98 protein-coding genes and 4 pseudogenes (1 of these 102 only partly in view) are annotated in these 106,045 nt (G+C 72.8%); 49 read left to right on the top strand and 53 right to left on the bottom strand.

From position 1 onward, the window contains the following. The 3 genes and pseudogenes from LX15_RS06825 to LX15_RS06815 form a co-directional block, all read right to left on the bottom strand. Window positions 1-253, bottom strand: a pseudogene (locus tag LX15_RS06825) (IS982 family transposase); the annotation flags it as partial. 113 nt (window positions 254-366) lie between these two features. Further along, window positions 367-1,551: a GDSL-type esterase/lipase family protein gene (locus tag LX15_RS06820; protein WP_253668626.1), complete on the bottom strand. Its 1,185-nt coding sequence runs from the start codon at window positions 1,549-1,551 to the stop codon at window positions 367-369. 82 nt (window positions 1,552-1,633) lie between these two features. Next, window positions 1,634-2,203 (bottom strand): TetR/AcrR family transcriptional regulator, encoded by a 570-nt coding sequence (locus LX15_RS06815; protein ID WP_253668625.1) that lies wholly within the window; start codon window positions 2,201-2,203, stop codon window positions 1,634-1,636. 71 nt (window positions 2,204-2,274) lie between these two features. Between LX15_RS06815 and LX15_RS06810 the strand changes: the two genes are divergently transcribed. Both LX15_RS06810 and LX15_RS06805 read left to right on the top strand, forming a co-directional pair. Beyond that, entirely contained in the window at window positions 2,275-2,766 is a 492-nt protein-coding gene (locus tag LX15_RS06810; protein ID WP_253668624.1) for an FBP domain-containing protein, read from the top strand. Window positions 2,767-2,841: 75 nt separating this feature from the next. Then, window positions 2,842-3,759, top strand: a complete 918-nt coding sequence (locus LX15_RS06805; protein WP_253668623.1) for a phosphotransferase — start codon at window positions 2,842-2,844, stop codon at window positions 3,757-3,759. Between the two features lie 56 nt (window positions 3,760-3,815). Here LX15_RS06805 and LX15_RS06800 read toward each other — a convergent pair whose 3' ends face one another. The 3 genes from LX15_RS06800 to LX15_RS06790 form a co-directional block, all read right to left on the bottom strand. Continuing rightward, window positions 3,816-4,742: an alpha/beta hydrolase gene (locus LX15_RS06800; RefSeq protein ID WP_253668622.1), complete on the bottom strand. Its 927-nt coding sequence runs from the start codon at window positions 4,740-4,742 to the stop codon at window positions 3,816-3,818. A gap of 292 nt (window positions 4,743-5,034) precedes the next feature. Then, entirely contained in the window at window positions 5,035-6,168 is a 1,134-nt protein-coding gene (locus LX15_RS06795) for a GDSL-type esterase/lipase family protein (RefSeq protein ID WP_253668621.1), read from the bottom strand. A 262-nt stretch (window positions 6,169-6,430) separates the two neighbouring features. After that, entirely contained in the window at window positions 6,431-7,120 is a 690-nt protein-coding gene (locus LX15_RS06790) for a FadR/GntR family transcriptional regulator (RefSeq protein WP_253668620.1), read from the bottom strand. Between the two features lie 267 nt (window positions 7,121-7,387). Between LX15_RS06790 and LX15_RS06785 the strand changes: the two genes are divergently transcribed. Further along, complete coding sequence (locus LX15_RS06785) at window positions 7,388-7,705, top strand: alpha-amylase inhibitor (protein ID WP_253668619.1); 318 nt, start codon at window positions 7,388-7,390, stop codon at window positions 7,703-7,705. Window positions 7,706-7,795: 90 nt separating this feature from the next. On the opposite strand, the gene LX15_RS06780 is transcribed toward LX15_RS06785, so the two are convergent. From LX15_RS06780 to LX15_RS06770, 3 genes are all read right to left on the bottom strand, one after another. Beyond that, complete coding sequence (locus LX15_RS06780; protein ID WP_253668618.1) at window positions 7,796-8,974, bottom strand: serine hydrolase domain-containing protein; 1,179 nt, start codon at window positions 8,972-8,974, stop codon at window positions 7,796-7,798. Window positions 8,975-9,032: 58 nt separating this feature from the next. Next, the gene (locus LX15_RS06775) at window positions 9,033-9,650 is read right to left on the bottom strand and encodes a class IV adenylate cyclase (protein ID WP_253668617.1); all 618 of its coding nucleotides are present in this window, start codon (window positions 9,648-9,650) and stop codon (window positions 9,033-9,035) included. Window positions 9,651-10,178: 528 nt separating this feature from the next. Further along, window positions 10,179-10,643, bottom strand: a complete 465-nt coding sequence (locus LX15_RS06770; RefSeq protein ID WP_253668616.1) for a MarR family winged helix-turn-helix transcriptional regulator — start codon at window positions 10,641-10,643, stop codon at window positions 10,179-10,181. A gap of 109 nt (window positions 10,644-10,752) precedes the next feature. Between LX15_RS06770 and LX15_RS06765 the strand changes: the two genes are divergently transcribed. Then, on the top strand, window positions 10,753-11,313 hold the full coding sequence (locus LX15_RS06765; protein WP_253668615.1) for a YceI family protein: 561 nt from the start codon (window positions 10,753-10,755) through the stop codon (window positions 11,311-11,313). Between the two features lie 331 nt (window positions 11,314-11,644). Here LX15_RS06765 and LX15_RS06760 read toward each other — a convergent pair whose 3' ends face one another. Then, complete coding sequence (locus LX15_RS06760; protein WP_253668614.1) at window positions 11,645-12,550, bottom strand: LysR family transcriptional regulator; 906 nt, start codon at window positions 12,548-12,550, stop codon at window positions 11,645-11,647. A 179-nt stretch (window positions 12,551-12,729) separates the two neighbouring features. Here LX15_RS06760 and LX15_RS33480 point away from each other — a divergent pair. The 3 genes and pseudogenes from LX15_RS33480 to LX15_RS06745 form a co-directional block, all read left to right on the top strand. Then, window positions 12,730-13,224: pseudogene (locus LX15_RS33480) on the top strand (MFS transporter); the annotation flags it as partial. A 70-nt stretch (window positions 13,225-13,294) separates the two neighbouring features. Continuing rightward, window positions 13,295-13,870, top strand: a complete 576-nt coding sequence (locus tag LX15_RS06750) for an MFS transporter (protein ID WP_253668612.1) — start codon at window positions 13,295-13,297, stop codon at window positions 13,868-13,870. Between the two features lie 89 nt (window positions 13,871-13,959). Further along, window positions 13,960-14,922 carry a pirin family protein gene (locus tag LX15_RS06745; protein ID WP_253668611.1) on the top strand — a complete coding sequence of 321 codons (963 nt, stop codon included), beginning with the start codon at window positions 13,960-13,962 and terminating at the stop codon, window positions 14,920-14,922. Window positions 14,923-15,168: 246 nt separating this feature from the next. On the opposite strand, the gene LX15_RS06740 is transcribed toward LX15_RS06745, so the two are convergent. Further along, on the bottom strand, window positions 15,169-15,672 hold the full coding sequence (locus tag LX15_RS06740; RefSeq protein WP_253668610.1) for a hypothetical protein: 504 nt from the start codon (window positions 15,670-15,672) through the stop codon (window positions 15,169-15,171). A 9-nt stretch (window positions 15,673-15,681) separates the two neighbouring features. Next, window positions 15,682-16,281, bottom strand: coding sequence for a DUF2867 domain-containing protein (locus LX15_RS06735; protein WP_253668609.1), 600 nt, complete (start codon window positions 16,279-16,281; stop codon window positions 15,682-15,684). 123 nt (window positions 16,282-16,404) lie between these two features. On the opposite strand from LX15_RS06735, the gene LX15_RS06730 reads away from it, so the two are divergent. Continuing rightward, window positions 16,405-16,953: a TetR/AcrR family transcriptional regulator gene (locus LX15_RS06730; protein WP_253668608.1), complete on the top strand. Its 549-nt coding sequence runs from the start codon at window positions 16,405-16,407 to the stop codon at window positions 16,951-16,953. A 424-nt stretch (window positions 16,954-17,377) separates the two neighbouring features. On the opposite strand, the gene LX15_RS06725 is transcribed toward LX15_RS06730, so the two are convergent. The 3 genes from LX15_RS06725 to LX15_RS06715 form a co-directional block, all read right to left on the bottom strand. Beyond that, a complete protein-coding gene (locus LX15_RS06725) occupies window positions 17,378-19,003 on the bottom strand; it encodes a DHA2 family efflux MFS transporter permease subunit (protein WP_253668607.1) in 1,626 nt (541 codons plus the stop codon). A 361-nt stretch (window positions 19,004-19,364) separates the two neighbouring features. After that, window positions 19,365-20,204 (bottom strand): SDR family oxidoreductase, encoded by an 840-nt coding sequence (locus LX15_RS06720; protein WP_253668606.1) that lies wholly within the window; start codon window positions 20,202-20,204, stop codon window positions 19,365-19,367. 39 nt (window positions 20,205-20,243) lie between these two features. After that, window positions 20,244-21,665, bottom strand: coding sequence for an MFS transporter (locus LX15_RS06715; RefSeq protein ID WP_253668605.1), 1,422 nt, complete (start codon window positions 21,663-21,665; stop codon window positions 20,244-20,246). A gap of 117 nt (window positions 21,666-21,782) precedes the next feature. On the opposite strand from LX15_RS06715, the gene LX15_RS06710 reads away from it, so the two are divergent. The 4 genes from LX15_RS06710 to LX15_RS06695 all read left to right on the top strand — a co-directional run bounded on the left by LX15_RS06710 (window position 21,783) and on the right by LX15_RS06695 (window position 26,868). Continuing rightward, the gene (locus LX15_RS06710; RefSeq protein ID WP_253668604.1) at window positions 21,783-22,448 is read left to right on the top strand and encodes a TetR/AcrR family transcriptional regulator; all 666 of its coding nucleotides are present in this window, start codon (window positions 21,783-21,785) and stop codon (window positions 22,446-22,448) included. Between the two features lie 54 nt (window positions 22,449-22,502). Next, on the top strand, window positions 22,503-23,051 hold the full coding sequence (locus LX15_RS06705; RefSeq protein WP_253668603.1) for a GNAT family N-acetyltransferase: 549 nt from the start codon (window positions 22,503-22,505) through the stop codon (window positions 23,049-23,051). A gap of 573 nt (window positions 23,052-23,624) precedes the next feature. After that, a complete protein-coding gene (locus LX15_RS06700; protein ID WP_253668602.1) occupies window positions 23,625-24,794 on the top strand; it encodes a hypothetical protein in 1,170 nt (389 codons plus the stop codon). A gap of 403 nt (window positions 24,795-25,197) precedes the next feature. Next, entirely contained in the window at window positions 25,198-26,868 is a 1,671-nt protein-coding gene (locus LX15_RS06695; RefSeq protein ID WP_253668601.1) for a TlrC/CarA/OleB/SrmB family ABC-F type ribosomal protection protein, read from the top strand. Window positions 26,869-26,980: 112 nt separating this feature from the next. Here LX15_RS06695 and LX15_RS06690 read toward each other — a convergent pair whose 3' ends face one another. After that, window positions 26,981-27,301 (bottom strand): RidA family protein, encoded by a 321-nt coding sequence (locus tag LX15_RS06690; protein ID WP_253668639.1) that lies wholly within the window; start codon window positions 27,299-27,301, stop codon window positions 26,981-26,983. A 196-nt stretch (window positions 27,302-27,497) separates the two neighbouring features. Continuing rightward, on the bottom strand, window positions 27,498-28,625 hold the full coding sequence (locus LX15_RS06685; RefSeq protein WP_253668600.1) for an oxidoreductase: 1,128 nt from the start codon (window positions 28,623-28,625) through the stop codon (window positions 27,498-27,500). A gap of 65 nt (window positions 28,626-28,690) precedes the next feature. Here LX15_RS06685 and LX15_RS06680 point away from each other — a divergent pair, with 65 nt between their 5' ends. Next, on the top strand, window positions 28,691-29,095 hold the full coding sequence (locus tag LX15_RS06680; protein WP_253668599.1) for a MerR family transcriptional regulator: 405 nt from the start codon (window positions 28,691-28,693) through the stop codon (window positions 29,093-29,095). Window positions 29,096-29,122: 27 nt separating this feature from the next. Here the strand turns inward: LX15_RS06680 and LX15_RS06675 are convergent, their stop codons facing one another. Next, the gene (locus tag LX15_RS06675) at window positions 29,123-29,920 is read right to left on the bottom strand and encodes an alpha/beta fold hydrolase (protein ID WP_253668598.1); all 798 of its coding nucleotides are present in this window, start codon (window positions 29,918-29,920) and stop codon (window positions 29,123-29,125) included. Between the two features lie 30 nt (window positions 29,921-29,950). Beyond that, on the bottom strand, window positions 29,951-30,526 hold the full coding sequence (locus LX15_RS06670; protein ID WP_253668597.1) for a TetR/AcrR family transcriptional regulator: 576 nt from the start codon (window positions 30,524-30,526) through the stop codon (window positions 29,951-29,953). 84 nt (window positions 30,527-30,610) lie between these two features. Between LX15_RS06670 and LX15_RS33015 the strand changes: the two are divergent. The 3 genes and pseudogenes from LX15_RS33015 to LX15_RS06655 form a co-directional block, all read left to right on the top strand. Then, window positions 30,611-31,027: pseudogene (locus LX15_RS33015) on the top strand (MFS transporter); the annotation flags it as partial. 59 nt (window positions 31,028-31,086) lie between these two features. Beyond that, complete coding sequence (locus LX15_RS33010) at window positions 31,087-32,109, top strand: MFS transporter (RefSeq protein WP_253668640.1); 1,023 nt, start codon at window positions 31,087-31,089, stop codon at window positions 32,107-32,109. Between the two features lie 32 nt (window positions 32,110-32,141). Then, entirely contained in the window at window positions 32,142-33,584 is a 1,443-nt protein-coding gene (locus tag LX15_RS06655) for an amidohydrolase family protein (RefSeq protein ID WP_253668596.1), read from the top strand. 873 nt (window positions 33,585-34,457) lie between these two features. On the opposite strand, the gene LX15_RS33005 is transcribed toward LX15_RS06655, so the two are convergent. After that, window positions 34,458-38,513, bottom strand: coding sequence for an nSTAND1 domain-containing NTPase (locus LX15_RS33005; RefSeq protein WP_253668595.1), 4,056 nt, complete (start codon window positions 38,511-38,513; stop codon window positions 34,458-34,460). Window positions 38,514-38,804: 291 nt separating this feature from the next. On the opposite strand from LX15_RS33005, the gene LX15_RS06645 reads away from it, so the two are divergent. Continuing rightward, window positions 38,805-39,275, top strand: a complete 471-nt coding sequence (locus LX15_RS06645; protein ID WP_253668594.1) for a DUF6314 family protein — start codon at window positions 38,805-38,807, stop codon at window positions 39,273-39,275. On the opposite strand, the gene LX15_RS06640 is transcribed toward LX15_RS06645, so the two are convergent. After that, on the bottom strand, window positions 39,260-40,468 hold the full coding sequence (locus LX15_RS06640) for an ABC transporter substrate-binding protein (RefSeq protein WP_253668593.1): 1,209 nt from the start codon (window positions 40,466-40,468) through the stop codon (window positions 39,260-39,262). The two genes, LX15_RS06645 and LX15_RS06640, sit on opposite strands and share 16 nt — an antisense overlap. A 268-nt stretch (window positions 40,469-40,736) precedes the next feature. Between LX15_RS06640 and LX15_RS06635 the strand changes: the two genes are divergently transcribed. Both LX15_RS06635 and LX15_RS06630 read left to right on the top strand, forming a co-directional pair. After that, window positions 40,737-41,585, top strand: coding sequence for a cytochrome P450 family protein (locus LX15_RS06635; RefSeq protein ID WP_253668592.1), 849 nt, complete (start codon window positions 40,737-40,739; stop codon window positions 41,583-41,585). Continuing rightward, window positions 41,582-42,412, top strand: coding sequence for an isocitrate lyase/PEP mutase family protein (locus LX15_RS06630; protein WP_253668591.1), 831 nt, complete (start codon window positions 41,582-41,584; stop codon window positions 42,410-42,412). Before LX15_RS06635 ends, LX15_RS06630 begins: the two co-directional genes overlap by 4 nt. Window positions 42,413-44,118: 1,706 nt before the next feature. On the opposite strand, the gene LX15_RS06625 is transcribed toward LX15_RS06630, so the two are convergent. Beyond that, window positions 44,119-44,637, bottom strand: a complete 519-nt coding sequence (locus LX15_RS06625; RefSeq protein ID WP_253668590.1) for a GNAT family N-acetyltransferase — start codon at window positions 44,635-44,637, stop codon at window positions 44,119-44,121. Window positions 44,638-44,669: 32 nt separating this feature from the next. Continuing rightward, on the bottom strand, window positions 44,670-45,254 hold the full coding sequence (locus LX15_RS06620; RefSeq protein WP_253668589.1) for a helix-turn-helix domain-containing protein: 585 nt from the start codon (window positions 45,252-45,254) through the stop codon (window positions 44,670-44,672). A 323-nt stretch (window positions 45,255-45,577) separates the two neighbouring features. On the opposite strand from LX15_RS06620, the gene LX15_RS06615 reads away from it, so the two are divergent. Next, window positions 45,578-45,979 carry a PPOX class F420-dependent oxidoreductase gene (locus LX15_RS06615; protein ID WP_253668588.1) on the top strand — a complete coding sequence of 134 codons (402 nt, stop codon included), beginning with the start codon at window positions 45,578-45,580 and terminating at the stop codon, window positions 45,977-45,979. A gap of 415 nt (window positions 45,980-46,394) precedes the next feature. Here the strand turns inward: LX15_RS06615 and LX15_RS06610 are convergent, their stop codons facing one another. Continuing rightward, window positions 46,395-47,423, bottom strand: coding sequence for an LLM class flavin-dependent oxidoreductase (locus LX15_RS06610; RefSeq protein WP_253668587.1), 1,029 nt, complete (start codon window positions 47,421-47,423; stop codon window positions 46,395-46,397). A gap of 412 nt (window positions 47,424-47,835) precedes the next feature. On the opposite strand from LX15_RS06610, the gene LX15_RS32255 reads away from it, so the two are divergent. From LX15_RS32255 to LX15_RS06595, 3 genes are all read left to right on the top strand, one after another. Beyond that, on the top strand, window positions 47,836-48,528 hold the full coding sequence (locus LX15_RS32255) for a TetR/AcrR family transcriptional regulator (protein ID WP_308213418.1): 693 nt from the start codon (window positions 47,836-47,838) through the stop codon (window positions 48,526-48,528). An 88-nt stretch (window positions 48,529-48,616) separates the two neighbouring features. Continuing rightward, the gene (locus tag LX15_RS06600; RefSeq protein ID WP_253668586.1) at window positions 48,617-49,717 is read left to right on the top strand and encodes an aminotransferase-like domain-containing protein; all 1,101 of its coding nucleotides are present in this window, start codon (window positions 48,617-48,619) and stop codon (window positions 49,715-49,717) included. A 111-nt stretch (window positions 49,718-49,828) separates the two neighbouring features. Beyond that, window positions 49,829-50,809: a tyrosine-type recombinase/integrase gene (locus LX15_RS06595; RefSeq protein WP_372502418.1), complete on the top strand. Its 981-nt coding sequence runs from the start codon at window positions 49,829-49,831 to the stop codon at window positions 50,807-50,809. A 268-nt stretch (window positions 50,810-51,077) separates the two neighbouring features. Here LX15_RS06595 and LX15_RS06590 read toward each other — a convergent pair whose 3' ends face one another. Further along, entirely contained in the window at window positions 51,078-51,215 is a 138-nt protein-coding gene (locus LX15_RS06590; RefSeq protein ID WP_253668584.1) for a hypothetical protein, read from the bottom strand. A 260-nt stretch (window positions 51,216-51,475) separates the two neighbouring features. On the opposite strand from LX15_RS06590, the gene LX15_RS06585 reads away from it, so the two are divergent. The 5 genes from LX15_RS06585 to LX15_RS06565 all read left to right on the top strand — a co-directional run bounded on the left by LX15_RS06585 (window position 51,476) and on the right by LX15_RS06565 (window position 57,166). Beyond that, window positions 51,476-53,158: a bifunctional 3'-5' exonuclease/DNA polymerase gene (locus tag LX15_RS06585; protein ID WP_253668583.1), complete on the top strand. Its 1,683-nt coding sequence runs from the start codon at window positions 51,476-51,478 to the stop codon at window positions 53,156-53,158. 197 nt (window positions 53,159-53,355) lie between these two features. Next, window positions 53,356-54,300: a non-homologous end joining protein Ku gene (gene ku, locus LX15_RS06580; protein WP_253668582.1), complete on the top strand. Its 945-nt coding sequence runs from the start codon at window positions 53,356-53,358 to the stop codon at window positions 54,298-54,300. Window positions 54,301-54,331: 31 nt separating this feature from the next. Further along, window positions 54,332-55,786, top strand: a complete 1,455-nt coding sequence (gene ligD, locus LX15_RS06575) for a non-homologous end-joining DNA ligase (RefSeq protein WP_253668581.1) — start codon at window positions 54,332-54,334, stop codon at window positions 55,784-55,786. Beyond that, window positions 55,776-56,714, top strand: a complete 939-nt coding sequence (ligD, locus tag LX15_RS06570) for a non-homologous end-joining DNA ligase (protein WP_253668580.1) — start codon at window positions 55,776-55,778, stop codon at window positions 56,712-56,714. The genes ligD (LX15_RS06575) and ligD (LX15_RS06570) overlap by 11 nt, the downstream gene beginning before the upstream one ends. Window positions 56,715-56,893: 179 nt before the next feature. After that, entirely contained in the window at window positions 56,894-57,166 is a 273-nt protein-coding gene (locus LX15_RS06565; RefSeq protein WP_253668579.1) for a DUF2631 domain-containing protein, read from the top strand. 58 nt (window positions 57,167-57,224) lie between these two features. On the opposite strand, the gene LX15_RS06560 is transcribed toward LX15_RS06565, so the two are convergent. Then, window positions 57,225-57,935: an SDR family oxidoreductase gene (locus tag LX15_RS06560; protein ID WP_253668578.1), complete on the bottom strand. Its 711-nt coding sequence runs from the start codon at window positions 57,933-57,935 to the stop codon at window positions 57,225-57,227. 658 nt (window positions 57,936-58,593) lie between these two features. Between LX15_RS06560 and LX15_RS06555 the strand changes: the two genes are divergently transcribed. Next, complete coding sequence (locus tag LX15_RS06555) at window positions 58,594-59,427, top strand: nitroreductase/quinone reductase family protein (protein WP_253668577.1); 834 nt, start codon at window positions 58,594-58,596, stop codon at window positions 59,425-59,427. Window positions 59,428-59,481: 54 nt separating this feature from the next. On the opposite strand, the gene LX15_RS06550 is transcribed toward LX15_RS06555, so the two are convergent. The 5 genes from LX15_RS06550 to LX15_RS06530 all read right to left on the bottom strand — a co-directional run bounded on the left by LX15_RS06550 (window position 59,482) and on the right by LX15_RS06530 (window position 64,354). After that, window positions 59,482-60,048 (bottom strand): GNAT family N-acetyltransferase, encoded by a 567-nt coding sequence (locus LX15_RS06550; protein WP_253668576.1) that lies wholly within the window; start codon window positions 60,046-60,048, stop codon window positions 59,482-59,484. A 513-nt stretch (window positions 60,049-60,561) separates the two neighbouring features. Continuing rightward, the gene (locus tag LX15_RS06545) at window positions 60,562-60,981 is read right to left on the bottom strand and encodes an SRPBCC family protein (RefSeq protein WP_253668575.1); all 420 of its coding nucleotides are present in this window, start codon (window positions 60,979-60,981) and stop codon (window positions 60,562-60,564) included. Between the two features lie 48 nt (window positions 60,982-61,029). After that, the gene (locus LX15_RS33000; RefSeq protein ID WP_253668574.1) at window positions 61,030-61,773 is read right to left on the bottom strand and encodes a VOC family protein; all 744 of its coding nucleotides are present in this window, start codon (window positions 61,771-61,773) and stop codon (window positions 61,030-61,032) included. Window positions 61,774-61,810: 37 nt separating this feature from the next. After that, window positions 61,811-63,895 (bottom strand): putative bifunctional diguanylate cyclase/phosphodiesterase, encoded by a 2,085-nt coding sequence (locus LX15_RS06535; RefSeq protein WP_253668573.1) that lies wholly within the window; start codon window positions 63,893-63,895, stop codon window positions 61,811-61,813. Between the two features lie 99 nt (window positions 63,896-63,994). After that, window positions 63,995-64,354: a hypothetical protein gene (locus LX15_RS06530; protein WP_253668572.1), complete on the bottom strand. Its 360-nt coding sequence runs from the start codon at window positions 64,352-64,354 to the stop codon at window positions 63,995-63,997. 125 nt (window positions 64,355-64,479) lie between these two features. Between LX15_RS06530 and LX15_RS06525 the strand changes: the two genes are divergently transcribed. Continuing rightward, complete coding sequence (locus tag LX15_RS06525; protein ID WP_253668571.1) at window positions 64,480-65,265, top strand: glycerophosphodiester phosphodiesterase family protein; 786 nt, start codon at window positions 64,480-64,482, stop codon at window positions 65,263-65,265. A gap of 422 nt (window positions 65,266-65,687) precedes the next feature. Here LX15_RS06525 and LX15_RS06520 read toward each other — a convergent pair whose 3' ends face one another. Next, entirely contained in the window at window positions 65,688-66,521 is an 834-nt protein-coding gene (locus tag LX15_RS06520; protein WP_253668570.1) for an MOSC domain-containing protein, read from the bottom strand. Window positions 66,522-66,688: 167 nt separating this feature from the next. Here LX15_RS06520 and LX15_RS06515 point away from each other — a divergent pair, with 167 nt between their 5' ends. Beyond that, window positions 66,689-68,101: an MFS transporter gene (locus LX15_RS06515; RefSeq protein ID WP_253668569.1), complete on the top strand. Its 1,413-nt coding sequence runs from the start codon at window positions 66,689-66,691 to the stop codon at window positions 68,099-68,101. Window positions 68,102-68,220: 119 nt separating this feature from the next. Here LX15_RS06515 and LX15_RS06510 read toward each other — a convergent pair whose 3' ends face one another. Both LX15_RS06510 and LX15_RS06505 read right to left on the bottom strand, forming a co-directional pair. Beyond that, window positions 68,221-69,555, bottom strand: coding sequence for a cytochrome P450 (locus tag LX15_RS06510; protein ID WP_253668568.1), 1,335 nt, complete (start codon window positions 69,553-69,555; stop codon window positions 68,221-68,223). Next, complete coding sequence (locus tag LX15_RS06505; RefSeq protein ID WP_253668567.1) at window positions 69,552-70,316, bottom strand: alpha/beta fold hydrolase; 765 nt, start codon at window positions 70,314-70,316, stop codon at window positions 69,552-69,554. Before LX15_RS06505 ends, LX15_RS06510 begins: the two co-directional genes overlap by 4 nt. A gap of 183 nt (window positions 70,317-70,499) precedes the next feature. Between LX15_RS06505 and LX15_RS06500 the strand changes: the two genes are divergently transcribed. Continuing rightward, a complete protein-coding gene (locus LX15_RS06500; RefSeq protein ID WP_253668566.1) occupies window positions 70,500-71,321 on the top strand; it encodes a class I SAM-dependent methyltransferase in 822 nt (273 codons plus the stop codon). A 31-nt stretch (window positions 71,322-71,352) separates the two neighbouring features. Here the strand turns inward: LX15_RS06500 and LX15_RS06495 are convergent, their stop codons facing one another. Beyond that, entirely contained in the window at window positions 71,353-71,580 is a 228-nt protein-coding gene (locus tag LX15_RS06495; protein ID WP_253668565.1) for a hypothetical protein, read from the bottom strand. A 91-nt stretch (window positions 71,581-71,671) separates the two neighbouring features. Between LX15_RS06495 and LX15_RS06490 the strand changes: the two genes are divergently transcribed. Together LX15_RS06490 and LX15_RS06485 are read left to right on the top strand one after the other, a co-directional pair. Beyond that, the gene (locus LX15_RS06490; RefSeq protein ID WP_253668564.1) at window positions 71,672-72,301 is read left to right on the top strand and encodes a TetR/AcrR family transcriptional regulator; all 630 of its coding nucleotides are present in this window, start codon (window positions 71,672-71,674) and stop codon (window positions 72,299-72,301) included. Window positions 72,302-72,513: 212 nt separating this feature from the next. Beyond that, window positions 72,514-72,801 carry a DUF2690 domain-containing protein gene (locus LX15_RS06485; RefSeq protein ID WP_253668563.1) on the top strand — a complete coding sequence of 96 codons (288 nt, stop codon included), beginning with the start codon at window positions 72,514-72,516 and terminating at the stop codon, window positions 72,799-72,801. Window positions 72,802-73,566: 765 nt separating this feature from the next. Here LX15_RS06485 and LX15_RS06475 read toward each other — a convergent pair. Both LX15_RS06475 and LX15_RS06470 read right to left on the bottom strand, forming a co-directional pair. Then, entirely contained in the window at window positions 73,567-74,844 is a 1,278-nt protein-coding gene (locus LX15_RS06475) for an erythromycin esterase family protein (protein ID WP_253668562.1), read from the bottom strand. A 281-nt stretch (window positions 74,845-75,125) separates the two neighbouring features. Then, window positions 75,126-76,087 (bottom strand): annotated as a pseudogene (locus tag LX15_RS06470) (oxidoreductase). A gap of 56 nt (window positions 76,088-76,143) precedes the next feature. On the opposite strand from LX15_RS06470, the gene LX15_RS06465 reads away from it, so the two are divergent. Next, entirely contained in the window at window positions 76,144-76,563 is a 420-nt protein-coding gene (locus LX15_RS06465) for a MerR family transcriptional regulator (protein ID WP_253668561.1), read from the top strand. A 142-nt stretch (window positions 76,564-76,705) separates the two neighbouring features. On the opposite strand, the gene LX15_RS06460 is transcribed toward LX15_RS06465, so the two are convergent. The 3 genes from LX15_RS06460 to LX15_RS06450 form a co-directional block, all read right to left on the bottom strand. Continuing rightward, window positions 76,706-77,353 (bottom strand): response regulator transcription factor, encoded by a 648-nt coding sequence (locus LX15_RS06460; RefSeq protein ID WP_253668560.1) that lies wholly within the window; start codon window positions 77,351-77,353, stop codon window positions 76,706-76,708. After that, the gene (locus LX15_RS06455) at window positions 77,338-78,597 is read right to left on the bottom strand and encodes a sensor histidine kinase (protein ID WP_253668559.1); all 1,260 of its coding nucleotides are present in this window, start codon (window positions 78,595-78,597) and stop codon (window positions 77,338-77,340) included. Before LX15_RS06455 ends, LX15_RS06460 begins: the two co-directional genes overlap by 16 nt. Before the next feature lie 387 nt (window positions 78,598-78,984). Then, on the bottom strand, window positions 78,985-79,614 hold the full coding sequence (locus tag LX15_RS06450; RefSeq protein WP_253668558.1) for a DJ-1/PfpI family protein: 630 nt from the start codon (window positions 79,612-79,614) through the stop codon (window positions 78,985-78,987). Window positions 79,615-79,833: 219 nt separating this feature from the next. Between LX15_RS06450 and LX15_RS06445 the strand changes: the two genes are divergently transcribed. From LX15_RS06445 to LX15_RS06435, 3 genes are all read left to right on the top strand, one after another. Further along, window positions 79,834-80,787, top strand: a complete 954-nt coding sequence (locus LX15_RS06445; RefSeq protein ID WP_253668557.1) for a GlxA family transcriptional regulator — start codon at window positions 79,834-79,836, stop codon at window positions 80,785-80,787. Window positions 80,788-81,088: 301 nt separating this feature from the next. Continuing rightward, window positions 81,089-82,054 (top strand): LysR family transcriptional regulator, encoded by a 966-nt coding sequence (locus tag LX15_RS06440; protein WP_253668556.1) that lies wholly within the window; start codon window positions 81,089-81,091, stop codon window positions 82,052-82,054. Between the two features lie 70 nt (window positions 82,055-82,124). Then, window positions 82,125-83,342, top strand: coding sequence for an MFS transporter (locus LX15_RS06435; RefSeq protein WP_253668555.1), 1,218 nt, complete (start codon window positions 82,125-82,127; stop codon window positions 83,340-83,342). Between the two features lie 145 nt (window positions 83,343-83,487). Here the strand turns inward: LX15_RS06435 and LX15_RS06430 are convergent, their stop codons facing one another. Together LX15_RS06430 and LX15_RS06425 are read right to left on the bottom strand one after the other, a co-directional pair. Further along, a complete protein-coding gene (locus tag LX15_RS06430; RefSeq protein WP_253668554.1) occupies window positions 83,488-84,093 on the bottom strand; it encodes a ClpP family protease in 606 nt (201 codons plus the stop codon). Between the two features lie 122 nt (window positions 84,094-84,215). Further along, window positions 84,216-85,124 (bottom strand): NmrA/HSCARG family protein, encoded by a 909-nt coding sequence (locus LX15_RS06425; RefSeq protein ID WP_253668553.1) that lies wholly within the window; start codon window positions 85,122-85,124, stop codon window positions 84,216-84,218. 158 nt (window positions 85,125-85,282) lie between these two features. On the opposite strand from LX15_RS06425, the gene LX15_RS06420 reads away from it, so the two are divergent. The 7 genes from LX15_RS06420 (at window position 85,283) to LX15_RS06390 (ending at window position 89,138) form a co-directional block, all read left to right on the top strand. Next, entirely contained in the window at window positions 85,283-85,879 is a 597-nt protein-coding gene (locus LX15_RS06420; protein WP_253668552.1) for a TetR/AcrR family transcriptional regulator, read from the top strand. 155 nt (window positions 85,880-86,034) lie between these two features. Beyond that, the gene (locus LX15_RS06415; RefSeq protein ID WP_253668551.1) at window positions 86,035-86,271 is read left to right on the top strand and encodes a hypothetical protein; all 237 of its coding nucleotides are present in this window, start codon (window positions 86,035-86,037) and stop codon (window positions 86,269-86,271) included. Next, window positions 86,268-86,786 (top strand): DUF6879 family protein, encoded by a 519-nt coding sequence (locus LX15_RS06410; RefSeq protein ID WP_372502417.1) that lies wholly within the window; start codon window positions 86,268-86,270, stop codon window positions 86,784-86,786. The genes LX15_RS06415 and LX15_RS06410 overlap by 4 nt, the downstream gene beginning before the upstream one ends. Before the next feature lie 19 nt (window positions 86,787-86,805). Continuing rightward, a complete protein-coding gene (locus LX15_RS06405) occupies window positions 86,806-87,663 on the top strand; it encodes a helix-turn-helix domain-containing protein (protein WP_253668549.1) in 858 nt (285 codons plus the stop codon). A gap of 229 nt (window positions 87,664-87,892) precedes the next feature. Beyond that, a complete protein-coding gene (locus tag LX15_RS06400; protein ID WP_253668548.1) occupies window positions 87,893-88,045 on the top strand; it encodes a hypothetical protein in 153 nt (50 codons plus the stop codon). Next, on the top strand, window positions 88,042-88,410 hold the full coding sequence (locus LX15_RS06395) for a hypothetical protein (RefSeq protein ID WP_253668547.1): 369 nt from the start codon (window positions 88,042-88,044) through the stop codon (window positions 88,408-88,410). The genes LX15_RS06400 and LX15_RS06395 overlap by 4 nt, the downstream gene beginning before the upstream one ends. 35 nt (window positions 88,411-88,445) lie before the next feature. Then, entirely contained in the window at window positions 88,446-89,138 is a 693-nt protein-coding gene (locus LX15_RS06390) for a PP2C family protein-serine/threonine phosphatase (protein WP_253668546.1), read from the top strand. A 217-nt stretch (window positions 89,139-89,355) separates the two neighbouring features. On the opposite strand, the gene LX15_RS06385 is transcribed toward LX15_RS06390, so the two are convergent. After that, complete coding sequence (locus LX15_RS06385; protein WP_253668545.1) at window positions 89,356-91,224, bottom strand: alpha/beta hydrolase; 1,869 nt, start codon at window positions 91,222-91,224, stop codon at window positions 89,356-89,358. A gap of 186 nt (window positions 91,225-91,410) precedes the next feature. Further along, window positions 91,411-92,391, bottom strand: coding sequence for a helix-turn-helix transcriptional regulator (locus LX15_RS06380; RefSeq protein ID WP_253668544.1), 981 nt, complete (start codon window positions 92,389-92,391; stop codon window positions 91,411-91,413). 89 nt (window positions 92,392-92,480) lie between these two features. Here LX15_RS06380 and LX15_RS06375 point away from each other — a divergent pair, with 89 nt between their 5' ends. The 3 genes from LX15_RS06375 (at window position 92,481) to LX15_RS06365 (ending at window position 95,330) form a co-directional block, all read left to right on the top strand. Continuing rightward, window positions 92,481-92,855, top strand: a complete 375-nt coding sequence (locus LX15_RS06375; protein WP_253668543.1) for a VOC family protein — start codon at window positions 92,481-92,483, stop codon at window positions 92,853-92,855. 144 nt (window positions 92,856-92,999) lie between these two features. Beyond that, window positions 93,000-94,184: an FAD-dependent oxidoreductase gene (locus LX15_RS06370; RefSeq protein WP_253668542.1), complete on the top strand. Its 1,185-nt coding sequence runs from the start codon at window positions 93,000-93,002 to the stop codon at window positions 94,182-94,184. Window positions 94,185-94,787: 603 nt separating this feature from the next. Next, window positions 94,788-95,330 (top strand): cysteine hydrolase family protein, encoded by a 543-nt coding sequence (locus LX15_RS06365; protein ID WP_253668541.1) that lies wholly within the window; start codon window positions 94,788-94,790, stop codon window positions 95,328-95,330. Between the two features lie 120 nt (window positions 95,331-95,450). On the opposite strand, the gene LX15_RS32245 is transcribed toward LX15_RS06365, so the two are convergent. Beyond that, the gene (locus LX15_RS32245; protein WP_308213417.1) at window positions 95,451-98,624 is read right to left on the bottom strand and encodes a UvrD-helicase domain-containing protein; all 3,174 of its coding nucleotides are present in this window, start codon (window positions 98,622-98,624) and stop codon (window positions 95,451-95,453) included. A 129-nt stretch (window positions 98,625-98,753) separates the two neighbouring features. On the opposite strand from LX15_RS32245, the gene LX15_RS06355 reads away from it, so the two are divergent. After that, the gene (locus tag LX15_RS06355; RefSeq protein ID WP_253668540.1) at window positions 98,754-99,407 is read left to right on the top strand and encodes a class I SAM-dependent methyltransferase; all 654 of its coding nucleotides are present in this window, start codon (window positions 98,754-98,756) and stop codon (window positions 99,405-99,407) included. A 111-nt stretch (window positions 99,408-99,518) separates the two neighbouring features. Here LX15_RS06355 and LX15_RS06350 read toward each other — a convergent pair whose 3' ends face one another. From LX15_RS06350 to LX15_RS06315, 8 genes are all read right to left on the bottom strand, one after another. Further along, entirely contained in the window at window positions 99,519-100,724 is a 1,206-nt protein-coding gene (locus tag LX15_RS06350) for a Cmx/CmrA family chloramphenicol efflux MFS transporter (protein ID WP_301304089.1), read from the bottom strand. 93 nt (window positions 100,725-100,817) lie between these two features. Further along, the gene (locus LX15_RS06345) at window positions 100,818-101,390 is read right to left on the bottom strand and encodes a TetR/AcrR family transcriptional regulator (RefSeq protein WP_253668539.1); all 573 of its coding nucleotides are present in this window, start codon (window positions 101,388-101,390) and stop codon (window positions 100,818-100,820) included. Window positions 101,391-101,496: 106 nt separating this feature from the next. Further along, window positions 101,497-102,216, bottom strand: coding sequence for a cation efflux transmembrane domain-containing protein (locus tag LX15_RS06340; RefSeq protein ID WP_253668538.1), 720 nt, complete (start codon window positions 102,214-102,216; stop codon window positions 101,497-101,499). Next, window positions 102,213-102,581 carry a Cd(II)/Pb(II)-sensing metalloregulatory transcriptional regulator CmtR gene (gene cmtR, locus LX15_RS06335; RefSeq protein WP_253668537.1) on the bottom strand — a complete coding sequence of 123 codons (369 nt, stop codon included), beginning with the start codon at window positions 102,579-102,581 and terminating at the stop codon, window positions 102,213-102,215. Before cmtR ends, LX15_RS06340 begins: the two co-directional genes overlap by 4 nt. A 208-nt stretch (window positions 102,582-102,789) precedes the next feature. Beyond that, window positions 102,790-103,299, bottom strand: coding sequence for a GNAT family N-acetyltransferase (locus LX15_RS06330; protein ID WP_253668536.1), 510 nt, complete (start codon window positions 103,297-103,299; stop codon window positions 102,790-102,792). A 255-nt stretch (window positions 103,300-103,554) separates the two neighbouring features. Then, complete coding sequence (locus tag LX15_RS06325; protein WP_253668637.1) at window positions 103,555-104,511, bottom strand: phosphatidylinositol mannoside acyltransferase; 957 nt, start codon at window positions 104,509-104,511, stop codon at window positions 103,555-103,557. A 287-nt stretch (window positions 104,512-104,798) separates the two neighbouring features. Continuing rightward, the gene (locus LX15_RS06320; RefSeq protein ID WP_253668535.1) at window positions 104,799-106,013 is read right to left on the bottom strand and encodes an MFS transporter; all 1,215 of its coding nucleotides are present in this window, start codon (window positions 106,011-106,013) and stop codon (window positions 104,799-104,801) included. Beyond that, a protein-coding gene (locus LX15_RS06315) for a DeoR/GlpR family DNA-binding transcription regulator (RefSeq protein ID WP_253668534.1) crosses the window boundary here: on the bottom strand, window positions 106,006-106,045 show its 3' end. Its footprint extends 716 nt past the window's final position; the window shows 40 of its 756 coding nt (coding positions 717-756); its start codon lies off the right edge, out of view; its stop codon occupies window positions 106,006-106,008. Before LX15_RS06315 ends, LX15_RS06320 begins: the two co-directional genes overlap by 8 nt.

Genomic DNA, 106,045 nt, shown 5'->3' with positions numbered 1-106,045 from the left:
GCAACGCGGCGCGCAGGCGGCGGTTGTAGCCGGACTGGCCCGGCAGGTCAGGAAACGCCCCGGGCAGGTGGTCAGGCACGAACCGCAGCCACCGTGCCTCGGAGGTGAACCCGAGCAGCGCCTGGGCCACCGCGAGGGTGATCAGCTCCGCATCGGTGAGCTTGGGAGGTCGGCCCCACCGGGGCCTGCCAGCCAGGTAATCGTCGATCTTGACGTAGAGTGCGGTGAGAAGGGTGTTCAGGTCGGTCGTCACAAACTGATCTTGAGCACCCTTCGTCCGTCTCCCGGCACCACCCCGGACTTACGCATTACTCGTCTAGCTCCCCGCCCCAGCCGGCCCCGCCGGACGGCGCGGCGAATCGCCTGTCAGGCGGGGCGGGCGGCGAACGGCCCGTGACCGGAGAAGACCAGCTCGGCGAAGCGCTCCCCGATCCGCCGGTGGGTGGCGGCGTCCGGGTGGAGCTGGTCGGGCAGGGGCAGCTCGGCGAAGTCGGCCTCGCCGTAGAGGTCGCGGCCGTCGAGGTGGTGCAGGTGCGGGTCGCTGGCCGCCCGCTGCTCCACGATCCGGGCCAGCTCGGCCCGGATGACGGTGAGCGTCAGCTTCCCCCCGGCGCGCTCGGCCGGGTCGCCGGTGGCCAGGAACCGCACCTCGCCCCTGGCGAGCGCGTCGAGGTCGAACGCCCCGGGGCCCGGGGTGTCCTCGTGGATGGGGCAGTACAGCGGCGAGACGACCAGCAGCGGTGTCGTGGGGTGCCCCTCGCGGATGGTGTCGAGGAAACCGTGCACCGCCGGGCCGAACGCCCGCAGGCGCATCAGGTCGGCGTTGACCAGGTTGATGCCGATCTTGACGCTGATCAGGTCGGCCGGGGTGTCGCGCAGGGTGCGGGCGGTGAACGGGTCGAGCAGGGCGCTGCCGCCCAGGCCGAGGTTGACCAGTTCCACGCCGGCGCTGGCGGCGGCGAGCGCCGGCCAGGTGGTGGACGGACTCGCGGCGTTGGAGCCGTGGCTGATCGAGCTGCCGTGGTGCAGCCACACCCGGCGGCCCCGGTCGGGGACCGGCTCGACGGGGGCGTTGGCGCGCAGGGCGACGAGTTCGGTGGTCTCGTTGTGCGGCAACCAGATCTCGACGTCCTTCACGCCCTCGGGCAGGTCGGCGAAGCGCAGCGTGCCGACCGGGCCTGGCTGGTGCTCGACGGCCCCGGTGGCCATGTCGATGATCAGGGCGTTGCCGCCGGGCGCGCTGGCCTGGTCGACCAGGCGTCCGTCGATCCGCAGGTCGTACACGGCCCGCGGGCGGGGCGGGATGCCGAGGTAGATCCGTCTGGTGGGCAGCGTGTCCAGTTCGACGGCGGTGGCCCCGGTGCGGAAGGCCAGCCGGACGCCGGAGGGCTGGGACTCCGCCATGGCGAGTTGCCCGTCGGCGCACTGGGCTCGGGCCCACGCCGGCAGGCGGTGCGGCAGCACGCCGTGCTCGGTGCGCTCCAGTTCGAGGGCGCCGCGCAGGATGTCCTCGGTGATCGGTGTGCTGGTCCAGCGGGATTCGTCGCGCATTGTCATCGCCTGTCGTTCGGTGTCGTGTGGGCGGTCGCCACCCGCGTGGTCGGCGGCTGCCGGCTTGGGGCGAGCCGCGTGGTCAGGGCGCGGGCCAGTTGCGCAGCAGGGCGTCGAGGGCGTCGACGATCCGGGTCCAGGTCTCCTGCGTGTCGGGCGCGCTGTGGCTGAACCCGCCCGCCGCCTCCAGGCTGATGTAGCCGTGGAAGACGCTGCCCAGCAGCCGGACGGCGTGGGTCTGGTCGGGTTCGGCCAGGTCGTAGCCCCGCAGGATCGCCCGGGTCATCTCGGCGTGCCGGACGCCGGCGCTGGCCGCCGCCGTCTCCGGGTCGAGCCGCAGCCGCGTGGCGTCGTAGCGGCCGGGGTGCTCGCGGGCGTAGTCGCGGTAGACGTCGGCGAAGGCGGCCAGCGCGTCCCTGCCGGCCCGCCCCGCCAGGGCGGCCGCGGCCCTGTCGGCGAGTTCCTCCAGCGCGAGCAGGGCGATCCTGGTCCTCAGGTCCTGGGAGTTCCTCAGGTGCGAGTACAGGCTCGCGACCCTGACGTCGAACCGCCGGGCGAGCGCCGAGAGGGTCACCTGGTCGAAGCCGATCTCGTCGGCCAGTTCCGCCCCCGCCCTGACCAGGCGTTCCGGGGTCAGTCCCGCGCGTGCCACGCCTTCTCCTCCCTCTACCTAAAGCCATTATGCGCTTGCCTAAACCCTTTAGGCAACCTAGCGTGGTCGGCATGAGGCCACTGACCGAACAGGAGATCCGGGCCGCGTTCGTCAACCGCACCAAGGGCGAGGCGAAGCGCCTGGCCGTGCCGCGCGACCTCGCCGACCAGCCGTGGGACGACCTGGACTACCTCGGCTGGCGCGACCCCCGGGCCCCCGACCTCGCCTACCTCGTCACCGAACTGGACGGCCGGCCGACGGCGGTCGCGCTGCGCCGCCCCAGCCCGACCCCGGGGCAGCGCCGCCGCAGCATGTGCTCGATCTGCCTGACCACCCACAGCGGCGGCGTCCCCCTGATGGTCGCCCCCAGGGCGGGCAAGGCCGGACAGCAGGGCAGCTCGGTGGGCACCTACCTCTGCGACGACCTCTCCTGCTCGCTGTACGTGCGGGGCAGGAAGGACGCGGGCATGGGCGCGCGGCTCCCGGAGTCGCTCACCCAGGAGGAGAAGATCCAGCGCACCGTGGCGAACCTCGCGGCGTTCCTCGCCAAGGTGACCACCTGACCCACCCCCGCGAGCCCGGGCGCCCGGCCGGCGACCGGGACGGGCCGGCCGCCCCTCTCGGTACTGTTGATCCACATGACGCACGCCGAGATCGAGATCACCGCGGAGCTGGTGCGGGACCTGCTGCGCGACCAGCACCCCGACCTGGCCGACCACCCCGTGCGGCTCGGCGCGCGGGGCTGGGACAACCAGCTCTGGCGGCTCGGCGACGACCTCGCGGTCCGGTTGCCCTGGGCGACGCGCTCCGCCGACGCGCTGCTGCGCAAGGAGCACACCTGGGTGCCCACCATCGCGCCGCGTCTTCCGCTGCCGGTCCCCGTCCCGCAACGCCTCGGCGAGCCCTCCGCGCGGTTCCCGCGCCCCTGGATCGTCACCACGTGGGTGCCGGGCACTCCGGCCGACCGCGCGCCGGTCACGCGCGCGGAGGAGGCGGCCGAGACCCTGGCCGCCTTCCTGACGGCGCTTCACCACCCCGCCCCCGAGGGGGCGCCCGCCGGCCGGGGCCGAGGAGGGCCGCTGGCCTCCTACGCCGAGGGTTTCAGCCAGCAGCTCGCCTCGGCCACCGAGCGGGGGCTCATCCCCGACCCGGACGCCGTCCGCGGGGTCTGGGCGGACGCCGTCGCCGCGCCCGACTGGGACGGCCCGGCGCTGTGGCTGCACGGCGACCTGCACCCGGCCAACGTCCTCACCGCCGACGGTGCCCTCTGCGGCGTGGTCGACTTCGGCGACCTCTTCGCGGGCGACCCCGCCTGCGACCTCGCCGCCGCCTGGATCCTGCTGCCGGACGACGCTCTCGACCGCTTCCACGCCGCCTACCGCCCCGCCGCGGACGCCGCGACCCTGCGCCGCGCCCGCGGCGGGGCGGTGCTGCGTGCCCTCGCCTGCGTCCTCATCGGAGACGCCGGCGTCCACGGCCGGCCCGGCGGCAAGCCCACCTGGGGTCCACCGGGCCACGCCTCGCTGCGACTCCTCATCGCGACGGCCCGGCGCTGATCAACCGTTTCCGCGTGCTCGGAGCCCTTCGCGGCCGCCGCGGTTGACGACCACCGTCAGGGGGACGCGGGGGAGAAGCACTCCGCAAGCCACCGCTCGATGTCGCGCAGCGCCGCCTTGGCCATCCCTGTCGGTCGGAGGGTGAAGCCGTGGGGCGCTTCCGGGTAGATCCGGAGGTCAACCGAGCCTCCGGCCGCCGACACCCGGGCCGCCATGGCCATGTTGTCCTCCAGCAGGATGTCCGCGCTGCCGACGACCATCAACAGCGGGGGCAGGCCGCGCAGATCGCCATAGATGGGGGAGACGTCCGGGATCGTGCGGTCGGCCACGTGACCGGCGTAGGCCTGGATGAAGTACTCGTCGGCGATCAGTCGGCCCGCCGGGGTCAGGCCGCTCATGTCGTAGGTGCCGTACTCCAGCGCGGCGCCCGTGAACGACCCGGCGAGACCGCGATCGCGCAGGCGCAGCAACGTCGTCATGACCAGCGTGGCTCCCGCCGAGAAACCGCCGACCGTCAGCCGTGTCGTGCCGAAGCGGGCCTCGGCCTGCTCCAGCAGCCACAGCGCCGCCGTTTCGCAGTCGTCGGGAGCGGCCGGCCAGGGGTGCTCGGGAGCCAGGCGGTAGTCCACGCTCACGACGGCGACGCCGAGAGCGTCCGCGAGCTGCTGGTTGCGCGCGTCCCCCCGCGCCGCCGTCCCCATGTAGAAGCCACCGCCGTGGATGTCCAGATGGACACCCCGGGGCGCGGCGCCGCCAGGAGTGAGGATTCGCACGGGCACCCGCCGGCCGGCGGCTTCGACGACCTCCTCCACGGCTGACGAGTCAGCGTCGGAGGGGACCACGTCCCGCTGGGCTCGTGCCGCTCGCAGCTCGTCGAGGTTGCTCGGTCCCCTCCTCATCGCCGAGGCGGCGTTGGCCGCGCGGATCTCGTCGACGTGCGCCGCGAGTGCCGGGTCGATGAGACTCCTCAGCCCCAACTGCATGTGCTTCCCCCAGTGTTCTGCGTGGTGGCTCGGTTCCGGCGCGGCCCAGGGACGGCGACCGGGTCGGCGTGGTCGACCAGGGTGTCCGGGAGCGGCGTCGCGAGGAGCGAGTCTCGTCGAGGTGGTGGGGCGTCAACAATGACGATCTTCCACAAGATCACTTGTCGCTCGTTGTCGTGTGGCCCGCTGGCCCCGCCCAGGTGGCGTGTCCGCCGCGGCGTCGCCGTGCTCGACCCGCGTGGACCGCGCCGTCCACCGGTCCAGCCCTCCGCCGGGTGCTGAGCGTGGAGCGTCAGAGCCTCAGCACGTCCAGATCGACGCACTCGGCCATGGCCCGCGCACCGGCGTCGTTGAGGTGCATGCCGTCCCCGCTGTCGAACTCCGGGCGCAGGTAGTCCGGCCGCGCCGGGTCCTCCACGGCGCGCGCGACGTCGAAGACCGCGTCGAAGACGCTGCCGCCGCGGATCCACTCGTTCACCTCGCGCCGCGCGGCCAGACCCTCGGGCGTGTTGTGGCCGGGGTAGATCGCGCCGGCGAACGGGCCGATGGTCGCGGCGTGGATGACCAGACCGGCCTCGTGCGCCCGGTGGGCCAGCTCGGTGAACCCGGCGACCAGGTCGTCGGCGGTGGCGGGCGGCAGCCCGAGCATCCCGGGCAGACCCAGGTCGTTGATCCCGAAGTGCGCCAACACCTGGGTGACGCCCGGGACCGACAGCACGTCCCGTTCGAAGCGGGCCAGCGCGTGCTCGCCGACCCCGTCGGTCAGCAGGCGGTTTCCGGCGATCCCCTGGTTGACCACCCAGCCCCGCCGCAGCCGTCGGTTGAGCCAGTCGACCGAACGCCGGTTGGCCCCGACCGTGCTGCCCACACCCTCGAACCAGGAGTCGCCGAACGCGACGGCGACCCCGGCGCCCTCCGGGGCGAGGACGTCGACGCCGGTCACGAAGAACCGGCCCTCGACCTCCTCGGCCCCGACCAGGTTCGCCGCGCCGGTCTGGTCGCCGTCGGCGACGTGGGCGGTCTCGACGGGCATGTGCGAGAAGGTCGCCAGACCGGTCTCCTCGGGCAGGTGGAGGCTGAGGACGAGGTCGTCGCCGGCCCGGACGGCCAGCTCGACCGGATCGCTGACCACCTCGCCGCCCGGCGGGACCGTCACGCGCCGGCTGCCGTCGAAACGCAGCACGACGTCGGTCTCGGTGACGATCTGGTCGGCGATCCCGCGCTCGGCCAGGCGCGCGACGCCGACGGTCAGGGGAGAGCGGCCGTAGCGGTTGGACAGCCGCACCCGGACCCGCTCACCTCCGCCGGCCATGTGCAGGACCTGACGCACTGTCTGGTCGTGGAAGCCTCGTGGCTCGTTGAAGCGGACGCTCTCATCCGGGCTGATCACGGCGCTGCGAAAACCCGCCACCCACCGCGTGGTCATGACACACCTTTCTCGTGACTTCTTGTTGTTCGCCCGCCGCCGGGCACGGCGGAGCTGGCCGGTGCGGGGCGCGTTGACGGCCTCTCTTGGCAGACGCGGTCCGGACGACATCGCTGGTCAGACGCCGAGTCGCGTGCTCCTGGGCCGGCCGGCGCCAAGTGACCGGGAGGTCAGGGCGAGCCGGACCGCCGACTCCGACGGGCCGAAGCGACCGCGCAGGGGCTGCGGCCCGTGTCGGGGAAGGGCACGGCGTTCCGGTCCATCACCGGGTGTTCCCGCGCGCCGACAGCGCGGTCAGGAAGGTCGTCACGTGCTCGGCCGCCGCGTCCCGGGCGGCCTGGGGGTCGCCGTCGCCGATCGCCTTCAGCACGCGGGCGTGCCCGGGGTCCTCGTGGTGCTCCCGGGGTTGGCGGGCCCCGCCGAGTCGGACCGAGGCGCGGACGGAGTCGAGCATGCTCCCGTACAGGCGGGCCAGCACCGGGTTGCCCGCCGCCTCGACCACGGCCAGGTGGAACTCCACGGCGGCCCGGTTGAACTCCTCGCCCCTGCCGTCGCGGAGGGCGGCCATCTGACGCTCGTGCACGGCGGCGAGGCGATCCAGGTCGGTCCGGGTGCGGTGTTCGGCGGCGAGGCCCGCCGCCTCCACCTCCAGACCGCGCCGCGTCTGGAGCACGTGGACCAGCTCGGCCTCGGCCAGATAGCGGGTCAACACGGCGTCGACCTCGTGCGTGCCGCGGACGAACGTCCCCCGGCCCTGCGCGGTCTCCAGCAGCCCCACGTACACCAGGGCCTGCACCGCCTGGCGCAACGTGCTGCGACTCACCTGGAGCCGCTCCACCAACTCGTCCTCGGTGGGGATCTTGCTGCCCATCGGCCACTCGCCGCTGACGATCGCGGACCTCAGCCGCTCGATCGTGCCCTCGACCAGCGCCGACCGCGGGACCGCGCGCATCGCTCACCTCCGGGAAAGAACATATCATCATCCCTTACTTAGGTGATCCTAACTCATGGGGCGCGCGCGGATGACGGCAGGCGATGACAGGGCGGGCAGCCGGTGAAGGGCCGGCGCGGTTGGCGCGGGCGGCCGCGGTGGGTGGCGGTGGCCGGCGGGGCCGCGACATGCCCCTTGTTGGACGTCGCGGCGGCGGAGGCGGTGGTTCCACCATCAGGCCCGGGACGACGCCGACAACGGCGGTCCCGATCCGAGGGACAGAGTCACATGAGGGGGAAGACCCTGCACGCACGTCGAGTTCTGGCCGCCGTCGGCGCCACGGCGGTCGCCCTGTCCGGCGCCGCCCTCGTCGGCGTTCCCGTCGCCGAGGCGGCGGGCGGAACGGCGCCGGCCCGCATCGTGCGCGTCATCGACAACCAGGCCCACGCCCGGTACGTGTGGGTGCGCAACGAGTGCGGCAGGACGATGCGCATCAAGATCATCGTGCGGGGCGCGCCGGACACCGGCCGCACCACGCTGCGCCACGGCCAGAGCCGCGAGTGGAAGCTCACGTGGGGCAGCTACGAGCGGACGGTCGTCTGCTGAACGACGAACACGCCGGTGCGCGACGCCGGGTGGGCTGTCCGGTGAAGGGCAGCCCACCCGGCCGGCCGGTCCGCCCCGGCTGGGACCGGATCAGCCCAGGGCCGCGTAGACGGCGCGCGCCAGCCGCAGGGCGCGCGGGTCCACCATGGTCAGGATGCTGAGCCTGTTGGTGACGTAGCCGAAGCCGATGCCGTGCTCCAGGTCGGCGAAGGCGAGCGATCCGCCCAGCCCGGGGTGGCCGAAGGAGCGGGGACCGAGCAGCAGGCCGGGCTGGCCCTGCGGCGACGGCAGGACGAAACCGAGGCCGACGCGACTGGGAAGCTGGTGGACGATGTCGACGCCGCTCACCTGGGCCGTGCTCGCCTCGGCCAGGGTGGCGTCGTCGAGGAGACGGAGCCCGTCGACCTCGCCGAGCAACGCGGCGTAGAGCCGGGCCAGGGAGTGGGCGGTGCCGATGCCGTTGATGGCGGGCACCTCGGCCGCCCAGACACGCGGGTCCGCGTGGTCGAACTGGGGCTCGGTGACCTGGTGGGAGCGCATCGACAGCGAGGTGGGGTCGGTCACGGCCGCGGTCGCGTTCCGGATCTCCGGCGGCACGCTGTCCGGGTCCAGCGTCGTGAGGGCGTCCATCTCGGGGAACCAGGCGCGGCTGACCCGGTGGTGCTCGGACGGCGGCAGGCCGATCCAGAAGTCCAGGCCCAGCGGCTCGGCGATCTCCTCCCGGAAGAAGGTCCCCACGCCGCGCCCGGAAACCCGGCGGACGACCTCGCCGACGAGCCAGCCGAAGGTCAGGGCGTGGTAGCCGTGCGCGGAGCCCGGCTCCCACATCGGGCGCTGCGCCGCCAGGGCCTCGACCATCGGGTCCCAGCGCAGGGCGTCGGCCAGGGGGAGCCGCCGGTCGAGCGCGGGCAGCCCGGCCTGGTGGGTGAGCAGCCAGCGGACCGGGATGTGCGCCTTGCCCTCGGCGGCGAACTCCGGCCAGTACGCCGCCACCGGGGCGTCCAGGTCCAGCTCCCCGCGACGGGCCAGCAGCAGGGCGCACGTCGCCGTGACGCCCTTGGTGGAGGAGAAGACGAACTGGAGGGTCTCCGGTGTCCAGGGGCGCCCGCTCTCGGCGTCGGCGACGCCCGCCCAGAGGTCGACGACCGGCCGGCCGTGCTGGTAGACCGTCACGGCCGCACCGGCATCCCGTCCCTCGGCGAAGTTCTCCGCGAAGGCGTCGCGCACCGGTTCGAACCCTTGCTGGACGAAGCCGTGGATCTCCGTCATGTGGCGTGTCCTCTCCCCAGATGGCCCCAACGGGGGGCGTCTCAACCCGAAACGATCATCACGAGATCATTTCTACCGTCGTGGCCGGGATGAGGGGAGGCCGTGGCGGCCACGCGCGGAGGACGAGGTCGCGGTAGGGCGGGGCCACGACCGGGCGGTCGGCCAGGCCGAGGAGTTCCTCCGCCTCAGCCAGGAGCGCGGTCGCGCTGTCGGGGTCGGCGGCGGTGACCTCGACACCGACGAACATCCCCAGACCCGTGACGGAGTCCAGGGTGACGGTGACGTGCTCCCGCGCGGAGTGCCAGTAGGTGGTGCGCGTCTTCTCGACCACCACCAGCGGGACCAGCCCGATGGCGGTGAGCAGGCGGTCGGCGGCGTCGGCCTGGTGGGCGCCGGCCAGCAGGACGGTGGTCTCGCGCCGCGCGTCGGCGCCGCCAGGGCGGCCGGTGCTGGCGGGTTCGTAGGTGATCTCGGCGAAGCCGGCGCTGACCTGCCGGCGCACCCGCAGGCACTCCACAGTGGACAGACAGGTCACGTCGGGCCGGGAGTAGTAGGTGTCGGTCTCGGTGTGGCGGCCGTGCTGCTGGTAGCCCAGCTCGATCAGCCGCGTCGCCAACGCCCTCGCCTCGTCGGCGTCGTGGAGCTGGCGTTTGCGCTCGACCTCGAAGAGCCCCATGCGCGGGATCATCCTCAGCGCCGCGCCGTGACCACGCCGTGGGGGAGAGCCCCCACCCCGCCTGACCTCACCGTTCGGGCGTGCCCTGTCACACCGGCCTGCCCATGCCACCCGACAACCACCCGACCGTGTGACCTGTTCGTGGTCGCCGGCCCGCCGCTGGCGTGATCACTGCGGGGAGCGCCGCAGGGGGAAGATCGAGCGGACCAGGGGGTGCTCGTGCGCAGGGCGACGAGCTACACCCGTCCTGCGACGGCGGGGGAGCTGCTGCGCTCGGCACACCGCCGCTCGCCCCGAATGCCGGTGCCCGCCCCGAACACCGGGATCACCACAAGGGACAGGGGCGAGGCCTTCGTGCTCTGGTGGCCCGGGCGAGCCTCGACTGAGTGAGTGACGGCTGAGTCCCCGGGGCCTACCGTCCCCAGTTTCGTCACCGTGACAAATCAAGCCAAGGGGAATGGCCGGTCAGAGAGGAGGGCAGTTCCGGTCTTCGGGGCGCGGCGACCGAGTGTTCACGGTCGGAGGGGCTCACTCGGAGGCGGGGTCGAGGCGGGCGAGAACCTGGGTGGCCACCTGCCGCAGGGCGGCGACCTGCTCGGGGGTGAGTGCGTCGAAGAACAGGTCGCGGACGGCCTCGACGTGCCCGGGGGCCGCGTTGGTGATGGCCTCCCTGCCGGCCGGGGTGAGGACGACGAAGGCGCCCCTGCGGTCCTCCGGGCAGTCCTGACGCTCGACCAGACCCCGGCGCTGCATGCGGCTCAGGTGGTGCGACAGGCGGCTCTGCTCCCAGTCCAGGGCGTGCTGGAGCTCGTAGGGGCGCAGTCGGCCGTCGGGCGCGTCGGTGAGGTAGACCAGCACCTCGTAGTCGGCCAGGGACAGGCCGGAGTCGGTCTGGAGCTGCCGGTTCAGCGCGGCGGTCAGCCGCGTCTGCATCCGCAGGTACGACCGCCAGGCGCGCTGCTGGTCGTCGTCGAGCCAGCGGGTGTCGCTCATGGCTCCACCCTACCCGGATGCATGACACGTCATCCTCTTGAAATAGATGACGCATCATGTACGTTGGGAGGGGTACATGACGCATCATCTACCTCGAAGGGGTCCTGACATGACCACCACCGGCCTCGACCTGACGGCGTTCACCGGCACCTACACCATCGACCCGAGCCACTCCCAGATCGGCTTCGTCGCCCGGCACGCGATGGTCACCAAGGTCCGTGGCGCGTTCAACGACTTCACCGGCACCGTCGTCTTCGACGGCGCGAACCCGGAGGCCACCGCCGTGACGGTGACCATCCAGGCGGCCAGCGTCGACACCCGCAACGCCCAGCGCGACGAGCACCTGCGCGGCAACGACTTCTTCGCCATGCAGGAGCACCCGGAGATCACCTTCGTCTCCACCGGCCTGCGGATCACCGGCGAGGACACCTTCGACCTCGTCGGCGACCTGACCGTCAAGGGCGTGACCAACCAGGTCACCATCCCCTTCACCTACCAGGGCTCGGCCACCGACCCGTTCGGCAACCAGCGCCTCGGCTTCGAGGGCTCGGTGGCGATCAACCGCAAGGACTACGGCGTGACCTGGAACGCCGCCCTGGAGACCGGCGGCTTCCTCGTCAGCGACAAGATCGTGCTGGAGTTCGAGATCTCCGCGATCAGGAACGCCTGACCAGCGGCCCGCCCGGCCCCGCTGCCGGCCCGCCCCCAGACCGGCAGCGGGGCCGCGGCATCCCACCACCGCGGACCGGGCACCCGATGCCCATCCCCCCGGAACCCGACGTCGAACCCGACGGCCGACCTCCGCCGCGCCAGCGACCGGTTCGCCCCCGAACTGTCCTGGCTGGACTCCCGGCAGTCCTTCTCCTTCGGCCCAGCACCACGACCCGGCCAACACCCACCACGGCCTGCTGAGAAGAACGACTCCTGGCGGCCGCGGGGCGGCGACGCCCACGACGAGCCGGCGCGCTTCGCGCAGATGTCACCGGCGGGCAGGCGCTGACTCACGCGGGAGCCGCGCCGGGCAGGGGATGACGGGCCAGGGCCTGGGTGAGGGCGCGGAAGATCCGCACCTCCGGGTTGGGGTCCTGGGCGCGGACCGCGAGGTGCGTGCTCTCCCACGGCGCGTCCAGGACCGGGACGAACACCGCGCCCGGCCAGGCGTAGTAGCGGGCGAACGACTTGATGCCGCTGCCCGCCGCGTCGCCGGTGACCACGCCGAGGAGCACCTCCTGCGGGGTCAGCGCCGTGGGCGTCCCCCGTCGCGGCGGCCCACCGAAGTACAGGTACTCGGTGAACACCCGGGGCGTGTGCTCAGGGAGCTGGAAGAACGGCAGGTCGGCGACGTCGCTCAACGTCGCGCCGGTGTGCCGCGCGTCGGCCAGCGGCGAGCGGGCCGGGACCACGACGATGCGCTGCTCGGTGGTGAGGACGTCGCTGACGACCCGCTCGTCGTCCGGGGCGGGGCGCACGAACGCGACGTCGACGCGGTCCCCGACCAGCGCGCTGACGTGCTCGGTGTAGTCCAGTTGCAGGGTGTGCACCGGGACCTCCGGCCGGGCCCGCCGGTAGGCGTTGATCGCCGCCGGCGTCAGCTCCGCCGAGCCGTGGCCCATGATGCCCACCCGCAACGGCCGCACGGCCGGCCGCGACGCCTCGGCCCCCTGGGCCACGTCCTCCAGCGCGGCGTCGGCGGCGGCCAACAGCACGCGGGCGTGGACGGCCAGCCGCTCGCCGGCCGGGGTGAGGGAGACGGGGTTGCGGTGGAACAGCCGCGTCCCGAGGTCGGTCTCCAGGCGGCGGACGTGCTGGGTGACGGCGGGTGGGGAGAGGAAGAGCCGTGCCGCGGCCCGCCCGAAGTGCCCCTCCTCGGCCACGGCCAGGAAGGAGGACAGCAGACGGAGGTCCATGCCGGCGACCCTACGGGGATGCCACCCGGCCCAGGAGCGCCGTTCATGATTCGTGAACGCGGGAGGCGGCGGAGCGCTTTCACCTCGTAGAACTTGCCGCCGTGAGCACAACCGTCCAGCGCCCCGCGCCTGCCGTCACCGCGACCGGGCTGCCCCGCCACGGACTGCGGGCGGCCTGGATGATGACGGCCTCGGGGTGGAGCGCCAACCAGTTCTCCGCCCTGCTCGACACCTACCGCTCCGGGCTGGCCCTGACCGAGTCCACGGTCACCGGACTGGTCGCCGTGTACGTCCTCGGGCTGGCCCCGGGGCTGCTGGCCGGCGGCCCCCTGGCCGACCGGCTCGGCCGGCGCCGCGTCGCCCTGGCCGCCCTGGCCGTCAACCTCGCCTCGACCCTGGTGCTGATGGTGGGCGCGACGGCGGTCTGGCTGCTGCCGGGTCGACTGCTCACCGGCCTCGGCGCGGGGGCGCTGCTCGCCGCCGGCAGCGCCTGGGTCAAGGAGCTGTCCGCGCCGCCCTTCGCCCAGGAGGCCATACCTGGCAGCGCGGCGCGCCGGGCCGGGCTGTTCGTCTCCGCCGGCTTCGCCTCGGGCGGCCTGGTCGCCTCCCTGATCGCCCAGTGGGCGCCCCACCCGCTGGTGACGGCCTACCTGCCGCACGTGGTGCTCGCCGCAGCGGCGCTGTGGCTCGCCCGCATCGCGCCCGAGACCCGGCCCGCCGCCCCCCACCACCGGGCCGACCAGCGTGCCCGACGTCGCCGACTGGCGTCGCTTCCGCCGGGCGGTGCTGCCGCTGGCTCCGTGGGTCTTCGCCGCGCCGACCATCGGTTTCGTCACCCTGCCTGGCCTGGTGCGGGGTCTGGACGAGCTGCGCACCGTCTACGCGGGAGTGGCCACCGCGGTCGTGCCCGCCGCCGGCCTGCTCATCCAGCCGCTCGCGCGTCGCCTGGCCGTCCGACACCGGCTGGCGGCGGCGGTCAGCGGGCCGGCGGTGGTGGCCCTCGGGTTCCTGCTCGCCGCGCCCGCGGCGGCCGCCGGCGCGCCGGTGCTCTCCCTCGTCGCGGCGGTGATCTTCGGAGCCGGGTACGGCCTGCTCCTCACCTTCTGCCTGACCGAGGTCGCGGCGGTCGCCCCGCCGCACCACCTGGCCCGCGTGACGTCGCTGTTCTGGACCGCCGCCTACCTCGGCATGTTCGCGCCCTACGCCGTCACGCTGCTGTCCGGCGCCTTCGCCGTGTTCACGCTGATGTGCGCCGGGGCCGGGCTGGCCGTGCTCACCTGCGGCGCCGCGGCCACCCTCGCGCGCCGAGACGCCCGGTAGGGATCACGCGCCCGGCGCGCGGCAACCCCACGGTGTTCGTCGTGGTCGTCCGTTCCCCGGGCCGGGCTGGCGCGACATAGGGTCGGGCCATGACCACCGAGCAGGCGCTCTACACCGCCGCCGTGGCCGACGTGGCCGAGCCGGACAGCGTGCTGCTGGCCGGCCACGACGTGCCGCTGGGTCGCTACACCACCGTGCGGCGCCTGTTGCCGCACCGGCAGCGCCGGATGGTCGGCGCGTGGTGCTTCGTCGACCACTTCGGTCCCGACGACGTGACCGGCCGCCCCGGCATGCAGGTTCCCCCGCATCCGCACACCGGGCTCCAGACCGTCACCTGGCTCGTGGACGGGCTCATCGAGCACCGGGACAGCCTCGGCAGCCACCAGACGATCGAGCCGGGCCAGCTCAACCTGATGACCTCCGGCCACGGCATCGCCCACTCCGAGTACACCCCGACCGAGCACCCGGCGGGCATGCACGGGCTCCAGCTCTGGGTGGCGCTGCCGGAGCAGGCCCGGCACACCGCCGCGCGGTTCGAGCACCACGCCGAGCTGCCGGTGCTGCGCGACGGGGACGCGACCATCACCGTGGTGGTGGGGGAGTGGGGCTCGGTGCGGTCTCCGGCCCAGGTGCACACCCCGCTGCTGGGCGCGGAGATGCTGCTGGCCGAGGGCGGCCGGCACCGCCTGCCGCTGGACCCCGGGTTCGAGAACGCGGTGCTGGTGATGTCGGGCGCGGCCCGCGTCGCCGGGGTCGACCTCACGCCGGGGTCCCTGCTGTACCTGGGGCAGGGCCGTTCCGAGCTGGCCGTGGAGGCGTCCGGCCCCGCCCGGCTGTTCGTGCTCGGCGGCGCCCCGTTCGACGAGCCGCTGGTGATGTGGTGGAACTTCGTGGGCCGCTCGCACGAGGAGATCGTGCGGGCCCGCGAGGACTGGATGGCCGGACGCCGTTTCGGCGTCGTCGGCGGGTGCGCGGCCGACCCGCTGCCGGCCCCGGAGATGCCGATCGTCCGGCTCAAGGCCCGCGACCGCCACGGCCGCACCCAGGGCTGACCGCGCGACGGGCGTTCCCACCGGGCAGCTCCCGCTTCCCCGTCTCCAGGGCGCGGTCGACCACGGGACGACGCGCGTCCCGAAGAGAAACCGTGTCCTGGAGAGACGAGGAGCTGCCCGGTGGGCTGAAGCCCCTGCCACCCAACTGGCGGGGCTCACGCGGACCACCGCCGGTCACGACGGTGATCCTCCGACTCGTCGGCGGGAGCGCGGTGACGCGCCCTGATCGACGAGGAGCGGAACCGGTCAGGCCGACGCGACCCGGTGAACGCCCTGGCCGAGAAGCTGGCACATCGCGGGCGTGTGCATGGGCTCGACGCGCTTCCACCGCGCGCGGGCCTCGTCGCTGCTGTGCCGGATGAAGCTGGCGAAGAGCACCGCGTGCTGCCGGCGCTCGATGACCAGCTCGCCCTCCAGGCCGTCGTCGGAGCTGACGGCCAGGACGAGGTGGTCCGGGGTGCGGCGCCGCACCGACCAGCCGAGCACCACGTCGTCGGAGCGCTCCCGGGTGAGCCGCAGGCCGAGGTTCGTCCATCCCCCGGTGAGCAGGTCGCGCTGCTCGGCCGGCGCGCCCTCCAGGACCTCGCGGGCCCACTGCTCGGCGGTCAGGTTCGGCGCCAGGACGGTGTCGGCGATCACCGTGTTCTCGTAGTCGATCTGGGAGAGTTCGCTGAGTTCCCGCAGCGCCGGCGGCACGGCGGTCTCGCGCGCCAGGTCCGTGGTCGGGGCGGGGGAAACGGAATCAACCACTGGTACTCCTCATGAATCTTGTGTGTGGTCGGCGAGCGCCTGCCAGCGCCGCCCGATCCTGGAGAACACCGACGGGTAGATGAGCAGGTACCGGATCGGCGCGATCGCGGTCATGTACGCCTTCCCGAACAGCCCGTTGGGTCTGACGAGCATGGCCATCTGGCCGCGGTAGCCCCCGTTCCCGTCCGGCACCCAGCCGATGTGCGCCACCGCGTGCACCGTCTGGTTGGCGCTCTCCGCCACCCACTCGGTGTCGGTCAGGTACACGGAGGTGAAGGGGACGATGGTGGGGTTCGGTCCCCGCGGGGCGGCGCGGAGGTCGGCCGGCAACCGGTCGCGCAGCGATGGCACCCGCGACCCCAGCCCGTGGTCGGGCCTGTCCCAGCCGAGCAGGCGCCCGAGCCCGCGCCGGACCGCGTAGAGCGCGCCGGCGGCGCCGGAGAACGCCTGGTGCGACTCGCCGGCGGAGGCGAACTGCCGCACGAGCCGGGGGAAGTCGTCGGGGCCGCCGGGTGTCGGCAGCACCCACACGTCCTCCAGGTGGAAGTCGCGCGTGAGTTCGTGGATTCGCCACGGCCGCGCGGTGTGCGCCGTCCTCGGGAGTCTCATCAGCGGACCCTCACCATCCATACAGGACTGTATGGATGGTGAGGGTAGCCAGTGCACGATCATGGGGTCAACGCCGTCCGCGGTGACGAAGCTGACGGGGCGGACCCGAGGAGAGGAGTGGTGATGGCGCCGCCGACGCGCACGCCGCGCGCCAAGTGGATCGAGGAGGGCCTGCGCGCCCTGGCCGCCGGCGGGCCCGACGCCGTCAGGGTCGAGCCGCTGGCCAAGGCGCTCGGCGTGACCAGGGGCGGCTTCTACTGGCACTTCCAGGACCGGAACGCGCTGCTCGACGCGATGCTCGACACCTGGGAGCGCATGAGCATCGACGAGGTGATCGAGCGCGTCGAGACCGAGGGCGGGGACCCCAGGGCCAAGGTCCGGCGGGCGGGCGCGCTCACCCTCTCCGAGGAACTGCTGCCGATCGACCTCGCCGTCCGCGACTGGGCCCGCCGCGACCCGGCCGTCGCCGAACGCCTCCGCCGCGTCGACAACCGCCGCATGGACTACGCGCGCTCGCTGTTCCGCGCCTTCTGCGACGACGAGGACGAGGTGGAGGTGCGCAGCATGCTCGCCTTCTCCCTCGCCATCGGCAAGCACGTCCTGGCCGCCGACCACGGGACGCGCACGCGCGCGGAGGTCCACGACATGGCCGCGCGGTGGCTCCTGGCCTGACACCTCGGCCAGGTGAGCCCGACCATGGGGAGGGGTGGGGCACCCGCCCCCTCCCCATGGTCGGGCCGTCCCGCATCAGCCGCCAGGACAGGCGTTTCCTCCGCCGCCGTGCACGACGCAACCCCCAGGCGGGACAGGGGTTCGCTGAAACTCCCGCGGTGCGAAGGAACCCAGCAGGTCACGCGCCATCTACGCGAGACAAGGTGCCCGTCGCGACGCCCGCGACCACCACGCTCGGCGCCCACGCCCCCACGAACACGACCACCACCCCATTCGCGGGGCAACGCCGACGCTCGTGGCGGTGGTGAGACGAGCACGTCATTGCGGGCAAGGTGCCCGCGAGCCGGTCCCCGGTTCCATGACGACGACGGAACCCGCGACGGTGGTCGCGGCCTTGATGACCGCGACCACCGTCAGCACCGGGTCAGTCCCGCGAGGCGGGTTCCGGTCGGCTCCCCGGAGCGGACACGGCCGTCGGCTTCTGGTGTGAGCTGAACAGGAAGCAGAACAACGCGGCCACCACCAGGACCACGGCACACGCCACGAGGGTGCTCCGCATGGCGTTGACGAACCCGGCCGAGAACGCCTCGCCGGCGACGCGTTCGTACAGGCTGGCCGTGGCCGGGTTCAGGTCACCGGGCGGCGAGGGAGGACTGTAGTGCCGCGCGGCAGCGGCGCTGGCCTCGACGAACTGGTCGCGCAGGTTCTCCGGGAGCTGACCGGCGCGCTTCTCCGCCTCACCACGCAGGGCCGAGGAGAGGCTGGCCGACAGCAGCACGCCCAGCACGGCGGTGCCGAGGACGCCCCCGACCTGCCGGATGGTGCTGGAGACGCCGGAGGCCGCCCCGGCCAACCGGGGGTCGACGCCGTGCATGGTGGCCTGCTGCAACGGCGCGAACGTGGCGCCGCTGGCGACCCCGATGATCAACAGGCCGGGCAGCAGGCTCCCCACGCCACTGGTGGGGCCGACCATCACGACGAGCACCAGCAGCCCCACGGCCAGCGACACCAGCCCGGCCATCAGGACGAGCCCACCGCCGAACCGGTCCGACAGCCGCCCGGCGCCCGCCGAGCCGACCGCGGTGAGCACGGCGTTCGGCAGCACCACCAGACCGGTCTCCAGCGCCGAGTACCCCCGCGCCATCTGGAGGTACAGCACCAGCACGAACATGATGCCGATCATGCCGAGCTGGAAGACGAACCCGACCGCGTTGCCGACCGCGAAGTCCCGCCCCCGGAACAGGGCGAGCGGCATCAGGGCTTCGCCCCGCTGCCGGTGTTGCCAGAGGACGAACACCACCAGCAGCGCGACACCCGTGACGATGACCGACGCGATGCTGATCGGCCCGACGACACGACCCCAGCCGTAGCGTTCCCCCTCGATCAGACCGAACACGACGCCGCCCAGCCCGGCCGTGGCCAGCACGACACCGACCAGGTCGAGCCGCTGCGCGCGACCCGTCCGCAGCGGCGGCACGAAGGTCAGCGCCAGCACGACGGTGACGATCCCGACCGGGACGTTGACGAAGAAGATCCAGCGCCAGCCGAGGTGGGTGAGCACGACACCGCCGACGACCGGCCCGACGATCGGGGCGAAGCCCACGATCGCCCCGAACAGACCGAACGCCCGACCGCGCAGCCCAGGAGGGAAGATCGTCACGATCGCCGAGATGACCTGCGGGAACAGCAGCGCCCCGCCCAGCCCCTGCGCCAACCGGGCGATCAGCAACTGGGTGGGGGAGTCCGCCAACCCGCACGACGCCGAGGCGACGGTGAAGGTGATGACGCCGAGGACGTACAGCCGACGGCGTCCGACGACGTCGCCCAGCCGCCCGGTGGTGATCAGCGGCACCGAGAACACGAGCAGGTAGCCGTCGATGACCCACAACACCTCGTCGTAGGAGGCGTTGAGGCTGTGGATCAGCGTGGGAACGGCGACGTTGACGATGGAGCCGTCGAGCAACGCCATGAAGAAACCGATGCACAGGATCGCGAGAACCAGCCACGGACGCGGCGTCGCTGGGTGCTCAGTGGACTTGACTTCCGGCACTCCGGAGACCTCCCCGAGGGGGATCCATCCCGCTCGGCGGTGACACGGACCAGGCCGCCCGCGCCCGCGAGGGCGCTCACCCCGGAACGCGGTCCCCGGCAGATCTCCCCGTTCGGGGAGGGAGTGGGAAAAGTGGGCACGCGTCGCCACCGTCACGGAACATCCCTCGTTCAGGATGTGGTGAGCGACTTCCACCTTCCCCAGGTCATCGGGACCTGGGTGAAGCTGGTTGGCGAGGCGCGAAGCCCAACGGTGAGAAGTCGGGGCGCAGCCTAACACGACGTGTCGACCCGTGATCGCACCGTCAGCGGGGGAGCGGGGGCACGGGGCTGCTCCGCGGAACAGCCCCGTGCCCACCCGGTCAGGGGGTGGCGAAGTCAGCCGCGTGGTCGGTGGCCCAGGTGCTGAAAGGCCGGGCGGGGTGGCCGGTGACGTCCTCGACCACGTTCGTGAGGTCGACGGGCACGCCGTCGTGGGCTTCCCACCAGTTCAGCAGCGCGTCGGCGTAGTGGCCCGGGATGTACGGGGCCATCTCCCGCTTCCACTGCTCGCGGCTGACGTGGTTGACCGCGATGGAGTGGCCGAGCACGGTGGCGAGTTGGTCGATCTGCTGGGCGAAGGTCAGCGACTCGGGCCCGGTGAGGGTGAGCTGTTCGCCGCGGTGGCGGGGATCGGTGAGCACCGCACAGGCGACCTCGGCGATGTCGAGTTCGTGGATGGGGTCGCTGTGGGCGCCCGGGTAGGGCAGGTTGACGGGCTGGCCCGCCTTGATGGGCCAGGCCCACGCGCCGGCGTTGGACGCGAAGGAACCCGGACGCAGGATCGTGGTGGCCAGCGGCGAGCCCAGCAACGCCCGCTCGACGGCGAGGTGGGACGCGGCGAGCGGGTCGTTGTCGGCGTCGGGGGCGAGGACGCTGGCGGAGGACAGCAGGACGACGTGCTCGACGCCGGCCCGGTGGGCCTCGTCGACGAAGTCGGTGACGCGGTCGGGGCTGGCGTAGAGGAACACCTGGGTGACGCCGGCCAGCGCGGCGGGGAAGGTCGCCGGGTCGGTGAGGTCGAGGCGGACGGTCTCGACGCCGGCGGGCGGGGTGAGGTGGTCGGGCTGGGCGGAGCCGAGCCGGACGGGCAGCCCGTCCTGGTGGAGCAGGCGGGTGAGTCGGGTGGCGACCGCGCCGCGGCCTCCGGTGATCAGGAACATCGGTGTGGTCCTTCTCTGCTGTTCAGCGTGATGGATGGGTCAGTGGTGCCCTGGCTGGGCGGCGCGGGGGAGCAGGCGAACGAGGCCGCAGCAGGCCAGGGTGATCGCGGCCACGACCAGCAGGCTGGTGGTCATGGCCTGCGCGGGCTGGTCGGGCGCGTGGAGGTAGACGGTGGTGACGGCGGCGGCGCCGAGGGCGTTGGCGAGCTGCTGGACGGCGGTCAGGGAGCCGGAGCCTGAGCCCGCTTCGGCCGGGGTGACGTCGCCGAGGGTGATGTCGTAGACGGTGCCGAAGCAGGTGCCCATGCCGAGCCCGATCACCAGGGCGGCAGGGGCGATGACGGCGGGACTGACGGCGATGCCGCTGACGTGCACGGCGGCCCACAGGGCGAGCGTGCCGACCAGGGTGGTGACCAGGCCGATCAGGATCAGGGTGCGGCCGAGCCCGCCGATGAGCCGGTGGCAGGCGATCGAGGCGATGACGATGCCGACGGCCACGGGAGCGCTGCCGGTCAGGGCGGTGCGCAGGGGCGAGTAGCCCAGACCGCCCTGGAGGAACAGGGAGATGACGTACAGCAGCCCGGCCACGGCGGCGAAGAAGGCGATGCCCAGCACCAGGCCGGAGACGAAGCCGCGGTTGCGGAACAGCGAGGGCTGGATCAGAGGGCTGGGCGCGGTGGTCTGGCGGCGGGCGAAGAGGGCGAAGAGGATCGCCGCGGCGCCCAGCGCGACCCAGGAGGTGGTGCGCCAGTCGTGGGCGGAGCCGTCGATCAGCCCGTACAGCAGCGCGGACATCGCCCCGGCCAGCAGCGCCGAGCCAACGGCGTCGATCACTGTGGCGCGTTCGCCGGTGTCCCGGGGCAGCAGTCGGTGGGCCGCGACCAGGCCGGCCCCGCCGAGCACGATGTTGATCAGGAACAGGGAGCGCCAGCCGAGCCCGAACGGGTCGGTGTCGATCAGGGTGGCGGCCAGCACCGGGCCGCCGACCGCCGAGAGGCCCAGGACGGGGCCGAAGGCGCTGAACGCCGTGCCGATCTGGTCGCGGGGGAAGACGGCGCCGAGGATGCCGAAGCCCTGCGGGATCAGCAGCGCGCCGAAGGCCCCCTGCACCAGGCGGGCGGCGACGAGCATGGTCGGGCTGACGGCCAGGCCGCAGGCGAGGGAGGCGGCGGTGAACCCGGCCAAGCCCACGAGGAACACGCGGCGGCGGCCGTACCGGTCGCCAAGCCGGCCGCCGACGACCAGCAGCACGCCCAGGGCGAGCGCGTAGGAGGCGCCGAGCCACTGGACCAGGGACGGTCCGCCGCCCAGGGAGGCGGTGATGGTCGGGGCGGCGAGATTGGTGATGGTCGCGTCGATCAGGTCGAGGACCTCGGCCGCCAGGATCACGGCGAGGACGGCCCAGCGCCGCGCGGGGGAGAACGCCCCGGCCGGAGCGGACGGGGCGAGGGTGCTGGTCATGGGGCACTTCCCGAAACAGGACGAACATGGTTCGTCGCGAACAACGTTCGTTGCACGGTACGGAACGAACGTTGTTCGTGTCAAACGCTGTTCGTCGGGTGGGAGTAGGCTCGCCCCGTGAGCACGCAGCCGATCAGCCGCCGCGCCCGGCCCGCCAAGGCCCCCCTCAGCCGCGACGTCATCGTGCGCACCGGCCTGGCGATCCTCGACCGCGACGGCCTGGACGCCCTGACCATGCGCCGCGTCGCCAAGGAACTCGACACCGGCCCGGCCTCGCTCTACGTCTACGTGGCCAACCGCGACGACCTCATGGCCGCGATGCTCGACGAAGCCCTCGCCCACCTCCCGCTGACCTCCGAGGGCACCTGGCAGGAACAGCTCCGCACCCTGGCCACCGCCGCCATCGAGGCCATGAGCCGACACGAGGGCCTGGCCGCCGTCGCGCTCGGCGCCATCCCCACCGGCGAGCACACCCTGCTCGTCCTCGACCGCCTGCTCGCCCTGCTCAAACAGGGCGGCCTCGACGACACCACGGCCGCGTGGGCCCTCGACCTCCTCTGGCTCCACATCGCCGCGGCCGCCGCCGAACAGAGCACCTACACCACCAGGGGAGCAAGCGAGGAGGCCACGATCACCGCGGCCGACCGCCGCTACGCGGCCCTGCCCGCCGACCGCTACCCGATGATCACCTCACTGCGCCAGGCGCTGCTCTCTCCCGGAGACCGCGACGCGTGGGGCCTGAACGTCCTGATCAACGGCATCCTCCACACCCCGGCCCGCTGAGCGAGATCACGCGATCGACGACCTCGCCCTCCGTGGCTCGGTAGGTTGGCGCTCATGACCGAGCGCGGCCCCGTCGCCTGGCCCCCCACTCCGATCAGGACCGAGCGGCTCGTGCTCCGCGAGTCCGAGGCCCGGGACCGCGCGGCGTTCATCGCGCTGTTCGCCTCGCCGGAGGTGGGCGCCCACGTCGGTGGCGCTCGGCCGCGCGACGAGCTGGAACGCGTGCTGCCCGAAGTGCCGGGACGGCGTCCCGGCCTGTTCGTGATCGATCTCGACGGAGCGATGATCGGCATGGTCACACTCGATCGGCGCGCCGCGGAGCGCCCGGGGCACGTCCGCCCGGAGGGCGGGGAGACCGAGCTGGGCTACCTGTTCCTGCCGGAGGCATGGGGACACGGCTACGCCGCCGAGGCGTGCGCGGCGGCGCTGGGCTGGTTCGCCGCCGCGCATCCCGGTGAGCCGGTGGTGCTGTGCACGCAGGCCGCCAACGACCGCGCGCTGCGCCTCGCGACGAAGCTGGGGTTCACCGAGGTGGAGCGGTTCGAGGAGTACGGGGCCGAGCAGTGGTTCGGCGTGTGGTCCCCGGCCACGTCCTGCGCGTGACCTCGTAGGGGAGCGGTCCGCCTCGGGCCTCGGACACCTGCCGGACCGACCCCCTCACCCCGGGGCGACAGCACCCGGTTCTTGCGCGGCCGCGTCCCCGCGTGGTTGACCCGCGCCACCGGCCCGTCGGCCCTTTGGCGTGCGCCCACGCCCGGCCATCCCGCGAGGCGCGGAACTCGCCGAGGAAGGAGAAGCCCTCCACCACTCCGGAGGTGAGCGCCCGCCTCGGCCTGCTCAGCAGTGAATTCGCCAGCGGGCCACCGGACGGTGCCAGCCGTCCGCGTTCCGTCTCCCCAGGATGTCCTGCGCCTCTCAACGGCTCGCGACCGGTGCGCCAGAGCCGCCTGCGGTCATCGACGTCCCCACTTCGTTTCGTTGAGTTTCGTTTCGTCACTCCAAACGAAACGAAACAGAACCAGCGAGGCAGGCCGGAGCAGGCCCTCTCGTTCTGACCCTCGATAAGGTTCACTTATCACGGGTTAGACCTCGGGGTGACTCCTCGTAACGCGTCCTCACGGAAACGGATTACGTTTCGTTGGAAACGTTTCCAACGAAACGTGTTAGGGTGCGGGCGTGAGTGATCATGACGTGGGTGGGGGAGACGGCCCGGAGGAGGAGCCGGTCGGCCCGGTGGGGACCTGCAAGTTCCCCGGGTGTTCCCGGCCCGTGGCGCGCAGCCCGAGGCCGGGCCGGCCGCCGGAGTACTGCGACCACCCCCAGCACACCCGGTGGCGGGCCTGGAAGGAGCGTCAGCGCCTTCACCAGGAAGAGGAATCACCCCAGGGTTCTTCCGTCACGGTGACGAAACTGGGTGGGCCGGTGACCGAGGCCAGGACCAGGGCGGACGACCTCCTCGGCCAGTTCCGGGCCCTGGCGGCCCAGCTCGGCGAGACCCTGACCGCCGCCGTCACCGAGCTGTCGACCCTGGCCGACCCCAGCGTGGCCGAGGCCCAGGTCCAGGCCGTGCAGGCGGACGCGGCCCGGCGCGTGGCCGAGGCGGAGGCCCGCGCGGTCGCCGCCGAACAACGCTGTCGGGACGCCGAGGCCGCCCGCGCCGCCGCGGAGGACGCCGCGGGCGACGCGGTGGCCGCGGCCGAGGCCGCCGAACAGGAGGCGCTGGCGGCGACCGAGGCGCGCGACGCCGCCCTGGCCACCGCCGACCGGGAGGTGCGGCAGGCCCGCGAGGACGCCGAGGCGGCCAGGAACGAGGCCGAGGTCGCGGTGCGGGCCGCCCAGCGTGAGGCCGACACCCTGGTGCGGCGGGCCCGCGACGACGCGGTCACGCAGATCGAGCAGACCCGCCGCGAGGCGGCCCGCGAGGTCGAGGCCGCCCGCGCCGAGCGGGACGAGGCGACCCGCCGCGCGGAGCGGGCCGAGCTGGACGCCCGGCAGGCCGAGCAGCGGGCCGCCGACGCTCGGGACGAACTCGACCGGGCGCGGCAGGAGTTGCGTCAGCTCCGTGAGGAGTTCGCGGAGTTCCGCCGTGTCACCGCCACCGAGACGACCCGCCTGCGGGAGGAGCTCGACCAGCGAGGCCAGGCCGCGGCGGCCGCGTTGGCCGAGGCCCGGCAGGTGGCCGCCGAGCGGATCGCCGCCCTCGACGAGGCCAGGGCGCAGACACTGGCCCGCGCCGAACGGGCCGAGCGTGAGTGGGACCGCCTGCTGGCGGAGCTGGAACGCCTCCGGGCCACGCGTTCGGACAACGGCGCGGTGCACGCCCCGCCGTCGAAGGACACGCCCTGACGGTGGACCACCTCGTCGCGCCGGTGTCGCCGGGTGCCCGTGTCGTCGAAACCCCTGACGAGACGGACACCCGGCGCCGGCCGATGCCCACGATCAGGCGAGAGCCTGGGCACGAGCCGCGGAAATCGGTCGACAGGCCTTGTTAGCCTGGTGGGGTGATCAGGGCGTACGTCTTCTTCTTCATCTGATTCCGCCCGGGAGTACCCGGCGTCCGGAGCACCCGCGTCGCGCGCGGGGTGTGCTCCGGCCGCCGCAGCGGGTCCCCTGGGGCGGTTTTCTCTTTCTCGTGCGCAGCATCTGATCACTCCCTGCCGCGCGCGACGTCGTCTTCCGCTCCGCCGTTGGCGGTGACCCGCTGCTGTCCGGTCACTGTCCACCCTTTCTCCTGACACGGCGGAAATCCATGCAGAACTCTGTGTCCGACCAGCCGCGCCCGCACACCCGGGCCGGTTCCTTCCAGGTCGTCCTCGACGACGTCGTCCGCGCCCCCGGTGGTCGCCCGCTGCTGGACGGCGTGCGCCAGTCGGTGGCGCTCGGCGAGCGCATCGGCGTCATCGGCGAGAACGGGTCCGGCAAGTCGACCCTGCTGCGCCTGCTGGCCGGACTCGACCAGCCCGACCAGGGCCGCGTCGTGGTCCACGCCCCCGGCGGGGTCGGCTATCTCCCGCAGACCCCCGACCTGCCGCCCGAGGACACCGTGCGGGACGCCATCGACCACGCCCTGGCCGAGCTGCGCGCCCTAGAACGGGACCTGCGGGAGACCGAGCGGGCGCTCACCCAGGCCGACCCCGACGACCTGGAGGGCCTGCTGGCCCGGTACGCGGACCTGCTGGAGGCGTTCGAGGCCCGCGACGGCTACACGGCCGAGGCGCGCGTGCATGCCGCGACCCACGGTCTCGGGCTCGCGCACATCACTGCCGAGCGGCGGCTGGGCACGCTCTCCGGTGGGGAGCAGGCGCGCCTGAGCCTGGCCTGCCTGCTGGCCGCCTCACCGCAGTTGATGGTGCTGGACGAGCCCACCAACCACCTCGACGTCGGGGCGTTGGCGTGGTTGGAGGAGCACCTGCGGGGCCACCGCGGCAGCGTGCTGGTCGTCTCGCACGACCGGGTCTTCCTGGAGCGCGTGGCCACCGCCCTGTGGGAGGTGGACGGCGAGCGCCGCACCGTGCGCCGGCACGGCGGCGGCTACGCGGGCTACCTCCAGGCGAGGGCCGCGGCCCGGCGCCGCTGGGAACAGCGGTACCAGGAGTGGCGGGAGGACCTGGCGCGCCAGCGCGAGCTGGTCCGCGTGGCCGCCGAGAACCTGGCCGCCGGCCCCCGCCGGACCGCCAACGCCGACCGGCGCAACGGGCGCCACCAGCGCGACGTGGAGAAGCAGGTCTCCGCGCGGGTCCGGCACGCCAAGGAGCGGGTCCGGGTGCTGGAGGCCAACCCGGTGCCCCGACCGCCGCAACCCCTGCGGTTCCGCGCCCGGGTGGACACCGACCCGACGCGCCGGGGCGTGCTCGCCGGTCTGGACAGGGTGAGGGTCGGTGACCGGCTGGACGTCCCCGCGTTCACCGTCGAGGCCGGGCAGCGCGTCCTGGTCACCGGGCCCAACGGCGCGGGCAAGAGCACGCTGCTGCGGGTGCTGGCCGGTGACCTCGAACCGGACCGGGGCGGGTGCGTCCGCCCGCGACGCATCGGCTGGCTGCCGCAGGACACGCGGATCACCGATCCGCGGCGAAACGTGCTGGAAGCCTTCGCCGCGGGCCGCCCCGGGCTGCCCGACGACCATCGGGAGACGTTGCTCGGTTTCGGTCTGTTCGCGCCGTCAGCGCTGTCCACCCCGGTGGGCGCGTTGTCGACCGGACAGTTGCGGCGGCTGGCGCTGGCCCGCGTCCTGCGCGACCCGGTGGACCTGCTGTTGCTGGACGAGCCGACCAACCATCTGTCTCCCGCGCTCGTGGAGGATCTGGAGGAAGCGCTGGCGGGCTACGAGGGCGCGCTGGTCGTGGTCTCCCACGACCGCATGTTCGCCCAGCGGTTCACCGGGGAGCGCCTGCGGATGGAAGCCGGTCGCCTCGTGGACTGACACACCCACCGGGAGTGTCCACACCGGACAGGTCGGAGGCCGTGTCCCCAGCGGGGGGCACGGCCTCCGACGGGCGGTGGCCAGGACTCTTGGCCAGGCGGCGCTGTCCGTCTCAGGTGTCGAGGACGGCGGCCACCGCCTCGATCTCCACCAGTTGGTCGTCGTAGCCGAGCACGGTGACGCCCATCAGCGTGCTGGGCACGTCGTGCTCGCCGAAGGCGTCCCGCACCACCTCCCACGCCGTCACCAGGTCCTCCTGCCGGGTGGAGGCGACCAGGACCCGGGTGCTGATGACGTCCTGGAGGGTGGCGCCGGCCTCGTCGAGGGCGATCCGCGGGTTCTCCACCGCCTTGGCCGCCTGTCCGGCGTAGTCCCCGACGGCGGCGGTGGTGCCGTCGGCGTGGAGCGGGCACGCGCCGGCGAGGAAGACCAGGCGGGCCTCGGCGGGCGCGGTGGCGGCGTAGGCGTACTCGGCGACGCCAGGACAGGCGGCTGGAGCGGATCAGGGTGACCGCGCGCGGCATGGTGCTTCCCTGCGTGGGGAGTGGGGCCGCGTTCGCCCTGCCAGGGCGTCGAGCCCGCTCCCACCCCGTTCCCGCTGACCGTCCACTGTGGTCAGACAGTTGTGGTCAGACAGTCGCCGGCGCGGGCCGGGGCACCGGCTGGGGCGCCTGGTCCAGCGTGGGGTAGTCGGTGTAGCCGGTCTCGCCGCCCACGTACATCAGGTGCCGGTCCCGCACGGGGTTGAGCGGCGCGCCGCGGCGGAGCCGTTCGACCAGGTCGGGGTTGGCCAGGAACGGGCGGCCCAGCGAGACCAGGTCCGCTCCGGCGTCCAGCAGGCGCTCGCCCTGGCGGAGGACCTCCTCGGTGGTCAGCGCCGGCAGCACGGGGTTGCCGATCAGGACACCGCTCCAGCGCTCGCGGATGGCCTGGAAGTGGGGCTGGCCCAGGTCGGCCTTCACCACGTGCAGGTAGGCCAGGTCGAGGTCGGCCAGGGCGTCCAGCAGGACCGGGTAGAGCCGCTCGGTGTCGTCCTCCTCGACGCCGTTGACCACGAGTCCGGGGGACACGCGCACCCCGACCCGCTGCGCGCCGATCTCCCGGGCCACGGCGCGGACCACCTCGACGACGAACCGGACGCGGTTGGCGAGGGTGCCGCCGTAGTCGTCGGTGCGGTGGTTGGTGTTGCCGGACAGGAACTGGTGCAGGAGGTAGCCGTTGGCGGCGTGCACCTCCACCCCGGCGAACCCGGCGTCGAGGGCGTTGCGGGCGGCGGCGGCGAAGTCGGCCACGGTGCCGTGGATCTCCTCGACGGTCATCTCCCGGGGCACGACGGCGGGCCGGTGCCCGCGGGGGGTGACGATCGTGTCCGGCAACGGGATCGGGGAGGGCGCGACCGGCATCAGTCCGCTGGTGTCGGGGTGGCCGACGCGCCCGCCGTGCTGGATCTGGAGGAACATCCGGCCGCCCCTGGCCCGCACGGCGTCGGTGACGCGCCGCCAGCCGGCGACGTGCTCGGGGCTGTGGATCGCGGTGATGTTGGGGTAGGTCTGGCCGACGGCGTTGGGGGTGGCCGCCTCGGCGATGATCAGGCCGGCGGTGGCGCGCTGGGCGTAGTAGGTGGCCACGATCGGCCCGGGCACGCCGTCGGCGCCGGCCCGGTTGCGGGTCATGGGCGCCATCACCAGGTGGTGGGGCAGGCGCAGGTCGCCGAGGCGGGCGGGCTGGAGCAGGCGGGAGGTGGCTGCGTTCGTCATGCCCCCACGCTAGAAGTTGACATTGGTGTCAGGATCAAGTCGGACGACGACCGGCGAGGTGGGACATGCGGATCGGGGAACTGGCCCGGCGCACCGGGGTGAGCGAGCGGTCACTGCGCTACTACGAGAAACAGGGGCTGCTCAAGCCCGAGCGCACGCTCGGCGGGCACCGCGACTACCCGGAGACCGCGGTGGACCGGGTGATCCGGATCCAGGAGCTGTTCGCCGCCGGCCTGAACAGCACCAGGATCGGGCAGTTGCTGCCCTGCATGCGGGACTCCGACGGCGGCCCGTCGGAGATCGCCACCCCGCGCCTGGTCACGGAGCTGGTCAAGGAGCGGGACCGCATCGACCGGACGATCCAGGACCTGCTGCGCTCGCGGGAGGTGCTGGAGGACGTGATCAGGGCGGCCTCGAACGAGCGCACCCGGGTGGAGCCGGACCGGCGGCGACACCCGCGAGCCCTGTAGACGGGCGTCGCCGCCGGTGACGGGGTGTCAGGCCTGTGCGGGGCGCGGGAACTCCAGCAGCACCGACGCCATCACCTCGGCGGTGGGTCCGTGGCCCTGTCCGGGCAGGACGCGCCGGCGCGCCGAGGGGATCGCCTCGGCGACGGCGTCGGCGGCCTCGGGCATGCCGGGGAAGGTCTGGTCGCCGGAGAACACGACGGTGGGCACGGTGACGCCGGCCCAGCGGGCGCGCCAGTCCGGGTCGAGGTTGATCTCGTTCACCGCGGCCAGGTCGTAGACGAGGGTGGGGGCGACCGCGACCATCGCCGGCCAGGTGGGGGACTGGGCCATCCCGTCGACCACCTGCTCGGGGACCCCGATCACGGCGGTCAGGTCGTAGCGCAGGGCGTCGTCGTGCCGGCCCTGGGCGAGCAGGGACCGCAGCGCGGCCAGGTGGTCGGTGTGGTCGACCCCGGCGAAGAACGGCGGCTCGTACAGCGCGAGCGCGTTCACCCCGAGGCCGGCGGTGGCGGCGGCCAGCGCGAGGGCGGCGCCGGAGGAGCTGGAGTAGAGGGTCGCGGCGCCGCCGACGGCCTCGATCAGCGCCGCGAGGTCCTCGACCTCGCGGTCCAGTGACCACGGCGGTGTGTCGCCGGAGCGGCCCCGCCCGCGGCGGTCGTAGACCACCGCGGTGTGCCCGGCGTCCGCGAGGCGGCGGGCCGCCAGGGTGGTGTCCGGGTCGAGGGCACGGTACTGGGTGGCTCCGCCGATGAAGACGACGGCCGGGCCCCGTCCGTGGCGGTCGTAGTCGATCAGGGTTCCGTCGGCCGACGTCAGCGTGCTCATGGCACAGGGATACACCGGGGCCCGGACATTTCAGCCCTGGTCGGCTGCCGGGCGCAGGGCGTCGCCGACGGCGCGCAGCCCGTCGAGGAGCTGCTCGGCCCCGGGCGCCCGGTCCGGGTCGATCATCCACTGCACGAGCAGTCCGGTCAGCAACGTCATGTGCACCGCGCCCATGGCCTGCCGGGTCCGGTCGTCGCCGTCGGGGGCGGGCAGCAGGTCGGCCAGGCCCTCGCGGGCCTCGACCTGGCCGGCGGCGAGCTGGGCCCGCACCTCGGGGGAGTGGGCGGCCTGGACGACGGCCTCGACGTTGGTGGTCCACATCGCCTGGTCGTCGACGAAGGAGCGGGTCAGGCGGTCGAGGAAGTCCCGCAGGCGGCCGGCGGCGTCGGCGTCGGCCGGCACGGCGTGCAGGACCCGGTCGACGGCCTCGGCCGCCGACTCCATCAACGCCTGGTTGAGCAGGGCGTCCTTGGTGCCGAAGTGGTAGTTGATCGCCGCCAGGTTGGTGCCGGTGGCGGCGACGATGTCGCGCACGGTGGTGCGGGCGTAGCCCCGCTCGGCCAGGCAGCGCCTGGCCCCGTCGAGCAGTTGTTCGCGGATCCCCACGTGATCACCCTACCAGCCGGACTGACGTGTGTTTCAAACCACTGTCACTGACAATTGTTTGAAACGCTTGTTAGCGTCGGTCGCATGATCACCGCCACCGGCCCGGCGCCCCCTGGCCGCCGGGCCTGGCTGGGCCTGGCCGTCCTCCTGCTGCCCGCCCTGCTGGTCTCCCTCGACGCCACCGCCCTCCACCTCGCCCTGCCCGCCCTGAGCGCCGCCCTCACCCCCAGCGCCACCGAGCTGCTGTGGATCACCGACCTCTCCCCGTTCCTGCTCGCCGGCCTGCTGGTCACCATGGGCGCGCTCGGCGACCGCATCGGCCGACGCCGGCTGCTGCTGACCGGCGCCGCCGGGTTCGGACTGGCCTGCGTCCTGGCCGCCAGCGCCACCAGCCCGACCACGCTGATCGCCGCCAGGGCCCTGGTCGGCATCGCCGGCGCCACCCTGATGCCCTCCACCCTCGCCCTGGTCCGCCACCTGTTCGCCGACCCGCGGCGACGCGCCGCCGGCATCGCCGTCATCACCGCGGGATTCGCCGTCGGCGCCGCCCTGGGCCCCTGGTGGCCGGCGTCCTGCTCGCCCGCTTCTGGTGGGGCGCGGCGTTCCTGGTCCCCGTGCCCGCGATGGCCCTGCTCCTGGTGCTCGGCCCCCTGCTGCTGCCGGAGTCCCGCGGCGAGGCCACGGCCCGGCTCGACCTGCCCAGCGCCGCGTTGTCCCTGGCCGCGGTGCTGCCCGTGGTCTACGGGCTCACGACCCTGGCCACCCACGGCTGGGCCGCGCCGCCGGTGCTGGCCATCGCCGGGGGAACCGCGGTCACGGTCGCGTTCGCCCGACGGCAGCGCCGCGTGGCCAACCCCCTGATCGACCCGACTGCGCTGGCCGCCCCCGCCTCCCGCGTCGCGCTGGGCGTCAACGTCCTCGCCGCCTTCGGCATGGTCGGCTCCACCCTGCTGACCAGCCAGCACCTGCAACTGGTCGCGGGGGCCAGCCCCCTGGCCGCCGGGCTGTGGACGCTGCCCGGCGCCGTCGCCGCCGTGGCCGGCGCGACCACCGCCTCGGCCCTGGCGCGCCGCGCACACCCCGCGATCGTGATCGCAGCCGGGCTCGCCCTGGCCACCGCCGCGTTCGGCACGCTGACGCTGGCCGACACCACCTCCGGGGTGTGGCCCGTCGTGGCCGGCGGCACGCTCATGGGCGCCGGGCTGACCATGACCCTCACCAGCACCGCGAGCCTGGTCATCGGCGCCGCCGGCGGCCTGGTCGAGACCAGCGAGAAACTCGGCTCCGCCTGCGGCGCCGCCCTGCTGGGCGCGCTCCACGCCGCCCGCTACCGGGCGGAACTGGCGGCCACCGCGCCCCCGCACCTGCCCGCCGACCTCGCGGCGACCGCCCGGGAGACCCTCGGCGCCGCCCTCACCGCCGCCGACCGGCTCCCCACCCCCACCGGCGAGGCGCTGCGCCTGGCCGCCCAGCAGGCGTTCGTCTCCGGCACCCGCGTGGCGATGCTCGTCTGCCTGGCCCTCTTCACCGCCGCCACGGCCCTGGCCCCGGTCCTGCTCCGGCGCGCCGACCGCCACCCCTGACCTGCCACCCACACCGAGAAGGAAGGCCCGACATGCCCACACCTCTGGCGCTCACCCACGTCACCGTCATCGACGCCACCGGCGCGCCCGCCCAACCGGACATGACCGTGATCGTCCGCGACGGCGTGATCACCACCCTCGGCCGCTCCAGCGAGGTCCCGGTGCCCGCCGACGCCACCACCCTCGACCTCACCGGCCGCCACCTCATCCCCGGCCTGGCCGACATGCACGTCCACACCGACGCCCACGAGCAGGTCTACCTGCCGCTGTGCCTGGCCAACGGGGTCACCACCCTGCGCCAGATGTCCGGGCAACCCCACCACCACCAGTGGCGGCGGCGCATCGCCGAGGGCAGCCTGCTCGGCCCGAGGCTCACCATCGGCAGCAAGATCATCGACGGTGTGCCGTCCCTGTGGGACTCCTTCCCCGACGCCCAGTGGGACAGCCCCGCCAACGCCCCGATCCGCCGGGTCAGCGGCCCCGACGACGCGCGCCGCGCCGTCCGCGAGGCCAGGGAGGAGGGCGCCGACTTCGTCAAGGTCTACTCACGACTGCGCCGCGACGTCTACCTCGCCCTCGTCGACGAGGCCCACCGCCTCGGCATCCCCTTCGCCGGCCACATCCCCGACGAGGTCCCCGTCGTCGAGGCCGCCGAGGCGGGACAGGCCAGCTTCGAACACGTGCACGCCCTGTTCCCGGCCACCTCCCAGCACGACGTCGAACACCTGCGGGCCCTGGCCGAGATCGAGGTCGTCAGCCAGGACGCCTACAGCGGCTGGTTCCACCAGATCACCGAGGTGGAGTGGGAGGCCGCCCACGCCTACAGCCCATTCCGCGCCGCACGGGTGTTCCAGCGCCTGGCCGCCACCGGCGCCGCCTACACCCCGACGCTGACCATGCACCGGATGCTCGACCTGCCCCACCTCGGCTCCCTGGCCGACGACCGGCTGAAGTACCTGCCCGCCAGCATGCTCGGCATCTGGGAGTGGGTGCACGACGAGATGTACACGCGGGGCCGCACCGCCGTGGAGGCGGCCCGGCGCGCCGTGTTGTTCCAGCGCCGACTGGAGGTCACGCAGGCCATGGCCGAGGCCGGGGTGCGGCTGCTGGCCGGGACCGACAACCCCACGCTGTTCGGCGTCCACGGCTTCGACCTGCACACCGAGCTGGACCTGCTGGTCACCGCCGGACTCAGCCCGATGGCCGCGCTCCAGGCCGCCACCAGGGAACCGGCCAGGTTCCTCGGCCTGGGCCACGTCTCGGGCACCGTCGAGCAGGGCAAGCGCGCCGACCTGGTCGTGGTGGACGGCGACCCGCTGGAGGACATCCGCAACACCCGCCACGTCCACGCCGTCGTCGTCGACGGCCACCTGATCGACGCCGCGACGCGGACGCGGATGCTGGCCGAGGTCGAGGCCGCCGCGGCCGCGATCGGCGCGCCCCCGCAGGAGCCCACCCGCCAGGGCTGCTGCTGACCACCCGCGTGGGGGTCCTGGCCCCGGCGTGGACCGGGACCCCCACGCCTGACAGGACGCCGCGCCACCCCCGGGCGATCACTCGTGAGGCAGGCCGGGCTTGTCGGTGCCCCTTCTACGGTGCGGCGTGGCACGCGCGCACATTGACCGACGAGCAGTGGCCGCCAATCGGGCCGCTGCCGCCCGCCTCCTCCGCCGCGAAGGGACCCACCGGTGGACGAGGCGTCGGGAGATCAACAGGATGCTACTCAAAGCGAAGACGGGCGCGGCGTGGCCTACCGGAACGGTGGGCCGTGGGAGAGGTGTCGACAGCCGGTTCTGGCGGTGGTCGCGCACCGGCACCCTGGCCGCTCTGGTGACAGGGGTGCTGGGGACCGCCGAAGCACCGTGCGCGCCCACCAGCGCACCGCCGGCGCGGCGCACCGTCTTCTGACGCGCCGGGGTCGGCTTCTCTGGAGCCCGGGCCGCCAGGCCTCGGAGACCACCGACAGCGGCGGAAGCAGGACTCTACGAACAGTCCGAGGAGCCCGGCCGAGACGAACAGCTCCCCGCCAACCGGCACAGGAGCCACGCGAAGACCTGCGAGCGACCCCCACTACCTCAGCTCAGCCCCCACCCGCCCTGGGGGGCGAGCCCCGCTCCAGCCTACCGACCCCAACACCCCGCCCCAAGGACACACCCGGCACCTGTGGACAACCAGGGCGCCTGTGGACAAACCCATCCCTCGACAGCAGGACAGGCTTGACACCACACGAAAAACCAGCTCGCTGAACAACCAGGTTCACCGCCCACGCGGCGAGGACGGCGGCGACAGAGGCGGCGTGGGACACGCGCTGTGACGTGATCAGCCTGTTGGTGGGCCGGCCCACCGGGTCAGGGACAGCGCGGTGGGTCACCGAGATCCGGGGCGATCTCCCGCCACTCCTCCTCCCGCGCGCCGCGCCCGATCACCGCGCAGAGGCGTTCCCGGGCTGTCTCCGGCCGGGCGGTCCACAGGAAGGTGATCTTGTCGGAGCCCGCGCTGGCCACCAGCCCGTCCGGCCCGAACGCCACCCGGTTCACCGGCAGGCTGTGCCGCAGGAGGTTGGCCGCGACCTCCCGACGCCCCACGTCCAGTAGCCGCACGGTGGTGTCCTCGCTGGCGGTGGCCACGGTGCCCCCGTCGGGGCTGAACGCGAGGTCGCGCACGGCCGCCGTGAGCCGGAGCGTGCCGGTGACCTGGCGGGAGGCGACGTCGGCGAAGACCACCGTCTTGTCGCTGCCCCCGGCCACGACCAGCCGCCCGTCCGGGCTGAACGCCACCGCGTAGACCACCTGCTCCGGCCCCCTGATCTCACCCGTCACCCGGGCGTCGGCGGCCGACCACAGCCGGATCCGCCCCTCGGCCCCACCGGTCGCCAGGACCTGCCCGTCCGGGGAGAACGCGATCGCCTCCGCCCTGGTCTCGCCGGTCAGCCGCGCCCGCACCCGCCCACCGCCCAGCTCCCACACGACCGGTTCGGCCTCCTTCGCGTCATCCGGCAGGGGAGTGCCGTCCGGGCGCAGCCGGAGCCGCAGCGTCGCCAGGTGGCGGCCGTCCGGGCTGAACACCACCCGCCCCAACCCCTGCCCGTCCGGATCACGCAGCACCGCCCGCGTCTCACCGGTCCCCACGTCCCACACCCGCACCGTGGCGTCGTCGGAGGCCGTCGCCAGCAGCGACCCGTCGGGGGAGAAGTCCACCGCCCGCACGGCCGCCGTGTGACCGGTGAGCACACGCACCTGCTCCCGGCGCGACGCGTCCCAGAGCCGGACGCTGCGGTCGGAACTCACCGTCGCCACCAGCCGACCCGACCGGTCGGTGGCGACGTCGGTGACCGCGTCGGTGTGCTCGCTGAGCACGACCTGCCGGAACTGCCACAACCGCACCACACCGTCCCCACCCGCGGTCGCCACCCGGTGCCCCGAGGGCGCGAAGGCCACCTGGTACTCCGCGTTGACCTGCGTGGCCAGGTCGCCGAGCTGCTGCCCGAGCCGGACATCCCACACGTGCAGGGCGCGCGTGGCGCCGCCCACCACCAGCCGCGCGCCGTCCGGGCCGAGCGCGAGACCACCCGGCCGGTTCGCGCCGAGGAACGAGATCGCGTTCCGCTCCGAGTGACTGGCGACATCCCACACCCGCACCGTGCGGTCCTTCGGGCTGGAACTGACCACCGTCGCGCCGTCCCCACTGAACGCGACGAACTGCACCGCCTGGGTGTGCCCGCCCAGCACCGCCGACTGCCGCTGCTGGGCGACATCCCACACCCGAACGGTGCCGTCCTCACTCGCCGTGGCGACGCTGCGCCCGTCCCCGCTGAAGGCGATGTCCCAGATGTAGTTCTGGTGCCCGGTCAGCGTCGCCCGCGGAGCACGCGTCGCCGCGTCCCACAACCGCACCGTCGCGTCCGCGTGCCCGGTCGCGATCATCGTGCCGTCGGGGCTGAACGCGACCGTGCTCGCCGGCACGGGCATCACCGCCACCTGCCGGCGGGTGGCGACGTCCCACAGCCGGAACCCGTCCACGGAGAACGCCGCGCTGGCCAACGTCCTGCCGTCCGGGCTGAACGCCACCTTGTTCACCGCGAGCTTGCCGGCCGTCACGCCCTCCGCCGCCGGCGTGCCGGCCGGAAGCTCCGCGAGCTGACGACCGGAGTGGCCGTCCCACAACCGGACCGTGCCGTCGACGCCGCCCCCGCTGGCCACCAGCGCCCCATCCGGGCTGAACGCGACGCTGTGCACGATGCCCCGGTGGCCACGCAACTCACCGTCGTAGTTCTCCATCTGGGTGGTGAGCAACGCCCCCCGCGACTCGGTGGTCTGGCCCGTCTCCCACGCCTTGAGCGCCAGCAACATCGCCCGCCGCGGATTGCTCGCCCGACTGGTCTCGGCCTCGGCCGCGAGCTGACGCGACGTCGCCGTCTGCCGTTCCCGCTCCGCCGTCGCCCGCTGCCGCACCGCGACCACCGTCGCCACCAGCGAGGCCACCAGGAGCACCGCGAGCACACCCGTGAGCTGACGCAACCGGCGGGCCCGCTGCCGCGCCGCGTCGACCTCCGCCTCCTCGGCGGCCACACTGGCGGCCAGGAAATCCCGCTCCAGCGGGTTCAGGTCGGCCTCGTGCCGCGCCGCCCACTCCCTGGCGACCGCGAGCCGAACACCCCGGTAGAGACTGCCGGCCTCCCGGTCCAGCGCCCGCCAGGACCGCGCGGCCTCGGTGAGCTGGCGGTGCGTCAGCAGACCCGCGCGGTCCTCGGCCAACCAGTCCCGCAACCGGGGCCACTCCCGCAACAACGCCTCATGCGTGATCTCCACCGACTCGGCGTCCACGGTCACCAGCCGCTCCCGCACCAACGCCCGCAACGCCGACGCCGCCGGCGCGCCAAGCTCGGCGAGTTCGTCGGCCCGCACCCGCCGACGCGCATCACCCGGGCCGTCCCCCAACGCCACCAGACGCAACAGGACCCGACGCGCCGCGGCACGCTCCTCCGGGTCGAACCGCCCGTACACGCGCTCCGCCGTCGTGCGCAGCGCGTCGCGGATCCCTCCCGAATCGCGATAGGCCGCCACCGTCAGCCGCCACCCGTCGCTCTGCTTCCACGTCTCCCGCAGCGCGTGCGCCAACAGCGGCAGAACACCCGCGTCGTGCTCGTCGTCGCCCCGCACCCGCAGATCAGCCAGCAGCCGCTCGACCAACTCGGGCTCGACGCCCAACCCCACCGCCGCGGCCGGCCCCCGGATCGCCAACCGCAACTCCGCCTCACTCATCGGCCCCACCAGCACCTGGTTGCCGTTGAGCAACCCGGCCAGCTCGGGCAGCGCCGCGCACGCGGGGTAGAAGTCCGCGCGAACGGCGGCCACCACCGGCGTGCCCTCGGCGGCCAACCGGACCAGCTCCGCGACGAAGGACCGCCGCCGCCCCTGGTCCTCGCACTGGGTGAACAACTCCTCGAACGGGTCGACGACAACCAGCCCAGGCCCCTCGACACCGGCCAGCGCCTCACCCAACGCCCCCACAGGATCGACACCGGGAGCCAGCCGCACCCAGCGCCGCGCGACCCCACTGGGCAACAGCCCACGGGCCACCGCCGGCTGAAGACCCGCCGCCAGCACCGAGGACTTGCCCACCCCCGAAGCCCCGACCAGGAACAACGGCGCTCCGCCGCGCTCCCGCTCACCCACCTCACCCAACAGGTCGTTCACCAGCGACGCGCGACCGAAGAACCAGTCGGCCGTCGCGGCGGTGAACGCGGCGAGACCGGGAAAGGGACACGGCGGCGGCTGCCCCCCAGGCGACGACGCCCGCTCAGCAACGCGCTCATCTCGCGTCCCCACCTGCCGCCGCAGCTCGATCACCTCCAGCAACGTCCTGCGCAGCAGGTGCGACTGGTGGTGCTGCTCGCGCTCCTGGTCAGCCAACCTCCCGTGCAGCGCCACCAGCGTGGAGTCCAGCCGCGCCGCCAGGTCGTGGAACTCGCCGAACCGGACACCCAGGACCCGCACACCCTCGGTGATCTCCCGCGCCAACTCCCCGTGCGCCCCGGCCACGGCCTCGGTGAGCGCCGCCTCCGCGGCACCCACCGCGTCGAGCACCCGCGCGACCTCCTCCCGCAGGGCCGGGTCGCCCATGCGCTCCTCCAACGCCGCGGCGAGCAGGTCACGCAACCGCTCGACGTCGATCCCGTCCTGGCCCTCACGGCGCATCCGCTCCGCCGTGCCCGACAGGAAGTCGGCGACGAAGTTGCTGCCCATCCCGCCGAGCTGCGCGAACAGGGGAGCCAGAGCGGGGGAGTCGACACCCAGCAACGGCGCCGCGACCGGCGCGACCGCCGAAGCCGTGAGGAAGGCGACGATGCCGGTGGGCGTCAGCTTCCGCGCGCCCCGCCCGGTCGCCCGCGCGACACCCCGCACCCACGCGCGCACACCCTGCCGGGCACGATCGACAGAGTGCGGGACCGATTCAGCCGGCGCCGCCCCCTCGTCGTCTCCAGCCATCGCCCGCCCCCCCGGATCGCCGACAACCGGTGAGTGGACAGCGTGGTGGGACAACGGGTCGGCCAGCAATCCGCCGCTCGGCCCACCCGCTACTGCACTTGCGCGACGAACACCCCCACAGCGGGCGCACACGGCGTCGCCGAGGCCCCGGTCGACCACACCTCTCTAAGGTCAGAGGGACACAGCACCACCCGACCTGGCAGGACGATGACCCACCTCACCCCACCCGCCCAGGCCGTGTTCGACTCGCTGCTCGGCCAGTGGACACTGTCCCGCACGATCTCCGGATACGGCGCCTTCCACGGCACCGCCCACTTCCGGCCACTCCAGCCCGGCGTCCTGCACTACCGGGAGGACGGCGAACTCCAGAGCACCACCGGCAGCCGCACCCCCGCCTACCGCGAGTACTTCTACGTCCTGCGCGACGACCACCTGCGGATCTGCTTCACCGACACCCCACCCGACAGCCCCACCGGCGGCCGGGTCCTGCACGACCTACTGCCCACACGCACAGGACCCGGCCCCTGGCCGGTGTCAGCCACCGCCGTCCACCACTGCGGACACGACATCTACACCGGCCACTACGACTTCCACAGCCCCGACCAGACCCACGTCACCATCACCGTGACCGGCCCCGCCAAGGACTACACCATCCACAGCACCTACCGACGCCCCTGACCCACGGGGGAGAGACCCCGCCCCGCCGAGAAGACCCAGCCAAGAAGACCCAGTCGAGAAGACTCACAAGAAGACTCAGTCCAGAAGGCGCAGCTCACCCTCCACCGGCACATCCGGCCGAGCGCCGTTGGCCACCAACACCAACTCCCACCCCTCACCCCGACGCCGCCACTGCCCACCCGCCAACGGCACCGCGCCACCCCCGGTGCCGGACCCCGCGTCCAGTCCAGCCGCCCCGCCACCGTCTCCACACAGGCCCCCGCCAACACCTCGGCCACCACCCCGCGGTCCCGAGGATCAGCCGCCGCCGTCACCGCGTGCACCGCCACCTCCACCAACGCATGCGCCAACCCCAACGGCTGAAGCCACGGCCGCCCCGTGACCTCCTCATACGTCCGGGCCAGCTCCTCCGCACCGCCCACGCCCAACGACGACCGCGTCGCCCCGCGCGGCGACCACGACACCACCGTCGCCACCCCGTCCACCCCGGCCTGCGCCGCACCGAACGGATAGGTCAGCCACCGCGACGAGGTCAACAACCGCAGCCGCACCTCCTCGGCCCGCGCCGCCCCCCAGAACCGCGCCAGGTCCTGCGGAGTCCCCGCCGAGGTCACCGCCCGCATCCCACTGGCCACCAACGCCTCCACCTGCTCGACGAAGTCGCTCTCGGACTCCCGGTAGGCCTCCAGGTCCACCAACCCGAACCCGGACGCCTGCGCCGTGGACACGAACCCGCCCTCGGCCGACCGCAACGCCCGCCCCTGCACGTCGTCGTTCCACAGGCAACCGACCTCGGCCACCCCGGCCGCACGCCACATCTCCCCGAACGCCCACGCGATGTCGTCCAGACCCCACGCGAAGTGGAACACCCGGCCCTCGTCCGCCCCCAGCTCCGACTGCCGCCGGTAGACCTGCCACGGCAACATCGTCGACACACACGGCACACCCCGCCGCGCGCACGTCCGCGCCACCGCCGGCACCGTGTGACTGCCCGCCAACGTGACCACCACCCCGACGTCCTCACGGTCGGCCAGAACCTCGACGGCGGCCACCGCGCCCTCCGGCGTGGACCCGCTGTCCACCACCGCGAACACGACCGGATGCCCCTGGCGGTCCCACCGCCGGACCAGGTCGTCGAGCACGAACAACAGCGGATCGCCCAACGAACGCAACCGCCCCGTGCGATGGACCACCACACCGACGGTGGGCACCCGGGACGTGGGGGAGGAGGTCTCAATGATCACCGTACGTACAACGGCCTCCCACACGGTCAACAAAATCGCTCAATGCGGGGACCCACCCGACACGACCCACCCACGACGGCCGCGTCACGCCACCAAGGCGGCAGCACGACGCCCGCCCGAACTCCACCGCTGCCACCCCGCCCACCAAGCGAGGCGACATTCTCCGGCGCGGACGTTTCGGCACACGCCGACACATCCCCGCCATACGGTCGCCGACATGTCCGTCGACCGACACATCACCACACCCGCACAGGTCGCCGCCCTCCTCGACGACCCCACGTTCACCGTGCCACCCGTCCCCACGGGCGGACCCACCCTCGGCATCCGCTGGCTCCGCAGGAGCGTCGCCCGCTTCTCCGAAGGAGAACACCACCAACACCGACGACGACTCGCCGTCACACTACTGTCCACAGTGGACCCCACTGAACTGCGCCACCAAGCCCACCACCAGACCACAACCCTGCTCGACACAGCGGCCCCCGACCCGATCGACCTCATCAGCCAGATCTCCCGAGTCATCCCCGTCCGCGTCCTCGCCACCGCACTCGGCGCACCCACCGCCCCCATCAGCGCCGTCGCCACCGCCGCGCAGGCCTACCAACCCCACACCGGCGACGAAGAACCCGCCAACCACGCCGTCGCCGAACTCGCCCAAGCATTCAACGGGGGAGAGGACGACACCACCGCCGCCAAGATCGCACTCCTCATCCAGACCTACGACGCCACCGCCGGCCTCATCGGCAACGCAGCCCGCACGATGCTCCGCACCGACACCCCCAACACACCCACCGAAACCATCGTGACCACCACACTCCGCCGCCAACCACCAGTCCGCCGAACCCGCCGCACAGCGAAGGACACCGGCGAGACCATCACCCTCGACCTCGCCACCAGCAACCTCCCCTTCGGCGCCGGCCGCCACCAGTGCCCCGGACGAACCCACGCCCTCGCGATCACCACCGGCATCCTCGACGCCCTCCACGGCGCCCGCCTCGCCGAACACCACATCGACCACGAGCCCTCCACCACGCCGCACATCCCGACGAAGATCCTGGTGACCCGATGACCACCAACGCCACCACCACCTTCCGCGCACTCCACCAACCCGGAAACCCCCTCCTCCTCCCCAACGCCTGGGACCACGCCACAGCATCAGCCCTCGTCGCAGCCGGATTCCCCGCCATCGGCACCACCAGCCTCGGCGTCGCCGCCACCCACGGCATCCCCGACGCCCACGGCCTCGCCCGCCACGAAACCCTCGCCCTCACACACCGACTCACCACCCTGCCCTGCCTGGTCACCGTCGACATCGAGGCCGGCTTCAGCGACGACCCGGGGGAGGTGGCCGACCTCGCCGCCCAACTCCACGCCGCCGGCGCCGTCGGCATCAACATCGAGGACGGACGCCACGACCACACCCTCGCCACCATCGACCACCAGGCCGACCTCATCCACGCCATCAAGGCCCACACGCCCGACCTGTTCGTCAACGCCAGAACCGACACCTACTGGCTCGCCACCGGCGACCTCACCGCGACGATCACCCGCGCCGAGCGCTACCTCGACGCCGGAGCCGACGGCATCTTCGTGCCCGGCATCGCCGACGACGAGGACATCACCACCGTCGTGTCCGCCATCGACGCGCCGGTCAACGTCCTCTACCTCCCCGCGCGCCACACCACGGCGCGGCTCGCCGACCTCGGCGTCAGCCGCATCAGCACCGGATCACTGCTGTTCCGCGCCGCCCTGCACACCGTCACCGAGCTGGCGGAAGCCATTCGGGCCGGCAGGCCGACCTCGGTCAACGCACCGTCCTACGACGACATCCAGAAAGCCCTGCTGGCCAACACCAAGGGAAGAACCACCAAGGAACAGCGGCCTCACACGTCATGAGGTCACCCGAGACCATGCCGAGCACGACCAGGCGGCAGGGGAGCGGGGCACAGCGTCACACACCACGCCGGGCAACGGTCGGGGCCAGATGATCATCCGGTGCGGCCCCCAGGAAGGGGAGTGGTGACGTGACCTCAGCGGCGGGCACGGCATTCCGCGCGACGTCTTCTGTGCAAGAGGTCTCCGAGAGTTCATGGCGACCAGACAACGTCTTCGAACGCACCCGCAACTGTGCGTGGGCATCGTCGACGAGCAGGCGCGAGGCGAACATCGCGACCATCCGGGACGAGCTGGCGCGCATCGAGGCGTCGAGGCACGCGTCGGGCCTGAACCCGCGACGGACGGCGCTGACGGCGCGAGCGGCGCGGGGAAGTGGTGCGGGCTGGGCCGGTCACTCGTTACTTAACATAATGTACATTATCGGCACTTCGGTGACCTGCGGAGACAGGGGCTGACCGTCCCTTTGGGCCGCCTTGTCCTGTCAGTGCGTTCGACCGCGCAACGCGTCGTGTTGCTCGTTCGCGCACGACTGTCGACGCGCTGACGGCCGCCGAGCGCGCGCTCACGTTTCGTCAGCGGGCGCCGTGCCGAGCCGGCGAGTGCGTGAGTGTTCGGGGCGACCCCGGGGCGCCGGCACTCGCCTGGGCAGGACCCGCCGACGCCCCGGGGCCAATGGCTCTGGGGCGTTCGGCGTACAGGGAAACCCACCGGTCAAAACGTCACAGTGACGTAATGACATGAGCGAGACAGCACCAGCCGGGAACACCAGGACGCCACCCATCGGGTTCCCGTCACGCCCTGGCCGGCTACCGGACCTGATCCTGGCCGGCCGGCGGGCCGATCTGCCCCGAGTTCGTCCTCGCAACAACGCATCCACGGCACGGTTTCGACGCTGGCCAAGGCTCGCCGGGCCACCTGAAAGCACCGAGAGAAGTCGATCAAGGAACAACGAGTGCGCGGCGTTGTCAACAACGGCGTGGCCGGGCCATGGGAAATCGGGAGGAGGGGCAACAGTCCCCCATGGGCAAGGAGCTGTCCCCGCTCATGTTTCATGCATAATTGCGATTATGCATGAAACTGTGCGGACGAAGACCTGAGTCCTGTCTCGCCCCGTACTGTGTTCGCCCGCTCCCATCAACGGCATCTCGACTGTGCCGCCAGCCTCCGGCGTAGCCGGTGCCACTCACCCGAGCACTGCCCGTGATCACCACCGGGGCGACCCCCTTGCGCCACGCGAACTTCCCGCCCTGAGGTTCACGCACGAACCACTGCCCTTTCCGGGCCTCCTCTCCCCTGTTCTCCCGCCTCGTCAAGCCCGAGGTTTGGGAATGTCAGGCCCCTCTGTGCCCCACCGATAGTGGGTGCGCCGGGACGAACACACCGCGCTCCACGCTTTCGGGAGGCTCTTCATGAGGAGAACGGCACGGCTGGTGACGGCGGCGTTTGGGGCCGCGCTGATGGTCGGAGGAACGTTCGTCGCCCCCTCCGCTTCTGGTGCGCGTGAGGACACCCAGCCACCGCCAACTGGTGGAACGGCGCCGCGGTGCAGACGTGGGAGTGCAACGGCAGCGCCGGCCAACAGTGGCGCACCACCTGATCCGACGGGGTCGCGCCGCGTGGTGGGCGATTCGGTCGCGTGGTCGGTCCACCAGCCCCTGTGCGCGTCCGGGAGGGAACGTGCCAGGGGCTGGTGTGTCCGTGTCTGGTCAGGTGAGCTGTTTGTAGTAGAAGCTGCCGTCCCGCAGGGTGCCGGTGGGGTCGGACGCGTAGCGGGGTACCACGCCGAAGCGGGTCCAGCCCGCTGACGTGTACAGGCCCTCCGCGGGGCTTCCGGTTTCGGTGTCCAGCAGGAGCAGTGTGACGCCGGTGTCCTTGGCGGCCTGTTCGGCGGTGGTGAGCAGGGCGCGGCCCACCCCTTGGCCGCGTGCCTGTGGGTGCACCATGAGCTTGACGATCTCGGCCCTGTGAGTGGCGTTGGCCTTGTCGGGGCGTGCGAGGCTCACGGTGCCCTGGACGCCGGTGGGGCCGGTGGCGATCCAGACCGTCAGGGTTCCTTGGGCCACGGCGGGTTTTCGTTCCCGCCACCAGGTCAGGGCCGTGTCGTGGTCGAAGGGGGTGAGGAAGCCGAGGGAGGCTCCGCTGGAGACGGTGTCGACGAGCAGGTCGGCCAGGTCCGGCAGGGCGTGGGAGAAGTCGTCGGCGGACAGGCGAACGATGCTGCGCACGGGTTTTCCTTGTCGGGCGGGGGAAGTGGGGGTCAGGGCAGGACGAGGGCCAGGGCGTAGCGGGCGGGGTCGGGTCCGGGGCAGTGGAACCGGGTCTGGCCCCAGAGTCGGAATCGCAGGCAGTCCCCCGCGTGGATCTGGTGTGTGGTGTGGTCCACCGTCACGTCCAGTGCGCCGGTCAGCACCCAGATGTGTTGTTCCAGGCCGGGTACGGAGGGGCTGTCGTAGGTGATGTCGGCTCCTGGTCGCAATGTCCCCTCGACGAGTTCGGCGCGGAGCCCGGGGTGTGGTGGGGACACTGAGCGTCGGGTGAAGCCGGTCTCCTTGTCTTGCCAGATGGTTTGTTGGTCGGCTCGCACGAGGTGTGGTGGTTCGGTTTCCACCTCGGCGAGCAGTCGGGACATGGTGCGTTGGTAGGCGGTGCAGAGTTTGCCCAGGAGGGCGGCTGTGGGGCTGATCTCGGCGCGTTCGAGGCGGGACAGGGTGGAGCGGCTGATGCCGGTGCGGCGGGCGAGGTCGTCGAGGGACCAGTTGTGTTCGGCGCGGAGTTCGGCGAGCCGTCTGGCGAGCCGGTTCTCCATGTCGTGGGTGTCTTGCGCCGGGTCGGTGTCTCCCATATTCGGGATGCTATCCCATATCTGAGAGGGCGAGGGGTTGGGTCGCGGGGTTCGCCTCCCCTGGTGGTGTCTCCAGGAGTTCCTGGCGGTTCGAGTTTCGTCACGTTGGTGACGATCTCCCGGTCTCCGTGCCCGTCGGGCGAGACCGACGGCGGTTCCTCGGGGTGTCCGATGAGGAGGGTCGGCCGGCTGGCGAGGTTCGCAGTGGTAGAGGACGCAGCGGATCGGGGCCATCTGGGGCATGCCGCTGAGGCAAGATCGGCGCAGCAGGTGCGTCGAGCCCGACGCCGCGAGAAGCAGGGGGGAACCATCCCATGGCCGCCGTGTTGTCCGATCGTCTCAAGGAAGTCCTCGACGCGCCCACTTTCGTCACGTTGGTGACGATCCAGCCGGACGGCAGCCCGCAGGCGTCGCCGGTGTGGGCCACCTACGACGGCGACGACATCCTGATCACGAGTGCCGTGGGGAGCCGCAAGGAGCGCAACCTCCGTCGTGACCCGAGGGCGACGGTGGTGGTCCAGCCCGTCGATGAGCCCTACTCCTACGCGGAGATCCGGGGCGAGGTGGCGTTGAGTGACGAGGGTGGCCGGGAGTTGCTTGACGCTTTGTCGGTGAAGTACACGGGAAAGGCGTATGCCGAGTTCAATCCGACGGCCGATCCTGACGAGGCGTTGGTGGTCCTGCGCGTGACGCCAAGCAAGGTCGTGGGTCGTCTCGGGGCCTGAGCGCCATCCGCCGGGTCAGGGGTCGATGTGGCCCCTGCCCCGGGCAGGGTTTTCGCGGAGCATCCGCTGTGCCCCACCGGCTCAGGGTCACTGCGCCCAGTGCCGGTTCTGTGGGCACGGCATGCTCGGGGTCTCCCCCGGCCGTTGGCGCGGTTCTCCTGTGACGTGGTGGCCGGCGGGGGCGAGCCGTCGGCCTTTCCAGGCATGAGCTGTCGGGGTGGCCGGTGGGTGGTCATCTGGGTTGGCACGACGTCGTTGTGCCGGAGGTCGTCATGGTGGACCGGTCGCGCCTGGCCCTTGACCGGTAGTGGGGTTGGATTGGGTGTAGGTGAACCGCGCCTCGTCGAGGCGTGGTTCACCTGTCTGTTCTGCCTGGGGCAGCCGGTGTCTTCGGTGGTGTCGTGGTGGTCCTGCCTCAGACGTGTGCCGTTGCCCGCTCCTGCCGGGCGGGGTTCGTGAGGCCGACCGCGTGGGCGAGGCGGCGGTAGGAGTCGAGCATCTCCGCTCGGTCGTAGGTGCTCATGCCGATGAGGAACTCGTCGACCTCGCCCCTGGTCGCGAGGGTGTCCAGTGTCGCGGCCACCTCGTCCTCGGTGCCGTGGACCTGTCCGGCCAGCGCCTCCTCGAAGAAGGCGCGCTCCCTGGCGCTCATGTCCAGTGCCAGGACCTCGTCGGCGGGGCGGAGGGGCGGGAACTCGCCGTGGGTTCGGGAGTAGGCGGTGGACCAGGCCTCGGAGGCCAGGAGGCGTTGGGCCTGCTGCGGGGTCTCCCCCACCGCCGCGGTGACGGCGGCGATGACGTATGGGCGGGGCGACCAAGTGGAGGGGCGGAAGCGGGTGCGGTAGCGGTCGAGGGCCTGGAGCCAGCGGTCGCCGCCGTGGACGGCGATGACCAGGGGGAGGCCGAGGTCGGCGGCGTGGTCCGCGGCGGGGCCGTTGGCGAGGACGAAGGGTGGGACCCGGAGTCCTTCGGCGGGGTGGGCGTGGACGCCGGGGTGGTGGTCCTGGTCTCCGGTGAAGTAGCCGAGGAGTTCGGTGAGGTGGGCGCCGAACCGCTCGACGGCGTCCTTGTCGGCGCCGAGGGCGCGGCGGATGCCGGTGGTGAAGCCGACGGAGCGGCCCAGTCCCATGTCGATGCGGTTGGGGAAGAGCGCGGAGAGGACGCCGAACTGTTCGGCGACGACGAGGGGGCGGTGGTTGGGGAGCATGACTCCCCCGGTGCCGACGCGGATGTGGGAGGTCGCGGCGGCGACGGCGGCGGCGAGGACGGTGGGGGCCGATCCGGCGACGCCGGGGACGCTGTGGTGTTCGGAGACCCAGAACCGGTGGTAGCCGAGGGCTTCGGCCTGTTGGGCGAAGCGGACGGTGTCGCGCAGGCTCTGGGCCTCGGTTTGTCCCTGGCGGGTGAGGGAGCGGTCCAGGACGGAGAACCGGGTGGGCAGCACGTCAGTGTCAACGCCTGGTGGAGGGGGTGATTCCCGGGTGGATGGGTGGGGTGAGGGTGACCACGTGTTGTCGGCGTCGGGTTGCTGGGTGGTGTCGGCGTGGGGGGGTGTTGGTGTTGTCGAGTGAGGCTGACTGGTGGGGGGCCTGTTGTTGCGCACCTTGCCGTCGTTTTCCGTGAGGGTGTGCTTGGTGTGGTGGCTGGGGGTCAGCTTGGGTTGAGGTCGTGCGGCGGCGTGGTGGGGGCGCCGACCGGGGTTTGGGTGTGATCAACAACCGTTCTCCGGGGTCCGCTCCCCCGCCTCGGGCTGGTGATCAGCGGTGACGTCCCCAGGGCCGGGTTGGGTCGCGCTCCCGGCTGCTCTGCCCCCACTGATCGGTAACGTCGTTATAGAGGTTCTGTACCCTCGGTTCGTGAGTGCGCGAGAGCGAATCCTGGAGGCGGCCGCCCGGTTGTTGGCGGAGTCCGGTGGGGAGCCGGTGTCGACGCGGGCGATCCTGACCGAGGCGGGGGTGGGCGCGCCGACCCTCTATCACCACTTCGGTGACAAGGAGGGGCTGTTCGAGGCCGTGGTGCGGTACGGCTTCGAGGAGTACCTGGCGCGGAAGCGGGAGCTGCCCAGCAGCGGGGACCCGGTGGAGGACCTGCGTCGGGGGTGGGACGCCCACGTGGAGTTCGGGTGCGCTCATCCGGCGTTCTACGCGTTGATGTACGGGCGGGCGCGGCCGGGCAGGCAGCCGTCCGCGGCGACGGAGGCGACTGCGCTCCTGGTGGGGTTGTTGGAGCGGGTGGCGCGGGCGGGTCTGCTGCGGGTGGAGGTCGAGTGGGCGGCGCGGATGATCGAGTCGGCCGTGGTGGGGGTGACGCTGCGGGCGATCGCCGAGGCCGACGAGCGGGTGTGGCGTCGGGTGTCGGAGTTGGTGCGGCAGGCGGTGTTCGACCAGGTGTTGGTGGCGGAGCGGCGGTCGGCGGAGGTGTCGGCGTCGGCCGAGGCGGCGGAGCGGTTGTTGGCGTTGCCGTTGGGTGAGGCGGAGGGGTTCTCGGCGGCGGAGGTCGCGTTGTTGCGGGAGTGGTTGTCGCGGTTGGCCGGGGGTGCTGGTCGGTAGTGGGCTGGGTGCGGTGGCGGCGTCTCCCCTGGTCTTTTCCCTGGCCTTGCGTTCGGGGGCTGGTGGTGGGGTCGTAGGCTTGGGCGCCGTGACCGCTGCGCAGCTCATTTCCTTTGCCCGTGGTGCCCCGTCGCTGGACATCGTCGACGTTGATGGTCTGAAGGCCGCCGCTGTGCGGGCGTTCGAGGCCGATCCGGTGGGTGTGACCGCCTATGGTCCCTCGGCTGGTTACGCGCCGTTGCGGCAGTGGGTGGCCGACAAGCATGGTGTGGGCGCCGACCAGGTGTTGGTGACGAACGGGTCGTTGCAGGCTGACGCGTTCCTGTTCGAGCACCTGGTGTCGGCCGGGGATCACGTGGTGGTCGAGCGGCCGACGTACGACCGGACGTTGCAGAACCTGCGGGCGATGGGTGCGGTGGTGCACCAGGTGACGCTGCGGGACGACGGGATCGACGTGGCGGAGCTGCGGGCGCTGGTGGAGTCGGGGGTGCGGCCGAAGCTGGCGCACGTCATCCCGAACTTCCAGAACCCGGCCGGGGTGACGTTGTCGCTGGAGAAGCGGCGGGCGTTGCTGGAGTTGGCCGCCGAGTTCGGGTTCACGATCTTCGAGGACGACCCGTACGTGGACATCCGGTTCCGGGGTGAGCCGGTGCCGTCGATGCTGGAGTTGGACGGCGGCGCGGGGCGGGTGGTGCACGCGTCGAGCTTCACCAAGACGGTGTGCCCGGGTGTGCGGGTCGGGTACCTGGTGGGCGCGGCGTCGCTGATCAGGGAGATCGCGGCGAAGGCGACGAGCCTGTACATCTCGCCCGGCATGGTGGCGCAGGCCGTGGTGCACCAGTTCTGCGTGTCGGGCGCGTTGGAGGCCTCGATCAAGACGGTGCGGACGGCGTTGGCGGAGCGGGCGTCGGTGCTGGCGGAGTCGCTGCGGCGGCACCTGCCGGAGGCGCGGTTCACCGAGCCGGACGGCGGCTACTTCCTGTGGGTGGAGCTGCCGGAGGATGTGGACGCGGCGGCGTTGGTGTCGGCGGCGGCCGAGCGGGGCGTGGCTGTGGTGAAGGGCAGTGACTTCCTGCTGGAGGGTGGCCGGAGCGCGCTGCGGTTGGCGTACTCGGCGGTGACGGTGGAGCAGATCGACGAGGGTGTGCGGCGGTTGGCCGAGGCGGTGGCGGTGGTCCGCGCCGGCTGAGCCCTTCTCACGCTCTGGTGTTGACGCCCCCGGTGGCGCGTGCGTGTGCGCGTGGCGCCGGGGGCGTCGTGCATGATCGGCGTGGTGGTGGTGTCGGTCGTGTGAGGGGTGCTGTTGGTGCGGTTGGTCGACGCGGAGGAGGCGTTCTTCGAGGCTCGTCGGCCGAGGAAGGACTCGCCGCACACCACGGCGGCGTATCGGCGGGACGTGGCGGGTGTGCGGGCGCGGTTGGCCGAGGTGGTGGGGCGTGCGGGTGAGGAGTTGTCGCTGTCGGAGGTGACGGCGGAGGCGTTGCGGCGGGCGTTCGGGTTGTTCGCCGACACCCACGCGAAGAGTTCGGTGTTGCGGGCGTGGTCGACGTGGAACCAGTTGTTGACGTTCTGCGTGGCGGAGGGGTGGATTCCGGGGAATCCGATGGGGGCGGTGGCGCGGCCTCGGCCGCCGGCGCACGCGCCGAAGCCGTTGCGGGGTGAGGACACGCCGGAGCGGTTGTTGGAGTCGGTGGCCTCGGGTGGGCGTCGGGCGCGGGATCCGTGGCCGGAGCGGGATCTGTTGGTGTTGGCGTTGGGGCTGCTGTGCGGGTTGCGGTCCAGTGAGATGTTGGCGTTGACGGTGGGTTGTGTGGTGGGGCGGCCTGGGGAGAAGCGGCTGCACGTGCGGGGGAAGGGCAGTCGGGAGCGGTCGGTGCCGATCGAGCCGGCGATGGAGCGGGTGATCGAGGCGTACCTGGGGTCGCGGCGGCGGCGGTTTCCCGGCGATCGGGTGGGTCGGGATTCGCCGTTGTTGGTGGATCGGTCGGGTGCGGCGATGGGTCGGGGGGCGTTGCAGTACCTGGTGCAGTCCTGTTACCGGTGGGCGGGGTTGCATGACCGGGTGCCGTCGGGGGCGAATCTGCACGCGTTGCGGCACACGTTCGCGACGCGGTTGGCGGAGGACGGGGCGCACGCGGCGGAGATCATGCGGTTGTTGGGGCACGCGTCGTTGGCGTCGAGCCAGCACTACATCGAGTCGACGAGTCGGGAGCGTCGGCTGGCGGCGGCGTCGAACCGGACGTATCGGAAGTTGGGTGAGGTGGCGTTGGGCGAGGGCTGAGCCCTTGCTCCCCCTTGCCTGGTTGTGCGTGCGGGTTGGGCTCGGGGTGCTGGTTGGGGTGGGGGCGCTTCGGTGGGAGCCCCGTTGGTGTCGTGATCTCCGGTGGGCTCCCCCGGATTTGCTCTGGGTGTCCTCTCCCCCGGTGGTGTGCCGCGGAGGGTGCGCTCTTTCCCGGGTGATGGGTCTCGTCGCCCCGGTGTTCACCGCCTGAACGGCCTCGGCGATGGAGTGCGCGTTGTGGGCGCGTGTCCTCCGGGTTGGGATGCGCTCAGTCGGCGGCGTCCAGTGTCCGAGCGGGGTGGTGAGTTGGTCGCGCTCGGCGGGTCAGTGCCGCGAGGGTGCGGTCGAGGAGGTCGGGGACGGTCTGTTCGGCCTGGTCGAGGACGTGGCGGCCGGGGTCGATCATGGTGGCGGGGTCGGGGCGTCGGTCGGTGAGGAACGCGTCGGGCTGGCCGCCCAGGCTCCACCAGCCGCGATCGGCGACCGTGGCGTTGCGTGGTCGTCATGACCCGGCGCGTCGCGCCGTCGTGGCCGGATCTTTCGGCGGGGCCGTGCGGGTATCGGCGGGGACGCCTGGCGGGGGTCGGAGGCGTCGGTGTCGTGGGGTGGGGCGTGGTGGTCCGCCGAGGCCGTGGTTGTCGGTGCGATGACGCAGAATGCCTGGTCATGCGGGTGGTGGTGGTGCCGCGTCCTGACGGGGGCGGCCGGTTGCGGCCGGTGGGCGCGGACGGGACGCCGGCCGGGCCGGTGGAGGAGGTCGACGACCTCGCCGCGCGGGTGGCCGAGTGGGAGCGGGTGGCGCGGCCCCGGTGGGTGTGGGCGGCCACGGCCGAGGTGTACCCGGAGTTGTTGCGGGCCGGGGTGCGGGTGCGGCGGTGTCACGACCTGGCGTTGACCGAGGCGTTGTTGTTGGGGTGGGCGTGTCGGCACGGTGAGCCGCGGTGGTGGGGCGCGGCGTGGGCGCGGTTGCGGGGTGGTCCGGTGCCGCCGGACCCGCCGGTGCGGCGTCGGGAGGAGCACCAGCCGGCGTTGTTCGAGACGGTGGCGGCGGGCACGCCCGAGGTGGACCCGGTGGAGGCGCTCGCCGCGGTGCTGGCGGACCAGGAGCGGCGGGTCGCGGAGGTGGATCACCCGGGGCTGATGCGGTTGTTGGTGGCCGCGGAGTCGGCGGGGTCGTTGGCGGCGGCGGAGATGACGCACCACGGGGTGCCGTGGCGGGCGGACGCGCACGACGCGTTGTTGACCGAGTTGCTGGGCAGCCGTCCGCCGGCGGGGGCGTTGCCGGCGCGGTTGGCGGAGCTGGCCGGGCGGGTGGTGGCGGCGTTCGGGGGTCGGGCGGTGAACCCGGACTCGCCGGCGGATCTGGTGCGGGCGTTCGCGCACGACGGGGTGGATCTGCCCTCGACGCGGTCGTGGGTGTTGCGGGAGGTCGACCACCCGGCTGTGGAGCCGTTGTTGCGGTACAAGGAGTTGTCCCGGCTGTACACGGCGCACGGGTGGTCGTGGTTGGAGTCGTGGGTGCGGGACGGCCGGTTCCGGCCGGAGTACGTGGTGGGCGGGGTCGTGTCGGGCCGGTGGGCCAGCCGGGGTGGCGCGGCGTTGCAGGTGCCGAAGGTGGTGCGCCGGGCGGTGGTGGCCGACCCGGGGTGGGTGTTGGTGGTGGCCGACGCCGCGCAGTTGGAGCCGAGGGTGTTGGCGGCGTTGTCGGGTGATCGGGGGTTCGCGCGGGTGGCCGGGGAGGGCGACCTGTACGCGGCGGTGGCCGAGGAGGTGTTCGGCGGGGATCGGAAGCGGGCCAAGCTCGGGTTGTTGTCGGCGATGTACGGGGGCACCTCGGGTGGGGCTGGCCCGTTGCTGGCGGTGTTGCGGCAGCGGTTCCCCGAGGCGATGGGGTTCGTGGAGGCGGCGGCGCGGGCCGGTGAGGAGGGTCGGGTGGTGCGGTCGCGGCTGGGGCGGACCTCTCCCCCGCCGTCGGCGCGGTGGCACGCGGTGATCGAGCGGGGCGCGGACCCGGGGGCCGGGGAGGCCGAGAAGCGGCAGGCGCGGCGGGTGGCGCGGGACTGGGGGCGGTTCACCCGCAACTTCGTGGTGCAGGCCAGCGCGGCGGAGTGGGCGTTGGTGCTGGTGGCGGTGTTGCGGCAGCGGGTGGGTCGGTGGGCGGGGTCGGCGGAGCTGGTGTTCTTCCAGCACGACGAGGTGATGTTGCACTGCCGGCGTGAGGTGGCCGAGGACGTGGCGGAGGCCGTGCGCTGGGCGGGGGTGGAGGCGACGCGGTGGGTGTTCGGGTCCACGCCGGTGCGGTTCCCGCTGGAGGTGTCGGTGGTGGACTGTTACGCCGACGCGAAGTGAGGCGCCCCAGGGGGGCGGCGACGGCGGCGGTTGTCGACACCGCGCCGCACGGGGCGGCACAGGGCCGCGCGAGGAGACGACACGGCGGCGGCGCGCCGAACAAGGGTTCCCGGATGGTGGGTGAGTCAAGCCCGACACGCCACCCAAGTGGGTGACAAAAGGGTGCGGGTGTGCTCCATCCGAGGTACCCAGGGGCCATGAGGGCGATGTGGAAGGGCGCGATCTCCTTCGGTCTGGTGACGATCGGCGTGAAGCTGTTCGCCGCGACCGAGGAGCACGACTTCCGGTTCCACCAGGTGCACCGGGTCGACAACGGCCGGATCCGCTACCAGCGGGTGTGCACGGTGTGCGGCGAGGAGGTGCCCTACGCCGACATCGCCAAGGGCTACGAGCTGGAGGACGGCCGGATGGTCGTCCTGGGCGACGAGGACTTCGACAAGCTGCCGATCTCCACCGACCGGGCCATCGAGGTGGTGGAGTTCGTGCCGGCCGAGGACGTCGACCCGATCTACTTCCAGAAGAGCTACTACCTGGAGCCGGAGAAGGCCGCCGTGCGGCCCTACGTGCTGCTGCGGCAGGCGTTGGAGCGGGTGGACCGGCTGGCGCTGGTGAAGGTGACGCTGCGGCAGCGGGAGACGTTGGCGATCCTGCGGGCGCGCGAGGACGTGCTGGTGCTGCACACGATGCTGTGGCCCGACGAGATCCGCACCCCCGACTTCGGGTTCCTGGAGTCCGACACCACGGTGCGGCCGCAGGAGCTGGAGATGGCCCGCTCGCTGATCGAGAACATGGCCGGGGAGTTCACCCCGGAGGAGTTCCACGACGACTACCGCGAGGCCGTGGCCGAGTTGATCGAGGCCAAGGCCGAGGGCGCGGAGCCGCCGGCGCGGGCCGAGCCGGAGCCGGCCGGTGAGGTGATCGACCTGATGACCGCGCTGGAGCGCAGCGTGGAGGCGGCTCGCTCCTCCCGGGGCGGGGGGCGCGCGGCGTCGCGGGAGGGCGGCAAGCGGGCCGGCGGGCGGGCGAAGGTGGCCTCCTCGGACCGGTCGGCGAAGAAGGCCGCCGGGGAGGGCAAGACCAGCGGGGCGCGGTCGGGCGCGGGTGGGCAGCGCAAGACCAGCGGCAAGAAGCGCCCGGCCTGAGACCGCCCACTGTCGCGATCGGGGCCGGCCGATGGGTGATCTTGGCGAGTACCGGCGCAGGCGGGACCCGCGCCGCACTCCCGAGCCGGTGCCCGAGGAGCCGGTGCGGCCCGGTCGGGACGAGCTGTTCGTCATCCAGGAGCACCACGCCCGGCGGCTGCACTGGGACGTGCGGCTGGAACGCGGGGGCGTGCTGGTGTCCTGGGCGGTGCCCAAGGGGCTGCCGCCGGACCAGGAGTCGGTGCGGCTGGCGGTGCGCACCGAGGACCACCCGCTGGAGTACGCCGACTTCGAGGGCGAGATCCCGGCCGGCGAGTACGGCGCGGGCCGGATGATCATCTGGGATCGGGGCCGGTACGAGACGGTGAAGTGGAGCCGGGACGAGGTCTCGGTCGTGCTCCGCGGCGAGCGGGTGCGCGGCCGGTACGTGTTCTTCCGGCGCTCGCGGGGCGGCGGTGGGGAGCGGGACGAGTGGCTGGTGCGGCGCTCGGACCCGCCGCAGGAGCCGGGGTGGGAGCCGCTGCCGTCGTCACTGGCGCCGATGCTGGCCACGGCGGGCGTGTTGCCGCCGGCCGAGCAGGACCCGCAGTGGGCGTACGAGTTCAAGTGGGACGGGGTGCGGGCGTTGGTGCGGGTGGAGGGCGGTCGGGTGACGATCACCTCGCGGCTGGGCAACGACGTCACCCGCAGCTACCCGGAGCTGCGGGCGTTGGGCGAGAGCCTGGGGTCCACGCAGGTGCTGCTGGACGGGGAGATCGTGGCCTTCGAGGGCGGGCGGCCGTCGTTCGCGGCGTTGCAGCGGCGGATGCACGTCGGCGGGGAGGCGCAGGCCCGGCGGCTGGCCGGCGCGCGGCCGGTGACCTACCTGGTGTTCGACCTGCTGCACCTGGACGGGCGGTCGTGTCTGGAGCTGCCCTACGAGCGGCGCCGCCACCTGCTGGAGGGCATGGCGCTGTCCGGTCCGCGCTGGCAGACCCCGCCGTCGTTCCCCGGGGCGGGGTCGGCGGTGTTGCGGGCCAGCCGTGAGCAGGGCCTGGAGGGGGTGGTGGCCAAGCGGCTGGCCTCGCGCTACCAGCCCGGCCGGCGCTCACCGGACTGGATCAAGGTGGCGCACGTGCGCGCCCAGGAGGTGGTGATCGGCGGGTGGCGGCCAGGGCAGGGGCGCCGCGCCGACACCGTGGGCGCGTTGGTGTGCGGGATCCCCGAGGAGGGCGGGCTGCGGTTCGTGGGCCTGGTCGGCACCGGGTTCACCGACGCCGCGCTGGACCATCTGCGGGGGCTGCTCGCCCGGCGGGCCCGCAAGACCTCCCCGTTCGTCACGCCGCTGCCCGCCGACCTGCGGCGGCAGGCCCGCTGGGTCTCCCCCACCCTGGTCGGCGAGGTGGTGTTCCGCGAGTGGACGCGGGACGGGCGGATGCGGGCGCCGTCGTGGCGGGGGCTGCGCCCGGACAGGTCGCCGCGGGAGGTCGTCCTCGATGAGGTCTGACACCGTCACCACGCGGGTGGGCGACCGGCGGCTGCGTCTGTCCAACCTGGACAAGGTGCTGTACCCGGAGGAGGGGTTCACCAAGGCCGAGGTGATCGACTACTACGCGCGGATCGCGCCGGTGCTGCTGCCCCACCTGCGGGGACGTCCGCTGACGCTGCGCCGCTACCCCGACGGGGTGGAGGCGGACTCGTTCTTCGAGAAGGACGTCTCCCGGCACGCTCCCCCGTGGGTGCGCACCGTGCGGGTGCCCACGCCGGGCAGCGGCAAGGGCGCCGAGGCGGCGGACTTCGCGGTGATCGACGACCTGCCGACCCTGGTGTGGGTGGCCAACCTGGCGTCGCTGGAGCTGCACGTTCCCCAGTGGACGGTCGGGCCGCGCGGTGGGCCGCGGGATCCGGACCTGCTGGTGTTCGACCTCGACCCCGGCGCGCCCGCCACGGTGGTGGAGTGCTGCCGGGTGGCCGAGCGGCTGCGGGAGCTGCTGGAGGCCGACGACCTGACGGCGTGGCCCAAGACCAGCGGCTCCAAGGGGCTCCAGCTCTACGTGCCGGTGTCGGTGCCGGGGCCGGAGCGCACCAGCGAGTACGCGCGGGCCGCCGCGGAGCTGCTGGCCCGGCAGACACCCCGGCAGGTGGTGGCGACCATGGCCAAGCAGGCCCGGCACGGCAAGGTGTTCATCGACTGGAGCCAGAACAACCCGAAGAAGACGACGGTGGCGCCCTACTCGCTGCGGGCCCGGCCCCGGCCCACGGTGTCGACCCCGGTCACCTGGGAGGAGGTGGCCGCCTGCGCGCGCCCGGAGGACCTGGTGTTCACCGCGCCGGAGGTGCTGGACCGCGTCGACGAGCACGGGGACCTGTTCGACGGGGTGCTCGGGCCGCACGCGCGGCGGTCCCTGCCCGCCCGTCCCTCGGCCGCCTCCTGAGCCGCTTCGTCACCGTTCACTCGGTGGGGTGGGCGCGGCGCGTGGCCGGGCGTGGCGGGCGGGTGCCGGTGGCACGATCGGGACGCGTCGTGGCGCGGGTGACCGTGGCACGGCGCGCAAGACCGCGTACGACGTGGTGTCGACGGCCGATGAGGCCAGGAGTCGAGCAGGAGGACCTCATGCCCACCTCCTCTCCCGGGCCCGCCTGGCACGTGGTGCGGCCCATGGACGTCTACGAGGAGCCCTCCACCCGCTGGGGGTGGCACGGGGTGTTCCCCCGCGGCACGCAGCTCGCCGGGTGGGGCACCGTCGTCGTCCTGCTGTTGATGATCTTCACGCTCCAGCGGGGCACCAGCGACTGGCCCGACGTGTGGATGGGCGGCATCGCGCTGGTGATGGCGATCCTGCTGATCCGCGACCTGGTGCGCCGCAACCGCCTCAACAAGCTGTGACCCGACGGGCCGAGGGGGCGGCTCCCCGCGCGGGGAGCCGCCCCCTCGGGGTGAGGTGTCAGCGGAGGGAGAAGCCGCCGTCGGGGTAGAGGACCGAGCCGGTGGTGTAGGTGTTGGTCATCAGGTAGAGCACGGCCTCGGCCGCCTCGGCGACCGTGCCCGGCCGGCCCACGAGGGTGTCGCGGCTGAAGCTGGCGACGTTCTGCTCGCGCACCTCCGACGGCACCCGCGCCCACAGGTCGCTGTCGATCATCCCGGGCGAGACCACGTTGACCCGGACCGGGCTCAGCTCCAGCGCCAGCGCGCGGCCCAGGCTCTCCAGCGCCCCGTTGCACGCCGCGTAGGCCGCGCCGTCCACCGGAGGGCGCACGCTGTAGGCGCCGGCCATCAGCACGATCGACCCGGTCTTGGCGATCTTGGGCGCGGCGTTCTTGACCGCGTAGTACTGGCCCCAGAACTTCGCGCGGAACGGGCTCTCCGCCAGCTCGTCGCTGATCTCCAGCAGCTTGCCCCGCCCGTAGGAGGAGCCGGGGGCGAACAGGTGGTCCAGGCGCGTCAGGGGTTCGAAGAACGCCGCGATCGAGGACTTGTCGGTCACGTCGACGGTGCGGCCGCTGGCCGCCGCACCGAGCGTGGACACCGCCCGCTCCAGCCGTTCGGGGTCGCGGCCGCCGAGGACGACCTGGCCGCCCCGCTCGACCACGCGGCGGGCCACCTCGAACCCGATGCCGGAGGTCCCGCCGATCACCACCACGAGTTGATCTTTCATACCGGGTGGGAACGGCGCCCGCCCACCACCTATTCCGTTCCATTCCGGAACGGATGTAGGTCACATCGACAGGGGCCGGCGGGCGTCGGTCCGCGCCGGCGACGGATCGCGTCGACCGGGCGACGCGCACGCGGGCCCTCGCCGGCCTCCGCGCCCTCCAGCCCGACGCGCCGCCCCGAGACCGGCTGAGGGCACGCCCCGACCGACCCTCGAACGAACCCGGGGCGGGAAACCAAGCCAGAGGGGAATCAGGGGAGAAAAGACCTCCGGCGGAGCCTTTCCGGAATCCGACGGTTGCCTTCGCCCGATCAGGTCAACTAGGGTTCCGGTCGTGACTGCCGGGTCGGCCATGGGCCACGAGCGAGGAAGGCACCCGGCCACCGCGTGACCGCGCGGTGGCCCCGAGGGCCACCTCCCCTGTCCTCCCGCGCCCAGCGCGGCGTATTCCCAGCTCGATGACGTGTTCGTCGTCGACCACACCCTCTGTCCGCACGACCCCACCCCTCGGCGCGACGCCGTGGCGGGGTTTCGCGTCGAGCGGTTTCCCGCATTTCCCCGCGCAGGGGCGTTCCCTGGCTTTTCTCCGCCCACCGGGCGGTTTCTCGCCATGCCCGCCGAACGCCCGCGCGCAACAACGTCCCAGAGAAGAAACGAGAGCATGCCCCACGATTTCAACCAACGTGTCATCGACGAGTTCCGCGCCCACCGCGGCCGGGTCGGCCCGCCCTTCGAGAACGCCCGACTGCTGCTGCTGACCACCACCGGGGCGCGGTCCGGCCGCCCCCACACCACGCCGGTCGGCTACCTGCCCGACGGCGACCGCGTGCTGGTCATCGCCTCGGCCGGCGGCGCGCCCCGCCACCCCGCCTGGTTCCACAACCTGCTGGCCAACCCCGAGGTCACCGTCGAGGACGGGGTGTTCACCTACCCGGCGCGGGCGACCGTCCTGGAGGGCGACGAACGCGACCGCGCCTTCGCCCGCGCCGTGGAGACCGACCCCGGCTGGGCCGAGTACCAGGCCAGGACCAGCCGGACCATCCCCGTGGTCGCCCTGGAGCGCGTCGGCGGGGGCCCGCCCAACGCCAGCTCGCCGGGCGAGGGCCTGAGGCTGGTCCACGACGCCTTCCGCCGCGAGCTGGCCCTCATCCGCGACGAGATCGCCCGCTCCGGCCCCGGCCTGGGCGCCCAGCTCCGGGTGAACTGCCTGACCCTGTGCCAGGGCCTGCGCTTCCACCACACCGTCGAGGACAGCGGCCTGTTCCCGCACCTCGCCGAGCACCGCCCCGACCTCGCCCCGGTGCTGGCCCGGCTGGGCCAGGAACACCAGAGGATCGCCGCCCTGCTGGAGGAGCTCCAGCGGGTCATCTCCACCCCGCACGCCGACCGCGAGCGGGTGTTGGCCGAGGTCGACCGGCTCACCGCCGACCTGGAGGCGCACCTGACCTACGAGGAGGAGCAGCTCATCCCCATCCTCGACGCGCCAGCCGCCTGACCTCGGGTGTGGGAGGGCGGGCTCTCGCCGGCCCGCCCTCCCACACCCGTCCGCTCACCGCGACCGGCGGCCCGCCGCCAGCCAGTCGGCCCGCCGCAGCTCGTACTCGACCTCACCGTGCTCGGTGCCGGGCAGCGGGTCGTCGAAGTGCAGGTGGAAGGTCCGCACGTACCGCAGGCCGGCCTTCTCCATCACCCGCCGCGAGGCGTGGTTGACCGCCATGGTCTGCGCCCACACCCGCTGCGCCCCCAGCTCGGTGAACGCCGTGCGGACGAGGGCCCGTGACCCCTCGGTGGCGTACCCCCGGCCCCACACCGACGCCTTCAGGCGGTAACCCAGCTCCAGCTCGGCGACAGCGCCGTCCTCCGGCGGCTGGAGGGCCAGCCAGCCCACGAACTCCCCCGTCGACCGCTCGTGCGCCGCCCACCGCCCCGCCGGTCCCCGGCGGTAGTCGCGCAGGATCCGGGGCAGGATCTCGTTCTCGATCTCCGAGCGCGGCGTGGGCTCGCCGGTGAGGAAGCGCATCACCGCCGGGTCGCCGTCCAGCTCGACCAGGTTGTCCACGTCGGACTCGGTGAACCGGCGCAACACCAGCCGGTCCGTCTCCAGGAAGACCCGCACCCCTGACCCCTTCGCGTGCCGCCCGACCTGGCCGGCATCCTGCCCGAAGCCCTGTCCGACCCGCCGCCGAATTCCAGGCCCCGCGACTCCCCCACACGAGCGGTGGGCTGACCTCCGGAAGTCACTCACAGGTGCGGCCGAGGTCTCCCGTTCGGGCCGTGGCGGTTTGCCGGCGGGACCGCCTGGTTAGCCGCGACTGGACCTGCCCCCGACCTGCCCCGTAGTGCCCAGTGAGGAGGTGTCCCATGAATTTCTCATGCGACCCGTTCGAGGAAGTGACGCCCAGCGAGGCGGAGGTGACTCCGCAGACCATCTGCATCTGCTTCGTCGCGGCTGACGCCGAGGACGAGGAGTAGCAGGCCGGGCGTCAGGTGTCGGCGGTGGGGGCCGCGGAAGATCGACCGCCCGCGGTCCCCACCGCCGAGCAGGGAGGACAGGACACGGCGGCCACGCGCGCGACGGCCTCCAGCGGTCGGGCCGGTCCGTCGGCACCCTCCCCCGGGTCAGGACGGCTCAGCCTCGGGCGTCGAGGGGGTCCAGGGCGGCGGCGACCTGGTCCATCACCCGCTGCCAGTGGGCGCGCTGGCGTTCCCGCTCCTCGGCGTCGGCCAGCCGCTCCTGGTGGAAGCGCAGCATCGTGCGGTCGTCCCCGCGCACGGCGACCTGCACGGTCGTCTCGTGGTCCCAGTCCGCCGGCCGCCAGGTCACCCGCACCCGGTCGTGCTCGCGCAGGCCACGCACCTCGCCCACGGTGCCGTCCTCGGTCCGGTACTCCGCGCCGACGCCCTCCAGGCGCGCGCCCTCCCCCAACCACAGGGCCAGGCCCTCCGGGCTGGTCAGGAACGCCCACACCCGCTCCCGCGCGTGCGGCAGGGTGCGGGACACCCCGATCTGGAACCCGGCGTCTCTGGTCCGCCCCACCACACGGCTCATGCGGCCAGTGTGGTCGCACACCCCGACAGAAACCGACAGAAACCGGGGTCAGCGGACGCCGAGCGCGGAACCGTCCCGGACCTGGAGCGCGCCGCCCCAGCCCCGCGGGCGTTCCACCAGCGTGCACACCGCGCCGCCGGGGTCGGCCACCACGCACACCCGGCCGAGCGCGGCCTCCGCCGGGGCGCCCATGACCTGGCCACCCAGCTCGGCGCACCGCCGCGCGGCCACGTCCAGATCCGTCACCGCGAAGAAGCACATCCAGCCCGCGCCCGGGTGGCCCGCCTGCCAGGGCCCGGGCGCGGCCCGGCCGGTGACCGCGCGCTCCTCCAGCCAGTAGACCGCGCGGGGCTCGTGCGAGCCGTCCACGCCGCCGGCCCGCACCTCCCAGCCCAGCTCACCGGCCCAGAAGCCGTCGCAGGCCTGCGCGTCCGGCCCGTCGGCGACCCGCAGCTCCACCCAACAGGGCTCGCCGTGGCGCGGGGCGGGCGCCCACGGCCCATGCCGCACCCGCCCGGGGTCGTGGCCGGCCACCGCGCCGGCCGGGCCGGTCAGCGACCCGTGCTCGCCGCGCGCCCCGCCGAAGACCACGTGCCAGCCGGGGCGCTCCCCCGGCCCCGGCCGCCGGCAGGTCGCCACCTGGCGCTCGCCCACCCAGCAGGCCAGCTCCTGCCCGAGCGGGGTGAGCACCACCCACCCGAACAGGTCGGACCAGAACGCCGCCGCGCCGGCCGGGTCGTCGGTGAGCAGGTCGGCGCGGCGCAGGCCGCGCACGGGCGCCTGGGGGGTCACGAGCACTCCCGGGGGGCGTGGCGGGGAAGACGGACGGTCATCGATCCTGGTGGGTGCCCGCCGGTGTGGACAATGCGCCGTTCGGCGGCACCAGCAGCGTCCTGAGTGGACGGGCGCGGCCGAGGTGGAAGCCCTGGGCGACGGTGACGCCGAGCCGGCGCAGCGCCTCGACCTGCGAGGGCCGTTCCACCCACTCGGCCACGGCGGACAGGCCCAGACCCCGGGCGATCTCGATCATGCCGGTGACCAGCACGGCGTCCCTGTGCCCGTCGTCGATGCCGCGCACGAACTCGCCGTCGATCTTCAGCCCGGTGATCGGCAGGTGCTTGAGGTGCACGAACGAGCCGAAGCCCGACCCGAAGTCGTCCAGGGTGATGCGGCAGCCGGCCGCGCGCAGCCGGCGGGCCAGCACCTGGGCGGCGTCGAGGTTGGTCACCGCCGCGGTCTCGGTGATCTCCAGCCCCAGCCGGCCGGGGGTGACCCCGGCGTGGGCCAGCCGGTCCAGCACGAAGCAGGCGAAGTCGGGGTCCTCCAGGGTGCGGCCGGAGACGTTGACGTCGAACCGCAGCTCCGGGTCGGGGTGGGCGACCAGGGCGTCGATGGCCTGGCCCAGCACCCACCGGTCGATCTCCAGCACCAGGTCGGAGCGCTCGGCGGCGGGCAGGAACTCGGCCGGGCCCGGCGCGGGGAGCTGCCCGTCCTCCAGCCGCAGCAGCAGCTCGTGGCCGACGACCCGGCCGTCGCGCAGGTCGACCATGGGCATCGCGTGCAGCGCCAGCCCACCGTTCTCCAGCGCGGCGCGCACACGGTCCAGCACCGAGACGCGTTTGGCGGTGTCGTCGTAGTAGCCGCTCTCGTAGACCGTGACGCGGTTGCGGCCGGCGGACTTCGACGCGTACAGGGCCAGGTCGGCGTTGGCGAGCACGCCCTCCCAGCCGTCGCCGCGGCTGTACTGGGCCACGCCGACGCTGACGGTCATCCTGGTGGTGGCGCCGGCGGCGGCCACGGGCAGCGCGGCCACGGCGGCGGAGAGGTGCTCGGCGGCCTCCTTGCCGTCGGCGACGCTGGCGCCGGGCAGCACCACGGCGAACTCGTCACCGCCCAGCCGGGCGATCATCTGGTCGTCGTCGAGGTGCTCGCGCAGGGTGCTGGCGAGCAGCCGCATGACGCGGTCGCCCACGGCGTGGCCGCGCAGGTCGTTGACGTCCTTGAAGTTGTCCAGGTCCAGCAGCAGCAGGGTGCCGTGGCCGCCGGTGGCGAGCTGCCGCTCCAGCTCCCTGGTCAGGGCGCGCCGGTTGGGCAGGCCGGTGAGCGGGTCCTCCTCGGCCATGCGCAGCAGCTCGGCGTGCAGCCGGTAGGCCTGGGTGATGTCGTGGGCGGTGCCCAGCATCCGCACGGGCACGCCGTCGGGGTCGGTGATGACCTCGCCGTAGCACTCGAAGATCCGTTCGGTGCGGCGGTCGGCCATGAGCATGCGGTGGGTGTAGGTGAAGCGCTCCCCGGTGCGCAGCGAGCGTTGGAGGGCGTCCTCGACGACGACGAAGTCCTCGGGGTGGATGAGGGTGGTGTAGCTGGCGTAGTCCAGCTCGGTGCCGGGTGGGAAGCCGAGCATCTCCAGCAGGGCGTCGGACCACACCACGCGGTCCTCGGCGATGAACCACTCCCAGTTGCCCATGCGGCCCAGCACCTGGGCGCGGTGCAGGGACTGGGCCTGCTGGGAGGCCTCCAGCTCCCGGTCGCGCCACTGGGTGACGTCGACGACGGTGTAGAGCAGGCCCTGGGGATCCAGCCGGGCGCAGGTGATCTCCAGCCAGCGGTGGCCGTCGTCGGCGTGGGTGGGGGCCAGCACCGCGGTGGCCTCGTGCGGGCCGTCGGGCACGCCGGGCAGCAGCGCGGGCAGTGACCGCCCCACGACCTGTTCCAGCGGCAGCCGCAGCAGCTCGGCGAGCGCGGGGTTGGCCCAGCGCAGTCGCCCGAGCGCGTCGGTGACGCCGAAGCCGACGGTGGCGCACTGCAACACCTGGCGCGGCAGTGCGGGGTCCTCGTCCTGGGGCCAGCCCACCTGGTCGTGGAACACGACCTGGGGGCAGCCGTTGTCGCGCAGGTCTGGCGCGTCGGTCACCTGCTGCTCCTCCTCGCCGCCGGTCGACATGGTCGCCGGCCGGCGCGGCCGTGGGCAAGCCGCGGAATGCGGCCCGTCCCGCCGCCGCTGTCCGTCGTCCTACCGCAGCCGTTCCAGCCGGTGCGCCGCCTCGGCGAGGCCGGCCGCCATGTGGCGCAGCTCGTCGCGGCTGGCCCCGTCCTCGGCGGCGGTGACCACGTCCTCGGCCGCGCAGCGGAGCTGGAACACCCGGTCCTGGAGGTCGGCCAGCTCCACGGCGGAGAGCACGACCGCGTCCTCGGGCAGTCCGCCGCGTTGGACCGCCGCGCGCTGCTCGTAGGCGCGCTGTCGGCAGGGTTGCCCGCAGTACCGGCGGGGTCGCCCCACCCGGTTGCCGTGTGGGAGCCGTTGCCCGCACCAGGCGCAGTGCCGGGCCTGCCGGCGAGTCGACGGGAACGTCGTGTCGGCCGCCACGTCCATGGGGCGCGACGTTATCCGGCTACCCGCCGGTCACGACGAACGCCACGCCACCACCGGGACCACCCAGGTGGTTGATCTTGAGGGGAGGGGGCGGAGGATCACCGGTTCGGGCAGACTGGTTCACCGTGCCGACCCGCCACGCCTACCTCGACGGACCGCACCCCCGTGCCTTCGCCCACCGCGGCTGGCACGTCGACGACCTGGCGGGGATGGAGAACGCGTTGAGCGCGTTCCGTCGCGCGGTCGCCGAGGGCTACCACTACCTGGAGACCGACGTCCACGCGACCGCGGACGGGGTGGTGGTGGTTCACCACGACCCGGTGTTGGACCGCACCACCGACGGGCGGGGCGAGGTGGCGCGGCTGCCGTGGCGTGCGGTGTCGGGCGCGCGGGTCGCGGGGCGGGAGCCGGTGTGCCGGTTGACGGACCTGTTGGAGGAGCTGCCCGAGGCGCGGCTGAACGTCGACGTGAAGTCCGACGCGGCGGTGGAGCCGGTGGTGGAGGTGCTGCGGCGCACGGGCGCGTGGGCCCGGGTGTGTCTGGCGTCGTTCGACGAGCGGCGGTTGACCCGGTTGCGGCGGCTGGGCGGGCCGCGGTTGCTGACGTCGCTGGGGCCGCGCTCGGTGGGCGCGCTGTGGGCCGGCGCGCGGCTGGGGGGTCTGCCGTTGCGGCGGGCGGTGCGCGGCGCGTTGGCGCAGGTCCCGCGCCGGCACGGCCGGTTGACCGTGGTGGACCGGTCGTTCGTGCGGGTGGCGCACCGGTGGGGTCTGGAGGTCCACGTGTGGACGGTGGACTCCGAGGCGGAGATGGTGGAGTTGCTGGACATGGGCGTGGACGGGCTGGTGACCGACCGGCCGGACCTGTTGCGCTCGGTGCTGCGGTCCCGGGGTTCCTGGCCTGCGGCGGTGTGAGCGCGGTCAGCGTGAGCCTGGTCAGACCTAGGGGCGCAGGTCGGCCGGGAGGAGCTGCTCGGCGCTGGACTCGGATGGTGCGGTCGGGGCAGGTCGGCGTCGGGCGGCCCTCGACGGCCAGGAGCGCGGCACCGGCCCATGCCGGCCGGGATGTTGTGGACGCGGTGGATCTTGGCGAGGTCGCTTCGGTCCTGGGCGATGTCGTCCTCGCCCGAGGACGTTGTCGCCCAGCCACGCCGAGGCCTGGTCGTCGAGGGGGACGGTTCCCGGGCGCGCGGGCCAAGGTCCTCGCTGATCAGCGAGGCTGGGGCCGAGCATGATCAAAGTCCGCTGGTCGAGCGGGGTGCCGCCCTGTCCTCCGGCCCGGGATCACGGGGCGCGCGACGTGAGCCCCGCGAGGTCGCCCCGGTGCGCGGTCCGGGTCAGTCGAGCAGTTCGGAGTCGCCCCAGGCGGTGATGGTGACCTCGTCCCCCACCGACAGCTTGCCCGGGCGGAGCACGGCGAACTTGACGCCGAAGGCGACGCCGCCCTGACTGGCGCGGCGGTAGGTGGCCAGGGTGCGCAAGGGCTCCGGGCCGCTTTTCGCCCCGGTGTCCTGGTCGACCAGGGTGACGGCGCAGCGGATGGCGAGTTTGGTGTAGCCGAGGTCGGTCTCGCCGATGGTCACGCGCCGCAGGCGGTCCTCGGTGTGGGGCGTGGTCCAGCCGTCGACGACGATGTTGGGGCGGAAGCGGGACATCGGCACGGGGTGGCCGCCGCGCGCGGTGATGCGTTCGTTGAGCGCGTCGAGTGAGGACAGGCTCACCAGGTGGAGGGGGCTGCTGTCGGCGTAGCCGGAGGTTCCCGGGGTGTGGCCGTGGACGACCCGGTCGTGGTCCGGGGGCACCCGGACGAGCCGGCTGGGGGCGCCGAGGACCTCGGTGAGCCACGCGGCGGCGGCCTCGCCCTGGTCGATCCCCCACAGGGGCTCGCCGAACAGGCGCACCGGGCGTCGGGGCGGGGTCGTCGCGACGGCCAGGCGCACCGGTGCGATCCCGGGCGCGTGGAGGGTGAGGTGGTCGCCGTCGGCGTCGATCTCGGGGCGGACGAGGGCCAGGCGGCGGTCCCGCCGCTGGCTGCGGAACACCCCGTCGGGGTCGACGACCATGAAGCTGCGGTCGTGCGCGAGTCCCGCCCAGGTCACGGTCGCGTCCGGCACGGGGATTCCGGCGCACCCCTTGACGGGGTAGGAGGTCAGTGCGAGGACCTTGGCCACGAGGGTGATCCTCGTCGTCCGGCCCGCCCGACGGCCCGGGTCTTTCAGGGCCGTGTCCACGGGAGCGGGAACCAGGGTGGGCGGGGCGGTCGGGGCGGGTTTCGGGTGATCACCCTCGCATCACCCGATCGGGTCAGTACAGTCCGCCCGGAAGGCGAGGAGGCGGGATGACTGCGGTGGCCGAGGGTCCACAACCGACGCGGGACGCGGCGCGACGACGGCGCGAGCAGCGTGGGTGGGTCTGGTACGACTGGGCGAACTCGGTGTTTCCCACCTCGGTGGTCACCGTGTTCCTGTCGCTGTACCTGACGTCGGTGGCGCAGAACGCCGCCAGGGCCGACACCGCCCGCAACGGCCCCGACCCGTGTCCCGGCGGGGACGCGCTGCGGCAGTGCGACCTGTCGCTGTTCGGGCTCTCCTTCCCCGCGGGGTCGCTGTGGGGCTACCTGCTGTCGGTGGCCACGGTGGTGCAGGTGCTCGTGCTGCCGATCACCGGGGCGATCGCCGACCGCACGCAGAACAAGCGGCGCATGCTGGGGATCTTCGCCTTCGCCGGCGCCACGGCCACGGCGCTGCTGGGCCTGGTCGCCGGCGCCGACTGGCAGCTCGGCGTGGTGCTGTTCGTCCTGGCCAACATCAGCTTCGGCGCGTCGGTGGTCGTCTACTACGCGTTCCTGCCGGAGATCGCCACGGCCGACGAGCGGGACGCGGTGTCCTCCCGGGGGTGGGCGTTCGGCTACCTCGGCGGCGGGGTGGCGTTGGCGGCGCAGTTGGCGCTGTTCCTGACCCACGAGTCGTTGGGGTTGGGCCAGGCCGACGCGGTGCGGATCATCTTCGTGACCACCGGCCTGTGGTGGGCGGCGTTCACCCTGGTGCCGCTGGCGCGGCTGCGTCGCCACCAGCCGCCGCACGGGCGGGAGCGGGGCGTGGCCACGCTCGGCGCGGGGTTCCGGGAGCTGGGCGCCACCCTGCGCGCCGCCCGGCGGTTCCCGTTGACCCTGGCGTTCCTGGGCGCCTACCTGATCTACACCGACGGCATCTCCACCGTGGCCAACGTGGCGGGGCAGTACGGCAGGTTCGAGCTGCGGCTGGCCGAGGACGTGCTGATCACCACGATCCTGATCGTGCAGTTCATCGCGTTCGTCGGCGGTGTGCTGCACGGTCTGGTCGCCCGCCGGTTCGGCGCGCGGCGCACGATCCTGGGCAGTCTGCTGGTGTGGATCGCGGTGGTCGGGGCCGCCTACTTCGTCGAGGCCGGGCAGCAGCTCCAGTTCTACGGCCTGGCGGTGGGCATCGGGCTGGTGCTGGGCGGGACCAACGCGTTGTCCCGGTCGTTGTTCTCGCAGATGGTGCCGCCGGGTCGGGAGGCGCAGTACTTCTCGCTGTACGAGGTGGGCGAGCGCTCCACCTCGTGGCTGGGGCCGCTGGTGTTCGCCGGGGTCGGGCAGGCCACCGGCTCGTTCCGGCTGGCGATCATCTCGATGGTGGTGTTCTTCGTGGTCGGGTTCGTGCTGGTGTCGCTGGTGCCGGTGCGGCGGGCGATCCGCGCGGTGGGCAACCCCGAGCCGAAGGTGCTGTAGCGGCGCGTCGCTGGAGGCGCCGAAGGCGCGGGCCAGCGAGGTGGGCTCGCGCTTCCGATGAGGTGCGGGGTGGCCGCCGGACACGACGACCTCCTGATGTCCCCCGGTGTCGGGTGTGGTCAGCGGGGGGTGAACCGGATCGGCAGGTGCTTGATCCCGTTCTGGAAGTTCGAGCGCAGCCGCACCGCCTCGCCGGCCGGCTCGATCTCGGCCCAGTGGTCGAGCACGGCCGTGAACAGGGCCCGCATCTGCACCCGGGCCAGGTGCGCGCCCAGACAGAAGTGCGGGCCGTAGCCGAAGGTGAGGTGGTCGTTGGGGCGGCGGGCCGGGTCGAAGGTGTGGGGGTCGGCGAACACCCGCTCGTCACGGTTGGCCGAGGAGAACCACACCACGACCTTCTCGCCGGCGCGGACGCGCACCCCGCCCAGCTCGACGTCCTGGGTGGCGGTGCGCCGGAAGTGCATCACCGGGGTCCACCAGCGCAGCATCTCCTCCACGGCGGTGGGCAGCAGGTCGCGGTCGGCGCGCAGCCGCGCCAGCGCGTCGGGGTGGGTGAGCAGGGTGACCATCCCGCCGGGCAGCCCGTTGCGCAGCGTCTCGTTGCCGGCGACGGCGAACAGCCAGAACAGGTTCTCGAACTCCTCGACGTCGACGCGGCCGCCCTCGGCGTCGACCTGCCGCATCAGCACGCTCATCACGTCCTCGCCGGGGTGGCGGCGCTTGTGCTCGCCCAGCTCGTGGGCGTAGGCGTACAGGTCGGGCATGCCGGAGCGGGTGCGCGGGTCGGGCATGCGGCCCCGCGCGTCGGGCTGGGGGCGCAGGGCGAGCGCGTCGCGGGCCATCGGGGTCGCCCCCGCCGGGTCGAAGGCGGCGCTGACCGCGTACTCGTGGTCCTGGTAGCCGATGACGCGGTTGCTCCAGTCGTACATCAGCCAGCGGTCGGACTCGGGGATGCCGAAGACGTCGGCGAGGGTGGACAGGGGCAGGTCGGCGGCGACCTCGGTGGCGAAGTCGCACTCGCCGCGGTCGCTGACCGCGCGCACCAGCCGCCGGGCCCGCTGGTGGATGCGCTCCTCCAGGCGCGCGACCGCGCGGGGGGTGAACGCGGCGGTGAGCAGCCCCCGGATGCGGGTGTGTTCGGGCGGGTCGAGGTTGAGCATCATCCGCCGGACGTAGGCCAGGTCGGCGGGGGTGGCGGGGTCGCGGATCTGGGTGGCGCCGGCGTGGGAGGAGAACACGCGGGGCGTGCGCAGCACCGTGCGGGCCTCGGCGTGCCGCAGGACCGCCCAGAAGCCGGGGCCGGCGGGCCAGGAGTCGACGGCGGGTTCGGGGAACCGCAGGACCGGGGCCTGATCCCGCAACGCGGTCAACGCGTCGTGCGGCACCCCGCGCAGGTAGGTGTCGGGGTCGACGACCTGTCGTGCCAGCTCGGTCAGCTCGGTCAGCTCGCTCACTTCGGCGGCCGCCCCAGGAATTCCTCGACGTCGCTCAACAGCCCGATCGGGGTTTCCTCCATTGGGTAGTGCCCGGCGCCGGCGAGCAGGCCCAGCTCGGCGTCGGGGTAGTGGGTCAGCCAGGTGGCGCGCATGAGTTCCGCGGTCACCGCCGGGTCGTGGGCGCCGACGAACACCTTGACCGGCAGCCGGCTGCCGGTGATCGTCGCGGCGAAGTCGGCGCGGGCCCACCGCGGCAGGTAGGCGGCCACCGCCTCGGGGCGGGCGGACTCCAGCGAGGTCCGCACCATGCGGTCCAGCCAGCGGCTCGACAGGCGTCCCCCGGTGGTGAGGTCGATGATGGCGCGCCGGGAGCCCGGGTCGGTGGCGGCGGAGGAGAACAGCTCCCACGCCCGCTCGTCCAGGGGCATGCCGGTGGCCGGCACGGGGTTGATCCCCACCAGGCGGCGGACCCGGTCGGGGGCCGTGGCCAGGACCCGTTGCGCGGCCACCGCGCCCATCGAGTGGCCGACCAGGCTGAACTGGTCCCAGCCGAGGTGGTCGGCCAGGGCGAGCACGTCGCGGGCGATCTCGTCGAGGGTGAACTCCCCCGCGACGTCCCGGCTGTCCCCGTAGCCCCGGCAGTCGGGGAACGCCCAGGCGAACCGGTCGGGGTCCAGGTCCGGCCACAGCGGGGCGAAGGCGCGGTGGTCGCCGAGCCACCCGTGGAGGGCGATCACCCGGTGCTCGCCCGCGCCCAGCAGGTGGTGACTGTTGACCATGCACGCAACGTAGCCCGTTGGGGACGGCCGAACAGCGGACGAACGGGTGGTGCTCACGACCACCGTGCGTGGCACCCGATGGGGTCGTGCGCACCCGTCCGGACCGCAGCCGGACGGACCCCGGCGTTACGGTCGGCGGCGGAACAGGGGTGGAACCGGGGCGCGGAACAGGGGGTGACCAGCGTGAACCAGGCGTCCGACGGGCCAGGCGACGGCGAGCCGACCGCCGGGTACACGGCGCTGTTGGGCCACCACCTGCCCACCGAGCTGGACCGGTTGCGCGCCCTGGAGGAGACGTTCGACCCGACCACAAACAGGGTGCTGACCGAACTGGGCGTGGGGCCGGGTTGGCGGTGTCTGGAGCTGGGGGCCGGTGGCGGGTCGGTCGCCCGCTGGTTGCGTCAGCGGTGCGGTCCCGGAGCGGTGGTGGTGACCGATCTGGACACCCGACTGCTGGAGGACCTCGGCGACGGTGTCGAGGTGCTGCGCCACGACCTGACCCGCGACGACTTCCCCGAGGCCGGTTTCGACCTGGTGCACGCGCGGGCGGTGTTGATGCACCTGCCGGACCCGCGCCGCCAGTTGGAGCGGATCACGCGGTGGGTGGCGCCCGGCGGGTGGCTGGTGGTGGAGGACCCGGTGCTGCACCTGGCCGAGTCCTCCCCTCATCCGGAGTACCACCGGATGGTGGCGGTGCTGCGCGAGTTCCTGACCCGCGGGATCGGCAGCGACTTCGTGTGGGCGCGGGCGTTGCCCCGGCACTTCGCCGAGCTGGGGCTGGTGGACCTGCGGCTGACGCCGATGGTGGCGGTGGTCGGGACGGGCGGGTCGCCCGACCGCATGTGGCGGCTGCTGCTCGAACAGATCGGCGAGCCGCTGACGCGGGAGGGGGTGGCCACCGCCGCCGACGTGCGCGGGTGGAGGGACCTGTTCGACGATCCGTCGTTCGTGGACCTCAACCTGACGATGGTGTCGATGGCCGGCCGCCGCCCGCCCCGACCCTGAGCGGGGATCCGCAGTGGCCCGCCGCCGCTGGTCAGGCGCGGTTCTTGGCCTTCTCCAGGGCCGCGATGGCACCGATCATGACGGCGACGACCAGCATGGGCAGGAGGTAGCCCAGCACGCCGGTCTGCTCGCCGAACACCCAGCGGAACAGCGCGCCGTGCTGCGCGCTGATCAACCACCGCACGAGCGGGATCACCCCCAGCGTGACAGCGACCAGGCCACACAGCCCCTGGAGTCCGTCGAAGGTCGCACGACTCATCCTGTCCCCCGTTCCCACGTCGCAATGCGTTCGCATCGTAATGACCCGACACGAGCTGAGTCAATGCGATCGCATTGCTAAGCTCGGTCGCATGCCCCGGAAGGTCGACGTCGAGCAACAGAAGAGCGACATCGCCGAGGCGGTGTGGCGGCTGGTCGGCCGCGCCGGCCTGGAGGCCGTGAGCCTGCGCGAGGTCGCCACCGAGGCCGGGGTGTCGATGGGGCGCGTGCAGCACTACTTCCGCACCAAGGAGGCGATGCTGCTCTACGGGCTCCGCCTGGCCCAGCGGCGCATGCACGAGCGGATCGAGGCCCGCCTGGTCCGCCGCCCCGACCCCGACGCCGAGGACGTCCTGCGCGCCGTGCTGGAGGAGATGCTCGGCGGCGACCACGACACCCGGCAGACGATCCGGATCTGCGTCGCGTTCCTGCCGCGCGCCCTCGACGACCAGCAGGTCGCGGACCTGCTCTACGCCGACGACGCCGAGATCCGCGCCCACGCCGCCCGCGTCATCGGCCAGGCGCAGGCCCAGGGCCGCGCCGACCCCGGCCTCGATCCGGAGCGGGAGGCGCGCATCCTGTGGTCCCTCGCCGGCAGCCTCGGCGTCGAGGTGGCGTTCGGCCGCACGTCCGTGGAGGAGGCGCGGGCCACGCTCTCCTACCACCTGGACCGGCTCCTCGGCTCCTCGGCTCGGCGGCCGGAACGCGCTGACCGCACCTGACATCACGTCACCCTGAACTCGGGGCGCGCGCGGCGGGAACACGGACCTCCGGGACAGCGACGGGGCTGTCCGGGGCGCGGGTGGTTGATCGGACGTCGATCACTGGCGATGCTGTTGGGACTGTCCGCCCGCCTGCTGGCGGTGGCGGGGCTGGTCTCCGCCCCTGGCGTGCGGGCGGCCCCGGCAGTTGTTCCGCAGCGAGTTGCTTCGGCGTGGACCCGATCGCCGCCGGCTGCAACGAAGACGCCTACACCGTGGGCAGTGTGAACACCCCGCAGGGCTTCATCGAACTGCGCTACAGCCCGTCCTGCCGCGCGAACTGGGCCCGCATCAATAACGCGCGGCCGGGCGAATGGGTCTGGGTCTGTGTGCAGAACGCCGAGGGCCAGGACCGCGAGTTCTCCGTGCCCGAGGGGTACACCACCGCCTACACCGACATGGTCAACGGCGCGCCGAAGGTCCGGCCCAGCGGCCACGGAGGACACACGGACTGGTACTGACAGCGCCCTGAGGTAGTCCTCCCCAGGGCGTGTCCTCAAAGCCAGATGAGCAGCGTGGCCAGATCGATCACGCCCTGGTAGGAGATGGCGGTCTTGTCGTCGAACCGGGTCACGAGGCACGACACCGCGTGCGACGGTTGACGCAACCTTCGACGACAGTGCGGCGTGGGTAGGCAATGCGGTCGAAGGCCGGTGGGCGCCCCCTGTCCGGCCGCGGCGCAGCCAGTGGCCTGCTGGTCACGGCCTTCGGGAATCGTCGCTGGGATGCGCCGTCGGCGCAGGGAGGAGCGGATCGCTCGGCGGGAGCAGCCGTTGTCCGCGATCACCCGGCTCGCCCCGGGTGGCGGGTCGGCCCTGACCGGGGCGCCGGAACACGACTCCCGCCATGACCTGGGGAAACAGCGCGCGGTCGTGCGCCAGAACCGGTTGTCGACACCTCTTCCACGGCCCCTGTCGTTCCGGCAGGTCACGCCATGCCACACCCGTCTTCGCCGGGAGCAACATCCCGTTGATCACACGGATGCCTCATCCACCTGTGGGCGTCCCTTCGCGTGAGAGGCGGGCAACCACGGCTCGATCGCCTGCCACTACTCGTCAGGCAACTCATGCCCACGCACCACAACCCAAGATCAAAGCGGGTCCCGCCACCCACTTCGAGGACAGGCCCTGGTCCTCCGCGCGCCACCGAGCGGAAGCCGATCACTGTCGGCAAGGGCCGGGCCAGCCACCGGGCGGTGGCTGGCCCCGCCGATCACCGGGCCGGGGTCACAGGCCCAGCTCCTCCTCGACCGTCACCGTCGGGACGACGAACACGCCGTCGAACGCCTCGGGCAGCGGCGTGTGCATGAAGGCGGTCTGGGTGCGGATGCGGTCCAGCCGCCCGTGTGCCTCAGGCGGCGCCTGCCGCAGGCTCACCAGGCCCAGCCCCAGCCCGGCCTCGACGGCCGCCGCCTCCACGCTGCCCGGCTCGGGGGCGGGCAGCGGCGTGTCCACGACCCTGAACCCCACCGGGGCGGACTCGTCCAGCTCCATCTCCGGGACGTGGTCGTCGGTGCTGGTGACCGCGATGGCCCGGTAGTCCTCCCCGAGCATCCGGTTCAGGTACGCGCCCATGGTCAGGCTGACGAACGCGCCGTCGAAGGCCGCCGAAGTCTTCTGGATGTGGTTGTTGTGGGCCACCAGCACGATGCGGGTGCCCGGCTCCGAGCGCTCCAGGTGCCAGCGCACGGTCTCGGCCATGTACAGGTCCCGCACCGACGGGTCCCCCGCCAGCCCGGTGCCGGTGAACAGCCCCGACATCGCGCGGAACATGGAGTCCGCGTGGAACGCCGCCTCGACCTGGCGCAGGGCGACGTCGTAGCGGTCCTGGCCGCCCCGGGAGACGTACAGGGGTTCCAGCGCGCGGACCCGGAGGAGCAGCCGCGTCACGGCCGCGGTCAACCCGTCCTGCTCGGCGGTGGACAGCTTCGCCCACAGCGGCGCCGCCGAGGCCGCCGAGCCGCTGGAGCACCGCTGGGCGATGCCGATGGCCGTCTCCAGCAACGGAAGGATCTCGGGGTCGACGTCGCGGAGGTAGTCGGCGAGCGGGGTGAGCGCCGGCAGCAGCGAGCCCCCGGCCTGGGGGATGTCGATGCCGACGAACCGCACCGGGTGGGCCGAGGTGGCGTTGTGCCGGCGCGCGAACCGCACCAGGTCGCCCAGCCCCCACGTCACGGCGTACGGGCTGACCTGGGCGAGGTCGTCCTCGGCGCCCTCACCCCGCACCCACGGGGCCAGGGTCAGCCCCTCGCTGAAGCCGAACTCCAGCGCGAGGACGGAGAACCCGCAGCGCTCGGCGAGGAAGCGCAGGACGCGTTGCCGGGCGAGGGTGAACTCGTGGACGAAGTGGGCGCCCTCGCCGATCGCGACGACGCGGGCCTCGCCCACGAGGTCACGCAGTGGCTCCAGGTCGTCCAGAGGCGCGTCCGGGTCCAGAGTGGACAGGGAGGTTGCGTGCTCGCGGAACCACACGGCGAACGGGTCGTGATCGGGAGCGGCAGTCATGGTCACAGCTCGTTTCTCGTTCGAATGTCGTGACGATGGTGATGAGGGGATGCGGGAGGACGCGCACCCACGCCGACAGTGTTCGTCCACTTAGGACGATCGGCTCGCGGCGGCGCGCTTCGGCAACTCGCGGAAGGAGCGCTCAGAGGAGTTCAGAGGAACAGACTGCCCATGTCGGCGACCCTATAACAGGGGCCTCCCCCGATCGTTCCCCGTTTTCGGGGAGCGCCACGCCGGCCGGGACGGGGACGGGTGGCCCCGCGCCGGGGCCGAGCAGGGCGTCAGGAGAACGCGTCGAGGCTGGTCAGCTCCGCCGAGAACGCCCAGAGCCGGCCCGCCTCCTCGGGGTCGACCGCCCACGGCTTGACGCCGCCGACCAGCATGTCGTCCGTGGTGGCCGGCTCGGCGACGTCGCAGTCCTGGCAGTACGCCCCGCCGTGGTCGTCCAGCAGCGACGACGTCGCCGCCCACACCGCCGTGGCGGCGCCCTGCTCGGAGGTCTTGAACCCGGCGGCTGGCTGCCCGTCGGGACCGATCCACCCCTGGGCGATCCGCTCCGCACGGGGGACGTGCCGTTGCAGGGGCGTGAGGATGCTGCCGGGGGTGCCGGGGTGCACGGCGTGGGCACGCACCCCTCGCGCGCCCCGAGGGCGTCCAGGTGCACGGCGAACAGGGCATTGGCCGTCTTGGACTGCGCGTGGGCCAGCCACCGGTCGTAGCCGGTGTGGAAGTGCGGGTCGTGCCAGCGGAAGCGGAACAGGAAGTGGCCGGACGAGGCCACCGACACCACGCGGGAGCCGAGGGTCAGGGCGGGGCGGAGCCGGTTGACCAGGGCGAAGTGCCCGAGATGGTTGATCGCCAGGTGGGCCTCCCACCCCGGGCCGAGCCGGGTCTCGGGGCAGGCCATCACGCCCGGGCCGGCGATGACCACGTCGAGGGGCTGGCCGGTGTCGAGCAGGCGGTCGGCGAACCGCCGGACGCTGGTCAGGTCGCCCAGGTCGAGTGCGCCCGCCTCGGTGCGCGGGATGTCGCGGACGGCGTCCTGCGCCGCGTCCGGCCTGCGCGCCGGGACGATGACCCGCGCGCCCGCGTGGGCGAGGGCGCGGGTGGTCTCCAGCCCGAGTCCGGTGTAGCCGCCGGTCACCAGGAAGGTCTTGTCGGACAGGTCGATCCCGGCGAGGACGTCCTGTGCGGTGCTCTGTCGGCCGAACCCGCTTCCGAGCTTGCCTCGCGGTGTCGTCATGGCCGGCGACGTCAGGATCCAGAGTGCGATCTAGGTCAAACCCGGGGGGGGCGACCATGGGCGACGGCGCGGGCGGGCTGTCCATCGGCGAGGTCGCCGAGGCGACCGGGATGAGCGTGCACGCGCTGCGGTTCTTCGAGCGCGAGGAGCTGTTCCTGCGGCCGATCCCCCGCTCCAGCGGCGGTTACCGCGTCTATGAGCCCGCCGGCGTGGAGTGGCTCACGCTGTGCGACCGGTTGCGCGCCTTGGGGACGCCCATCGCCCGGATCAGGGAGTTCGCCCGGATCGTCCGGTCGGGGCCCGGCAACGAGGAGGACCGCCTCGCGCTGCTGCGGGAACGCGAGGAGTCCGTGCGCGCCAGGATCGCCGAGCTGACCGCGTGCCTGAAGGTCATCCGCGGCAAGGTCGTGACCTACGAGAGGCACGTGCGGGAGGGAACCGCGGCCGGCCTCTGGGCTCCCACCCCGTCGTCCTGAGCCCTTCGACCCGACCGGCCGCGATTCGTCACATGACGCTATGCGGCGGCCACATCGGGGGCCGGGCCTCAGCGGCGACCCTGCCACCAGGGTCCTGAACGGACACTCAAACGGACACTCAACTGTCCACTGTGGTGGGTGCTCAGGTCTTGTTCAGGTAGGCGAGGACGGCCAGGACGCGACGGTTGGTGTTGTCGTCGTCGGTGATGCCGAGCTTGCCGAACAGGGAGGTGGTGTACTTGCTGATCGCGCTCTCGCTGAGGAACAGCCGCTGGGCGATGGCCTGGTTGGACAGTCCCTCGGCCATGAGGCTGAGCACCGAGTGCTCGCGTTCGGTGAGCCGTTCCAGCCCCCGGTTCGAGGATCCGCTGGACAGCAGCTTGGCGATGACGGCGGGGTCCATGGCCGTGCCGCCGCCGGCGACGCGTTCCAGGGCGTCGACGAACTGGTCGGCGTCGAACACGCTCTCCTTGAGGAAGTAGCCGATGCCACCGGCGCCGTCGGCCAGAAGCTCGCGGGCGTAGAGCTGTTCGACGTGCTGGGACAGGACCAACACCGGCAGGCCGCGCACCTCGCGGCGGGCGGCCAACGCCGCGCGCAGGCCCTCGTCCGACTGGGTCGGCGGCATGCGGACGTCGACGACGGACACGTCCGGCCGCAGCGTCAGCAGCGCGTCGAGCGTCTCGGGGCCGGTGGCCGCGGTGCCCACCACCTCGTGCCCGAACGCCTCGATGAGGCGGACCATCCCGTCGCGCAGGAGGTAGAGGTCTTCGGCTACGACGACGCGCATGGCACCATCATCCTCACATGGGTCGGGCCGCCAGACGGACTGGTGATCTCCACGGTGCCGTCGAAGACCGCGAGGCGTCGGCGGAGCCCGTCCAGTCCCCCGCCGGCCCGCACGTCAGCTCCGCCTCGGCCGTCGTCCTCGACGTCCACGACGAGGCCGGTGTCGTCCCGGGCGAGGGAGATCCGCACCGTGCTGGCGTGGGCGTGCTTGGCCGCGTTGGTCAGCAGTTCGGCGACTCCGAAGTACACGGCGGACTCGATCGGCGGGTCCAGGCGGAGCTGGACGCCGTCGTCGACGGTCACGTCGAGCGGGCTGTCCAGGGCGAGGGCGCGCACGGCGTCGACCAGACCGCGCTCGTTGAGCACCGGCGGGGTGATCCCCCTGACCAGTTCGCGCAGCTCGGCCAGTGACGTGGCGGCGCCGTCCCTCGCCTGCCGCATCAACGCCCTGGCCTGGTCGGGGTCGGTCTCCATCAGCTTCTCGGCGGTGGCCAGGGACAGCCCGAGCGCGACCAGACGGGCCTGCGCGCCGTCGTGGAGGTCCCGTTCGATCCGGCGGATCTCGGCGGCCTGAGCGACCGTGGTGTCCGCGCGTTGGGCCGTCAGCTCGTCCACCCGGTCCGCCAGCGCCATCGTGGACGACGGGCGCAGGAAGCGGACGGCCACCGGCTCGGCGATCCGCCAGGCGTACGGGGCGCCGGCGACGGCCACGACCAGGCCGAGCGCCCCCACGAGGCGCGCCGGCAGCCCCGGCTGGCTGAACCCGAGGACGGCCGCCACGACCCCGGCCGGCGGGACGGACGCGACCACCCCCGCGGTGAGCGGCGCGATCGCGGTGAACCGCAGGTCCCGCCACACGGCGGGATCGCGCCACCACATCCGCAACTTCTGGTCCATGAGCGCGTCCCGTCTGGTGCGCTCGTAGGAGTAGCCGTTCCACCAGTACCCGGTGGACATGCGCACCACCGGCCCGGGCTGCCGGTATCCGGCGGGAATGACCGTGCCGGTCCATCTGGCCACGAGCGCGCGGAACATCCGGCAGACCGGGCGGGCCAGGGCGAGGGTGCCGACACACGCCCAGATCAACGGCCCGATTCCCGACCACAGGTGCGCGTCCCACCACCAGATCCACAGCGCGACGGCGGCGGCCCACACCGCCGGGACCAGCAGGGCGACGGCCGCCACGGCGCAGGCCCGCACGAACCCCACGCAGGCACGCCTCACCCACGACAGCACCTGTCGCATGGTCCTTCCTCCTACTTCCTACTTCACGGCTGGTGACCGCGGCACTCGCGGTCTCCGCGGTGCGCCGATCCGGTCAGTGCGACTCGTGTCTCCACTGTGCACCGTCCGGAGCCCGATTCCCGCCGGATCAGGCCGGAAGTAGGTCCAGCCCCACCCTCCCGTACGTCCAGACCGACATCGCACCACCCGAGTGCTCCGACATCACCACCGGGTCAGCCGCGGTGTGTCGCCGGTGGTGGACGCGGTGGTGGCCGGGTTGTCGCCGGCGCCATGTCCACCTCGGTGACCAGGGCTTTCGCCGTGCTCGGGATGCCCGCCGCCGCGGGGCGGGCGATCTTCGCGGTCCGGTGAGGCGAGCTGTCCAGTGTGGACGTGCTCGCCACCGGGTCAGCCGGCGAGGGCGGGAGCCGGGCCACAGGCGCGCCACACCGTGCCCCGCCGTTCGTGGACCAACACCCTCTCCACCGCGTGCGCGATCCGCGGCCCCAGTTCCCGCTCCAACAGGTACAGGGCCACGTCCAGGCCGGAGGTGACGCCGCCACCGCTGACCAGGTCCCCGTCGTCGACCACGCGGGCCTCCACGGCGTGGACGCCGGCCTCCTTCAGGCGCTCCATGCCCAGGTAGTGGGTGGTCGCGTGGCGTCCGGCGATGAGCCCGGCCATCGCCAACAGCATCGACCCGCCGCACACCGTGGCCACCGTCACCCCCGGCCGCTCGTACGCCTGCCGCAACAACGCCGGGAGGCCGGTCTCCAGTGCCTTGCCGAGCACCGCCGGGATGCTGTCCACCCCGCCGGTGGCGCTGCCCGATGCTCCCGGCACGACCACGAGGTCAGCGCGTCGCGGGTCGAGCCGGGCAGCGGCGCGCAGCGCGAACGCGCCGACCCCGCTGGGGACCTCGCGTGGTCCCTCGGCCGAGACCAGCTCGACGCTCACACCCGCCGCGGCCACCACCTCGTAGGGCGCCACGACGTCCAGCGGGTCGAAACCGTCGAACAACACGAACTGGGCCAGCATCCGGAATCGGTCCTCTCCCTGCGGCGGAGCTGCTCAGGGCAGCGTCACCGCCGACGCTAACCCTCGCCAGCAGCCGCAAGAACAGGCAAGATTGCCTCGTTCCACCGGATTCACGCCATGGAACAACCGTTCCCCCGAGCTGGGCGAACACGTTGACCGCACGCTGGATAGCCTGGTGAGGACGTTGGCCAGAACCCGGCGTCCATCTAGGGTGTGGCCATGCACACCGTGGCCGTCCTGGCGTTGGACGGGGTCATCGCGTTCGACCTGTCCACCCCGATCGAGGTGTTCACCCGCACCCGCCTGCCCGACGGCCGCATCCCCTACCGGGTGCGGATCTGCGCCGCCACGCCCGAGGTCGACGCCGGTGTGTTCACGCTCAGGGCCCCGTTCGGGCTGGACGCGCTGGCCGAGGCGGACACGGTCATCCTGCCCGGCTGCGTCGACCCGACCGCCCCCGTGCCCGAGGAGGTGCTCGCCGCGCTGCGCCACGCCGCCGCGCGCGGAACCCGCATCGCCTCGATCTGTTCCGGGGCGTTCGTCCTCGCGGCGACCGGGCTGCTCGACGGGCGCCGCGCCACGACCCACTGGCTGGCCGCTCCCCTCCTCGCCGAGCGCCACCCGGACGTCGACGTGGACCCGGACGTCCTCTACGTGGACAACGGCCAGTTCCTCACCTCGGCCGGCGCCGCCGCCGGGCTCGACCTGTGCCTGCACCTGATCCGGAGGGACTTCGGCTCGGCCGTGGCCGCCGACGCCGCGCGCCTGTCGGTGATGCCCCTGGAACGGGAGGGCGGGCAGGCCCAGTTCATCGTGCACGACCTCCCGCCGGTCCCCCGGGGAGCGGAGCTGGAGCCCCTGCTGGAGTGGCTGGAGGACAACGTCGACCAAGACCTCACGTTGGACGACATCGCGCGGCGCGCGGGCATGAGCACCCGGACCCTCAACCGGCGGTTCCGCGAGCAGACCGGCGCCAGCCCCATGCAGTGGCTCCACCGCGCCCGCATCCGCCGGGCGCAGTACCTGCTCGAAACCACCACCCATCCCGTCGACCGGATCGCGTCCCAGGTCGGTTTCGGCTCCCCCACCGCCTTCCGCGACCGGTTCCGCCGCGTCGTCGGCACCAGCCCGCACGCCTACCGCACCGCCTTCCAGTCCGCCAGCACGAACTGACTCCACGAACCCGCCGGACGTCGAGATCGAGCCAGGCGAACGCGGTTGCTGTCATCCGCTTGGTGATCTGCTGGCACTGTTCACCGCCGCCGTCGAACCCGGGGACGTCCAGGAGCGCGCGAGCGAGAAGCAGCCGAGCGCTCTGCCAGCTCGTGGGCGATGATCGGCGGTGCCTGCGGCGGGGTTGGTCGCTGCTGTCACTCATCGCGAGTCGTCTGTGGCGGGGGGCGTGACCAACACCGCTCAGAGGGATCTCCGCAGGTGGGGTGGTGGGGTGCGGGGCCCGAGGTAGCGTCGTCCGGTGCTGGAGCGGCTGGAGATCGAGAGCTTCCTGGTGCTCGCCGAGGAGTTGCACTTCGGGCGGACGGCGGAGCGGCTGCGGGTCTCGCGGGCCAGGGTGAGCCAGACGATCCAACGGCTGGAACGACGCATCGGCGCGCCCCTGTTCGAGCGGACGAGTCGACGGGTGCGCCTGACGCCCCTGGGGCAACAGCTCTACGACGACGTGGAGCCGGGGTACCGGCGGATCGAGCGGGGTGTGTCCCGCGCGCGGTCCGAGGCGAGGGGCGTCGAGGGCGTGCTGCCGGTCGGCTACCTGGGCGGCGCGGCCGGAGAGTTCGTGACGGACGTGATGCGCACCTTCGCCCGCCGGCACCCCGGAACCGAGGTTCAGATCCACGAGACCCAGGTCAGGGACATGTTCGGGCCGCTGCGCTCCGGGCAGGTGGACCTGCTGGTCACCCAGTTCCCGGTGCGGGAGCCCGACCTCGTGCGCGGCCCCGTCGTGCTGCGGGTTCCCCGGATGCTGGCCGTGCCCGCCAACCACCCGCTGGCGCGGCGGGAGACGGTGTCGGTGGAGGACCTCGCCCACGACCAGGTGTTCGCCTGCCACGCGAACGTGCCCGACTACTGGCAGGAGCACATGGCTCCCTCGCACACGCCCAGTGGCCGGCCCGTCCGGCGGGGTCGCACGGCGGGCACCGTGCAGGAGACGCTCGCCCTGATCGGCGCGGGGCACGGCATCTCGGCCGTGGGCGCCGACGTCGCGCGCTACTACACGCCGCGCGGCGTCGTCTACGTGCCGTTCCACGACGCCGCGCCGATCGAGTACGGGCTGGTCTGGCGGCCCAGCGGCGCGACCGCGCGGGTCCGGGCCTTCATCGCCACGGCGGTCGAGGCGGCCGACGTCCCCGACGCTCCCGAGGCCACCGCAGTCGCCGCAGTCGCCGGAGTCTCGGAGGCGCTGACCGGCCCGACGGATCGGTAAGCCAGGCTTACCGATCGTTGCGTGGTTCGCGGCTGACCAGGAGGCGGCCGGGCACGAGCCTGATCATGTGATGCACGACGTCTCGGCTCCACCCACTCCCACGGAAGAACCCCTCGGCCCCAAGCCCGCCCGACGGCGCGGATCCGATGTCGCCGCCCTGCTCGCCCTCGCCCTGGGCGCCTTCGCCGTCGGCACGACGGAGGTCGTCGTCGCCGGCCTGCTGCCCGAGGTGGCCGCCGACCTCGGCGTCTCCCTGCCCACCGCCGGGCTGCTGGTGTCGGCTTTCGCCCTGGGCATCGTCGTCGGAGCCCCGCTGCTGACCGTCCTGGGCACCCGCATGCCGCGCAAGCGGCTGCTGCTGTGGCTGGTGGCGCTGTTCATCGTGGCCAGCCTGATCAGCGCGGTGGCCCCCGGGTACGCGACGCTGCTGGTCGGGCGGGTGCTGTCGGCCCTGGCCGGGGGCGCCTACGTCGCGATCGCCTCCGTGATCGCGGCGGGCATCGTCGCCCCCGAACGCAGGGCCAGCGCCATCGCGACGGTCTTCATGGGCCTGAGCCTGGCCAACGTGCTCGGCGTTCCGGGCGGCACCGCCGTGGGCCAGGCGTTCGGCTGGCGGTCGACGTTCTGGGGCGTGACGGTGATCGGGGTCGTGCTGTTCGCGGCGCTCGCGGCGCTGGTCCCGTTCGTCCCGCGCCCGGAGGGGGCGAACCCGCGGGGCGAGCTGGCGGTGTTCCGTCGCGGCTCGCTGTGGTTGAGCCTGGCCGCGACCGCCTTCGGCTGGGCGCCGTTCCTGACCGTCCTCACCTACATCTCGCCCCTGCTCACCGAGGTCGGCGGGTTCGACGACCGGACGGTGCCGCTCGTGCTGGTGCTGATCGGCGTCGGCATGCTCCTGGGCACTCCCCTGGCCGGCCGGCTCGCCGACCGGGCGCTGGTCCCGACCCTGTACGGGGCGGTCGGTGGGCTCGCGCTCGTGTCGGTGCTGCTGGTGCTCGCCGTGCACAGCAAGCCGGCCGCGATCGTCGGGTTCCTGCTGTTCGGCGCGATCGGCGCGGCCGTGATCCCGCCGATGCAGGCGCGGGTGGTGGCCTCCGCCGCCGGCGCCGACAACCTGGCCTCGGCGGCCAACATCTCCGCCTTCAACATCGGCAACGGCGGCGGTCCGCTCCTGGCCGGGTGGGCGCTGTCCCTCGGTGGCGGCTACACCGCTCCACTGTGGATCGCCGGCGCGCTGGGCGCGGTCGGTCTGGTGCTCGCGGTGGCACAACCGCGCGGCCGCACGAGGTAGGTCGACACGAGGTAGGTCGACAGGTCGACGCGGAAACGTCTCGGAAACCGTTGCGGGGCAAGGAAGAGCGGGATCTACCCCGGAGCCGTGAGGCCGGCGGGCGTTGGTCGGCGTGGGTGTCACCCACGCCGACCAACGCCCCGTCTCAGGCCGAGACGCGGTCCTCGTCGACCGAGACGATGTGGTCGACGAAGCCGTAGGCCAGGGCCTCCTCGGCGTCGAACCACCGGTCGCGGTCGGCGTCGGCGGTGATCCGCTCCACGGTCTGGCCGGTCTGCCGCGCGGTGATCTCGGCGATCCGCCGCTTCATGCTGGCGAACACCTCGGCCTGGATGGCCACGTCGGTGGCCACTCCCCCGATGCCCGCCGAGGGCTGGTGCATCACGATCCTGGTGTTGGGCAGCAGGTGGCGCTTGCCCGGCGTGCCGGAGGTCAGCAGGAACTGCCCCATGGAGGCGACGAACCCGAGTCCCCATGTCGACACGTCCGGCTGGATGAGCCGCATCGTGTCGTAGATGGCCATGCCGGCGGTGACCGAGCCGCCCGGCGAGTTGATGTAGAAGGTGATGTCCTTGTTCGGGTCGTCGGCGGCCAGCAGCAAGAGCTGCGCGACGATCCGGTTGGCCACCTCGTCGGTGACCTCCGAACCGAGGAAGACGATGCGGTCGCGCAGCAGTTGCTCGTAGACCGAGTCGGTGAGCGTCAGGCCGGTGCCGGCCGCGCGCATCTCAGGCGCCAGGTGGAGAGTCATGAGTTCCTGCCTTGATCGGTTGCGTTGGTGGAACCGACGGTAGGAGGCGACTTCCGGTGTTCCCGGCCCCGTTCGCTCACGGCATGCGCGCTTTCGCTGTCGGCGATCGCGCCGCCATCGCCTCACCGACCGGCGTCGGTCTCCGAGGGGATCAGGGCGTCGAACCTGGCCTTCCCCTCGGCCTCCAGCCAGGCGGCGAGGTCCATCAGATCCGGACGCAGCCGCCGGAGCATGGGGATGTCGGCGCGCCAGCCGCCGGCGTCGTTGCCGAAGTCGTAGCCGGCCAGGCCGTCGGGGTCGCCTCCGACGAGGGACTCGCGCGGAATCGGGCGGTAGGTGATGTCCCGACCTGTCGCACGGCTGATCGTGGCGGCGATCGCGGGCATCGTCAGCTCGTCGCCGGCCAGTTCGAGGGCACGGCCGACGTAGTGGTCCGGGTCGGCGAAGGCGAGCGCGGCGAACGCGCCGATGTCGTGGGCGGCGACGAGCTGGACGGGGGTCTCCGGCCGGTACACGTCGGTCAGCACGTCGCCGCGCACGCCCAGGCGCGGGTCCGACAGGTTCTCCATGAACCGGACGGGCCGCAGGATCGTGGCGGGCAGGGCGAGGGCGCTGATGTGCCGCTCGATGCGCCACTTGCTCTCCCAGCGGCGGATTCCGGGGAAACGGTCGACACCGCCGACCGAGGCGTAGACGAGGTGTCGCACGTCGGCGTCCCTGGCGGCGTCGGCCACGTTGAGCCCGAGGCGGATCTCGTCGTCGGTGGTGAAGTCGGGCGGCGTGCCCGGGTAGCCCTCGGTGGGCTGGACGCTGAAGACGCCGTGCGCGCCCCGCATCGCCCGGTCCAGGGAGGGGCGGTCACCCATGTCGCCGACGGCGAGTTCCGCGCCGGCGTGGGCGAGCGCCCGGGCGGCCGGGGTTGCGGGGTCGCGGACGAGGGCTCGCACGTGCCATCCGGCGGCGAGCAGGTGGCGCGCGGTGGCGCCGCCCTGGAGCCCGGTCGCCCCGATCACGAGCACGGTCCTGGTCATGCGGTTCTCCTTGCTGGGACGGGTGTCCTGCGTCGACGGGTTGGTGGGCGCGGCGGAACGCGGGATCACCGCACCCCTCCGGTAAGTGGAAAGACTCCCCACTTGGGGATGGGGGTAATATATGGACAGACTCCCCACTTAGCAAGAGAGGGTGGCCGATGAGCACGTCACCACCGCGGAGGCCGCTTCGCGCGGACGCCCGCCGCAACGTCGAGCTGCTGCTCGCGGCGGCGCGGGAGGTCTTCCGCGAACAGGGCGTGGACGCGCCGCTCGACGAGGTGGCCCGGCGCGCCGGCGTCGGGAACGCCACCCTCTACCGCCGGTTCCCGACCCGTCAGGCACTCCTGGAAGCCGTGCACCAGGACCTGATCGAGGCGCTGCACGTGCGGGCGCGGGCGCTGCTGGAGGACCCGTCCCCGGCGGAGGCGCTGGAGGTCTGGCTGCGGGAGTTGGCCGGGCACGGCAGCAGTTCCCGTGGGTTGACCGCGACCCTGACCGCCGCCCTGCACGGCCAGAACGCCGAGTCCGTGTGCCGGGAACTGGTCGTGGACGCCGCCGGGGCGCTGCTGGAACGCGCCCAGCGCGCCGGGGCCGTCCGCTCCGACGTCACGGTGGTCCAGGTGCTGAGGCTGGTCAACGCCGTCGCCTTCGCCACCGAACACGAACCGGACGGACCGCGACAGGCCGAGCATCTGCTCGGCATCGTGATGGACGGCCTCCGCCACGGCTCCCCCGCCCCCAGCTCACCCCGGTAGCCGAGAGAAACACGCCCGCGGCGACAGGACAGTTGCGATGGACGGGTGGTTGTTCGCCCTCGCCATCCATACGCGAGCCGAGGGCATTGACCGCTCCGCCACCCTCCACCAGCATGTCGAAGGATTCGCCACGTTTCGAGCAACGGAGGTGGGCAATGCGCGCACAGTTGCTCGGCAAAGACCCGGAGTCCCAGGAGGGACAGTCGCCCACCCTGTTCGCCACCGACCGCACCGACCGGATCACCTACATCGCCCAGGGGTGGAAGGTGACCGACCCCCAGGCACTCGCGGACATCGGCCCGGTGCCCGAGCACGAGACCCTGGTCGAGATCCCCGAAGACGTGCTCAAGATGTACGCGCGGCGGTACCTGCACGAGGAGGGACGGCGCTGACTCAGCTCATCCCACCCGGCCCGGAGTTCGGCAGGCTCTTCCGCGCCTTCGAGCACACCGCCTTCCGCCTGGAGACGCGCGACGAGTACAGGTCCGCCAACGAGGCGGAAGCCCTGCGTCAGTTCGTCGCGGGCGAGCCGGTCGACATGGGCTGGTTCCAGAACTGGCTGACCATGATCAGGGAAGCCACCGCCGAGGGAAAGCGCTTCTCGCGTGTACGGGTCGTCACGGTGCCGTTGACCGACTACAGCCGTTTCGGCGTCTTCTGCTCCCAATACACCAACGCCGCGGGCGAGGACATCCGCTACCTGGCCCGTCATGACGCCGTGGGGCTGCCCGACCACGACTACTGGTTGTTCGACTCGCGGAAGCTGGTGCGGATGCACTTCGATGACGACGAGAACTTCCTCGGCGGCGAGGTGATCGACGATCCGGCGCTGATCGTGCAGCACAACTACTGGCGAGACGTGGCCTGGCATCGATCGGCGCGACGGGACGACTTTGCCATCGAATAGAACGACCAACGTCACCAGCGTGCACGAAGCACGCGTGGCGCTGGGAAAGCGGCTGCGCGAGCTGCGGCGACGGGCCGACATGAGTGGCCGGCAGCTCGCGGAGTCCTTGTCTTGGCCGCCTTCCAAGGTGTCCAAGCTGGAGAACGGCCGACAGACCCCCACCGATCACGACATTCGCGAGTGGACGCGGGTAACCGGCAGCGAGGCCGAGACGGAGGCTCTGCTCGCTTCCCTGCACACTCTTGAGGTCCAACACGCCGAATGGCAGCGGCAGCTCAGGTCGGGCCTGAAAGCCCACCAGCAGGAGATCGCCGGGCTCGATGCCAGGACTCGGTTCTTCCGCGCCTTCGAGTCCACGTTCATCCCCGGCCTGCTTCAGACGGCCGAGTACGCCCAGTACCGATTCGCCCAGAGCGTCGCCGTGTTCGACGTGCGCGATGACGTCCACGAAGCGGTGGCCGCGCGGATGAGGCGCCAGGAGATCCTTTACCGGCGGGACAAGCGGTTCCACTTCGTCCTGACCGAAGCAGCCCTCCGGTACCGGCTGTGCCCGCCCGAGGTGATGCTGGGGCAGCTCGACCGCCTGGTCTCGCTGTCAGCGCTGCCCAACGTGAGGCTCGGCGTGATTGGTTTCGAGGCGGCCTACCCGGTGGCGCCCGCCCACGGTTTCTGGCTGCTCGACGACGACCGCGTGATGGTGGAGACCTTCTCGGCCGAGCTGAACCTCGCACAACCGCAGGAGACCAGGCTGTACGGGCGGCTCTTCGAGCAGCTCGCCTCGATCGCCAGCTACGGCCGGTCGGCCAGGGCGATCGTCACTCGCGTGGTGGACGATCTTGCGGCGCACGTCCCCGGCGTGATCGAGGGTGGCGAGTAGTTTCGGGGGTGACGCACCCAGGAGAGGGACATTCGAGAAAGAGCGAGAAACTTCGTTCTCAGGCTCCCGGTTTCTTCCTACTCTCCATCGAAGAAAACCGTCCATCCCCTTCGGGCTGACGCCCGGCCCGCGGGTCGGCCCCGTCCCCAGGGCGAAGGACGGCGTCTCTCAGACCACAAATCATCCACAGGGGACATCCATGAGGTCCTCGACGGACAGGAGCCGGTGCATGAACAGGGTGCGGCCACCCCACGAGTCCGAGGTCTCCGGGGAGAAGCACACGTGTGCCCAACGGGACGGCGCGCGACCACCGACCTCGCCGCTGCCCGAGGTGACGCGACACCTCTCGCCCCGGTTCGTCAGGAACCGGAGGTGGCGGTGAACGCCACTGATCAGGCCGCCGTCGACGCCTTTCCCGAACTCGCCCACCTGATCACCCTGCGCGACGGGGGGTGGCGGTTCCTGCCACCACTGGTCCGCGACGGTCGCCCTGTCGAGGTGGACGGGTTCCGGCAGTGGCCCGGTGGCTGGCGGGACGCGATTGGTGTCCGCTCACCCAGGGACGTGATCGGACTGCGCATGACCGACGAGGAACCGCCCGGCATCGTCTGGGAATGCGCCGGGGGGCTCGGCGAGATCGTGACCGCCCTGCTCACCCTGCCCCCGCCCGGGGACCGGCTGGCCCCACGCCTGGTGGTGGCGTCCGCCCCGGTGCTGCGGTCGACGATCACCCCGGTAGCCCTGTGACCACCCGAGTTCCGAGCCCGGGAGAAAGAGTTCACATGACCGACAATCCGTCCCCCGCCGTTGGCTGCGCGAGCGAGAAGGGCCCGAACCGACCCCTCAACGCCGACGCGTACGCCTACCAGACACACGAGAAACATCTCGCCGTCGTGGTCACCGACGGCACCGGCTCGACACCCGAGATCGCCGAGCTGGCCCAACAGGCCGCCACGACCGCCGCCCTCACCGCTGCCGCGCGGACGCCGTTGGAGGGCATCGTCGAGGCGTCGAGGCTGTGCGGCGAGCCGGACTACTGCCTGGACCGCAGGTCGGCCACGATCGTGGTGGCCAAGGCATGGGACGGTCGCGGCTGGGTGATCTCCTGGGCCGGCGACAGCGCGGCGTACAGGATCGGGAAGTCCGGCAAGGTGACGCGGCTGACCACACCCCACACCCAGGGGCAGTGGCTGCGGGACAGGGGCGAGCCGGAGGAGGAGGCCCGACGCGCCGACCACATGATCTACAACGATCTCTCCGACTGCGTGCACGAGGGCATTCCCGCGACCACCACCCGCGCGCCGTACCTGGTCCTGGCCTCCGACGGCCTGAGGCTGTCCGAGGACGAGATCGCCGCGATCTGGGCGCGGCACCAGACCGACCTGACCACCTGCGCCGAACAACTCGTGAAGGCCGCGCGTGAGCGCAGCCAGGACGACATCACCGTCGTGGTCGCCAAGCACCCCAACCCGTAGGTCGATGAGAGGAGGTAGCCATGGGCAACGGCAACGACAACCCGCCGGCCGACGAGTCGCCGACAACGACGATTCCGAAGGTGCCAGCAGACAACGAGGACGAGTAGCGCCCGCGTGGGAGGTCCCGACGCTAACGGCGTCGGGACCTCCCACCGTTTCGATGACAGGTCGGACTGGGCGCGCGCCTCCAGACGAGGGGCCGTATGCGGAAGTCCGGTCAGGGAACCGTGGTGGTGCGAGCGACGAAGGGCCTGTCACCGAACGTCCCGCGCAGGGACACGGTGGGTCGGGAGTGGAACGCCGGCCAGGACATGCGGAGACGATGGCCGGCCGCGCCGTCGGCGCTGACCGTCAGCTCGGCTGTCGCCTCACCGTCGCCCCCGTCGCGAGGAAGTTGGATCTCCCCCGACACCGCCACGTCCGCCACGAAGCGGACCCCGTCGAGCCGGATCCGTCGCGCCGGGTCGTCGAAGGTCACCGTGCCACCGCGGAGCCCGGACTCGTTCTTCAGGGCAGTGGTGAAATGCGAGTTGGGGTTGCGGCGGGACAGCGCGTCGGACGCCGTCGCGAAGGCCGCGGCGACGCTCCCGCGTTCCGCGTCGTCCAGCGCCGCGGCGTGCACGGGCGGCAGCTCTCCGACAGTGGAGGGGAACCGCCCCAGCGCGCGGTAGTTCTTCGCGGAACAGGATGACTTCGCCCCAGGCCGGGTTGGGTCGACGAAGAACGACCGCACCTGCTCGGCCAGGCACTCGCTGTAGGACCAGTATCCGACGACGGACCCCGTGTGGCCGCCGAATGGCACCACGACAGACCTGCCGCGGGGGAACTCGCGCGCGAGGGCGGTCGTGTTCGCGGCGGTGTCGCCGTCGAGTTCGCCGGCGATGGCGAACACGGGAACATCCGGGTAGCGGGCGTCCGGCGGGAGGGGCGGCGACGGCCGTGGCGTCGGCCAGTTGACGCACCAGTCCTCCAGGAAACCGGCCGCGCCGAACACCTCCGCCGCGGTGAACGGACGCTCGGGGTGGGTGCGCCGGTACTCGGCGAGCTGCTGCCGACGCACCTCGGGCGAGGCCGACCGGTCATAGGGAAACGCGCTGTCGGCGCAGCTATACGCCAGAAACGCGCTGTTGGTCCGAAACATGTCGTTCATGTCCGCTCCCCTGCCCGGCCCGATCAACGGGGCCAGGCGGCGCAGCGGGGCTTTGTCGCCGGCGAGGTAGGCGGCGGCCGCGGCGTTGGCCTCACGGCCGGCCGTCGGTTCGTCGAGCCTGGCCATGAGCTGGTCCAGCGCGAAGAACGGCACCTGGGGGTCCGGCTCCCTCCGCAGGTGCCGCGCCAGCTCGGCCCACCGGCTGGCGCCGTCGCCGGGGAGGCTCCCGCAGGACCGGGACTCCCGGCATGGCACGTCGAGCTGCTCCAGCCCCTCCTTGAGGTGGTCCGAGTAGAGGGTCCCGGTCACGTACCCGTTGGCGTCGGCGCGCACGACGCTGTCCATGACCGCGGCTGTGACGCGCTGCGGGTAACGAGCCAGGTAGGCCTGGACGTCAAGGGTTCCGTAGGAAAGCCCGTAGAGCATCAACGCCGGGACGCCCAGTGCCCCGCGCACGGCTTCGACGTCGGCGACCCGTTGGTCCGTGGTGAAGAACTGAGCCCGGGGGCCGACGCGGTCGGCGCAGGCCCGGATCGTCTCCTGCCGCACCAGATCGATCTCCGGGCACCGCCACGGGGCTGCCTCGCCGAATCCCCTCCGTTCGACGACGAGCAGGTCGTGCCGCTCCAACAGCGGCCCGAGCGTGGCGACGAACAACGACGTGGACCGCACCGTCCCCGCCGGTCCCCCGCCCAGGCCGGCGACGACGCCGGCGGACGGGCGGGACCGGTCGGCGCGCGGCACCCAGACGAAGTTCACCGAGATCCGCTCGGAGTTCGGGTCGGCCCAGTTCAAGGGCACCTGGATGGCGCCGTCGCAGCGCTGCGTCGCGGTGGCGCAGTGGTGCGGCGGCTGGTGTTGGGGTAACGCCGCGGCTGCCGGCGTCGCGAACGTCGCGAGCCCGGTCGCCACGGCGAGGGCTGTCCATCTCCTCACCGTGAACCTCCCTTTGGTTGGTCACGGCGACGCTAAGGGCGGTGGGGCGGGCTCGGCGTCAGCCTCGGGAACCGTCCACGGACTGACCGGGGTTGGCTCGACGATCGACCAACGTGGACCTCGGACGTGACATCGGTGGATCGGAGGGAGTCGAGCCGGGCCACACAGCAGGTCGCGGCGCGGGAGTCATCCGTGGGTCTCAGGGTTCTCGTGGGGCTCGTAGCGGGCGGCGATGGCCCGGGACTGGACGGCCATGCGTGTGCGGAGGCTGGCCGGCGCCAACACCTCCACGGCCGGGCCGAGGCCGAGCAGGGCGGTGCAGGCCCAGCTCTCCCCCTCGAACGGCACGGTCAGCTCGATCTCGTCGCCGGTCGCGGTGAGGTCGATCCGGTCCTGCCCCTCGACGGCGACCACACGACGCAGCCGGGGCAGGACGGCCGTGGCGACGCGGAGGGTGACCTCGACGCAGACGTGCTGGGTCTCCATCTCGCGACGCGACCGCGCCCACGCCTCGGCGAGCACGAAGTCGGCGGGACGGCGCACCGGCTCGTCGAGAACCTCCACGGTGCGGACGCGGGAGACCCGGTATGTGCGCCGTTGGCCGTCGCGGAGGGCCACCAGGTACCAGTCGCCGGAGGCGAGCGCGAGCCCGAGGGGGTCGATGGTCCGGTCGGCGAGTTCGCCGCGCCGCACGTAGCCGATCCGCGCCCGCCGGTCCCGCCAGACCGCGTCGGCCAGGTCGGCGAGGCGGGGTGTCGGCTCGGGCCGCCCGTACCAGCGGACGGGGTCGAGGTGGAACCGGTCCGCGCTGCGCTGGGCGCGCTGTCGGGCCTCGCCGGTCAGGGAGGCCAACACCTTCGTGCGGGCCGCGTCCAGCACCTTGCTCAACCCGAGGTCCTGCGCGGGACCGTGCATGCCGAGGAAGGCGAGCGCGGCGGCCTCGTCCGGCCCCACGCCGTTCAGCCGGGTGCGGTAGCCGCCCTCCAGCCGGTACCCGCCGGCGGGTCCGCGCACCGACCGCACGGGCACTCCGGCGGCGGCGAGGGCCTGGACGTCGCGCTGCACGGTGCGCTCGTCGACCTCCAGCCGTTGTGCCAGCTCACGGGCGGTGAGCTGGCCACGGACCTGGAGGTGCGTCAGCAGGCTGAGCATCCGGGAGGCGCGCACCGCCGCATTCTCGCTGACGTACCCGACACAAGATGTCGGGATTGGCTGACACGGTGATGGCGAAGCCGACGAACGAAGGAGCTTTCCTGATGGGCACCACCGTGGCCAGCCTGATCATGGTCAACCTGGACTGCCAGGACCCGGGGCGACTCGCGACCTTCTACAGCGAGGTGCTCGGCCTGCCGGTGACGCACAGCGCCGAGGAGTACGCGATGGTCAGCGACGGCACGACATCCCTCGGGTTCGGCCGCGTCCCGGACCACACCCCACCGGCCTGGCCCGACACCACCGGCACCAAGCGCTACCACCTCGACCTGGCCGTCAGCGACCTGGACGCGGCGGAGAAGGCCTGCCGCGACCTCGGCGCGACCGTCCCGGACTTCCAGCCCGGCGGTGACCGCTGGCGGGTCCTGCTCGACCCGGCCGGCCACCCGTTCTGCATCTGCCTGACCAGCCAGGACTGAGCCCGGGCGCGGTGTCCCTCGCCCCGGAGCGGGGCGAGGGACACGCCCGTGAAGGGCACGCCGAGCCGACCCGCCATGGCGGCGCGCCACTCCTGTCACACCTCGAACACCGTCCTCGTCCTGCTCGTGAGAACACGAACGTCCATGTCGGACCAGCGAGCGGACGACGAACGGGAGAGGTTGATGGACCACGTCACGGTGGTGGGCGGCGGATTCGGCGGCCTGGTGGCCGCGATCACGGCGGCGGAGGCCGGCGCGCACGTGACCCTGCACGAGGCGCACCGCGAACTGGGTGGGCGAGGCCGGACCGCGGATGGCCCGTACCGCACCAACGAGGGGCCGCACGCCTTGTATGACGGTGGTCCGCAGTGGGCCTGGTTGAAGAGGCGCAAGCTGCTGGGACCGTTGGCCCCGATCCCGCTGCGGGAGGGCCTCCGGTTCCGATTCCACCACCAGGGGCGGCTGCGGGTCCTGCCGCCCCTGACCCTGTACCGGCAGGCGTGGCGGCGCACCGCCCCGGTGGACCAGGACTTCCTGAGCTGGGCGAGCGCAGCGGTCGGCGAACGCGCGGCGCGCATCGCGGCGAACTACACGGGTGTCGCGACGTTCCATCACGACCCCGGCTCGCTGTCGGCCGCGTTCGTGCGGGAACGGCTGCGCCGCGTGGGCAAGCTGCCACCGGAGGCGCACTACCCGAAGGGCGGGTGGGGGCCGCTGATCAACCGCATGACGCGGTACGCCGTTGACCTCGGTGTGCGGATCGAGACCGGCTCGCGGATCGACGCGCTGCCCGAGACACGGCCGGTCGTCGTCGCCACCTCACTGGACTCGGCGCGTGTCCTCCTCGGGGACGAGACGCTGGCCTGGCCCAGCGGGCGCACCCTGTTGTTGGACCTGGCCGTCTCCGCGCGGCGTGGGGACGCCTTCGTGATCTCGGATCTGGACCGTCCCGGGTGGATCGAACGGTTCACCGCGCAGGACCCCTCGCTGGCGCCGCAGGGAGAGCAGCTCGTGCAGGCCCAGATTCCCCTGGCGCCGCACGAGGGGAAGGCCGACGGGGTGGCCAGGGCGGAGCACCTGCTCGACCTCGGTTTCCCCGGCTGGCGCGAACGCATGACCTGGACGCGCACGGCCGTGGCCACCGGGCGCACCGGAGCGGTGGACCACCCCGGCACGACGTGGCGGGACCGGCCGTCCATCGACCGGGGCGACGGCGTGTTCCTCGTGGGCGACCAGGTCGCGGCCCCCGGTCTGCTCGCCGAAGTGTCCTTCACCAGCGCCCACCAAGCCGCCCAGCTCGCGTTGGCCGGCAGGTTCGCGGTGAGGTGAGACGACTCCGACCACGCTGGCGCAACCAGCAGGTTCCCCGGGTGGAGGCGGGCGAGGCGGGTGCCAAGGAGTTGAGCGGTTCGCGTCCCACCTGGCTCGGGCGGGGTAAGGCCCGATCCCAGATTTGTCCCAGGTCCTTTCCAGACCGAGGCGACAGGCTGCTGTCGCAGGGGATGTGGTCCAGAAGCACGACACAGGGCAGGAGGACAGAGGAGAAGGGATAGGTTTGGGGGTCGAGCGACATCGGCACGAAACCAGGCGCTGCATCACCGTCGTCCCTGGTCGCTCCTGGTCAGGCGGTCACGAGCGCGCCGCTGCCAGTGATTTCGTCACGCTGGCCGCTTCCCGGATCGTTTGCGGTTGTACGCATCGACGGCATGCGCCGGCAAGACCGGCGACTGTGGACAGTCAGTAGCCGATCACCCGAACAGCGGGCCACGAATGGCAGGCTCCCGACATGTTCCGGTCGTGTCTCCACCACGCTGGGATGATCGCGACGGGTAGCGTCACCCACACAGTTGACCATCGCGATCACCAAGGCCGCCGGCCCGGCTGTCCCGTCCACCGAGGGCGCCGGGCGCAGCGGCGGGACGGGAGCCTGTCTTGACCACCGCACTGATCATCGGCGACCTCCAGCGGGGCGTCACGGCCGGCTACCCGTTCGCCAGGCAGGTCGTGCCGCCGGTCACCGACCTGCTCCCCCGTGCCCGCGCGGCCGGCGCGCTCGTGGTGTTCGTGCACTTCGCCGTCCGGGGCAACGGGGCCGACCTGCCGCCGAACAACGAGCTGTTCCGGTCGTTCTACGACGCCGGGGACGCCTTCCACGAGGGGTCGGCCGGCACCGAGATCGATCTGCCGGTCGCCGACGAGGACGTCGTCGTGCTGAAGCGCCGCACCAGCGCGTTCGCCGGCACCGATCTCGACCTCGTGCTCCGCGCCCGCGGCGTCGACAGTGTCGTGATCGCCGGAGTCGCGACCAGCGCGATGGTGGCCGCGACGTGTTACGACGCGGCGGACCGTGGCTACCAGGTGACGGTGCTGCGGGACGGCTGCGCCGACGACGACCCGGCGGTGCACGACTTCTTCATGGACACCGTCTTCCCCCGCCGGGGATTCCAGGTCACCACCTGCGCCGACTGGTCGTAGAACTCCCCACTCGTCCACGATCCGCGACACCTGGCCCCGGTCAGAACGGTGTCGGCGAAGGGGGCTGTGTGGGGCTCCGGCTTCGAAGCCGGAGCCCCATCACGCCTGGTCAGGCGCGTCTCACAGCAGACGGAGCTGCTGGGAGCGGGGGCGGCGCCGGGGCGCGGGGTCCCCGATCCGCTCGCACAGCGCCGGGTCGAGATCGGCCAGGAACGGCGAGGGCGTGGTCGGCTGGCTGCTGCCGTGCCGCGTGCGCCGTGTGGCGTGGCTGAGGTAGAGGCGGCGCTGTGCGCGGGTCATGCCGACGAAGAACAGCCGGCGTTCCTCCCGCACCTGCTCCTCGTCGGCCTCGGCGCCGGGCCACCGCAGCGGGAGCAGCCCGTCCTCGCACCCGACGACGAAGACCACGGGGAACTCCAGGCCCTTGGCCGCGTGCAGGGTCAGCAGGGACACCAGGTCGGCGTTCGGGTCCCAGGTGTCGACCTCGGCTCCGGTGGCCAGCTCCGTGTGGAACCGGTCGAGGTCGTGGCCGCACCGGGTGGCCAGGGGGCCGAGCAGGTCCAGCGCGGAGTGGATCTCGGCGGCGTGGGCCTCGGCGTCCCGGTCGGGGTTCAGCGCCAGCGCCGCGCGGGCGGCGTGCCGCAGCCGGTCGACGACCCGCTCCCCCGTCGTGCCGCGCTCACCGGGCCGGTAGGTCAGCTCGCGCAGGATGTGGCGGACGCCGGGGCGGTCGGCGAGCCGGTCGTGGGAGCGTTTCTGGACGGGGACGCCGGCGCGGGTCAGGGCGTCCAGCAGCGCCCTGGCCTGGCTGTCGGTGCGGTAGAGCACGGCGATGTCGGCGAAGGACAGCTCGTGGTCGCCGTGTGACGCGTCGGCGCGGCCGCTGTCCAGCGAGTGGAACGAGGAGCCGCCCAGGAGCTGGTCGATGGTGCGGGCGACGAAGGACGCCTCGGCCTGCTCGTCGGCGGCGTGGTGCACGCCCAGCGGTGGGTTGTCCGGGTGGTGGCCGGCGGCGACCAGCGCGCGGTCGGGCACGAGGCTGGTGGGCGCGATGGCCTGGAGCGCCCCGGCCAGGATGGTCGGCGTGCTGCGGTAGTTGCGGGTGAGCTGGACCGTCCGGGCGCCGGGGTAGTCCTGGTGGAACCGCAGGAAGAAGCCGACGTCGGCGCCGCGGAACCGGTAGATGGCCTGGTCGGGGTCGCCGATGGCGGTGATGTTGCCCTCCGGCGGGGCCAGCAGGCGCAGCAGGCGGTACTGGGTCTCGTCCACGTCCTGGTACTCGTCGACGGAGATCCAGCGGTAGCGGTCGCGGTAGGCGGCGACCAGGTGGGGGTCGGCGTCGAGGATCTCGACGGTGAGGGTGACCAGCTCGTCGACGTCGACCAGGTCCTGCTCGCGCAGGGCCTTGGTGTAGCGCTGGCGCAGTTCGGCCAGCTCGGGGTCGGGGTCGGGGCGGGAGAGGGCGGTCGCGGCGCGGCGGCCCTGGCGTTCGTCGCCGGTCAGCTCGGTGAGCAGCGCCAGGCGCTGGGCGTCGTCGGCCACGCCGAAGTCGGCGGTCAGGCCCGCGCGGTCGTGGTGTTCGCGCAGGATGCGCAGGCCCAGCGCGTGGAAGGTGGTGACGGTGACGCGTCGCGCCTGGTCGGTCAACGCGGCCAGCCGCTCGCTCATCTCCTCGGCGGCGCGGCGGGTGAAGGTGATGGCCAGGCAGTGTTCCGGCGCGGCCTGCCCGGTGGTGACCAGGTGGGCGAGCCGGTGGGTGAGGGTGCGGGTCTTGCCGGTGCCGGGCCCGGCGATGATCAGGAGGGGGCCGGTGGTGGTTTCGGCGGCGGCGCGCTGGTCGGGGTCCAGCCCGTCCAACAGCGACCCGTTCCCGCCGTCTCGCGTGGTCGGGGCCGGGGGCGGCTCCGGCGCGAGGGGCTTCTCGGCTCGCTCCGCGACCGCTTCTGCTGGGGCTGGCGCGGCCGGGGTGCGCTGGGGACGCGTCGGCGCGGCGGGCTCGACGTCGAGGAGGGCGTCGTCGAACAGGCTCGGCACGGTGTGCAGGGTGGCGCGGCGCAGCTCGCCGGGCTCGAACAGCCGGATGGTGCCGTACTCGCCGTCGTAGCCGGCGTCCCGGATGACCTCGCCGCGACGCAGGCGGCGGACGGCCTCGGCCAGCGGGGCCGAGTGCGGCTCGATGTCCTCGACCGGGACGTCCTGGAGGATGGCCAGTTCCGGGCCGAGCGCGGCGGTCAGGGTGGCGATCTCGCCGAGCACCTTCTTGCTGCGCGGGCCGACGCCGAGGATCTCGCTCATGATCTCCGGCAGGGGCACGAGGCTGTGGAACTCCCCCGCCGTGGCCGGGCGGGCGCCCTCGGGCCGGTCGGCCAGTTCCTCCACGCGGTGCAGGACGCCGACGGTCAGCGGCTTGCCGCACTCGGGGCAGCGGCCGTCGCGGGCGCGGGTGTCGGCCGGCTCCAGCCGCACGTCGCACTTGCGGTGCCCGTCGAGGTGGTACTTGCCCTCCTCGGGGAAGAACTCGACGGTGCCGGCGAAGCCCTCGCCGGTCTCCAGTGCGCGCCGGACGGCGAAGTAGTCCAGGTCGGTGTCGAAGAGGGTGGTCTCCCTGCCGAGCATGGGCGGAGAGTGCGCGTCGGAGTTGCTGACCAGGCGGTAGCGGTCCAGTCCCGAGACACGCCAGTTCATGGCGGGGTCACTGGACAGCCCGGTCTCCACGGCGAAGATGTGGTCGGCCAGGTCCTGGTAGCAGTCCTCGACGGCGTCGAAGCCGGACTTGGAGCCCAGCACCGCGAACCACGGGGTCCAGATGTGCGCGGGCACCAGGTAGCCGCCGGCCTCCAGGGTGATCTCCAGCAGGTGGCGGGAGTCCAGGCCGAGGATGGGGCGGCCGTCGGCGCCGAGGTTGCCGATGCGGGCCAGCCGCTGGTTGATCGTGGCGGCGGCGTCGAGGTCGGGCGCGTAGAGCAGGTGGTGGACCTTGCGGGTGCGCTCGCCCCGCTTGTAGATCGTGGAGATCTCCACCGACAGCAGGAAACGGACCTCGCCGGCGCAGCTCGGCGGCAGGGTGCGCGTGACGGCGCCGTCGAGGTCGGGGCGCAGCCGGAACAGGCCGGGCTCGGCCGGGACGAGGTTCTCCCGCAGGTGGTCGTACCAGGCGGGGTGGGTGAAGTCGCCGGTGCCGACGAGGGTGATCCCCTTGCGCCGCGCCCACCACGTGAGGTGCTCCAGGTCGCAGTCCTTGCTACAGGCCCGGGAGTACTTGGAGTGGATGTGCAGGTCGGCGTGGAAGCGCACCCCGTGGATCTTGCCACGGGCGGTCGGGAGCGGCGCGACGCCCCGGCGTGTGCTTGCGGGGCAGGGGAAAACCGCCAGTGGGGTGGGGTGTGGCGCGGGCGGTCACCAAGGTCGGGTTGGCTGGGAGGCATGACGACGTCGAGGGCGGCAGCGGAGTTCGTGCGGGCCAACACGACGGTGGGCGCTCCGCCGTTGGTGCCGGAGGTGCGGGTGCACCTCGCCGAGGACGCGATCGCGTTGTGGGAGGCCACGGAGCGGGAGTGCGGGCGCTCGGGGCTGCCACCGCCGTTCTGGGCGTTCGCGTGGGCGGGCGGGCAGGCGTTGGCGCGGTACGTGCTCGACCACCCGGAGCTGGTGCGGGGGCGGCGGGTGCTGGACCTGGCCTCGGGGTGCGGGCTGGTGGCGGTCGCGGCGGCCCTGGTGGGGGCGGCGGAGGTGACCGCCAACGACGTGGACACGTGGGCGGAGGCGGCGATCGGCCTCAACGCCGAGGTCAACGGGGTGTCGGTGCGGGTGGTGTTGGCGGACGTGCTGGGCGGCGACGCGGGCGGGGCGCAGGTCGTGCTCGCCGGGGACGTCTTCTACGACCGGGCGATGGCCGCACGGGTGTTGCCGTTCCTGGAGCGGGCCAGGGCTGCTGGCGCCGAGGTGGTCGTGGGCGATCCGGGGCGGGCGCACCTGCCGAGGGACCGGTTCGTGGAGGTCGCCCGGTACGGGGTGCCGGTGCCGCGGGACCTGGAGGGCGTCGACGTCAAGCCGACGCGGGTGCTGCGCCTTCCCTGACCGTCTTCCTCCCCTGGCCGTCTTCCCTGACCTGCGAGGAAACGCGCGCCGGTGCCCGCCCGAGATCGTCTCGGACGGGCACCGGTGGACGGCCTGACGCGGCCGCCCGGCTCAGGCGGGGGCGCCGGCGGGTTCGTGCGCCTCCGCCGTGACGGCGGTGTCCCGCGCGCGGGAGTGACGTCGGTCCAGGCGGGCGGCGATCACCACCGCGACCAGGCTGACCATGCCCAGGGCCGCGCCGATCCACGCCACCGACGGGTAGCCGAGGTCGGCGTCGATGGCCAGCCCGCCCAGCCACGGCCCCGCGGTGATGCCCACGTTGAACGCGGAGGTGTTCATGCTGGCCGCGAGGGTGTTCGCGCCGCTGGTCAGGGAGAACACCCTGGTGTTGAGGACCGGGTTGGTGGCGAAGCCGAACGCGCCGAGCAGGCAGACCAGCACGACGGTCAGCACCGGCTGGTGGGCGGCCAGCGCCAGCGCCACCGAGATGACGACCAGGCCGACCACGCCGACGGCCAGGGTTCCGTGGGGTCGGGCGTCGGCGTTGCGCGCGCCCACGCTGATGCCGGTGAACGCGCCGACGCCGTAGAGCACCAGCACGGCCGGGACCCAGCCGCTGGACAGACCGGTGGTCTCGGTCAGGAACGGGGCGAGGTAGCTGAAGGTGACGAGCAGGCCGCTGGTGGCCAGGGAGGTGGTGCCGTAGGCGAGCCACAGCCTGGGGTTGGCCAGGGTGCGGACCTCGGCGCGCAGGCTGGTGGTGGCCTCGGGGCGGCCGCCGGGGATGGTGGCGAGGACGCCGATCATCGCGAGCGCGGACATGACGGCCACGGTCCAGAAGGCGGCGCGCCAGCCGAGGTGCTGGCCGATCACGGTGCCGGCGGGCAGGCCGATCACGGTGGCGACGGTGAGGCCGCCGGCGACGATGCCCATGGCGCGGCCGCGCGCGGTGGGCGGGACGAGGCCGACGGCGGTGACGGTGGCGACGGCCCAGAACCCGGCGTAGACGAAGGCGCCGACCACCCTGGTGACGAACAGGGTGGCGTAGTTCGAGGTCAGGGCGCCGGCGACGTGGGTGGCGACGAAGATCGCGAGGAAGGTCAGCAGGGCGGTGCGGCGCGGCCAGCGCAGCGTGACCATGGCCAGCACCGGGGCGCCCACGAGCATGCCCATGGCGAAGGCGGAGATCAGCAGGCCCGCGTCGGGGATGGACACGCCCAGGTCGGCGGCCACCTCGGGGAGCAGGCCGGCGAGCATGAGTTCGGAGGTGCCCTGGGCGAAGATCGACAAGCCCAGGACGAAGACGGCCAGGGGCATCGGAACGGCTCCTTGTTTCCCTTGTTCTGACTTTTGGATAGATCTGTTCAAAATGAGGGCACGAGAGAGGGCGGCCCGACGCCGCCCCCTGGATCAGAACGCGCGGAGCGCGGTGTTCGCGACCGCCTCCACCGCGGCCCGGTCCGCGCCGCCGCGGACCAGCACGCGCATCCCGGTGATCGTGGCGATCACGAAGCACGCGAGGTCGTCGGGGTTCCGGTCCCCGTCGATCTCCCCGGCGCGCTGCCCGGCCAGGAACGCCCGGCGCAACGCCTCCAGTCGCCGGTCGTGGTCCCGGCGGAGGCACTCGGCGATCTTCGGGTCGCGCGGCGCCACCTCGACCATGGTGTTGACCACCAGGCAGCCGTCCGGGTCGTCGGGGTCGGCGTCCACGGTCTGCCACAGCAGGGCGCGGATCTTCTCCCTGGTCGGCAGGTCACTCCCCAGCAGGTCGAGCACGGCCGCCGTGCGAACCTCCATGTAGTGCGCCAACGCCTTCTCGAACAGCTCGCGCTTGCTCCTGAAGGTGTTGTAGACGCTGCTGCGCCCCAGGCCGGTGGCCGCGCACAGGTCCTCGGTGGTCGTCGCCTCGTAGCCGACGGCCCAGAAGGCGCGCATCGCCGCCTCCAGCGCCCGCTCCTCGTCGAAGGTCCGTGGCCGTGCCATGGCACGAACCCTAACCGTTTTGGATCGATCAGTGCAATACCGGGAGGGCGGGACGCACCCTAGACACACGCCCCGACGCACGCCCCGCCCCCGGCCGCACCAGGGGTCAGCAGCAGTGCTCGCCGCGCCAGGCCTGGCTGCCCTCCCGCACCGCGACCACGGCGATGACCAGGGCGACGACCGGGTCAGCCCAGAACCACCCGAACGCCGCGTTGAGCACCAGACCGACGAGCAGCACGCCGGACAGGTAGGTGCACAGCAGGGTCTGCCGGGAGTCGGCGACCGCGCTGGCCGACCCGAGTTCCCGGCCGGCGCGGCGCTGGGCGTGGGACAGGAACGGCATCACCAGCAGCGACACCGCCGCCAACACGATCCCGACCGGCGAGTGCTCGGCGTTCCCGACGCCGAACAGCGACCGCGTGGACTCGACGGCCACGTAGAGCGCGAGCGCGAAGAACGACAGGGCGATGACCCGCAACGCCGCGCGCTCGCGCGCTTCGGGGTCCCGGCCGGAGAACTGCCAGGCCACGGCGGCCGCAGAGGCGACCTCGATCACCGAGTCCAGCCCGAACCCCACCAGCGCGGTCGAGTCGGCGGCCGCCCCGGCCGCGATCGCCACGACCGCCTCGACGACGTTGTAGGTGATCGTGGCCGCGACCAGCAGCCGCACCCGCCGCGACAACACCCGGCGCCGATCCTCGTCCACCAGCTTCGTCGCGCCGGCACCCGCGACGGGCGCGCAGCACCCGTCCGCGCAGCCGGCCCTCTCCTGCCCGGGCACGAGCAGCGCGGACAGGTCGGACCTTGGGGGCGTGTTCCCGCTCATCGCCCAACGTCCACGGCGTCCGCGTCCGCCGCCGTGGTGACGGCCTGGTCCTCGTCCACGCAGGGCTGCGCGGTGTCCACGGCGAGCACCACCTGTACCAGCTCGCCCAGCGCGCGGGCCAGGTGCGCGTCCGCCAGGGCGTAGCGGACCTGGCGACCCTCGTAGGTCGCGACGACCAGGCCGCATCCCCGCAGGCACGCCAGGTGGTTCGACACGTTCGACCGGCTCAGTCCGAGGTGGGCGGCCAACTGACCGGGGTAGCTCACCCCGTCGAGCAGGGCGACCAGGATGCGACACCGCGTCGGGTCGGCCAGTGCCCGGCCGAGACGGGCCAGCGCCGACTCCCGCGTCTCACACGTCAGCATGCACAGAACAGTACAGCCAACGCTGACATATCAGGAAGGCTGGAGCGCGAAGCGAGCCAGCTTCCTCCGAAGCCGCCAGGGAGTGGGAGGGAGTGGAAGGTCGTCGACGTGTTCGTCGACGATCGCGCTGGGGCGCGACGATTCCCGCATGAGGACCGTGTGAGGACCGTGGTGCGGGGGCGGAGCGCCCCCGCACCACGGTGTGCGGTCAGATGCCGAACGGCGCGGCGTAGCGGACGGTGCCGCTGGGCAGCGGGTGGTCGGCGTCCAGGGTGAGGGCCATCAGGGCCTCGTCCGGGACGTCGATGGACAACCGGATGCCGTACCGCGACGCGCGGGTGAACCCGAACCGCGGGTAGTACGTGGGGTGGCCCAGGACGATCACGTGGTGCTCACCCCGGTTCCGGGCCGCCTCCAACACCGCCCGGATGACCGCCGAGCCCGCGCCGCTGTTCTGGTGCTCGGGCAGGACCGCGCACGGGCCCAGGCACAGGGCGGGGGCGTCGTCGACGTGGCAGCGGGTCAGCAGCGCGTACGCCACCGGCCGGCCGCCGTCGTCGGTGGCGACGAAGGACAGTCCCTCGATCCACGCCTGGTCGGCGCGGAGCGCCTCGACGAGGTCGGCCTCCAACGAGGTCTCGAACGCGGCGAGGTTGATCTCACGGATGGCGGGGATGTCGGCGCCGGTCTCGGCGCGCGTGATCCACGACGTGCTCATGGCGGATGTGAGTCCGTTTCTGTCGTGCGTGTGGGACGCCCCGCGAGCGCACACTCGGCGCTGGTGGCGGGGCGGAGGAAGACGAGGTCAGGCCACGGCCCGGGACGCGAGGGAGACCTGGGCGCCACGGACGGCCTTCGGCGCGGTCATCAACCTCACCCCTCGTGTCCTCGTCAACTCAGCACGAACAGTGCCGACCCTAACAGGTGACGGCGGACGCCCCCACCCGGGTCGATCTTCACCGAGAGCTGCCGCTCACGGCGGCCACGTCCGCCCATGACCCACGTGGGTGGGCGCCGGGGCCGGCACGTGGACGGGCACGTGCCCCAGGTCGGCCTCCCACAGGGGCCGGAGCAGGTGCCAGTCCTGGGGACGTCGCCCGATGTCGGCGGCGAAGGTGTCGGCCAGCGCCTGGGTCGCGGGCGCCACGTCCTCGCGGCCGGCGACCGGGATCGGCCGGTGGAACCTGACCGCCCAGCCGCCGTCGTCGGTGAACCAGGAGCCGACCGGGAGCAGGGCCGCTCCGGTGGCGGCGGCCAGCCGCGCGGGGCCGGCCGGCAGGAACGCGGGCTCGCCGAAGAAGGAGACCGCGACCCCGTCCCCCGCGAGGAGGCGGTCGGCCAGCAGGCACACCGCCCGGTTCGCCCGCAACCGTTCCGCGAGGACCGACGCGGCCGAGGTCGCGTCGCCGGTCAGCGGGACGACCTCGAACCCGAGCGCCCGCCGGTAGTCGGCGAACCTGCGGTACAGCGACTCGGGGCGCGGTCGCTCCATGACGGTGGTGAAGCGGCCGAGGCAGCCGACCAGCCACACCCCGGCGACGTCCCAGTTGCCCGAGTGCGGCAGCGCCAGCACCACGCCCCTGCCCCGGGCCAGCGCGATGTCCAGGTTGTCGCGTCCAGTCACATGAGGGTCCACCACCTCGCGCAGGCGGCGGAGGTCCGTGTGCGGCAGCTCGAAGACCTCCCACCAGTAGCGGGCACAGGAGCGCATCGCCTCGCGCGTCAGCTCGTCCAACTCGGCCGAGGTGGCGGTGGGCCGGACCCGGGACAGGTTGCGCCGCAACCGCCGCGCGCCGGGGGTGCCGAGTCGCGCCGCCGCCCCGCCGGCGGCCTGGAACAGGCGCAGCGTCGGCTCCGGCGGCACCGTCCCGACCATTCGCCACCCCAGCGCGTAGGCGCTGTCGACCAACCGCTCGCGCCAGTTCGTCAGGTGCGTCATGGGCGCCTCACCGTCCTTCACCCCGCCGGGGTCACCGGCGGACCGGACCTGTCACCTCAGCAGTGCCCCGCAGGAGGGCGACCGAACCCGCCGTGAGGCGGTCGTTCGCCGTCTCGTGACGACGGCCCGCCTGGGCAGGCGGCCACGGCCGGTCACGGGCGGGCTCGACACCCCTCGAAGTCTTACCCTCCACCTGAGGTTGACCCACCTCTAGTGGAGGTCGACACATCATGTCTCAACCTCCACTAGAGGTTTGAGGTGCGGTGCGTTGCCGCAGGTCAGGAGCGTGGACCGAGGGTGCGAGCCCCGACGGCCATCGCCGTGGCCAACAGCGGCAGCACGGCCAGGGCCAACGGCAGCGAGGTGAGGTGGGCCAGGCCGCCGATCGCGGGTGGACCGAGCAGGAACCCGATCCACCCGGCCGAGGCCACCGCCGCCAGCGACTGCCCCGGGTGGCTGCCCGGCAGCGATCCCGCCGCGCTGAACACGACCGGCACCAGACAGGACAGCCCCAGCCCGAGGGCGGCGAACCCGGCCAGGGCGACCAGCGGGTGACCGACCAGCAGGGTCACGGCGGTGGCGACCGCCGCCGTGGCCGACAGCAGCGTCACCACCCGGACGCGGCCGTACCGGGACACCCACCGGTCCCCCATCAGCCGGCCCACGAACATGGCGCAGGCGAACGCGCCGTAGCCGACACCGGCGACAGCGCCGGGCGCGCCCAGGCTGTCCCGCAGGTACACGGCCGTCCAGTCCCCGGCCGCGCCCTCGCACAGCAGCGCGGCGAAGACGATCCCCGCCAGCGGCAGCAGGCCCCGGTGCCGCCACGGGACGACGAACCGGTGCTGCCCGTCGGAGTCCGCGCCGTCGGGGCCGTCGGGGCCGTCGGGGTCCACGCGGTCGGCGCGCATCGGACGGACCAGCAGCGGGGTGGCGACCACGGCCACCACGCCGATCGCGGCGAGCTGGACGGCCAGCCCCACGCCCAGGGCGAGGCCTCCCATGCCGAGGCCGATCCCCGCGACCGACCCGAGACTCCAGTACGCGTGGAAGCTGGACATCAGCGGCCGGTCGTAGGCGCGCTCGACCGCCACGGCCTGCGCGTTCATCGCGACGTCGAGCGCGCCCTGGAAGGCGCCCCACACGGTGAGGGCGGCGAACAGGGCCACGGCGGAGCCGGCCAGCCCGAGCAGGGGCGCGGCCAGGGCGTAGCCCAGCAACGCCACGGCGGTCACCCGACGACTGCCCCACCGGGCCAGCGCAGGGCTGGTCACCAGCATGGCCAACACCGAGCCGAGCGGGGCGCCCAGCAGGGTCGCGCCGAGGGTGCCCTCGTGCAGGCCGAGCTGGTCCTTGACCTCGGGCACGTGCGGCGTCCACGAGGCGAAGACCGCCGAGTGCAGGACGAAGACGAACCCGGTCGCCCACCGCGCGGCGCGGGGCGGGCCGGAGGGGGCGGTCACGGCCGGAGCGCCGCCGGGGTTCTCAGACACACAACACCTCCGTGCCCGCCGCGCGCAGCGCC

It is taken from the genome of Streptoalloteichus tenebrarius, from assembly GCF_024171885.1.
Lineage (GTDB): Bacteria > Actinomycetota > Actinomycetes > Mycobacteriales > Pseudonocardiaceae > Streptoalloteichus > Streptoalloteichus tenebrarius.
The sequence above is the reverse complement of the archived record's forward strand: the minus strand, read 5'-3'. Positions and strand labels throughout refer to the sequence as shown.

Excerpts from the sequence above, each read along its gene's own strand:
- LX15_RS06820 (WP_253668626.1), bottom strand. The coding sequence starts at position 1,551 with ATGCGCGACGAATCCCGCTGGACCAGCACACCGATCACCGAGGACATC.
- LX15_RS06810 (WP_253668624.1), top strand. The coding sequence starts at position 2,275 with ATGAGGCCACTGACCGAACAGGAGATCCGGGCCGCGTTCGTCAACCGC.
- LX15_RS06805 (WP_253668623.1), top strand. The coding sequence starts at position 2,842 with ATGACGCACGCCGAGATCGAGATCACCGCGGAGCTGGTGCGGGACCTG.
- LX15_RS06800 (WP_253668622.1), bottom strand. The coding sequence starts at position 4,742 with ATGCAGTTGGGGCTGAGGAGTCTCATCGACCCGGCACTCGCGGCGCAC.
- LX15_RS06795 (WP_253668621.1), bottom strand. The coding sequence starts at position 6,168 with ATGACCACGCGGTGGGTGGCGGGTTTTCGCAGCGCCGTGATCAGCCCG.
- LX15_RS06790 (WP_253668620.1), bottom strand. The coding sequence starts at position 7,120 with ATGCGCGCGGTCCCGCGGTCGGCGCTGGTCGAGGGCACGATCGAGCGG.
- LX15_RS06785 (WP_253668619.1), top strand. The coding sequence starts at position 7,388 with ATGAGGGGGAAGACCCTGCACGCACGTCGAGTTCTGGCCGCCGTCGGC.
- LX15_RS06780 (WP_253668618.1), bottom strand. The coding sequence starts at position 8,974 with ATGACGGAGATCCACGGCTTCGTCCAGCAAGGGTTCGAACCGGTGCGC.
- LX15_RS06775 (WP_253668617.1), bottom strand. The coding sequence starts at position 9,650 with ATGGGGCTCTTCGAGGTCGAGCGCAAACGCCAGCTCCACGACGCCGAC.
- LX15_RS06770 (WP_253668616.1), bottom strand. The coding sequence starts at position 10,643 with ATGAGCGACACCCGCTGGCTCGACGACGACCAGCAGCGCGCCTGGCGG.
- LX15_RS06765 (WP_253668615.1), top strand. The coding sequence starts at position 10,753 with ATGACCACCACCGGCCTCGACCTGACGGCGTTCACCGGCACCTACACC.
- LX15_RS06760 (WP_253668614.1), bottom strand. The coding sequence starts at position 12,550 with ATGGACCTCCGTCTGCTGTCCTCCTTCCTGGCCGTGGCCGAGGAGGGG.
- LX15_RS06745 (WP_253668611.1), top strand. The coding sequence starts at position 13,960 with ATGACCACCGAGCAGGCGCTCTACACCGCCGCCGTGGCCGACGTGGCC.
- LX15_RS06735 (WP_253668609.1), bottom strand. The coding sequence starts at position 16,281 with ATGAGACTCCCGAGGACGGCGCACACCGCGCGGCCGTGGCGAATCCAC.
- LX15_RS06730 (WP_253668608.1), top strand. The coding sequence starts at position 16,405 with ATGGCGCCGCCGACGCGCACGCCGCGCGCCAAGTGGATCGAGGAGGGC.
- LX15_RS06720 (WP_253668606.1), bottom strand. The coding sequence starts at position 20,204 with ATGTTCCTGATCACCGGAGGCCGCGGCGCGGTCGCCACCCGACTCACC.
- LX15_RS06715 (WP_253668605.1), bottom strand. The coding sequence starts at position 21,665 with ATGACCAGCACCCTCGCCCCGTCCGCTCCGGCCGGGGCGTTCTCCCCC.
- LX15_RS06705 (WP_253668603.1), top strand. The coding sequence starts at position 22,503 with ATGACCGAGCGCGGCCCCGTCGCCTGGCCCCCCACTCCGATCAGGACC.
- LX15_RS06695 (WP_253668601.1), top strand. The coding sequence starts at position 25,198 with ATGCAGAACTCTGTGTCCGACCAGCCGCGCCCGCACACCCGGGCCGGT.
- LX15_RS06685 (WP_253668600.1), bottom strand. The coding sequence starts at position 28,625 with ATGACGAACGCAGCCACCTCCCGCCTGCTCCAGCCCGCCCGCCTCGGC.
- LX15_RS06680 (WP_253668599.1), top strand. The coding sequence starts at position 28,691 with ATGCGGATCGGGGAACTGGCCCGGCGCACCGGGGTGAGCGAGCGGTCA.
- LX15_RS06675 (WP_253668598.1), bottom strand. The coding sequence starts at position 29,920 with ATGAGCACGCTGACGTCGGCCGACGGAACCCTGATCGACTACGACCGC.
- LX15_RS06655 (WP_253668596.1), top strand. The coding sequence starts at position 32,142 with ATGCCCACACCTCTGGCGCTCACCCACGTCACCGTCATCGACGCCACC.
- LX15_RS06645 (WP_253668594.1), top strand. The coding sequence starts at position 38,805 with ATGACCCACCTCACCCCACCCGCCCAGGCCGTGTTCGACTCGCTGCTC.
- LX15_RS06635 (WP_253668592.1), top strand. The coding sequence starts at position 40,737 with ATGTCCGTCGACCGACACATCACCACACCCGCACAGGTCGCCGCCCTC.
- LX15_RS06630 (WP_253668591.1), top strand. The coding sequence starts at position 41,582 with ATGACCACCAACGCCACCACCACCTTCCGCGCACTCCACCAACCCGGA.
- LX15_RS06620 (WP_253668589.1), bottom strand. The coding sequence starts at position 45,254 with ATGGGAGACACCGACCCGGCGCAAGACACCCACGACATGGAGAACCGG.
- LX15_RS06590 (WP_253668584.1), bottom strand. The coding sequence starts at position 51,215 with ATGATCGACCCCGGCCGCCACGTCCTCGACCAGGCCGAACAGACCGTC.
- LX15_RS06585 (WP_253668583.1), top strand. The coding sequence starts at position 51,476 with ATGCGGGTGGTGGTGGTGCCGCGTCCTGACGGGGGCGGCCGGTTGCGG.
- ku (WP_253668582.1), top strand. The coding sequence starts at position 53,356 with ATGAGGGCGATGTGGAAGGGCGCGATCTCCTTCGGTCTGGTGACGATC.
- ligD (WP_253668581.1), top strand. The coding sequence starts at position 54,332 with ATGGGTGATCTTGGCGAGTACCGGCGCAGGCGGGACCCGCGCCGCACT.
- ligD (WP_253668580.1), top strand. The coding sequence starts at position 55,776 with ATGAGGTCTGACACCGTCACCACGCGGGTGGGCGACCGGCGGCTGCGT.
- LX15_RS06565 (WP_253668579.1), top strand. The coding sequence starts at position 56,894 with ATGCCCACCTCCTCTCCCGGGCCCGCCTGGCACGTGGTGCGGCCCATG.
- LX15_RS06560 (WP_253668578.1), bottom strand. The coding sequence starts at position 57,935 with ATGAAAGATCAACTCGTGGTGGTGATCGGCGGGACCTCCGGCATCGGG.
- LX15_RS06555 (WP_253668577.1), top strand. The coding sequence starts at position 58,594 with ATGCCCCACGATTTCAACCAACGTGTCATCGACGAGTTCCGCGCCCAC.
- LX15_RS06545 (WP_253668575.1), bottom strand. The coding sequence starts at position 60,981 with ATGAGCCGTGTGGTGGGGCGGACCAGAGACGCCGGGTTCCAGATCGGG.
- LX15_RS06530 (WP_253668572.1), bottom strand. The coding sequence starts at position 64,354 with ATGGACGTGGCGGCCGACACGACGTTCCCGTCGACTCGCCGGCAGGCC.
- LX15_RS06515 (WP_253668569.1), top strand. The coding sequence starts at position 66,689 with ATGACTGCGGTGGCCGAGGGTCCACAACCGACGCGGGACGCGGCGCGA.
- LX15_RS06505 (WP_253668567.1), bottom strand. The coding sequence starts at position 70,316 with ATGGTCAACAGTCACCACCTGCTGGGCGCGGGCGAGCACCGGGTGATC.
- LX15_RS06495 (WP_253668565.1), bottom strand. The coding sequence starts at position 71,580 with ATGAGTCGTGCGACCTTCGACGGACTCCAGGGGCTGTGTGGCCTGGTC.
- LX15_RS06490 (WP_253668564.1), top strand. The coding sequence starts at position 71,672 with ATGCCCCGGAAGGTCGACGTCGAGCAACAGAAGAGCGACATCGCCGAG.
- LX15_RS06475 (WP_253668562.1), bottom strand. The coding sequence starts at position 74,844 with ATGACTGCCGCTCCCGATCACGACCCGTTCGCCGTGTGGTTCCGCGAG.
- LX15_RS06465 (WP_253668561.1), top strand. The coding sequence starts at position 76,144 with ATGGGCGACGGCGCGGGCGGGCTGTCCATCGGCGAGGTCGCCGAGGCG.
- LX15_RS06460 (WP_253668560.1), bottom strand. The coding sequence starts at position 77,353 with ATGCGCGTCGTCGTAGCCGAAGACCTCTACCTCCTGCGCGACGGGATG.
- LX15_RS06455 (WP_253668559.1), bottom strand. The coding sequence starts at position 78,597 with ATGCGACAGGTGCTGTCGTGGGTGAGGCGTGCCTGCGTGGGGTTCGTG.
- LX15_RS06450 (WP_253668558.1), bottom strand. The coding sequence starts at position 79,614 with ATGCTGGCCCAGTTCGTGTTGTTCGACGGTTTCGACCCGCTGGACGTC.
- LX15_RS06445 (WP_253668557.1), top strand. The coding sequence starts at position 79,834 with ATGCACACCGTGGCCGTCCTGGCGTTGGACGGGGTCATCGCGTTCGAC.
- LX15_RS06435 (WP_253668555.1), top strand. The coding sequence starts at position 82,125 with ATGCACGACGTCTCGGCTCCACCCACTCCCACGGAAGAACCCCTCGGC.
- LX15_RS06430 (WP_253668554.1), bottom strand. The coding sequence starts at position 84,093 with ATGACTCTCCACCTGGCGCCTGAGATGCGCGCGGCCGGCACCGGCCTG.
- LX15_RS06425 (WP_253668553.1), bottom strand. The coding sequence starts at position 85,124 with ATGACCAGGACCGTGCTCGTGATCGGGGCGACCGGGCTCCAGGGCGGC.
- LX15_RS06420 (WP_253668552.1), top strand. The coding sequence starts at position 85,283 with ATGAGCACGTCACCACCGCGGAGGCCGCTTCGCGCGGACGCCCGCCGC.
- LX15_RS06415 (WP_253668551.1), top strand. The coding sequence starts at position 86,035 with ATGCGCGCACAGTTGCTCGGCAAAGACCCGGAGTCCCAGGAGGGACAG.
- LX15_RS06400 (WP_253668548.1), top strand. The coding sequence starts at position 87,893 with ATGAACAGGGTGCGGCCACCCCACGAGTCCGAGGTCTCCGGGGAGAAG.
- LX15_RS06390 (WP_253668546.1), top strand. The coding sequence starts at position 88,446 with ATGACCGACAATCCGTCCCCCGCCGTTGGCTGCGCGAGCGAGAAGGGC.
- LX15_RS06375 (WP_253668543.1), top strand. The coding sequence starts at position 92,481 with ATGGGCACCACCGTGGCCAGCCTGATCATGGTCAACCTGGACTGCCAG.
- LX15_RS06370 (WP_253668542.1), top strand. The coding sequence starts at position 93,000 with ATGTCGGACCAGCGAGCGGACGACGAACGGGAGAGGTTGATGGACCAC.
- LX15_RS06355 (WP_253668540.1), top strand. The coding sequence starts at position 98,754 with ATGACGACGTCGAGGGCGGCAGCGGAGTTCGTGCGGGCCAACACGACG.
- LX15_RS06350 (WP_301304089.1), bottom strand. The coding sequence starts at position 100,724 with ATGCCCCTGGCCGTCTTCGTCCTGGGCTTGTCGATCTTCGCCCAGGGC.
- LX15_RS06345 (WP_253668539.1), bottom strand. The coding sequence starts at position 101,390 with ATGGCACGGCCACGGACCTTCGACGAGGAGCGGGCGCTGGAGGCGGCG.
- LX15_RS06340 (WP_253668538.1), bottom strand. The coding sequence starts at position 102,216 with ATGAGCGGGAACACGCCCCCAAGGTCCGACCTGTCCGCGCTGCTCGTG.
- cmtR (WP_253668537.1), bottom strand. The coding sequence starts at position 102,581 with ATGCTGACGTGTGAGACGCGGGAGTCGGCGCTGGCCCGTCTCGGCCGG.
- LX15_RS06330 (WP_253668536.1), bottom strand. The coding sequence starts at position 103,299 with ATGAGCACGTCGTGGATCACGCGCGCCGAGACCGGCGCCGACATCCCC.